Here is a 115,343-nt window from a genome sequence, read left to right on the forward strand (position 1 = left end):
CCCGACCCCGCCGAGCACGCGAAGAACACCAAATGGCTCGACCAAGTGCTCGCCACGGGGCGCGAACAGGCGCGCGGGCTGACCGCCTCCTACCTGCACACCCTCGTCCAGGTCTGCCCCTGGCCCCGCCACGCACCGGCCTACGCACGGATGGTCGAGGCCGAACACGCCCGCCGGCGCCTGCAGACGGCCGCCGAACGCCTCATCCAGAGCGTCGACGACGCCACCCACCCGCACCCAGTCGAGATAGTGCTCGCCGAGGCCGACGCGCTCACCGCGGTCGTGGACGACATCGCGAGCCGGTTCCCGCCGCGCGCCGGAGTGCTGCCCCGCACCGCGGCACCGCCGCCGGCCATCACCACCGACCGCACCGAGGCGGTCGAGGAGGAGCAACTGCTGCTCGCGACCGCCACCGCCCACCCCGCCGACATCGAGTCCGTCCGGTGGCTGCTCCCCGACGACCTCACCCGGCCCCTGCACGCCGGCCTGTGGCAATGCCTGACCGCCCTGGCCCGCCGCCGCGAGCCCGTCGACCCCGTCACCGTCCTATGGGAGGCCCAACAGCGCGGCCTGCTCGACAACGCGAGTGAACCCGGCGAGGTGCTCCGCCTGCTGGCCGAACCGGCCGGTTCCGTGGAGCACTGGGGCGAACGTGCCCTGCAGCGCTCCCTCCTGGCCACCGCCGATCACGCTGGCCGGCGCATCTCGGCGTACGCCGGAGACCCGGCGAACACCCCGTTCCAGCTTGTGGTGGGCGCCCGCCGCTCCCTCGCCGACATCAGCGCCGTTCGCACCCGCTGGCAGCACGCCACCGGAACTGTCCCGCCACCACGGCCGCGCCCGGCACCCGCCACTCGCGCCGGCCCGCCGACCACGACGGCCGCTCACGCCGCCCGCGCCGCGCGAGCAATCCGATAGCACCCCACTCACGCCGGTGGCCGGACCCGAAGGCCCGGCCACCGGCAGAAGAGACGACACCCAACGTGACTACCTCCATCGACGCTCACGTCCGCCTCGACACCCACCCAACCCATCCCAGCGCCGTGACCGCTGTCCTGACCGGCAGCCAGGCCCGCATCGCTCTCATGGCTCTGGAGGCAGCCGACTGGGCCGTCCTCGCCGACAACGTCCTGGTCCTGGCTCGCATCGACCACGAGGAGCCCTACTGGGCTGAGGATGCAGCCAATCAGCTGTCCGCCGGCGGCATCACCGTCGAAATCACCCCTCGACTCCGGGAGGCCATGGACGAGGAATGGACCTGGGCGGACTATCCGATGCCGTGGTGCACCCGCAGCGAGATCCGCGAGGTCTCCAACCAGGCGCAGAAGATCCACGACGACATCCGCTACGGCCATCTCCTCATCCACGCACACGCCCACGACGGCCACACCACCGTCGCGGTCGGCACGTACCTCGGCCGCAACGGCAAGTCCGTCTACCTCCACGGCGAGGACCACCTGCGCCAGGTCGCCGACACCTTCGACTCACCCGCCCAGGCCCTGCTCGCCTTCGAGAAGATCCACGGCACCGACATGCGCCCCGGTCCGGCACCCCTGACCGACGCCGAGCGCGCCGCCGTCGAGGCCCGCGCCACCTTGGACCTCGGCGCAGCGAAACCCGGGCCTCACCGCCCGGAGCCGGAGACCGTCCCCGTCTACCTGGCCGATGCAGGCGACCACGACGCCCTCCTCGACTCCTTCCTCGACCGGCACGGCGAGTTCGAGAAGTGGCGGACCTGGTCCGACGAGACAACCCACGCCATCCACGAGTCGCAAACCCTGCGCATCGAGCGCGTTCACGAGGCCCCGGCCCACGAGACCGCGTGGACCGTGGCTGCCTACGAGACGCCCGTCTCCGACCGCATGTGGGTCCTCACCGCGACCGGCGCCACCCCCGCCCTGGTGATAGCGGAACTTCTGAATCACCTCGCCGACGGCGACGGCTGGGACACGACCACCGGCGTCCCGGTGGACGAGAAGATGGTCACCGCAGCCACCCAGCCGCTCTCCGACGCCGGATGGAAGCACACCGTGGACGGGCGATGGATCCGCTGGACATCCCCCGACGGGAACGTGGGCGTCCAGTTCGACGCCTTCACAGCACAACACCCGAATCAGAACCTGGCCACCTGGACCGTCTGGGCCGGCCCCGGACCGGACCGGCCCACCTGGGCCATCACCGCATCCCCGCTCACCCCGAGTTCACTGCTGGCCGGCCTCGCCGAAACCCTCGCCCACGAGACCGGCACGCACCAGGCACAGCCTGCGGGCCGCGAACACAGGCCCAGCCTCGCTACCAGTCCCCCGGCCACGCCCATGTTTACGGCCGACCCAGCCGTCAGCCGTTCATGCTGATCATTGGCGCACACGAGCGCGGCAACGTAGCGCGGGATCGCCGGTTGGTGAAACCGGCGATCCCGCGCACATTCGTTCGCGGCGCACTCTGCCCCGTTCCATAGACGCCGGGTCTGGGATTCCGCGGCCTCGGTCGTAGCACGCTCAGGCCGCTCTTGATGTCAGTGACACCCTTTAGGATTCGGTCCGAGGGTTGAGCTGTGCTTCCTGAACGCAGCGGCAGGAACTACGGCAGGCTTACAGACACGGACGGGGAGCCGCATGCTGGAAGACCGGTGGACGACGGTCACCGAGTCCGAGTATGAGCACGAGCGCCGTGGTCTTGAGGCGATCCGCCGGCGTCTGCCAGATGAGGAGCCGTGGCGTGCCTGGACGAACTTCATGTTCACCGCGAACAGCGGGCACGTCCGTGAGGTCGATCTTCTGGTGGTAGCGCCGGCCGGGGTCTTCCTGGTCGAGTTGAAGGACTGGCACGGCTCGGTCCACGGCGGCGGCAACGACTGGGTGCAGACCACGCCCAGCGGGACCAGCCGTCGGCACGGCAATCCGCTGCACCTGGCGAACCGGAAGGCCAAGGAGCTGTCGGGCCTGATCAACGGCGTCTCCGGTCGGCCCGCGCACCGAACGAAGATCTGGGTGGGTGAGGCTGTCTGTTTCACGGACGACAAGCTTCAGGTGAACCTTCCGGCTGCCGACATGAACGGCGTGTTCACGGTCAAGCAGCTGGTGGAGATGCTGGCCGTGCCGCCGGGAGACGCCCGCTACCAGATCACAGCCGAGGCATCCCGCTTTGTCGATGCAGCCCTGAAAAAGCTCCGTATCGCGCCGATCCGCCGCCAGCACGAGGTGGGCTCCTACCTCCTGGAGGCGAAGGCGTTCGACTCCGGGCCGTCCTGGGCCGACTATCTGGGACGCCATTCCCAGCTGCACGATCTGGCACGGGTACGGGTCTTCCTCAGTGAACGTGGTGCCTCCGACGACGAGCGGCGCTCGGTGGAGCGTGCCGCCGCCCGCGAGGCATCGGTACTCAGCCGTTTTCGTCATCCCGGTGCGGTACAACTGAAGAATTATCTGCCGTCGGGGCATCCCGCCGGGCCCGCGATCCTCTTCGACTACCACCCGGAGACGCTGCGCCTGGACGATTACCTGGTCCAGCACGGTGAGGGTCTCGACCTGCAGGGGCGCCTCGCGCTGGTGCGGCAGCTTGCCGAGACGGTGCGCTCCGCGCACTCCCGGCGGGTCCACCACCGCACGCTGTCGGCGCACGCGGTGCATGTGATTCCGCGCGACCGCGGTCCACGCGGGCGGGAGCTCGGCGAGGAGCAGCGCTGGCTGCGTCCGTGGACGCAGATCGCGGATTGGCAGATCGCCACTGGGCAAAGCTCCAGCCGCGGCCGGCCGCTGACCCTGGCTCCGACTAACGTGACGGGGTTCCATGTCGCCGAGCAGGCAGATCCCTATCTGGCTCCGGAGCTGAGGATTCCAAAGGCCGATCCAGTACGCCTCGATGTGTACGGGCTCGGCGTGCTCACGTATCTGCTGGTGACCGGGCAAGCGCCTGGCGCGAGCCAGAGCGAGGTCATGGCACGTCTGGAGGCCGGCGAGAGTCTGCGTCCCAGCGCGCTCGTCGACGGTCTCAATCCGGACATCGACGATCTGGTGGAGGCTTCCACCGCGTACGAACCGGGTCGGCGTCTGTCCACGGTCGACGACTTCCTGGAGATGCTTGAGTACGTCGAGCAGGCATTCGTCGAGGAGGTCCCGGGCGGCGGGGATGCGGCTGCAGTCGCGGGCGGGGACGGCGGTTCAGCCGCAGGCGTGGGCGAGGAAAGATCCGAGCCGGAGAAGGACCCGCTGGAGGCCGTGGCCGGGGACGTACTGGCCGGACGCTGGGAGGTCGTGCGCCGCCTCGGTACAGGCTCGACCGCGCGGGCCTTCCTGGTGCGGGATCTGGAGGGCGAGCCTCGGCGCAGCGGCGGCCTGCCGGTGGCAGTGCTGAAGGTCGCGCTGAGCGAGGCCAAGCATGCTGTCCTGGATCGTGAGGCGGAGGTCCTGGGCCGGATCCACAGGGACTCCAGCATCATTTCGCTGTACGAGCCGCAGCCCCTGACATTGGCTGGGCGCCGGGTCCTGGTCCTGGAGTACGTGGGCGACAGCAGGGAGCTGAAGGACCAGGACGGCAGTGCGAGTAAGGGGCCGCGCCGCCGGGAGGACACCGTTGCCCGCCAGCTGCGGGACAACGGCCGCTTGGGCATGGACCAGCTGGAGGCGTACGGGAAGTACCTCTTCGGTGCTGTGGAGCACTTGGAGGCTGAAGGGATCTGGCACCGGGATCTGAAGCCGGACAACATCGCGATCCGGGTCCGCCCCAACGGCACCCGTCAGCTGGTGCTGATCGACTTCTCGCTCGCCGGGTACCCGGCGAAGGAGATCGAGGCGGGCACCGAGGGCTATCTCGACCCGTTCGTGGGCGTCATCACGCGCGGCTCGTACGACGGGCACGCCGAGCGGTATGCGCTGGCCGTGACGCTGCATGAGATGGCGTCGAACGAGCTGCCCCGCTGGGGTGACGGCTCGGTCACGGCCCGGCAGACGGATGCGAAGGAATGGCCGTACCCGCAGCTGGCGGCAGACGCCTTTGAGCCGGCTGTCCGGGACGGCCTGGTGGCGTTCTTCCGTAAGGCGCTGGCCCGAGATGTGAAGGACCGCTTCCCGGATCTCAAGCCGATGGAGCGTGCCTGGCAGCGGATCTTCCTGGACGCACAGCAGACCACGGCGCCGAGCACCGGTCACGGTGAGAAGTCGGGGCGCGGGGCGAAGGGCGGCACCGACGCGGTTGCCGGGTCGGCGGCGCAGCCGCGGATCGGGCGGGAGGACGACGACGTCTCTGCCGAGCAGGTCCGCGACCAGCAGGCCGAGCGCGCCGACCGGAACACGCCGCTGTCGGTGGCGGGTCTGACGGTCGCAGCGCAGTCGCAGCTGTTCGCGATGGGGCTGAACACCGTCGGGGACGTCTTGGAATACTCGGCGAAGAAGTTCCTCACCGCGCCGGGCATGGGCTCGCGCACCCGGGAGGAGATCCAGCGCCGGCAGAAGGAGTGGAACGCACGCCTGGGCAAGGCGGCTCCCGCGCCGCTCAGCGCGGAGGCCCGCAAGGCGGCGGGCCAGGAGCTCTCCGACCTGGAGCGGGCGGTCGCAGAGTCGGTCGCCGCCGACGGGGACGGCGCATCCGACCCGCAGGTGCTGGGTGGCCTGAGCCTGGACGCGCTCGCCGCCCGTCTCGTACCGAAGCCATCCAGCGGTAGTGCCCGCTCCAATGCGAAGGAGCGCGAAGCAATCCGGCTGCTGCTGCGGCTGCCCGATGAGACAGGGACGCTGCCCGGGGGCCTGGCCTGGGTCCGGCAGCGGGACGTCGCCGATGCGGTGGGCCTGACCGCGGGCCGGATCCCGCAGATCGTGAAGAAGGCGCGCGAGCGCTGGTACAAGGACGCGGCCCTGGGGCTGCTCCGTGAGCAGGTGGTGGAGCTTCTGGCTGAGCGCGGCCGGGTGGCCCCGGTGATCGAGCTCGCCGACGCCCTCATCGCCCGGCGCGGCACCCAGCACGTGGAGCGGCGCGACCGGCGTGCACTCGCCCTGTCGCTGCTGCGTGCGGTGGTCGAACGAGAGAGTTACGACAACGAGTCCCCGCCGCTCTTCCGCTACTTCCACGCCCGCATGCCCAAGGGCGCCGATCCGGTACTCGGCCTGCTCGCCCTGGATGTCCGGGAGGACGTGGACGGTCCGGACACCCCGGCACTGCCCGCCCTGCAGGAGTACGCGCTGAACCTGGGCGTACGGGCCGACCGGCTCGCGGCGCTTGAGTCCCTGCCGACGGCGAGCACGGTCCTCACCGAGCTGGACGCGGTGCGACGGCCACCGGGCAGCCTGGGCTGGGACGAGCGGCGCACGGCCGAGATCGCGGTCGCCGCCTCCACCCGGGCCGCGCTCACCCCGCGCCTGGAGATCTACCCGCGCGACCTGGACCTGGTGCGTGCGCTGCGGATCACCCAGGCCGGCGTGGTCGCCGTGCAGCCGGGCGTCGAGGAGGAGCGGCAGCCGGGCCTGACGGTGGACGCGCTGCACAAGCGGGTCGCCACCCGCTTCCCCGACCTGGGCACCGATCCGCTGGCGCCGCGCGAGCTGCCCACGGGCAGCGCCCTGGTCCGCGCCCTGAAGCAGGCCGGCTTCGAGCTGAAACTGGCCACCCGCTACGACAAGGTGCTCCGGCTCATCCCGGATCGCCCCTCCGGGGACGCCACTGCCGGGCTGACCTCAGCGAGTTGGGGCGCCTCGGCGGCTCGCCGCTCCGCCCCCACCCAGTACGACGCGGACGCGGCCGTCGCCGCTGCCGTCAAGGCTGAGCAGCGACTTATGCACTCGGCGCAGCAGGACGGCTTCCGGGTCCTGACCGTGCCCCAGCGGCGTGCCGAGGACGCGGTGCGGCGGCTGGCCGGCGAGCCATACGGGGCTCGGCCGGTCTCGGTGACCGGACTGTTCGCGGCCGAACTGCGCGGCGTGGTCGGCGAGGCTGCCCGTCCGACCTGGGAGACCGTTCTCAAGGCGGACGCCGCCGAGCCGGGTAGTCGGGCTCACCAACAGCTGCGCATACGCACCGACAAGGCGTGGGGGCGGATCGAGCCGCAGCTGCGGGAGCAGCTAGCGGAGGCCGATGGTCCGCTGTTGCTCACCGACACTGCGGTGCTGGCCCGCTACGACGCGCTCGACCTGCTCGGGCGCCTCTCGGAGGAGGCTCGACAGGGCGGCAGCCCGCTGTGGCTGCTCGTCGCCCAGTCCGATCCGGCACGGGCTCCGCGGTTGGCCGGGCAGAGTGTTCCCTACCAGGCAGGGTTCGACGAGTGGATCGTTGTGCCTGACGCCTGGGTCGCCCGCAAACACCTCGCACCGGACGCCTGACCTGTTTCACCCCTTCTCATCTGATCTTCTCCCTCCTCTCCCATTCCCGACTGGAGCCGTTCGTGATCGACCGCCAGAGCCTCCTCGCCGACCTGCAGAAGCAGGTCAAGGCGGCAGAGACCGACCTGGAGCAGCAGGTCAAAGCCGTCCCTGAGGTCGGGACGCGGCTGCGTGGGGAGTATGAGCAGGCCCGGAAGTTGGGCCGTACGGCGGCGACGTGGAACGCCTGGCTCGGCGAGCGGATCACCCAGGTCGCGGTGGCCTGGGTCCTCGGCACGGTCTTCGTGCGGTTCAGCGAGGACAATCGACTGATCGCCGAGCCGTACATCACCTCCCCCGACGTGGCGGGGCGGGAGATCGCCCAAGCGCGGTTCGAGGAATACCTGGAGAAGGACACCGACCCGACGTACCGCGGATGGCTGGAGAGGGCGTTCACCGAGCTGGGCGCCGGACAGGCCGGGCGGCTGCTCTTCGATCGTGATCACAACCCGCTCTACCAGATCCCGCTGTCGCACGACGGCGCCGGCGCGCTGATCGCATTCTGGCGTGAGCAACGCGCCAGTGAGGTCAGCGGGGACGAAGGGGCGGGCGGTCCGGTCCTCGTGCACGACTTCAGTGACCCGCTGAGCGAGGACGGCACCGAGGGCTGGGATACCCGGTTCCTGGGCGACCTGTACCAAGACCTGAGCGAGGCGGCCCGCAAGACGTACGCGCTGCTGCAAACGCCGGAGTTCGTGGAAGAGTTCATCCTCGACCGGACGATGACCCCCGCGGTGCGGGAGTTCGGCTTCGAAGAACTGAAGATGATCGATCCGACATGCGGGTCGGGGCACTTCGTGCTCGGGGCGTTCCGGCGGCTGGTGCGGATGTGGGCTGAGCAGCGGCCCGAGGTTGGCGCTTACGAGCGGGTGCGAGCGGCCCTCAACTCGGTGCACGGGGTGGACCTCAACCCGTTCGCGGTCGCAGTGGCCCGTTTCCGACTGCTGGTCGCGGCGATGGCCGCGAGCGGCATGCGGACTTTCGAGGAGGCACGGCGCTACGAGTGGCCCATCCAGCTCGCGGTCGGCGACTCGCTCATCAAGAACCGGCAGCTGGAGCTGCAGTTGGGGCTCGCTCTTGAAGAGGAGGGCGGCAGCGCAGCCGGTGACCCGCTGGCCGACTTTTCGTACGCTACAGAGGACGTGCACGAGCATCCCGGGATTCTGGAGCAAGGGCGCTACCACGTGGTCGTAGGCAACCCGCCTTACATCACAGTCAAGGACAAGCAGCTCAACCAGCTGTACCGGGAGCTGTACAACGCGTGCGCAGGGACGTACGCACTGTCGGTCCCCTTCGCCCAGCGGTTCTTCGAACTAGCCAAGAAGGGAGGGGCGGACGGGCACGGCTACGGCATGGTCGGCCAGATCACAGCGAACTCCTTCATGAAGCGTGAATTCGGCACCAAGCTCATCGAGGAGTACTTCGCGCACAAGGTCGAGCTGACGGAGGTCATCGACACGTCGGGGGCGGTCATCCCGGGGCATGGGACGCCGACGGTGATTCTCATCGGGCGACCCAGGGAGGGATCAAAGCGACAGGCGACGATCCGAACGGTGCGGAGCGTGCAGGGGGAGCCTACGGCGCCGGAGGAGGGGAAGGAAGCGGAGGGGCTGGTGTGGCGGGCGATCGTTGAGCTGATCGACCGACCGGGGAGCGCGGGACAGTGGGTGTCAGTAGACGACCTGGAGCGGGGTCGCTATTTCGGGAAGCAGCCGTGGATCCTGGCTGATGGCGGACTTGAGATGGTAGAGACGCTAAGTTCCGAATCACGTGCCCAGCTCCGATCAGTTGCGCAGGAAATTGGTGCGGGTGCGGTGACGCGCGAGGACGAAGCGTTCATGGTCGGTGCGGGAGCCTTGCGACGTGCCTGCGTCAAGGATGACGAAGCACGCCAGCTCGTGGACGGCGGCTCCGTCCGCGACTTCACCATCAGCGGGGCGACGACCTCAGCGTGGCCATATGACGAGAAGACTCTCAAGGCGATGGCATCGCCGGAATTGAAGCGCTTCCTGTGGCCGTCCCGCCGCTACCTCATCGACCGCGTCGCCTTTGGTAAATCACAACTGGAACGTGGACTGGCCTGGTTCGAGTACTCCATGTTCTTCAAGAACAGGTACATGCCGAAGTTCACGATCGCTTTCCCGTTCGTTGCTACGCACAACCACTTCGCCCTGAACCGCGGGCGGCGCGTATTCATCCGTACCGCTCCGGTCGTCGTACTCAACAAAGGGGCAAGCGAGGAGGAGCATGTGCGGCTGCTTGGGCTGCTCAATAGCTCCACCGCTGGGTTCTGGCTCAAAATGGTTAGTCACGACAAGGGTAGCCAGGGCGTAAACGAGGGCTACAAGTCACAGGTCTGGGAGCGCTTTTACGAGTTCACCGGCACCAAGCTCCAGGAGTTCCCCCTTCCCACCGATTACCCCACGGCACTCGCCACCGCCCTCGACACCCTCGCCCAACAGCTCTCCGCCGCCACCCCAGCCGCGCTCGCAGCCAAGACAACCCCCACCGCCCCCGCCCTCCGCGAAGCCGAAAGCCGTTACGCCTCCCTCCGCGCCCGCATGATCGCCCTCCAGGAGGAGCTGGACTGGCAGGTCTACTCCCTATACAACCTGCACTCCGAGGACCTGCGTCTCTCCGACCCCGATGAGGTGCCCGAACTTGCCCTCGGCGAGCGGGCCTTCGAGATCGTGCTCGCGCGTCGGGTTAAAGCCGGCGAGGCCAGCGACGAGTGGTTCAATCGGCACGGATCGAAGCAGATCCGGGAGATCCCCGGCCACTGGCCCGCCGACTACCGCGCCCTCGTCCAGAAACGCATCGACGCCATCGAGTCCAACCGAGCCATCGGCATGGTCGAGCGCCCTGAGTACAAGCGGCGCTGGGCCACCGAAAGCTGGGACATCATGCGGCACAAGGCGCTACGCTCCTGGCTGCTCGACCGGATCGAGGACCGCTCGTACTGGTTCGACGGGCAGGGCAACCCGACCGTCATCACCCTTGCCCGGCTCGCCGAAAGCCTCTCCGCCGACGAGGACTTCACCGCCGTGGCGGAGCTGTACGCACCCCGGCAGGACCTCACCAAAACCGTGCGCGAGCTACTCGCCGAGGAACACGTGCCGTTCGTCTCTGCCCTGCGCTACAAGCCCTCCGGGCTGAAGAAGCGAGCGGACTGGGAGCACGTGTGGGAGTTGCAGAGGGAGGAGGACGCCGCACCGGACGAGCCCGCCAAGCGGAAGGTCCGTGAGCGCACCCCGGTGCCGCCGAAGTACGCTTCCGCCGACTTCCTAAAGCCGAGTTACTGGCGGGCACGCGGCAAACTCGATGTGCCCAAGGAGCGATTCGTGTCGTATGGCACGGTCAACGCGCAGTCGCCGGAGCTGTACGGGTGGGCCGGCTGGGATCACCTGGAGCAGGCCCTCGCGCTCGCCTCGTACATCCAACAGGCTGGGCTCAGCGACGACGACCTCGTGCCTTACCTGGCCGGGCTGCTTGAGCTGCAGCCGTGGCTGGAGCAGTGGTATGGCGAATACGACCCGGAGTTCGGGGCGTCGCCGGCTGCCGAGATTCTGGCTTTTAGGCAGCAGAAGCAGGGTGAGCTCGGGCTGACCGACGATGCGCTGCGGGCCTGGCGTCCGTCCGCCGCCCGCCGTGGATCCGGCGCGCCGAAGAAGCGCGCGAGCTCGAAAGCCGCCATCCAGACGTCCATCGCGGACGCCGACACGGACACCGTCACCGTTGCCGTCAGCGGCGCAGAGTCCGCCTGAGCAGGGCGAGGAGCAGACACACCATGGCTTTCATGAACAGGAACAATCCTCGTCCCGAGGACCGGCCGCTGCTTCGGGAGCTGATCGACATCCCGGAGTCGGTGTCCACCTCCGACTTCGTGTTGAAGCTGAACGAAGCGGTCACGCCCGAGGGGGCCGAAGCGGCGCTGAAGGACTACGTCGTCACCGACCGGCTGCTCGGCAACTTCGACGAAGCCCTCGACCTGATCAAGTCCGCGCTGGACAGCCGCTCGTCGAAGGCTGCCTATCTACACGGCTCGTTCGGTTCCGGTAAGTCGCACTTCATGGCGGTGCTCTACGCGCTGCTGTCGCGGAACCAAGCCGCCCGGGCGCGCCGCGACCTCGACCCCGTGCGAGCCCGGCACGCCTGGCTGGATGCGGACGACCGCAAGTTCCTGCTGGTGCCTTACCACATGCTGGGCTCCAAGTCGCTGGAGCAGCGTGTGCTCGGCAAGTACGTCGAGCACGTACGGAAACTCCACCCCGGCTGCCCGCTGCCGCAGGTCTACCGGACCGATGGGCTCTTCGAGGACTTCGCCGAGCAGCGCCGCCGGAACGGCGACGAGCGGGTGATCGAGCAGCTCGCCGATGCCGGCGACGGCCAGGAGGACGAGTGGGGCGACTCCTTCGCCTGGACCACCGAACTGCTGGATCAGGCGGTGAACGCCCCGGAGGAGCACGAGAACACCAAGGACCTCGACCTGGAGAACCCCTCCACGCCGCGGGAACTGCGGGCCCGACTCGTGCAGGACCTCACCCAGACCCTGTTCCCGTCGTTCTCACGTAACGCCTCCGAGGATGCCGACGGGTTCGTCTCGCTGGACAAGGGGCTCGGCATCATCGCCGCGCACGCCAAGTCCCTCGGCTACGACGGGCTCGTCCTCTTCATGGACGAGCTGATCCTGTGGCTGGCCTCCCGCATCCACGACCAGAAGTTCGTCTCCCGCGAAGCCGACAAAATCACGAACTTTGTGGAGGGCGGCGACGAACGGCGCGCCATCCCGGTGGTGTCATTCATCGCCCGCCAGCGCGACCTGCGTGAGCTGGTCGGCGAGGAGATGTCAGGGGCCGCCGAGGCCGCCGTCCAGGACAGTCTGAAGCTCAGCGGCGGGCGCTTCGACAAGATCGTCCTGGAGGACCGCAACCTCCCACAGATCGCGCAGGCCCGCCTGCTCAAGCCCACCAGCCCGGAGGCCGAGGCGAAGGTGGAGGCTGCGTTCGCCGAGGCCAAGAGGCTCGGTCCGGACGTATGGGACACCCTGCTCGGCCACGACAAGTCCACCACCGGCGCGGACGAGGGCGCGTTCAGGCGGACGTACCCGTTCCCGCCGGCGTTCATGGATACCCTGGTACACATCTCCGCGGCCCTGCAGCGCTCCCGCACCGGCCTGAAGCTGATGAGCCAGCTGCTCGTCGATCACCGCGACGACTGGCGGCTTGGGCAGCTTGTGCCGTTGGGCGATCTGTACCCGGCGATCGCGGGCGGCGGCGACAAGGCGTTCAGCGGGGAGACCAGTGTTCATTTCGAGGCCGCCGACAAGCTGTACCGGGACAAGCTGCGACCGTATTTGCTGAAGACCAACCAGGTCACCGAGGACCAGGTCGAGGCGTACCGGCGCCGCCCCGAGACCCTCGACGACCCTCAACTTGCGGCCCGCTGCCGCGACTTCACCGGTGACAGCCGACTGCTGCAGACCCTGTTGCTGTCTGCGCTCGCGCCCAGTGTGCCCGCGCTGGCCGACCTCACTCTGGCGCGGCTGCATGCCCTCAACCACGGCTCCATCACTACTCGCATCGCGGGGACCGAGGTCGGCCGGCTGGAGCAGAAGGCGAAGGAGTGGGCGGCGACCTTCCCCGAGATAAAGGTGACCGGTACCGGGCCGGGTGCGGTGGTGCGCCTGGAGCTCACCGGTGTCGACCTGGACGCCGTCCTCGCCAACGCCCAGGTCCACAACAACCAGAACAACCGGCGTGCCAAGATGCGCGGCCTGCTCAAGGAGGCGCTCGGCGTCAGCGACGGGCCTGGCGGCTTCGACGCGTACGACGTGCTCAACCTGGTGTGGAAGGGCACCGAACGGCAGGTCGAGGTGGTCTTCGGTAACGTCGCCGATGTCGACTCGCTGCCCGAGGCGACCCTGCGGCCCAGCCAGGAGGACGCCTGGCGGCTCATTGTCGACTTCCCCTACGACGAGGGCGAGTTCGGGCCGATGGATGACCTGCAGCGGCTGCGTGCGCTGCGGGAGAAGCCGGGTGGTGACTCGCGCACGCTGGCCTGGCTGCCCACTCACCTGACCGATGCTTCCCGCGGCGACTTCGAGCGCCTCGTCGTCATCGACAAGGCCCTCGCTGACGAGACCCGCTTCGACTCCGACTTCGCGCGCAGCCTCAACGCCGACGACAAAGAGCGCGCCAAGGGCATGCTCCAGTCGCAGCTGCTCATCCTCACCGAGCGCGTTACCCAGGCGCTGCGGCAGGCGTACGGGCTCACGCAGAAGCAGGAAGGGGTCGTCGACCTGAGCTTCGACACCCACCTGGTCGCCCAGCAGGACGTACCCGAGCTGCGGCTTCCGCTCGGGGCAACTCTGGATACCGCCGCCCGTGACCTGGCCGGCAAGCTGCTCGCCCATCAGTACCCCGCCCACCCCGACCTGGACCCGGACGGCACTGGCAGGCCGGTGAAGCCTGCCGAGATCAAGACCGTCTTCGAGTATGTGCGCAAGGCCGCCGAAAACCGTGACGGGCAGACCGAGGTCGACAGCAAGGACCGCAAGACCATGGCGCGGATCGCGGGCGGTCTTGGGCTCGGCGCCATGAGGGAGGCGTACTACCGGCAGTCCACCGCCTGGCCCGACCACTTCAACGACCGAGCCCGCCGGAACAGCACCGCCGAGCCGACCCTGGTCAAGCTCTCCGACTGGACCGACCTTCCCGAGCCGCGCGGATTGCCCGAGCCGCTGCGTCGGCTGCTCGCCGCCGCGTACGCGGAGATGACCGACCGGGTATGGGTGCGCGGCGGCGTCCCCATCGAACCCGCGCCCGCACCGCACGAGCTGAAGCCGGACTACGCCCTGCGCGAGCAGCAACTGCCCACGGAGAGCGACTGGACAGAGGCGCGCAAGCGGTTCGAGACCATGCTCGGCGACCAGGCGCCGCAACTGCGGCGCGGCCGGATCGTCAACCAGTTCGCCGCACAGATCAAGCAGGCCGCCGCCTCACTCGGCCAGGACGCCGGACGGCTCGTCGGGGAGCTGGAGAAGCACCGTGGCTTCCTCCATCTGAACGACGACTCCCCCCGGCTCGTCCTTGCCCGGCGGGCGCAGGAGCTGGTCAAGGAGGTGACGGAAGCGGGCATCGAGGCGAAGACCGTCGTGGACCGGCTCGCCCGTTTCCCTCTCGGCGACTTTTCCGCACACCGGTACGGCATGTCGTTGAAGAGCGCAGGGAAGGTCGCCAGCGCGCTGCAGAACACCAGCTGGGACCAGCTGAGCCTGGCCGACACCCTCGGCGTGGACGGCGCGGCCGTCCTGGAGCGGGTGCGGGATGCCGCCGCTGGCGACCCGGGGAATTACCCCGATCTGCCGGGCGTGCTGCACGCCAGCGGCCGGGAAGTGCTGTCCCTGCTGAGGTCTCGCCAGAGCACGGCCGAGCGCCCCCAGCCGTCGCCCACTCCTCCGCCGAGTTCCGACAGCGTGGACCTGAACGGCGGCTCCGCCCACCCGCAGGTGCTGCCGGAGCCGCCGCAGCAGCCGGGGCCGCGCACACCGTCCCGGTCCGTGGCCCGCTCCGGCGGCGGGCGGACTACCGCCGCCCGGGCCGCCGCCGAACTGCAGGCGGAGATCGCGGCGCTCGCGGCCGAGCACCCGAACGCCACCGTCGAGGTCATCTGGAAGGTCGTCGACTGATGTCCGACACGGTCACCGCAGTCACCGCGACCGCCGGCCCCGCCCGGCTGTCGGCAGGAACCGTCCGTCAGTACCTCGCCGCCCGCAGTCGGCTCGGTGACGGCACGGTCCGCGTACTGCTGCTGCGGGCCGCTCCCGTCTGGGACGGGCCCGCCGTGCAGCGTACGGCGGGCGGGCTGCAGGCACGGGTGGTCGTCGCGCCCTCGGTGCTGGCCGTGCACGAGCAGATCCTGGGCCACCTCGACGCGCCGACTCCTCCCGACCCCAAAGTCCTGGTCGTCCTCACCGACCGCGAGGACACCGACCTCGACCCCGGGCTGCTCGCCCGCGTCTACGGCGGAAGGATCCGGTCCGTCGACAATTGGGAGGTCGTGCAGGAGGCGTTCGACGCGCGCGGCCTCGACGGGCGGCTGCGCAGGGAGACCTGGGCGGCCGAAGCGCTCCTTGACGCGGCGGCCAGCCGCGGTTGGCCCTCCCTCGGTAAAGGACTGCTGTCCCGAGACGAAGCCCTCACCCGACTGGCCCGGCGTCGGCTCCGGCTCGGCCGCCGTGACACGGACGCGCTGGGCGGGCCGGCCGCACACGACGACGGAGACCGCATCGACCCCATCACCCTGTTCCGGTGGACCCACATCCCAGGCGGCCCCAACCTCCTGCGCGACCTGCGCGGACCGGAACGGGCCGGCCTGGCCCGCTTCCTCGCCGAACCCGAACAGGCCGGCTCCACCGGAAAGATCATTACCGCCCTGGTAGACGCCGACCACGGGGCGGACGCAGCCGCCTACGCGGGCGTCTGCGCGGCCCTGTGGGGGCACGCGGAGGCCGACCACGACCTGTACCGGGCGCGCGGGCGCGCCGAGCGATGGCTCGGCGACCAGCCCCCCGCCCAGGGCGACGACCTCGACCGACTCCTTACCTCCTTCGGGCAAAGCGGTGAGGCGTATGTCCGCGGCCTCGTCGACCGGGGCGAACACCGGCTCGCCGACCCGGTCCTGAGCAGGGCCGCACAGCTCGTCACACAGTTCGGGGCGCAGACCGCCGCCGCTGCCAGTCCGCTGCTCGCCGCCGGACTCGATGCCCGCTTCACCGCCGCGGGCCGCGCCCTCTCCGACGGCGGTCCCGAGATGGTCACGGCTGCCATCACCGCGCTGGCCGAACACGCCCTGGCCGTCGACGGCGCCACCCAGGCCCGTATCGAACGGGTACGGATGGCAGCGCGGCTGCGGCGGTGGCTGGCGTCCCAGCCTGAAGTCGACATCGCCTCGGTGGCAGACGGCGCCGACCGCCAGATCCGCGAACTCGGCTGGGTAGACCGAGCCTTGGAACACCTGGACGCGGGCGGCGACGCAGATGACGCACTCGCCAACGCCTACAGCCGGATCGGCGAGCAGGTGCGCAGTAAACGTCGTGAGCTGGACCGCGCGTTCTCCGAGCGGCTCGCGGTGTGGACCGCAGATGGCACCGCCCCCGGCGCCATGCTCACCGTCGAAAGCTTCCTGGACCGGATCGTCGCGCCCGTCGTGGAGTGTCCCGGCCGACGGGTCCTGCTCCTCCTCATCGACGGAATGAGTGCGGCGATCGCAGCCGAACTGGGTGAGGAACTGCACGCACACTGGTCCGAGTTCGACCCGCTGCAGCGCGCGACCGGAGCACCGATGAGGCGTGCCGTGGCCGCTGCGCTGCCCACCCTCACCACCGTTTCCCGCACCTCGCTGTTCGCCGGCACCCTGATGAAGGGCGACCAGAACGACGAGAAGCGGCTCTTCCCCCAGCACCCGTGCTGGAAGGGGGCCCCTGCGGCTGTCTTCCACAAGGACGATCTGCGCAGCCCCGACACCGGCTCGCCCTTCTCCACCGCCCTGACTGAAGCGCTCGCCGACGAGCGCACCCATGTCGCGGTCGTCCTCAACACCGTCGACGACCGGCTCGCCAAGGAGCAGAAGCTCGGCGACGGCGCTTGGGAGATCAAGGAGATCGGCGGCCTGGAACCGCTGCTGCGGGCCGCCCGCGCCAACGACATGACCGTGCTCCTCACCTCCGACCACGGCCATGTGGTCGAGCGACGCGGCAGCAAGATCGACACGGCCGCCGGCGCCATAGGGTCGGCCCGTCACCGCGCCCCCGGCGGACCCGTCGCACCGGCCGAAATCGAGCTGTCCGGACCACGGGTGGTCTGGCCGGAGCCCGGATCGCGGATCGTCGCGCTGCGGGACCACGACGCGCGGTACACCGCGCTCAAGGCGGGCTACCACGGCGGGGCAACCCTCGCCGAGTTCACCATCCCCCTCCTCGCCCTACTGCCGTTCGGCGCGGAGCCACCTACGGGGTGGCGGGAGCTGGGCGACCTTACGCCCGCATGGTGGGAGCAGGACAACGACGCCACCACCGGACTCGAGGCCGAGACGAAGGCCGGAGCCGATGCCATCGCGGCACCCGAGGCCACCGCTGCACGCCCAAGCCGCAAGCAGGCCAAGAAGTCAGCCCCGCCCGTGACAGAGGGCGCTATCAGTCTCTTCGGCGAAGACGAGGTCGCACCCTCCGCACCACAGGAACCTGTCGCCCCTGTAGTGAAGCCTGCGGCCGTACCCGTCTCCGATCAAACAGAGGACCCTGCCACCGCACTGGTGAATCGCCTCATGGCCACCGAGCTGTACCAGGAACAGCTGGCACTGCTCGCCCGTGTGCCACGCGACAAGGCGGTCCTGCCGAAGGCTCTGGCCGCGCTGGTCGAAGCGGGCACCCTGCCCATGACCGCCCTGGCCGAACGCGCCGGCCAGCCCGCCACCCGAGCCCCTGGCCTCGCCGCGACCCTGGCCCAGCTCCTCAACTATGACGGCGCCCAGATCCTGGAAATTCTCCCCGACAACCGCACCCTGCGCCTGCACCGGGGCCAGCTGATCGAGCAGTTCGGACTGTGAACCGGGGGTCTGCGGCCATGCCGGGCGGTGCAGTCGGCCCGCCCGGCCGCTCCGGGCACCGGCGGCGCGGTGCACGCACGGGTGTCCGGCCAGGTGGGCAGCCGGATGGGAGACTATTCGGGTGAACGCGTTTGGATCATCAGCATCCGGGGCTGCCACCCCGGTCAGCGCGGTGCGGCGGCGTGCTGTCGTGGACGCGCTGCGGCGCGGCGCCGTCCCCGAGAGCGGCCTCGACCTGCTCGCCACCGGACTCGACCGCTTCGAGCGGGCCGTCGATGAGGAACTGGACACTGCCGCCGCAGGCGGTTCGGTGTTCAAGGCCGTGCGCGGCGAGTACGGATCCGGCAAGACCTTCTTCACCCGCTGGCTCGGCGAGCGCGCCAAACGGCGCACCTTTGCCGTGGCCGAGGTGCAGGTGTCAGAGACCGAGACCCCGCTGCACAAGCTGGAGACGGTCTACCGGCGACTCACTGAGCGCCTGGCCACCGCCAGCTTCCCGCCCAGCGCCCTGCGGCCGGTCGTAGACGCCTGGTTCTACGCACTCGAGGAGGATGCACTCGCCGACGGCGCGAGCGAGAGCGAGCTGCCACAGGCCGTGGACCGGCTGCTCACTGCCCGCCTGGCCGAGGTGTCCCGACACGCCCCCGCGTTCGCCACCGCCCTGCGCGGATACAAGCAGTCCCTGGATGCCGGCGACGAGGCCACCGCCGCTGCGGTGATGGCCTGGCTCGGCGGCCAGCCGCACGTCGCCGCAGCCGCCCGGCGCAGTGCAGGCGTCCGAGGTGACCTCGACCACTTCGGTGCCTTCGGCTTCCTTCAGGGCCTGCTCACCGTGCTGAGAGACGCCGGGCACGCCGGCCTCGTCCTCGTCCTGGACGAAGTAGAAACCCTGCAACGGGTCCGCTCCGACGCCCGCGACAAAGCACTCAACGCGCTGCGGCAGCTCATCGACGAGGTCCACTCCGGCCGCTTCCCCGGCCTGTATCTCATCATCACTGGCACGCCCGCCTTCTACGATGGGCAACAGGGCGTACAGCGACTCGCACCGCTCGCCCAGCGCCTCGCCACCGACTTCACCACCGACCCCCGCTTCGACAACCCGCGGGCCGTCCAGATCCGGCTGCCCGGATTCACCGAGGCATCACTGACCGGCCTGGGCGCCACCATCCGCGACCTGTATACCGAAGGCTCCCAGTCCCCCGACAGGATCAAGCAGCTTGCCGACGACGCCTACCTCACCGACCTGGCCCGGGCTGTGGGCGGGGCACTGGGCGGGAAGGTCGGAGTCGCACCACGGCTGTATCTGAAGAAGCTGGTTGGCGACGTACTCGACCGGATCGACCAGTTCCCCGACTTCGACCCGCGCAGGCACTACAAGCTGACCGTGGGCAGCAGTGAGCTCACCGCCACCGAACGGAACTTCGCCGCGCCCGCACCGGCCGCCTCGGCTGACGACCTCGACATCGACCTCTGACGCCCCAGTTCCCGAAGTCCCGAACTCTGACGAACAGCCCTGGAGTTGCAGACGTGCAGGAGCAGCCGCGCGGCACTGACCCGCTGGAGCGCCTTGACCCGGTAGTCCTGCACCACATCGTCAACACGCTCGGGTGGCCCGATCTGCGCCCGCTGCAGAAGGCGTCCGTGCACCCGCTGATGAACGGTGAGGACGCGGTCCTGCTCGCGCCGACGGCGGGCGGGAAGACGGAGGCCGCCACCTTCCCCCTGCTGTCCGCCATGCGAGAGCAGCGCTGGACTGGCACCTCCGTCCTCTACCTGGCCCCGCTCAAGGCGCTCCTGAACAACCTGGTGCACCGGGTCGACAGCTACGCCCAGTGGCTGGGGCGCCGAGCCGCCCTCTGGCACGGCGACACCCCCGAGTCCGTACGCCGTCGCATCCGCACCGAATCCCCCGACTTCCTGCTCACCACACCCGAGTCCCTCGAAGCGATGCTCATCAGCGTCAAGACCGACCACGCACACATGCTGGGCCGGGTGCGTGCCGTCGTCGTCGATGAGGTGCACGCCTTCGCCGGAGACGACCGCGGCTGGCACCTGCTCGCCGTACTCGAACGCCTGGAACGGCTCGCCGGCCACCGCATCCAGCGCATCGGCCTGTCCGCCACAGTCGGCAACCCCGACACCCTGCTCACCTGGCTCCAGGGCGCACGCCCCACCGACCGCCCCGGCCGGGTCGTCGCCCCCGGCGTCACTCTGCCCGCCACAACCGGCACCACCGAACTCCCGCGCCCCGCAGGAGAGGTAGAGCTCGACTACGTCGGATCGCTCGCCAACGCCGCCAAGGTGATCTCCGCCCTGCACCGGGGCGAGAAACGGCTCGTCTTCTGCGACTCCCGCAAGCAGGTGGAAGAACTCGGTGCGGCACTGCGCGCCCGCGACGTCACCGTGTTCCTCTCACACGCCTCGCTGTCCACCGACGAACGCGCACGCTCCGAGCAGGCATTCACCGAAGCCCGCGACTGCGTCATCGTCTCCACCTCCACCCTCGAACTCGGCATCGACGTCGGCGACCTCGACCGTGTCATCCAGATCGACTCCCCCGGCACAGTGGCCTCGTTCCTGCAGCGCATCGGCCGCACCGGGCGCCGCGCCGGCACATCCCGCAACTGCCTGTTCCTCGCCACCCGGCCCGACACCCTGCTCCAAGCCGCCGGCCTCCTCACTCTGTGGGCCCGAGGCTGGGTGGAACCCGTCACCCCGCCCCCCTCACCCCGCCATCTCGTCGCCCAGCAACTCCTCGCCATCACCCTGCAGGAACACCGCGTCGGCGACCGGCTGTGGCCCGAGCAGTGGAACGGCCTGGCTCCCTTCGACCAGTCCGCCGCGCCCCTCCTGTCGCACCTGGTCGCCGAAGGCTTCCTCGACAGCGACGGCGGCATGCTGTTCATCGGCTCCGAAGCCGAGAAGCACTTCGGCCGCCGGCACTTCATGGAGCTGACCGCCTCCTTCACCGCACCACCTGAGTTCACGGTGCTCGCTGGACGCACCGAGATCGGCACCACCGACCCCACCGTCCTCACCGAAGAACGACCGGGCCCGCGCCGCCTGCTGCTGGCCGGCCGCAGCTGGCAGGTCACGTTCATCGACTGGGCCCGACGCCGTGCCTTCGTGGAACCCGTCGAGGACGGCGGCATCGCCAAATGGCAGGGCAGCGAAGCCCGCGGGCTGTCCCACATCCTCACCCGCGCCATGCGCGACGTCCTGCTCGGCACGGATCCCGACGTCCGCCTCACCCGCCGCGCCGTTGCGGCCCTTGCTGAACTCCGCATGGACCGCGCACCCCACGAAGTACACCCGGCGGGCACCCTGCTGGTCCGCGACGCCGACGCCACCCGCTGGTGGACCTGGGCCGGATACCGCGCCAACGCCACCCTCACCGCCTCCCTCGGCAACCTCGCCGACCCCGTCCAGCGCCCGACGGACACCCACATCCGGCTCCGCCAGGACCTCACCCCCACCGACTGGAAAGCCGCCCGCGCCGAACTCCCCGACTCCCTCACCCTGCCCACCGTTGACCCGCGGGCGGTCCGCGGCCTCAAGTTCTCGGCGGCCCTCCCGCCCCGCATCGCCACCACCACCCTCGCCGAACGCCTCGCCGACTTCGACGGCGCCCTCACCGCAGCCCGCGAGCCCGTACGGATGGAATGGGGCACCTGAACAACCCGCAAGACAGGCGAATTTTCGGGCGGCTGAGGTTCTTCTTGGCCTGGATGACGCTCGCGCTTGTCTCGATGTCGATGCGGTGGCCGGTGCCGTCTACCCACCTAGGCTTCCACCACGAGGGGCAGGCAGGTCCTGCTCACCAAGATTGAGGTCCGCCTCCAGCAGCCACGCCCCAGTTCCAGTCCTGGTACCAACGCATTTACTCGAGCTCAAGAGATCGCCCATTTGAGATGGAACCACTCAGGTCGCCATGACCGCGTCGAGATACTCTTGCACCGGCTCGAACAGCCCATATGGCACATACTGCGGGATATCACCATGGGCGACCCACGCAAGCTCAGCCAACTCCTCGGCGTCCGCGACATGAGCAGTACCGCCCACCACGTCACAGGCCGTGTACGACATCAACCGACCTGTCTTCGGGTGGACCCGCTCGCCGAGCAGCTTCACGGCGGCCACCTCCACCCCGGTCTCCTCATGGGTCTCTCGTACGGCGGCGTCTTCACGGGTCTCGCCCGGCTCAATTTTTCGCCGGCCGGGAACTGCCACGAGAGCTGTCCCTCGCTGACCCGGCGCCGCACCATTAGCACGCGCCCCCCGCTGACGACGATGGCCGCGGCGATGCCCGGCTGCTCCTCCGCGTTCTGCTGCGTCACGTCTGCTCCTCCCGGACAGCCAGGATGGGTGGGAAGATCGTATCGACGGGGATGAAGCGGGGGACCGAGTTTCTTGGGACCCACATGACGTCGATGTTCTCGACTGCGTCGGTGTTGCTGGCTTCGCCCGCCAGGTATTCGCAGAGGAAGTACTCGCACAGCACGCCGGTCACGGGATGAAGCCGGTTCCCAAGGCGCTGCCGGACCGCACAGTGGACACCTGTTTCGTCAGATCTCCCGCACGGTGGTGGTCTCCGCCTTGGCTCCTGGCTTGATGACACCGGCCGGGAACTGCCAGGTGATCCCGAAAGGCATCACCCGACAGGCCCGGACCGACCACACGAGCAGGCACGACCGAGAAACCGCCAGCGATCACGCCGCCGCGTAGCTCGCCAGGAACAGATCTTGCGCCCGCTCCACATCCCTCGGCGTACGCAACTGCACCTCCAGATCACCCGTCCCGTGGTGACCGATACCGGAGACATCCCGGGTGAATCCCGGGACAAGGTCGACGTCCTTCGGGTCGACCTTCAGGTAGACCAGCAGCTTGCTCCGCTGCGGCGGACAGAGGCAGGCGAAGTTCCGCAGCCGCTGGTACGCCCGGTAGGTCTTGCGCTCGACGCGGTTCACACCGTCCCCGAGCCCGAGCAGCGCCTCATCGACCGCGCTCGCCAGCTCAACCATCGACGCGTCCTGGACGTCGGCTGTCGCCCGGGCAACCGCCCGGCGGCGGGCTCGGCGTGCCACCTGCATGCCGCCGCTCCCGGACGCCACGGTCTCAAGCCCGAGCAGGTCGCTCCCGAAGAGTCGGTAGCGAACCAGGTCGATCGAACGCCGGTGCTCGTGCACGGCATGCACGTCGTAACGCGTGAAGTCGCCGGCGATACATATCAGGCGAGGGCTGCTCCACAAGACCTGGGACGCGGCCCTCATCCCGAGCCGGTCGCGGACCAGGTGCTCGATCTCGGCACGGTGGTCCATTAGCCACGCCAGGTAGAACAGGCCCTGGTTGATGACGCCGGCGTCGATGCCGCGCTTGTACTCGACGATGACTGGCGATCCGTTCTCGTCCAGCCCGAGCGAATCGATCCGGCCCTTGTGGACCGGCACGGTGCCGTACTCGCTCGCCAGGAAACGGACGCCTAGCAGCGTCTCCATGTGCGCCTCGACGAGACCCTGCACATCTGCCTCGACCTCAGCAAGACGCGGCACGACCTCGCTCACGCCGCTTTGCGATGCGTCCGTCCGGAACAACTTCAAGCCGACCACCCCCGTTATCGCATAGGAGATCGACAACGTCGGACGGGCGGAGAATTGTTTCCGCACCCAGCACGAGGCACGTGAAGAACGTGTGCCGGAGGCCCGATCGACTGGTTCAGCGCTCCGAGGCTGACCTCCTGGACATCCGCAACTTCGGTGCGAAGTCCATCGACGAGGTCATGGAAAAGCTCCCCGGGATGGGCCTGGCCCTGAAGGACAGCCCGCCCGGATTCAACCCGCCCGCCGCCGCCTTCGACGCGGACGCGGGCTTCGTGGAGACCGAGCAGTACTGACCGCTGAGCCGCGCCGGTCATAAGACAAAGCGTCCAGGGACAGGAGAACCTCACCGCTGTTTCGACGCCCTCAGGGGACCTCGGGCGGGTCGCGCCAACGTACAGCCAGGTGGACAGCGCCGAGTGCCGCAGGTCGTACGGCTGTTTCGCCGGCAGGGAGCTGGCGAGAAGGAGGCGTTGCCCGAGGCCCGCACCTCGTGCATTCAGATATAGAACTTGAACTGAGGCAGTGGCTCCCGGTCTGCGGGGATCTCCCTCATGATCTCGCCGACCAGCCCGGAGAACTTGATCGTGATCGGCAGGAGTCCGCCCAATGCGGCCGAGTTCCAATTGAGCTTCGTGAGCGCGAGGACTTCCTTCAGCAGAGCATCTCGCGAAGAATCCTGTCCGACATGGTCAGCGACCTGGAGCGGCGCCGGAACGTGCATCCCGTGGAACTCGTTGAGCGCGGATATGTAGCCCGTCGTGTACAGGTAGTCCAAGTCACCGAAAGTGAAACGGGTTCCGCGCAGCGGCGGATACTTCGATGTGGTGATGAGACGTACCCGGCTCTGCACCTCAAGCGCCATCAGGTCATAGCGCCGCACACGGGACTCGATCGCCGCGCGGAAGCCGTCACGTTCGTCCGGCCAGTAGCGCGAGGTCTTGTGGACCACGATGCGAGCCGGGGTCTGCTTCATGGCTGCCTCGTACCGGTCGAGTACCAGGGCCATCAGCTGGTGCGCGCCGTCAGCCGTCAGGTGAGGCGAACGGCTCCCGGTCTTGTTCGGATCCCACTCGAATTCGTGTCCCCGGAGAACCAGTCCTTCTCCTCGCTCGTCAAACGCCTGCACGAGGCTGGTCTGCATCGTCGCATCCGCGCTACCCAGCGGCCGATAGAAGCCGATGCCGACGTAGCAGGTCCCAGGCGTGAGGCCGTACGGACTCCACGGATAGCCTCCCGCCTTGCAGTACATCGCGGTGAAGAAGTTCCAGGCGATGCGGGAGGGCGGTGTCCTGTCGCGCCCGTCGAGCGTGGGCGCTCGGACGATCTGCGTTGGTATGCGGAACTTCATGGCGCTCGCCTTGAGAGCCCGGCGCAGGTCGCGATGGACCGCGCCGGTCTCTTTGCCGGTGTAGTCGGCCGTGCCGCAGCGCGTCACGATCTGGTCGGACAGCGCAATCACGACGTAGTCGGGGACGCTGTCACGCTCTGCCAACTGCCGGAACTTGGCCTCGAACAGGGTCAAGGCAGCGTGGAAGCGGTCCTTCTGCGACTTGATCTCCAGTACCTGCCGCAGTTCGGTCTGCCCCAGTTCTTCATTCCACGCGTCGTCGAACTCCAGCGACGAGAAGAACCCGCGGTCGGGCATCCACCCAGGGAACTCCGGGTTGTTCAGATCCCCGCGTACGCCCTCGGCGCGACTGCTCATCCAGGTACGGGCCGCCTCGACGAGCTCGGCGGTACCGATCAGCCCCACGCGCAGCCGGGTGGGATGGCGGCCCGATGCCGTCCAGGAACGCGGCCCGTAGCGTGCGATGCCGGCCTTGGGGTCAATGTGCAGGCCGTCGTCGGCGAACTGCAGCAGCGGTTCGGGAAAGTAGGTGCTAGCGATGAGCGACGGGGAGCCGGCGGGCGAGATCCTCGGTGGAGCAGGGCGTGCCGTCATCGCAGCGTTTCCTCCGCGTCGTCGTCTCCGTCGGCGGCATCATCGTCCTCGCTCAGACCCTCCGCCTCGGCCCAGGTGAAGAGGTCGTCCACGTAGTCGACATTCTTGAAGGGCATGTCGTGCTCGGGGGGAATGCCCGGCCAGCGCACCTGTCCGCTACTCAGCGATGTCGAGACGATCAAATTCTGCCTGTCCGTGCCGAAGGGGAAGAAAATCCGCGGAGTGCTCCTGCCGAGGAAGTCCCGCCAGAACTGCACTTCGCCCAGGAGGTCGTGGTTGAAGAGGCGGGACTTCTTCCGGGTCACCTGCCGCCCGATGTACTTGGCCTGTATGGACTCGAAGCCGTCGGATGTGACACGCAACTCGGGTCTGACGCTCAGGCACCACTGGTTGTCACCGATGAGGAAGAAGCGCAGCGAAACAGCACGGTGAAGCCAATAGTTGCGAGCCTCCCCGGTCGCTCGCTTCTTGGGCTGCCATACGACGCTCCGGGTCGCCCTGCTGGCATTCAACGGCCGGTACGGCACGGAGCGTTCAACGCCAGCAGCCTCCGGTTCGAAGTAGTAGCGGTGGTGGTCGTGGTCGAGCCGCAGTCCGAGACGTCCGGTGAGTTTGTTCAGCGACCGGTTCAGCAGCGCGACGTACCACCCCAGCCTGTCGGGATCCGTCCACCACTCCTTGGTGGAGAAGCGCTCGGTCTCCGTGCACGCCACCACGTCGACGAACGGGTTGCTGGTGTCCCGCAAGTCCTGGAATGCCCACAACCGCCCCTCACGCAGGATGAACGGCGTCATCGTCCCAGCAGATGCCGCGGCTGGCCGGACCTCGTTCTCCCGGCCGACAGCGCAAGGAGCTCCGTAGATGTAGCGCGGCATCTGCGTAACCGGCAGCACGTTGCTGTACACGGTGTCGTTGACCATCGGGGGCAGCTCCGTCGGCACGTTGGAACGCCCGCCGAGCCTGCGCTCGATCCGCTGTTCGTGAGTCTCCTTCATGGCGTGCAGACGCTCCACCGTGTACTTCGCCAGCGCACCTTCGGAGTCGATCAGCTGGTGATGCTGATTGCACAGCAAGATCAGGTTCTCGTACCGATTGCGCTCCTCCGGCGTCAACGGTGAATCGCCCCGCGGACCGTTCGGGCTCTCCGCCACGATGTGGGCCATCTCGCCAAGCACCACAACGGGGTCTTCCGGCGTCCCCTGAGCCGTCAGCAGTAAGCCGCATCCGGGAAAGGCGCAGATATTGCCGGAACGCTGGGTCAACTTGCGTTGCTGCGCGACAGGTACGGCCACAACACCTCCTCCAGGTAACCCACATGCTACGGACGACCTCTGACAAAGGCCCTCCCTCGCCACAGGAGTGCGAACCATCGGGGCTCCGCTGCGTCGCAGCACCCGCTGGTGGGTCGTCACCGCGTCGGCCCAGCCTCTGATCTGCTGACCACTGGTTGTGCTGTCTTCGCTCAGTTCCTCGACCTGCTCGGCGAAAGCTACCGGGCGGGGCGTGTACGGAACTTTGTGTAAGTCCTCGGCTTTCACTTGGTGTTGAGCCGGTTCTCGAAGAAGAGTGAGAACTGGTTCAGTGCCTTTTTCCAGTGTGGCGCGACGTGGTTGACGTCGCGCGCCCTGGGGGTGATCTGCTCGCGGACGGCGAGGTAGAGCACCTTCAACGCGGCCTGCTCCGAGGGGAAGTGTCCGCGGTTGCGGGTGGCTTTCCGCAGCCGTGCGTTGATCGACTCGATCAGGTTCGTCGAGTAGACGACCTTCCTTATCTCCGGCGGGAAGGCGAGGTAGGGGGTGAATTCGCTCCACGCGGCCTGCCAGGTCCGCACGATCGCGGGATACCGCTGGCCCAGCTCGCCTGCGGCGAAGTCGGCGAGGGCCTGCTCGGCGGCCTGCTCGGTCGGGGCTGTGTAGATGGCCTTCAACTCCGTGACCAGCTTTGCGTGGTGCCGTTTGGAGGCGAACCTCAGCGAGGCACGGATCAAGTGGATCACGCATGTCTGAACGGTGGCTTTGGGCCAGGTCGCGGTGACCGCGTCGGGCAGGCCCTTCAGCCCGTCGCAGGCGACGATGCACACGTCTTCGACTCCGCGGTTGCGGAGCTCGGACAGCACGGTCATCCAGGTTGTGGCGCCTTCGCCCTCGTCGCCGGCCCACAGGCCGAGCACGTCCTTGCAGCCGTCCATGTCCACCCCGACGGCGATGTAGACGGGCCGGGAGGCCACTGACCCGGAGCGGATCTTCACCCACAGCGCGTCGATGTAGATGATCGGCCAGACCGCGTCCAGCGGTCTGTTCTGCCATGCGTCGAGCTCGTCGGTGACGGCGTCGGTGACCTTGCTGATCAGGTCCGGTGAGACCTCGACGCCGTACATGTTGGCCAGGTGCGAGCGGATGTCGCGCACCGACATGCCGCGTGCGTACAGCGACAGGACCTGCTCGTTGAAGCCTGCAAGCCGCCTGGCGTGCTTGGGCACCAGCTGCGGTTCGAAGGACCCGTCACGGTCCCTCGGAACCGCCAGCGTGACCGCCCCGGCATCGGTCAGCACCGTCTTCAGCGATGTGCCGTTGCGGCTGTTGCCCGAGCCGCGGCCCACGGGATCGTGCTTTTCGTATCCCAGGTGGTCGGTCATCTCCACGTCCAGGGCCCGCTCCAGCACGGCTCGGGTCACCTCCGTCAGCAGCCCGCCTTCACCCAGCAGGGCAGCACCCGAGGCGTCGGCACGGTCCATCAGCCGCTCGACGACCTCATCCACGAGCTTGTCCTCGACCGGTTCGACGGCCGGGATCTCGTTGTCGTTCATGTCCGTCCGTCCCGGCTGGTCAAAGGCCCAGGTCAGAGCCCCGACCAGCCTGTCACATCACGGACTTACACGATCTTTCAGACACGCTCACCGGGCGCGCCGGGTGGTGATGAGCTGACCGTTGTGGAGGCGGTGGTTGAGGTCGAGGCCGCTGTCGAGCATCGCGAGGACATCGAGGTGGCGGTCGGCGGGCACAGTCGCCACCCGGCGACGGTCGCGGCCGACGCGGATGGTCGGGTGGCGCTCGCTAGGCCGTGCGACGCTGACCGGGCCGTCGGGTGTCCCTGCTGCCAGCCGAGTTAGCGGGATGGTGGCGGCGCGGTTGTCGAGGAGCTGGTTGATCGGGTCGGAGGGGGTTCGGACGTAATCGAGGAGGTCCTGGACCTCGTAGTCGTTCGCCTCGTACTGCCGTGTCCAGCCGTCGATGTGGTGCTGGGCGGTCCACTGCCGCAGGCCGGCCGACCGGTGCCCCAGGCGGGCGGCGTCGCGGCCGAGGAGGTGGGCGATGCGTCGGGAGGTGATGCCGGAGGTGAGCAGGGTCAGGGCCTGCTCGGTGTCGACGCCGTGGCGGATGTGCCAGGCGGTGTGCGTGTTGAGCCTGGGTGTGCCGGGAGAGAGCACGGGGCTGGTGTTGACCAGGTTGATGAGGGCGCCGACGGTCCAGCTCAGGGAGTGCCCGAAGGCGGTGCTGATGTTGCGTACCGCCTGTTCGAGCGCCCACCCGGCAGCGACGCCGGGCTGCCAGGAACGGGCGAGGTCGGGGATCGTGGTGCCGGAGATCCACTCGCGGAGCGCGGGGGCGATCGGGACGTTCATCTGTGTGCCCCGTGTCTCCTTGTCCTTGAAGCTCCAGGTCTTGGTGACCTCCGGGACGTGGGCGAGTAGACGGTCGAAGACCTGGTGCTCGGTGAGGAAGTCGAGGGTGCGTTGCAGCGACCATTCCTCCGGTTCGGCGAGCCGGTCGCCTCCGATGGCGTCGTCCACCGTGTGCCGGTCGAGCAGCACGGCCAACTGGTTCGCGAGCCAGTCGAGATAGCGGGCCGACCCCAGGCTGGTGCCGGTGGCGGCCCACCGGCTGGCCTGGGCCGGGTCGGTGGTCTCGAACACGGTGGCAACCTTGTCCGCGAGGGTGAGCCACCGGCTGGTTTGCCGCCCGTTGCCTCTCTGGGACAGGGCGAACAGTGCGTCCAGGGCGTCGATGGGATTGCCCTGCGGCGTCGGTGAGGAAGCGTGGAGCTGCAGGACGAGCCAGACGAACGAGGCGAAGTCTGCGGCGATACCATCCGCCAGCGCGAAGACTCCGTCAGCGTCCTGTCGCAGGGTGTCCTCGGCGTCAGCGAGTGCGGTCAGGGCCTCGTCGGTCAGCAGTGCGGAAACGACGCGCAACTGCTCCGGGTCGGGGTTGAGGGAGTCGAACTCGTCGGGGCGGGGCGGGTAGGGGCGGGTCAGGAAGATCCACCCCTCGCTCTCCCGACCGGCCCGCCCGGCGCGGCCGATGGCGTTGAGGAGCTCGGCGGGGGACAGGGTGCGCTGGCCGTCGTAGGTGAGCGGGTCGCCGTCGACCTTGTGGTGGATGATGACGGTGCGCACGGGCAGGTTGACGCCGTCGGTGAGGGTGCTGGTGCTGGCGATCGCTAGGAGCTCGTTGCGACGCAGCGCGCCCTCGACGGCGTGCAGGACATCCTCGGGTAGGGCGCCGTGGTGGTAGGCGACGCCGTGCCGGGTGCAGCGCACTAGCGGGTGTTCCGTGCCGAGCGTGTCGGCGAGGTAGTCGGTCAGAGCCTCGGCTTCGGGCCGCTCGGGCAGGCACTCGGCGATGGCGAGTGCCGCGTCACGGGCTGCCCGCCGGGTGCCGACGACCATCAGCACGCTGCCGACCGCAGTGAGTTCCGCGGCGCCAGCGGCGAAGACTTGGTAGTCGGCGATCCCGCCTGGCAGACGGGTCCGCGCGTTCCACCGGCCTGCGGAGCCGGCGAAGCGCCGCGTGCCCACCTCTCCGGTAGTCAGTCGGGCGATGGCGGACGAGGCGGTCGGCCGGACATCGAGGAGGGTCTCGACGGGCACGGTGGCGAGCACCGGCGAGGCATGCTTTGCCGTCGGTCGCCGCTCCGTCAACTCGGCCTGCTCCGCCATGAGGTTCGGATACATGAGCCCGTGCATCCGGCGCGGGCCCCGCCAGGTGTCCGTGAAGTAGACCTCCCGTTCGGGGCGCTCCGGGTCGAGCCACGAGGCGATGTCGCCCTTATTGCCGACCGCCGCGGACAGCAGCACGAGTCGGATGTCCCTGCGAGCCTGCAGCAGCGTGAGCAGGCTCTCCAGCACGAAGCCGCGCCGCCCCTGGCCCAGGTGGTGGGCCTCGTCGACGACGACCAGCCCGACCTCCGCCAGTGCTTCGCCGGGGTGGTTGCGGATCATGTGCATGAGCCGCTCCGGGGTGACGATCTCCACGTCCCCGCCGTCCGGCTGGGCCGAGGAGGTCCAGGTGCCCAGCGGAAAATCCGGTTGCTCTGCAGCCAGGCGCCGCCCGAGCACCCGCAGCCGGCCCCGCAGTGTCCCGCGCATCTCCCGCCCCAGGCTGCGCATCGGCGACACGTACACCACGCGCCCGGGGCGCTGCGCCAGGTGCGAGCAGATCACCAGCTGCGCCATCAGCGTCTTGCCCGCGCTGGTCGGTACACTGATCAGGCTTCGAGACGTCGCCGGGTCGAGCGGATTGCCGCGCTTGAGCATCAGGAGCTGGCGCTGCGGCGGCCAGAGCGTCATCACTGGCGGCTCCGACAGTGCGAAGCTCCGCGACACTGCCCGGGGAGTGCCCGGGGGGAGCAGTTGGTACAGGCTGCTGGCCGCCATCTCCCCGCTCAGCTGGTACAGATGCGCGGCAACCCACCGCGCGAGCCGGTCGCCCCGGCCGGCCGCCTGCGTCATCACGTCCCGCAGCAGCCGCTGCGCCGCCAACAGATCCCGTTCCTCGCCCACTGCCAGGAACTGGTACAGGTGGAAGACGGCCTCCACAACGGCCTCTGCGGGCCCGTACATGGTCCCCGCCAGGGACTCGCGGCGCATCATTGCCCTCACCCCACGCAGCTGCCGCCTCCACGCACGCAGCGCCCGGCCCAGCTCCGGGCGGTCGAAGCCGAGAAAGATGACGCCGGCCTCTACTGCCAGGGTGCCGATGTGCCCGCGCAGTTCACCGGTGATGTCAACGAGAGCGTGGACCTGCCGGTAGACGGCGGTGGCGTTCGGGTCCTGCTCGCTGCGCCGGTATCCGGCTTGGGCGGCGAAGGCGATCTGGAGCCGCTCAGCCTCTGGTCTGCGTTCGTCGCCCAGGGCGAGGTCCATCAGGTGCGCGCTTGTGGCGAAGGCTCGCCGCACCTGCACCGCGTCGTAGCCAGGAGTCTCCGGGGCGAGCGCCGCGAGCCCGTGCAGGTACCACGCCGTGGCGAGGGTCTCGTCCTCGATCTCCCGCTCACCGCGGAAGGCCGCGACCTCTAGCTCGGTCATCGCCGCCAGCAGGTCCCGTGCGCTGGGCAGCACCCCGCCTGCCCGGTGCTCGCCGAGCGCGGACGCGAGTACCTCCAGGTCTAGAGTGCGCTCCACACGTACCTCCTCACGTCCTTCGCGAAGTCTTCAAGATCCTCGATCGCCACCACTACGCCCTGCAGCGCGCCCGGGTGGGTGTGGGTGGTGAAGTGCTGGTGCGAGCGCTCGAAGGCCGTGTCCGGGATGTATTCGGCGTCGAGAGCGATGCTGACCCCGCCGTTCCCCGACGCCTTCGCGTCCACCCATTGCCGAGCTATTGAGGCAACGAACTCCCGGGTGTCGGGGGCCAGCTCCCGGCCTCCCCACGAGATCTGGCCCAGGTACCGCGCCCCCCAAGTGTTCAACTGCTGCCATGCCTTGCGGATCGTGTCGCTCGGCTTCGTCTTTTCCGCGGTGAATTTCTTCATCTCCCACAACCGGAAGACGAACCCCAGCTCGCTGCCGGGCACTCGGTGGATCACCAGCCCGTCCGGCCCGCTGTCCGTCACCGTCGATGAGGGCGGGTCCAGGATCTCCACGCTGCGCCCCGGCTCGGGGGGAAGGTCGCGGGTGGAGAGATACCAAAGCCACTCGCCTACGTAGCCGGTAATGCCGGTGGTGTCGTTGGCCTCGAATACCGGGCCGGCGTAGAGCAGGACGTGGGCGCGATCGGGGCCGGTCAGCGGGGTGCCGGCCAGGGCGCTGTCGCGCCAGAGCCGGTATGCGAGGTCGTCCAGGTCGGTGCGGGCCCGCATGATCTCGTCGGCGATGATCCAGGCTGCCGCATCAAGGTCCTCGGGCTCCGGCCCGATGGTTACCACCAAGTCCCACGGGCACACCTGTCCGATGCCGCGGCTCTCCCGCTGAGTGAAGTCCACAAGGCGGCCTCCGGCGGCCCGGGCGCGCTCCATGGCCTGCAGTGCGGGTATCGACACCCGTCCCCACCCCCGCTCCTGACTCGGTGCCGAGCCCCGCGGCAACACGGATCACCCTACCCAGCAAAATCTGGTCTGTGAGGGCGGATACTGCGTGAGCGTGGCCGCGGGCCTGCTGCGGGCGCGGCCGTGCGAGTGCCGGACTCGCGTGGCCGCGGCCCTGGGCGCGGCGGCCACCGACCGTATGGCACAGCGACTGAACGGTCATGATCAGCGATGGCTACCCACCGTCACCACCGAATACGGCCAGACCTACATTTCGAACAGTTGCAGCTGCCCTTCAGTGTCGACGTCGAGTGCCTCCAACTCCAAGTTCGGCACAGGCTGTTCCACCGGCGATGCGTCCTGCGCGTCATCCAAATCGTCTGAAGCGCCGGATTGGACCGCGGCCCCTGTGTCTCCCGTTTCCGCCTCGTCGTCCTTCGGTGTCGGCAGTACGTACTCCTGTGCCAGGCCGGCCAGGTGAAGTGGCAGGGGCAGGGCAAGGGCCTGATCGTAGTCCGGGGGCTGGCGCAGAATATGGGTGAGAAGCGCGAGGGACCTCGGGTCGTCGCCGTCGTCCCGATGGCAACCGACGACGGCGATCTCCAGCAGCCCCGGCATCCAGGCCGCCTGGCCGGTGTCGATGGTGGGTTCACCCTTGCGCTTGCCCTGAGCGATCGGCCGGGGCGAGAGCTTGTCGGCGGTCACCGCCGCGTGCTTGAACTGCACGGGCTTGGCCGTCGTGCTGAAGAACACGCGGGCGTCTTCAGCGGCATCCTCTGGCACCCACAAGCCCTGCTGGATGCCGTTCGCCTTGCCCTCCGGGGCTCTCCCCCACCACTGCGGAGTTTCGTTCCGGGCGCCTGCGCGGACCCGGACCATCCGCAGGTCGGGGTCGAGGCGACGAGCGGGAGCGAGGCCGTCCTGCAGGCGATCCCGTTCGATCCGGCCGTCCTGGAGCCAGGTCCAGTGCGAGCGGGCGTTGTGGGCCTCGGCGAACAGGACGGTTGGTGCGGTGCGTAGGGAGGCACGCAGACCCTGAAGCCACTCGGCGGCCTCACGGCGCTGCCGTTCGCGTTCTTGGTAGCGGTTCGGGCGCTCGGTCCCACTTTCCGTCTGCACCTCCGAGGTGTCGGCCTCGTCGTCCTGTGAGCCGCGCTGGCTGGGCAGAACGGGCTTGACCTCAGCTTTTGTGGTCAGCCTCAGCAGGAGTTCGGGGTAGGGGACCCAGGCGCCTGCGCCGGAGCGTGCCTCGGGGTCCCAGCCTTCGACACGGGCCGCGTCGGTGCCGGCCGGATCGGGGGTGATCATGACGCCGACCGGGAGGTACGCGGCCCAGCGATTCCGGGTCGTACGGTTCTTACGGACCATCCACAGTGCGGCATGCCGCAGTCCGTCAGGCAGTCCGTCGTCCTCGGCGAGCCGGGGAAGGGTGCGCGCGCCGAGCTGCCGCAGGCCGTCGTTCCAGGCACTTAGCGTGCGGTGCCGCAGGCTGGACGCTGTTTCCGCGCCCTTGCCGTTCTCGTCGCCTGCTTCGGGCACTGTGGTGAACTGTGTGACGAAGCCTGCCTTGGCACAGCCGAGTCGCATGGCGAACTTCGGGTCGTGCAGTCTGCTTGGATATGACGCGGCGCGGCCGATCTCTACTAGGGCGAGGGCCGGCGCGTCGGTGGTGCGTTCCGCGGCCAGCCACTGTGCGGCGCTGTCGCGGCGGGCCACTGTCGCGGCGGTCACCTGGAAGTCCTTGATATGGGTGCCGGTGGGCAGGTCGAGCGGGGCAAGGAGGCTGTCGGCGGTACGGTCACTGAGCGCGACGAGCGGGCGCATGCAGCGGACCCGCACGGTCAGCTCCGGAGCGGACCACTCGTGCACGACCGGTGCGCCGGCCGTGGCGTCGTCGTACTGCTGTGCGGTGAAGGACCCGCCGTCGCCCTTGAGGCCCAGAAGCTCGCCGAGGGAGGCCAAAGCGGCGTCGCGCAGCCGCGGCGACTGCCACAGCAGCCGTGCCTCAAGCACGGGAGCGCCGCCCTGGCGCGCTACGCCGTCGAGAGCGTCCAGCGCGTAGGCCGTCGCCAGCCGGCGCTGAGCGCACCGTTCCGCTTCGACCGTCTCCTTGTCGCCCTTGGGGATGTTCGCGGGCGTGCCCCGATCGATCAGCGAGAGGTCCGGGGCGCGGCGCAGTTCGGACGTGCGGGCGCCTTCCGCCCAGGCTGTGAGCTGTGAGAGCTGGTGTGCCATGAAGCCGGGGCCTACGTCGTGCCGACCCATAGCGGTGCGGTACAGAATGCCGGCTCGGGCATCGTCGCGCAGCCAGGACGCGGGGTCGGTCAGGATCGCGTCGGCGTCCGGGAAGGGCTCGCCCAGGGGCAGTCCGGCGAGCATCGCTGCGGGGCCGCCCGCGCGCCACCGGTCGGCGAAGTCGCCCTTCTCGCCCAGCTCCTTGTCCCAGTAGCGCTCCAGAGCGGCGACGGCGAACCGCTCGCTGCGGGGCGTGCCCGGCAGGAACGGCCTGCGCGGACGCAGCAGGACGGTGGTGCTCGCACCCCACGGGAGGCGCAACCGACCCGTCTTGGCGTTGGTACGAGTGGCCCAGCGACGAACCGACCAGCGGAGGTTGAAGCGCGGCAGCGGGTCGAACGGCACGGTCTGGAGCGTGATCGACAGCGTCACCGACCACCAGGAGTCCTGCTTCTCGTCCGGCCCGGGGAACCGGATCGGTTCGGAGACGAGTTGGGCACCCTGGTCACGTGGTCCACGTGGCATGGCCCGGAAGATGAGCTGCCCACCGTCGTACGGGTACGGGCCTAGCGCGAGGATCCGCCGGGCCAGCCAGTCGGGGCTGAGGCTGTACTGGTGCGGTGACGGACGTGCGGTGCCGCCATCGGTCGGGACGTCACGCGGCAGGAGTTCATGGTGGACGGTCTCCCAGCGCGGCGGATGGGCGACCAGTTCTGCGATGGTCTCCTTCAGCAGGCCGCGGTACTCGGGCTCGGGCCGCAAGTCACGCAGCCAGTGCTTGAGCACGGTGTCCAGGACAGGGCCGGGGAGCGGGTCGGGGAGGTCGGCGGGCGCACACAGCCAGTGGGCTGGCGCGCCCGGGTCACGGTCGTAGAAGGGGCGTGGCAGCGCGAGGACGTCGGGTGCGAAAGCCTGCAGGACCTGTTCCATGCGCCAGGTCGGTGCTGTCTTCCACGGCTCCTTGCCCGCTGCCACCCGGGGCGCGTTGCACAGAGTCAGGACGGCGTCCCGCCACTGCTCGGGGAAGGGCAGGACGCGGTAGGGCACGGTGTGAGAGGCCAAGGCGTCGGCCGGCCGCCAGGCCGTGGTGCGGGCGGAGCGATAGACGGGTGGCATGGGACGGCTCCTCGCGAGCAGAGTCGGGAAGTCAGCGATGGGTCATTGTGCGGAGGGCGTTGTAGAACGGCTGGTACAGGAGACGGACCAGAGAGCGAGCTGCCGGATCGGGGTGGGGCGGGGCGATGTCGGGCCGGTCCGTCAGGTAGGGGTCGAGGATGCCGGCGAGGGCGTGGAGCAGGCCGTCGGTGCTGGGCACATCAGTCCCGGAGGACGGTTGGCCAGTGCTGCCGGGTGCGAGCTGTCTCGCCAGGCGAGGCGAGAAGGCGGCATCGACGAACACCACCCGGGCGGGCACTCCGCCGCGCACCAGACGGCCGATGACCTGCCAGAGCGTGACGAGTTGGTCCCAGGCGAAGGCGCGCTTCTCCCAGGCGGGCAGTGAACTGTAGGCGTACCTGCGGTTGAGCAGCCGACGCCATTCGCGGCGGCCCTGTTGGCGCAGGGCTCCGGCCGCTTCGTCCAGCGATCCCGCTTTCTCCATGAGTTCGGTGAGCGTGTGCGGGCCGTCGAGGGTGTCGCGGCGCGGTTGGTCGCGGAGCATGCCGCTCAGCCAGTCGTTGACCGCGAAGACAGACAGGTCGAGGTCGTCGGGGCGGGGGTGCGGGCGGACCAGAAACAGGGCCGTGCCGAAGGCCGCTTTGCCTTCCTCGTTGAGGATGTTGTGGCCACGCTCGACGGCCAGCAGCGGAGCGACCAGGACTTCTGCGGTGTCATCGTCGGCGAAGCGGGCGACGTCGCCACGCCGTAGTGTCGTCGGAGTCTCGTCCTGCTGCCCGGGGGCGGTGCCGGCTGGTACGCCGCTGCCGCGGGCCTCGTCGTCCGGGATCAGCGCGCTCACCTTGCCGCGCCAGGCGTCGAACCGGTGCAGTGCCTCGGCCACCGCAGCGGCTTCCCGGTAACTGCCCACGAGGATCAGCGCTCTCCGCCGCGTCGTCTCAGGGATACGGCTGATCTCCTGACCCAGCACCGAAGAGCCGCCCGGGCCCGGTTCGCCGAGCCGCCGGGCCATCGCGACCGCCTGGGCGAGCCGGTCGCGCGGCGGTGTGCCGGAGAGGCTCATCGGGCGCTCGTCCCGGTCGTAGAGGAAACGGGTGGCGAACGAGGTTCGGGCCACGGCAGCCAGGGACACGTCGGTGGGCTTGAGGACGAGGCTCACCGGGACGCGGACGTGGGCGCGGCTGGACTCGCCGGCCCAGCTGGTACCGGACATCAACACGACGTGCGGGCCGCCACGACCGGTGGCCGGGTTGGCGCCGAGGCTGTTCAGGTTCAGCAGCAGCTCGCGCCCGACTCCGGCACACCGGAAGAAGCGCAGGGTGCCGCCGCGGCGGCCGGCGTCATCGCGTTCCTCGCCGTCCGGGAGGTACTGGTAGCCGAGGATGTTGCCCATGGGCGCCTCGGGAACCAGCGGGGCGTAGTCCAGCGGGACGCGCCGGGCCAACTCCCTGCCCTGGGAGTCCAGTCGCAGGGCGGCCTCCACGTGCGGCCATAGGAAGGTGAGTCGCTCCAGCCTGTGGTGGAGGGTGCTGAGCAGCAGGAGGAAGGAGAGCCGCAGGCATAGGACGTCCCACCAGTCCTTCGTCGGCTCGGGCGGGGGCGTGGTGAATGCAGGCTGTTCGGCTCGTACTTCCTCCGTCACCCGGTCGACGAGCTGACCGGCCAGCTCACGCACCCGATCCCTCGTACGGCCTGCTGCCATGTGGTGCAGGAGGGCGTCGGCCGCGTCGGTGAAGACGCCGGTGAGCGGGTCGGCGGCGTCGCCTTCTCCGAACGGATCGTCGCGGAAGGCATCCCAGGCTTCCTCGAGCAGGCGGCGGGCCGGGGAGAGCGCGAGGTGCGGGGAGGGGCCCGGCTCGTGCGCCACGTCGTCATAGCCCTCGTAGAGGTCAGCGCTGTCCTCAGCCATGTCGGCCGCGGCGGACGCCTCCCGTTCCACCTGGTACTGCTCGCCTTCGCGGTGGCGCCGGGTCACATCGCGGAACAGGTCGTCGAGCAGACTCTGCTGGAGGGTCCACGGGCTGAAGTAGGCGGGATCAGCCCACTCCCGGAGGTTCTCGTCCTTGATCAGCAGAGCGCAGAGCGGATCGACGGCAAGGGTGACGGTTCCCAGTGCCCGGTTCCACTGGGCGACCTGGCCGTCGGTCAGCGGCAGGCGGGCGCGCCTGCTCAGCTCCTCGATCTTGTAACGGTTCAGCTGGTCGAGCCAGGAGTCGGTGTCGGGGCGAACCAGCGTGCCGGAGGGGGTGAAGAGGCGGTCCAGTGCCATCTGGACGCTGTCTGCCTCGTCCACGAAAATCAGGTCGCTGCGCAGACAGGCCAGTTCCAGCTGGCGCAGCCGCTCGTCGTTGAGTTGCGCGGGCACCTGGCTCTGTACCAGGCTGGCCGGGTTGGCCACCCAGATCAGAGCGTCGACCTGCGCGCGGGCAGCCGCGTGGCGCGGGCATTCGGCCCACAGAGGGCAACCGTGCGGGCGACCGGGCAGGCGGTCAGGGGCGTGGGCCTGGCGGGGTGCGGTGTTCCTCCGGTCGGGAGTCCAATGCTCCAGGACGACCGATTCCGGTTCCGCTGGGCCGCGCTGTGGCTCGGGATGCAGCCGGGTGCATGGTGCGTCGCGGTATTGCAGCGGATCGCCGTCGACGCCGCGCAGACCGCTCACTGCGCAGGCGGTGCTCAGCAGGTCGAAGCCGGGGTCGTCGTGGTCGAGGAGGTTATCGAATCCTCGGGCGGAGAGCCGCCGGTGCAGCCGCTGGACGTGTTGCTCGCGTGTCGTGGTGCCGAGCACCGGCGCGACGGCGATGTCGAGTGCCTCGAAGAGACTGCATAGCCGTAGCTGTTCGGCGACGTCTCCGACGACGAGCGTGGTGCGCAGCGGGATCTCGCGCCGGGCGGCCCACACGGCCACCAGAATCATGAACGTGCTCTTGCCGGCACCGACCATGCCGGCTAGGTGCACCATGCCAGCCAGTTCGACCTCGTCGGCCTCGGTGTAGTCCGTTCCCGCGGCATTCCGGGGCGCGAACCTGACCCCCTCCAGCCGCTGTTCCCAGTGACCGGGATGCGGGACCTCCGCCTCGCGCTCGGCCTCGTCCATCCACCGAGCCGTTGCGCGCAGTTCGGCACGGCACACGCTGAGGGGCTCGCCGCCCCCGGGCCGTCCTGCGGCAAGGTCGTGGCCGGGTGGGTTGGCGCGGACGAGTTCCTCGGGAATGGTAACCGAGGCGTTGCGGCGGCGTTCCTGGAAGGAACTCGTCCCTGCCGGGGCCGGTTTGAGGGCACGGGTGACCAGGTCCGGCAGCCGGCTGAGGGCCCGGTCGTAGATGTCCATCCGTCGCCCGGCCACCATCGGCACCACGGGTCGGGGACCGCCGATGGTTCCGACTGGCGGCAGCTCGTAAGCCCGCAGCCTGTTGGCGACCGACCGGTAGGCGTCCAGCGCCTGCCGCCAGGCGCGCCGCCGCAGCGGCCACAGGAGGTGCCGGGCGGCGGCGAGGGCCGTGCGCTGCCACGGATGTTGCGCCAGCCCGGCGTGTTGCGCGAACGGGTAACCGCCGAACAGCGCATAGGCATCCACGGCATCTGCCGTAGGGGCAAGCCGTTCGAGCAGCCGCAGCCCCAGCTCGACGCGGCACAACTCGACAGGGCCAAACCCGTCCGGGGCTCCAGCCTCGGGCCATTCGTCCCGCAACTCCCCCGCTACAGCCTCGCACCAGGCTTTCTCATCACGCATCTGTGCCCTCCTGGCTCTCGGCGCGGGTGCCACGGCGCGACTCGGCCAGCCGCTGCCGGGCAGCCCGGATCAATTCGTCGTCGGTGAGCAGGCGTACGGCAGCAGCCGCTGCGGGCCGAGCTCGCTGAAACGCCTGCTGATAGCCGGGGCGCTCGCGTACCCGGTAGACAGGCACCACCCAGAACGCCTCGTCGTACGGAGGCTCGGGCCGCACGGGGCGGGCGGCTCGGCCGAGGAAGGCCGGGTGCGCCCAGTCTTTGACGTCGACGGCCCAGCGGTGGCCGTCGGGGAAGACCACCAGCAGGTCGTAGGAGTCGAAACCCGGCCACATGGTGACGTCGAGGCCCAGACCGGTGAGCCGGTCCTCCAATTCCACCTCAGCCAGTCCCGGCCCGGTGACGTGTCGGCGCAGCGGGCGCTCCAGCTGGTACAAAGTGCCGGCGTGAGCCGCCTCGATCAGACGGCCGACCGGCGGGTCTCCCTGCCGTCGGCAGCGATCCCGCTCACACCACCACTCTCCGCCCGCAAGCGGCGTCAGCAATGTTCCGCAGCGACCGCACACCGCGTAACAACCGTCCCGGCTCCAGGAAAGAGGGACCTCCGGGTAGATCAGGTCGATGAGCTCCCAGACCGGCTCCAGCGTGAAGTCGCCGTGCAAGGCGAAGAGTTCCTGGGCGGTAAGCACCGGCCGCCGCACCAAAAGGCTACGGAACTCGGTGTATGTGTCCTCCTCTCCGTGGCTACGGCAGCGGTCCAAAGCGGTCCGCATCACCTGCTGATCGCGATGCCGCACAGCCGGGTCGGACGCCGAACGTTCCCATTCGCTCCACTCATGGCACAACTGAGTGGGGCGATGCGAGTACGGGTCGAGCAGAACGTCGTCCGGGCCGACAGCGTCCGACGGCAGCGACAGCGGCCAGTCCTCCAACGGGATGTCGGCACATCGCTGGACGAGTTCGGCAAGTGAGGCGGGTGGCCGGAGTCCGCCGCGCAGCCAGGCGACAACCGCCCGGTCCAGGGCGAGTTGGACGACGGGAGGGTACGGAAGACAGAAGGCATCCAACCCAGTGGTGTGATCCAGGACACACAGGGCCCGGGCCACCGTAGCCAGCAGCGGCACACCGTCATGGGCAGCCCAGGCATCGAGCGTTTCGGCGGACGAATCGAAGGTGGCAAGGGGACTCGCAGGCATGGCTTCCACTCCAGGTGGTGCGACGAGCAACATGACGGAGACAACGGGAACTTCCCTCAACCTGCGGCAGCCACGCGCTCTTTACCAGTGGCACACCAGGACAGTGCCTCGCAGCCCGCGCAGTCGTAACCGGGCCGGGGCACCGCGTCGTAGCGGGTCTCGGCGGACCAAGGCACGGTGTACGAGGCAAGGACGGTACGGGCGTGCTCGACCGTGGCCTCATCGCCCGGATCGAACTCCTCAAGGGACACCCCGTCCGGGCGCAGGATCTCCAGTTCCACGCGGGACCGTCGCGAATCGCCGCCGAGCACGCCGGCCGCCAGAAGCAGTACCGAGAGGGCGAGCTGCGGATACTTCTCCAGCAGGACGGACCGACCGCCCGGTGGAAGGCACCGCGGGCGAGCCGTATCGCGCTCGTCCGGTACAGGCTCTGCTCCAAGAGGTCGCGGAGCCACCACGTTCCGTCGGCGTCACGGAAGATGACGGCTGCGGGCCGGTGATGTGCTCGTGGTCGGCGACCTTGGGCTGCAGGACGTTGGCGGGCGCAGCAGTATGCAACACTCCTCCAGCATCACCGCGGCACGCCAGAACGCGTCAGGGCGGTGCTGGTCGCTAGCTGGATATGGCAGGCAACGATGCACCCGAGGCATGGCGCAGCCGGCGATCGAAGCCTACGCGTTGACTCTGTCAATGTACTCAGGCTTAGGGTGCACGAGAGCCGTGCCCAGCAGCGAGCCGCACGCACCGCTGTCATTCCCGACGCCATGCCCGCTCCGAAGCATCTGCCACAGCGGAACAGCAGATGTCTGGATTCGGTGGACTTTCCGCCTGGACAGCTCGGAGCAGGCGCTGCTCTCCACTGAATTCGCATGCTTGCACCCCCATCGGCCCCAAGGGACCAGAAGGTCTTTCCCGAGGTGACCGACACGACGGTGGAGGAGTGGCGGCCGGCCCATGCCGACCTGACGTGGGCGAGCGTGACCGGCCCGGCGTTCTACAGGATCGACTGGGAGGACCGGGGCATAGTGCCACGAGGGCTGGACGCGGCAACGCTACGGGGCCATTCCCTCGCCGTCCCGGCCATTGTGGAACGTGCGTGGAGCGAGCGACGGCCGGACTTGGAGAGCCGGCCCGGACGGCTGATGGCGCTGTTCTTGTTCGCGAAGGTCACCGGGCCACACGCGCGCCCCAAGGATCCGCGGCTCGAGCCGGCCAGGAAGGAAGGCCCTGCACTACGAGGTGTTCGAGGAACTCGGCGGCAAAGTAGACCGAAGGCGGGAACGCCTGGATGGAGCGGGCCACCACCGTCGTCCCACGGCCAGCCGGGCGCGCACTTGTTGATTCAGCCGAGGTTGAATCGGAGCCTCAGCTGGGTGCTGACCAGTTCGTAGCCAGCGAGGTCGGGGGCGCCGAATGGGTTGGGCAGAACGGTGATGTTGCGGCGGTCGCGGTCGAGGACGTGAGAGACGTACACGATGAAGTACGTCTCGTCCGGCTTCAGGCGAGAAGCGCGTCGAACCTCGGATTCGCCGAGGATGATCTCGCCGCTGTCGCCGGTGGATGCCTTGACCTCGTAGAGATAGGTCGCGTCGCCGTCGTGGATGAGGAAGTCGTAGCCGAGCCGGTCGTCCCCCGGCTGCGCGCCGGCGAGCCCGTGGACTCGCAGGCCGGACTTCCAAGAGTCCTGTGGTTCGACCCCGAACTGCTCTTGCAGCCACGCGGCCACCGCCACCTCCCCCGCAAGGCCCACGGCCAATGTCCGGTCCTGGTCGCTCGCGGGGACCTGGTACGAACCGCTGTACGACCTTGCACCGGACGACGAGAAGGTGCGTGGCTGCGGAATGCGGGGCGCGAGCGCCGTGGCGGACGTAGCCGAGGTGGACCGCTGCTCAGGCGTGAGGTCTGCGGCCACCTCGCGGGCGAGCGCCGCCAGGTCGTCGGGCAGGGCCGACACTGGCCTGCCGTTCAGCATTACATGGGGGCCGGGTGCGGACCCACCGGGTCCGCACCCGCCCGTGGCTCCGCCGGTGCTCCCCGCGGGCTCCAGGGGACGTGTCGCGGCCAGTCCGAGGTCCGCGCGCCGGTCCGACAGAGGCATATCTTGGGGCCAGTGGCCGCGGGCCCTAAGCCAGGCGATCAACGCCTTCACAGACAGGACTTCGAAGTCCAGCAGGCCGTCGCCGTCCAGTTCCCGCAGGACGTCCTGAGCGGGGGGCAGCACCGTGGGGCGACTTGCGGGATGGAGGCGCTCCCATTCCTCGATTAGTTGCCGCAGCCGTGGTACCTGCTTGTGCACCGCTGTGCTGGATGCCTCGCGTACCTCGGCCAGCGGCCTCAGCGGGCGTGACGTCGACGAGGGTGCTGGAAGCTGCTTCATCAGCCAGGCGTCCGCGTGGGCTTGGAGGAGTTCGTCGGAGAGATGCCACAGCGTCGTGTGCCAGGCCGGGTCCGGCGTCAGTAGGGAGAGGTCGCGCAGCTTCACGTACCCGGCCAGGGACCGTCCGGACCGGTGGACGTCCCTATAGGCGTCCCTGATCCGCTCGGCGAACGCGGGACGGTTCCGCTGAAGCCATGCCGCGAAATGCCGTTCATGCCGGTCCCTGTTGTCGATCTCCGGGAGGCCCATAGCGCGCCATGCGCGGTTGGCGTCGGCAAGAGGCACGGATATGGCGCTCAGTTGCCGTTCCCGGTCGTCGTCCTCCAGCAACCGCATGAGCTGCTCCGCGTTCGGTGCGCCGATCCGGTCGGTGAGCCAGGTGAGGAGGGCGGCGCGGTCGGAGAAGTCGTCGGCATGTTGCCGCAGTTGCTCCGCGAGGTCGAGATCGAGGCAGGCGAGCAGGGGGACAAGCCGCGCGCTGCCGGAACGCTGTGACACCCGCTCGGCGAGGACGGCGTGCAGTTGGTGCGGCCGCAGGTCCAGGACGTCCGTGAGATCCTCCTCCGGGACGTGGTCGGTCTTCAGGCCGCGTTCCTCCAGTTTGGTCAGCGCCTTCCACAGCGGGTCTGCGACGTAAGGTGCGCCGATGAGGGCAGCCACGGCGGGGGCAGCGGTGCGGAGCACTCGCCAGCCGGTACGCGGCTCGCTGTGCACGACGACCACACGGGGCCGGTCTGGGTGCGGGTGCAGCAGGGCTCGGTCCGCTCCGTGCTCGGTGAGGCGGTGGCCAGCGATCCAGAGGACGGCCTCGCCGGCCACGGTCACGTCGCAGCGATGCAGTAGGCCGGCCACGTCGGCCGCGGCCACGGGCTCCGGACGGGACGCTCGTTCCTCGTCGAACTCCACCAGGGCCGCGACCAGGGTGAGCAGCCAGGATCCCGCGTACTCCGTCAACGGCACGTGCGGTGCGTCACGGACGGGCAATCCGTCGGCCTGAATGTCGTGCGCGGCCTCGCCGCACCGCTGGACGTCGAACGTAGTCCTCCGTTGGAGGAAGGCGTGGACCCGGCCGCCCAGTGCCCTGTCCCGTACCGGGATCACGGGCACGGGGACCCGGTCCAGAAGGGCTCGGTTCTGGATCCCGTCAGGATCCGGGACGAAGACCGTCTCGTCCGTCTCCGCCGGGTCCAGCGAGGCGAGGGCACCAGCGCGGGTCACCAGCAGCCGGCGCGGCGCCGCGGGCTGCCCGCCGTCAGCGGTGCGCGTCCCGCCCTCCGCCGGCAGCAGCTGCGCCCACGCCTTCTCGTACTCCCGTCCGATCTCGTGCGCGAGTCTTCCTTCCCTGAGGTGGGCATTGGCCTGCACCAGGTCCGGCAGGTGGCGGAGCCGGTCGAGCGCGGTGCCGGGATCGTCCCAGGAGCGGATGCCGAGCAGGCCGAGCCGTGCCACGAGCTTGGCGGACCGCCTGCTGCGCAAGGAAGCCGGCACCACGCCGAGGAACTGGGGCGGGGACTGCGTGCCGTGCCACCACCAGGCCGTGCCGGCGGTGGCGAACACGGTCCCCTCCGAGGTGGCGCTCGGGGCGGCCGTCTGCGGGATCCACGGTGCGTGGGTGAGGAAGGCAGACAGCGGAGTGGGCCAGGGCGTCCCGGCGGGATCGCTGTGGCGTACGAACTGCATCTCCAGTGCGGAGTCGGCCCAGGCGAAGGCAAGGCCGTGCACGATGAGCTCCGCGTAGAGTCTGCGGTCCTCTTCGCAGAAGGCGGCGTAGTCGTCCTGACCGGGCAGCATGGCCGCTGCACGGGAGCGTGAGTGGTACTCCACGCTGATGTAGCCGACTCTACGCCGGTTCCGCCAGCGCTCGGCGCTCGTCCGCCACTTCGACAGCAGATCCGGCCGGTCCGGGGCCCAGAAACGGGAGGGCCGGTTGAGGGCGTCTCCCCTGACACTGGTGCGGAAGGTCTCGTACCGGGGAAGGAGGCCGTGAGCGACGTGGTGCCGTTCAAGGAAGCGCTGCATGGCCTCCACGGGGATCGCGTCACCGCACAGCTCGTCGGGGCGGACGAGGAGCCGTCCTTCCGTCTGGGTGAGCACGGGAGACAGTTCCCGGGCGCGCTCCAGGAATCGGGTCAGGGTGTCGTCGACGGAGGAGTGCTCTGCTGGCCAGCCCGGCCCGAACATGGCGCGGCTCGCGTCGATCCAGCCAGCCCGGGTCAGTACCTGAAGATTTCCCAGGACGGGACCCCTGCGGCCCTCCGTCTCCAGAGCGTGGGAGACCGCGCAGGCGTAGCGCAGGCAGGCCAGGCGTACGCCGTTGTCCTCGCTGTCCGCGCTCAGTGCGGCTGCGACGACCGCGAGCACCCGGTCGGCGCCGTAATCGTGGACGAGGTTCGCGGTCCTGAGCCACTTGCGGCCCTGGGCTCTGCGCTTGCGGCCCTTGCCGGACCAGGCGATGCCCTCGTGCACGAAGTGCAGGCGGTCGGACAGGCCGTCGGGCAGGGTCGGCAGGGAGCCGCCCTGCGGGGTGTCGCGGTCGAAGAAGACGCCGTCCGCGCCGGCCGGTGCCGTCGTCGACCTGGAAGTAATGACGATCCGCTTGCCGGTCAGGGCCGAGCCGTCGGGGAACGCCTGGGAAAGGTCGTAGTAGAAGTCCGCCCACCATCCGGGATCAAAGGTGTCACGTACGGCGACCCCGGCGAGCCCTTCCGCCCACGACGCGAGGCGCTCTGTGGAGGGTTCGAGGCGCGTGCTCGTGCTCCTGGCCAGGGACGCCAGCCGCCGCAACCGAAGGGGGTGCAGATGCGGATCGAGGAGATCCGTGATCCCCGTGGCTGCGACGGCGTGCGGGGTGAAGATCGTGGAGCCGTCCTTCCCTTCCCACAGAAGGGCACGGTGCAGGGAGGTGCGAGCCCCGGGTGTCGTTCCGATCACCGGGATGAACGGCACGTGAGCGATGCCATTGTCTAGCCGTTGGAAGGCAGACGTCAGGCGTGCCAGTGCCTTGGGCTGCCAGCACATCAGGTCGACGAGCGCGCCGGGCGGAATCGGTGCCCGCCTGTCCGCCGCTGCGAGCACCGCGCGGCCGCACACCTCAGCCACTGTGTCGAGCAGCAGGCCGTTCCACGGCACCGCCTCGTTGAACGAACGACGGTTCATCTCCGCGAAGAACGGTGCGTGGACATAGCCACGGACGGGTGACGGGATCTGCTCGCCCATCGGTAGGAAGGCGTAGAGCCTCCCGTCCCGTAGGGGATCTGCGACCGGTACGGCGACCCGTACCTCGGCCTTCTTCTCCCAGGCCATCCAGTCGCGTCGCATCCCGCTCTTCTCGATCGACGCGGCGAGCGCCTCCCGGGCGCGGTCCGGGTCGGCCTTCCCACAGACGACGATCAGACGCATCCGCCGACGCAAGGTGATCTGCTGCACCTTCAGGCCACGGGCGTGGTGCAGCACCTCCACCTGACGGTCATACGTCCTGCGCCGGGTCTCCCCCGCGGCCCGCCACTCCAACCGGACACGTTCCAGCCGGTCGAGGAACAGCTCGAACGGGGCGTTGTCGTCCATGAATTCCCGCACCTGCGCCCTTGCGGCCGAGCGCGCGTCGGCCGACTTCAGCGGCAGACGGATGACGGTGACAAAGCCCCGGCGCGCGAAGCCTTGGACGGTTTTCGGCGGCTCCTCCAGGAAGACTGGCACCTTCAGCGTGAGCAGGTTCTCCTTCAAGTAGTCGGCGAAACCATCGCGTTCGGGCGCCACCTCCCGGGCGAGCGCGTCGTAGTCATCGACCCGGGCGAACCGGAAGGTGAACCCGTCGAGGAGCCGGGACCCCTCCCTGGCCACGCTGTAGACCTCGGGCGCGTCGCACAGGTGCAGCACGCTCTTGAAACCGACGCCCTTGTGGCCGATCCCGGCGTCGGCACGCTTGCTGGAAAGGGCGATGCTGCACAGGTCCTTAAAGTTCTTGCCGCCGAACGGCTTGCCGCGATTGGCCACATAAAGGGTGCCGTGCTCACCCTCGTCCTCGTCCAACCGGATCTCGATGCGTCCGTCGGTGGCTCTGGCCGGGTGCGCGTCGTGCGCGTTCTGCAACAACTCGATGAGCACCCGGCCCTCGTACTCGGGCGCGATGATCGTTTCGGCCACGGCCTTGGCCTCGCGGGCCGCATCACGGCCGTCGTCCCAGTCCCGCAGACAGCCGCGCACCTCGACCAACGCCTTCTCGTGCACACGCCTGCGCACAGCGGCCGACCGGCGCTGCCGCGCACGCTCCGCCGACGGTCGCCAGCCCCCCGCTGCCATACCGCTGCTCCCCACCCCGTGCGCCTGCCGCCCCACTCTGCCGGTGATCCTACTGAGCGCGGAGGAACCCTGAAGGGCGTTTGACACCGGCGGCCTGTGGCTCCGTAGCATGCCCGTTTGATCAAAGCGCTCGTACGCTGCAAGCCGGGTAGCGGGCAAGCGGATCCCGACGCGGGCCCATTGGGTAGGGCCTTCCGGACTGATCCCGAGAAGCAGGCCCGAACACCGCTCCTACCTGCCTGATCCTAGGCTTCTGCAACACCCTTTAGTCGGGCTCTGAGATGGATGAGCGGACTCGATCGCGGGCAACTGGTCGAGCAGTGGATGGCCGTAGCGCCTGGTCGTTGGACTACCAGACGTCGTGTGGCTCTCCCTCAGCGGTGAGACCGTACATCTTCAACTGCTCGGCCTTGTTCGGCTGGTCCGGGAACAGGTGCTCACCGAGTTCGCCGTGCGTGACGATGGTGTAGTCGCCGCTGTCGACAGCGGCGAACAGGGCCTCGCGGGCTTCGTACTCCCTCCCCATGCGACTCAGGAGCTGTCCCCACAAGCGGCGTGCGTCTTGGTGATGAGCCGCTGCAGCTTCCATGAGCGCGAACACCTCGTCGGGAATGCTCTTTAGCGGGGGCAGTCCCTCCTCAGTTGTTTCGAGTCGCTCGTACATCCACAAGGCCAGTTCGTACTGTGCCCAGGGTTGCCGGTCTCTCATGGCCAGAATGTGGGCGATGTCTTCAGCGGTGTGGCGTGCACTGGGGATCTTGTGTAGATGCCGGACGACGGTCCGCACGGCCCCGTGCCGGCACTGACGGCGTGCTCTGCTGAGCAGTGCGAGTGCCTCGCGTCGGCGCTCGGGCCACAATTCCATGAACAGCTGGAACAAGAAGTGTGAATCGGTTTCTGCTGCCGAACGTTTGAGGGCCGCTGCCTCCTGCTGATCCTCCGGGCGGTCCAGGAAGTCGAGCAACATGCCCAGAGCGGCAGCGAACTTCACGGCGACGCCGGCATCCAGAAGTTGCCGGGCCAGGTCCCGCTCCCCTTGCTTGCTCAGCTTGGAAGGCCACGCGCACAGACGTGAGGGCACGTCGAAGGCCCTGGCCACGAGGGCATGCCAGCGGGGTCCGCCGGTGTGCGCGAGCCTCTTCAGTTCGTGCAGCGCGTCCGCGTCGCCCTCCGCCGCCTGATGCAAGAGTGCCGCTGGATGCTCCTGCTGGGCTTCTGAAGCATCCGCTACCCGCGCCACCGCGGCCGCCTCATCCAGCTGGCCGAGATCCTCGTACATCATGACGAGGGCGGTCCTAGCAAGCGCGTGGCCTGCCTCAGCAGCGCGCTCGAGCAGCGCCGTCGCGAGTTCGACACTCCTCTCTCGGTACTCGGCGTCCACCTGCCCCGTCGCGACATAACTGATGTCGGTGCCCAGATGAAAGGCGCTTTCGCCGCCGTCCTCAATCGGTTCGCACAGCGCAAGGAGCTCGTCGATTCCGCGCCGTGTGTGGATCATTCCCGTCTCGCTATAGAGGACGCAGAGGTCACCGAACGCCGGTGTGTGGTGACGCTCGAGTGCCTTGATGTAAAGATCACGAGCGATCTTGAACCGGGCGCTGGAGAAGGCTGCGGTGCCCAACTTCGCATAGGAGAGACCGCCGAGATCTGCCGTCAGCGCGGCCTGCCAGAAGGGGGAAGGAGGGGCGGTGAAGGCACGCTCCTCGGCAATGTGCTGCTCCAGATAGTCATTGAGGTCGCATCGATCCGGGTCCGGTCCGATGCCGTCGGGGTGCAGGACGGGCGGCAGCGCAGGGCACACGCCATGGCAGGGTTCTCGTGCCCAGGCGAGTGCGGTTGCTGCCCAGTCGCCGACGAGTTTCATGCGTGCGTGCGAGGTCAGGTAGCCGGGTGCTGCTGCGGTGAGGGTGCGCACTGGAATGGGTTCGCGCACTCCGAGTCGGCGGAGGTCAGCTGCTGCGGTCACCAGGGCTTTGCCGGGGTGGTCGCTGCGGCGGTAGCGGTGCATGAGTTCTACGGCGGCGGCCAGCGTCTGGGTCAACTCCTGGGTACCGCGGGCGCTGTCTACCGCCTGCACCCACTGCGGGTCGGTGACCCGGCGTTGGAAGTCATCGAGCTCGCGGTCGGTGAAGGTGTCGGGGACGGTGACGCGGTGGCTGGCTTGAAGAAGCGTCCGGCGCCGAGCAAGGCGGTCCTGCCCCTGGGAGGCAGGGGCAGCGCCGGTGAGCATTTCGTAGTGGCCGGGCCAGATGGTGACCACGATCGCCAGGTGGCTCACGGCATCTTTGAGCGTCAGGAGCAGAGCGGCGGCCTCCTCGCCGTCCCGATCGGCAAGGACAGTGCTGTGGGCGTCGTCGAGCCAAATGATGGTTCGTGGTCTGACCAGCCCCTTTGCTGCCGCCTGCCTGAGGCCGTCAGCTGAGTGAGGATAGAGCAGCGCCCAGTCGTGCAGCTCTGTACCGGCGCCTTCGTAGGCTGCGCGTGTTTTCCCGGCACAGGAGTTTCCCTCGATCACAACGACTGAGGAGGAGCCGTTCCTGATCTTTCTCAGGCACTGACGCAACTCGAGGTCGTGGGCCCGCTCGACGTACGGGGGTAGCCCCTCCCCGACGGATGGTTTGACACTGAGTTCACCCACTTCCCAGGACGCGAAGGACTTGCTGACAGCTGGCAGCGGGGGCGCCGACGTGTGGGAGGGAGGGAAGTTGTAGATGACGACCTTCTCGGCCGCCATAGAACGATCCTGCGCAAAGATCAAACGCGCATCAGAGGGGAGCTGAGCCAGGTCCGGAAATACTGGCGCCTGGCTGGAGGTGGCCGTGGCTTCGTTCAGCTCTGTGCCGAAGTCGGCTAGGAAGGGGAGCCGATGCTTGCTCCGCCGTTGATGATGGCTGCAGCGATGGAACCGCCTTCGGCCTTGATACTCATGTTTCCGGCCACTGAGACTCCACCGTCGCCCGACTGCGCGCCAACGGCCCGTGCGTGCTCCTCAAGGAGAGACCTCAACTCCTCGAGAGCAACTGCTTGTTGGTCGCCGTCCCAGTCACTGTAGGCATCCTCGAACCGGCCGACCCAACGCTCATGCTGACTATTGAGTACGCCCTCGCCTTCCGGACCTTCGGGAGCAGCGCCAAGCACGTCAGCCGTGCGGTCCAGGCGGCTGAGGACGGTTTGCTCGGCATCATCGTCCCCCCGGGAGAACCACCGCGCTACAGCAGCCTTGATGCCCTCGCCCGTGCCGGCCTTGAGGGCCTGGAGGAGCCAGGTGACCGAGTCGTCGAAGAGCTGTGACGGGTCAAGATTCACGTGAGTTCCCCTGCTTCTATGGTGATGTCGGCACATTAGCGCCTGAACTCAGGTGTTGGTCAAAGATTCATCGGAATCACGTGGTCACCAGGCGCTACCAGCGTCAGCAGCGAGCACGACGGGGCAGGAGATCCGCTGCAAGGCGGCGTGCTGCATCGTCCGCCGGTGAGCGCCGCCCTGCTCCTGGTTGCCGCTCCTGCTTCCGCCGCCGTGGCGTCCGAACGTTTCCGCTGCGACTCATTGACCGCCGAAGGCCGAAAGGCGACCGACTTCCTCAACGGCCGACCCGGCGCCGCCGCCGGGACATCTGAACCCGCCGACCCGTACTCGGCAAACGGGGGAGGTCCCCGGCGGAATCCAGCTCGTCGCACTGCCGATCACAGCGCCGGTCCGAGGAGGCCCCGCCCAGCAGCAACACCTTGCGCAAGCCGAGACGGACCAAGATCCGGACCATTTCCGGACCGGACCCCTCCAGCGAGCCGCACCAACTGCTGTTTCCCCTGGTCAGCTTGGGTGCAACTGCTGTACCACCAGCAGACGAAGAACCTGCTGGTGAGCTACTCACCGAAGAAGCTGGGCTTCTTCTAGACCGGGCTCCGTCGGCCACGAGGTTCTGACCGGTCAGCCACGCGGCATCCGGGCTGAGCAGCAGCGCGACAACGGCGGCGGTGTCGGCGGGAGTGCCCACCCGGCCCAGAGCCGTCATCTGCGCCACCCCGGCCATCGCTTCCGGCGGGGTGGCGGCGCGCAGCATGTCGGTGTCGGTGAGGCCCCTGGTCGACGGTGTGCGCCGCGTCATCGTCCTGATGGAACACACCGCGAAGGACGGTTCCCCAAGATCCTCGGCGAGTGCGCCCTCCTCCTCACCGGCGAGCGGCGTGTCGACCGGCTCGTCACCGACCTCGGCGTCCTCGGCGTCACCGCGGACGGTCTCGTCCTCGTCGAGACGGCGCCTGGCGTCACCGTCGAGGACATCACCGCCCGGACCGACGCCGCCGTGCGGGTGGACAGCGTCGTCGCCGCGGACCAGGGGCACGGAGGAAACACCCTCGCGGCAAGGAGGACCGCAGACGTACCCTGGGCGGCATGATCACCCAGCGGACCGGCGAGTCATCCGTCCGAATCGGCGCTCTCGTTCCACTGACCCGGCCCGGCTGGGTCGAGGCGGGTCAACACCTGCTCGCCGGACTCGAGTTGGGGGTTCGCGAGGTCAATGACGCCGGCGGGATCGGCGGAAGACCACTCGAGCTGGTGGTCCGGGACACCGCGGCCGATCCGCAGCGGGCCACGGCCGCCGTCGACGAACTGGCCGGCCTGGGCGTGGCCGCCCTGGCCGGGGAGTACCACAGCGTGGTCGCGCGTGCCGCCGCCACCCGGGCCGACGCCCTGGGCCTGCCGTACCTCTGCTCGTCAGCGGTTCTCGACGCGCTCACCGAGCAGCCGACGCCATGGGTCGCGCGCCTGGCCCCGCCGCAGTCCCACGGCTGGCGGATCTACGCGGACTTCCTCCTCGGCGCGGGGCACAGACGCATCGCCGTCGCGGCCCAGCCGAGTGTCTACTGGGCATCCGGGGCCCGTATTCTGCGGGACCGCCTCGCTCCGCGCGGCGGCACCGTCGTCGAACTCGACGTGAGCGCGCTCACCCCGGCGGCCGTGTGCGACGAACTCGTCGGGCTCCGGGCGACAGCCCTGCTGCTTCTGGTCGGTCACCCGGAGCCGGCCGTGCCGGTCGTCAAGGCCGTCCGCCGGGACCGGCGCCTCGCCGAGGTCATGATCGGCGCTCCCGCCGGGCAACCGGAGTTCGCCGCATGGGCCACGGCGCTGGGCGAGGACGGCGCCGCGATCCCGTTCCTGCGCTATCTGCCCGAGCGTCTCGGCCCCCTCGGCGCACGCGTCGGGACGGCCCTGCGCGAGCGCCTGGCCGAAGCGCCCTCCTTCGTCGCCTTCGAGGGCCACGACACGGTCACCGTCCTCGCCGAGGTGCTGCGTTCCCACGGAGGGGACCGGGCACGGACGGCCGGGTCCTGGCCGCAAGTCGCGGTCGAGGGCACCCGCGGGCAGATCACTTTCTCCCGCGCGCCGGGCATCAGCGTCTGGCAAGCGGCTCGGCCGCCGGTCCAGGTCGTCGACCGGGACCCGGCGGAACCCGGTCGCTTCCGGATCCTCCACACCGGCTGAGCGAGCACCAAGGTCCGGACCACTTCGACTCTGCGGGCATCGTCGCAGGTCACAGCGGGTCGCAGCAGGTCATAGATGACATCGATGGATGTCATCTATGACGAGTCTTGGACACTATAGAAACAGGTCCCGCATGGTGGGTGCCATCGGTCGATGGCTCGACATCCACCCACGGGAGTGACCATGCGACCGGGCCACCGGCCGCCGCTGCTCCATTCCGACAGATTCGAGATGTTGCCGTGCCCGAACCATCGCACCGGAGCCGGTCGTTGGTCCTCGCCGTGTGCTGTTCGAGCTTGTTCCTCGTCAGCCTCGACCACACCGCCCTCAACGTCGCGCTGCCCGACATCCAACGCGACCTCGACACCTCCGTCGCCGGGCTGCAGTGGACGATCGACGCCTACCTGATCGTCCTCGCCTCGTCGCTGCTCCTGGCGGGAGCCCTGGGCGACCGGGTCGGACGGCGCCGCGTCTTCCGCTGCGGCCTCGTCCTGTTCACCGCCGCCTCACTGGGCTGCTCCCTCGCCCCGAGCCTGGGCTGGCTCATCGGCTTCCGGGCGGCGCAGGCCGTCGGGGGGTCCATGCTGACACCGGTCGCCCTGGCGATCATCACCCAGGTCTTCACCGAGCGCCGGGCCCGGGCCCGCGCAATCGGACTGTGGAGCGCGGTCCAGGGGGTCACCCTGGCGGTCGGTCCCCTCGTCGGCGGTCTCGCCGTCGACGCCGCCGGATGGCGCTGGATCTTCCTGCTCAACCTGCCCGTCGGCGCCCTGGCCCTGGCCCTGGCCCCGCGGGTGCCCGAATCCCGCTCCCCGCACCCCCGCCGCACCGACGCGGCCGGGCAGACCCTGATGGCCGTGACGCTCGCCGCCGTGACCTTCGGTGTGATCGAAGGCCCGGTCGGCGGATGGACGTCCCCGGCCGTCCTGGCCGCCCTCGGCCTGTCCGTGCTCGCGCTGCCCACGTTCGTGGTGACCGAACTCCGGCTGGACGAACCGCTGATCGACCCGCGGTTCTTCCGCCGGCCCGCCTTCACCGCCGCCGCGCTCAGCGCGGCGTTCGCCTTCGCGGCCCTGAGCGGCTTCCTCTTCCTCGCCACGCTCCAACTGCAGGTCGTACGCGGCCTCAGCGCCTGGCAGGCCGGCCTCTGGCTGCTGCCCATGGCGATCATGACGTGCGTGCTCCCGCCGCTGTCCGGCCGACTGACCGCCCTTCGCGGCGCACACGTCCCGCTCGCCCTGTCCGGCGTGGGCATGGCGCTCGGCGGGCTCCTGCCCGCGCTGGCCGGAACCGGTCGGCCGACTGTGCTGATCTGCAGTTTCGTGCTGTTCGGGGCGGGCTTCGGACTGCTCAACGCTCCCGTCAACCAGACCGCCGTCGAGAGCATGCCCAAGGCCCAGGCGGGCGTCGCCTCCGCCATCACCACGACCACCCGGCAGATCGGCAGCGCGCTCGGTGTCGCGGTGATCGGCGCCTCCCTCGCCGGGCCCGCCCACACCGCGGCCGCCTTCGGCCGGGCCGACCAAGCCGGTTGGTGGGTGATCGCCGGTTGCGGCGTGGCGGTCCTCGCCCTGTCCCCGCTCGCCCGGACGGCCCGCCGGGGCACGACGTCCAACTTTGGGATACCGATATCAGACTCCCAGACAGCCACTCACCTGTGAAAGTTATGCGGAGAACCAGCACCACCGAGGAGTAACCCGTCGACCAGAGAAGCTGACCCTTGTGGCCTCCCGCCATTTTGGTATACAAAATCGAAAACCAAGTGCCTTGCCCCTCCCTCCCCCCGTACAGCGGAGTGTTGTCATGTGTGTTGAGCCCGCCCCTCCACCCCCGAGCCGGTTGACGCGACGCGGTGTGCTCGCCGGTGCCGCGGCGCTCGCGGGAACCGCCGCAGCCCTCTCGGCGGCGGGCCCCGCCGCCGCACGCCCGACCCGCCCGGCGCACGAAGGGGCCCGGTACGGCGATCTGGTGATCGAGGGCGGCACGCTGCTCGACCCGGCCACGGGCGAGGTGACCGAGGACGCCGTCGTGTTGATCCGCGCCGGCACGGTGGACCACGCTGGCCCGCGTCGCAAGGGCGCCGTACCCGGGGGCGTTCCCCGTCTGGACGCCCGGGGTCAGTGGGTGCTGCCCGGGCTGGTCGACGCCCACATCCACCTCAGCACCGTCGCCGAGGCACGTGAGGCGGTGACCAAGGGGGCCACCAGCGCACGGAGCGGCTCCACCACCTTCTACCAGGACATCGCCGTCCGGGAACTCGCCCGTCGGCTGCCCGACCAGGCGCCCCGTCTGAGCGCCGCCGGGGTGTTCGTCACGCCCGACATGGGCGACTCGGTGCTCGCCGACCCGGATCTGGCACCTCTCGCCGCTCTGCAGGGCGGGGTGCGCTCGGCCGAGGCCCTGCGGCGCGTGGTCGACGTGAACCTCGCCCGAGGCGCCGACGTGATCAAGACGCGGGTCAACGAGCGTGCGGGGCTGCCCGATCAGGACCCGCTGACCCAGGTGTACTCCTACGAGCAGCTGGCCCACATCGTGGCGGCGGCCCGTCGCGGCGGCAAGGGCGTGCTCTGCCACTCCTACAGCGAACAGGGCTGCCACGACGCGGTCCGGGCGGGGATCCGGTCGCTCGAGCACGGCGTCTTCGTCGCCGAGCGCACCCTGCACGAGATGCGGGGCCGAGGGACGTACTTCACGCCCACCCTCGCCGCCATCGCGGGCCTGGCGGAGTCGTCCGACCCGGTGCTGGCCGAGCGGGGCCGCGCCTATCTGCCGGTCCTGAGGGAAGCCGTCCGGGCCGCCCACGAGATGGGGGTTCCGCTGGTCGCCGGCACGGATTCGTCCGGCGGAGAGGTGACACCCATCGGACACGAGATCGAACTCATGCATGCCGCCGGGCTGTCACCGCTGGACGCGATCCGCACGGCCACCACCAACGCGGCGCGGCTGCTCGGGCTCTCCCGCGGCGTCGGCCGTCTGGCACCCGGCTACGCGGGCGACGTCCTCGTCGTCGGCTCCGATCCGCTGAGCGACGTCTCGGTGTTGTCCCGGCCCGCGCGGGTCGTACGGGCCGGCCGGATCTGCTGAACCCGCAGATCACCCGGCACCCAACCCCCTGCCTGTCTCCCTCTCCCCCCTCCGCTTCCCTCTTTCGCCGAAGGAGTGCCCCATGACGCCTGCCCCCTCCTCTCCCTCACGGCGCACCGTGCTCGCCACCGCTGCCACCGCGGCAGCCGCCGGCACACTGCTGTCCGCGAGCACGTCGCAGGCCGCGGCCGACGCCCACAAGCGCCCCCGGAAGGCGGTCGTCTTCCGGAACGTGCGGCCCTTCGGGGCCCGTAGGCCCGTGGACCTCACGGTCGTCGACGGCCGGATCAGCGACCGACCCGCGCCCGGGGACGCCGAGGTGATCGACGGCGGCGGCCGTATCGCCCTGCCGTCGCTGGTCGACGCGCACATTCACCCGGACAAGACGTCATGGGGCGCCTCCTGGGTGTCCCGCAGGCCCGCGGAGTCCATCGCGGACTACGTGGCCCAGGATGTCGAGCTGTTCAACAGCCAGAGCCGGAGCATCGCGGAGCGGGCGTACGGACTCATGGCCCACACCGTGACGCGGGGCACCCGCGCGATGCGGGCCCATGCCGACATCGCTCCGGCCTACGGAATGGCCGGCGTGGAAGGCGTCGCCGACGCGCGCGAGCGGCTGAAGCACGCCCTGGACGTGCAGATCGTCGCCTTCCCGCAGCACGGTGTCGTCCGTACGCCGGGAACGGCCGCCCTGCTCGAAGAGGCCGCCCGCAGCGGCGCCGTGGACCACATCGGCGGCATCGACCCGATCAGCTTCGACCAGGCGCCGGAGGAACAGCTCGACCTGGTCTTCGGGTTGGCGGACCGTTACGGCGTCGGCGTGGACATCCATCTCCACGACACCGACGACAAGGGCGTGACCGTGCTGCGCGGCATCATCGACCGTACGCGGGCACTGTCCCTCCAGGGCCGGGTCACCGTCAGCCACGTCTTCTGCCTGCCCGGCCTGTCCGACGCCGAACTCGCCTCCATGGCCGAGGAGCTGGGGGAACTCGACATCTCCCTGACCACCGTGGCACCCAGCCGCGACCTCGTGCTGCCCATCGCCCGGTTGCGCGAGCACGGCGTCAAGGTGGGACTCGGTTCGGACGGAGTGCGCGACGCCTGGAGTCCCTTCGGCAACGCGGACATGATGCACCGCGCGCACATCCTCGGCTGGGTGACGGACGTACGTCTCGACGAGGAGTTGTCCGCCTGCTACGAGGCCGCCACCCACGGGGGCTCCGACGTCATGGGCCTGCCCCGGGCCGGCCTCACCCCCGGCAGCCCGGCCGACTTCGTCCTCGTACAGGGCGAGTGCGTGCCGCAGATCGTGGTCGACATGCCGCAGCGGGACATGGTGGTGCACGGCGGGACCGTCGTGGCCCGGGGCGGACGGCTCGTCTGAGACGAGGCCCGTTTTCCGTATTCACCTCGTGGGAGGGGTCCGTTTCGGGCCGTGCGAGAAGTGCCGTCCGACCGTGCCCGACCGGGCCGGGCGGCGCTTCCGCATGCCCCGCAACAGACCCCTCCCGACCTGGCGAAATGCCTGGTGAACGGCCTGCCAGAACCCTTGACTCCGCCGATCGGCGAAACCTACGTTCTGCGCACCGGAAATTCATTTCCGTTCTGTGGAACGTCCTGTTTCCCCTCCCCCGATCCCAGGAGCCCCCATGACTGCCCTGGACGACCAGTCGCCCGTGGAGACCCGCGCCGCCGTCAGCCCCGGCCTCTACACGTACGACCTCGCCCCGACGAAGCGGGAAGGGCGCCGCTGGGGCGCCTACAACGTCTTCACCCTCTGGGCCAACGACGTGCACAGCCTCGGCAACTACGCCTTCGCCATCGGTCTCTTCGCGCTCGGACTGAGCGTTTGGGGCATCCTCGCGGCCTTCGCCGTCGCCTCCGTCCTGCTCTTCCTCCTGCTGACCCTGTCCGGGTTCATGGGACACAAGACCGGCGTCCCCTTCCCAGTGATGAGCCGCATCGCGTTCGGCATCAACGGGGCCAGGATCCCGGCCGGCGTGCGAGGCGCCGTCGCCATCGCCTGGTTCGGCATCCAGACCTACCTGGCCGCCGTGGTCCTGAGCACCCTTCTGGTCGCGCTCTTCCCCGGGTTGAGCACCCTGGACACCAACTCCGTGCTCGGCCAGTCGACGCTCGGCTGGATCACCTTCCTCACGCTGTGGGCCCTTCAGGTGCTCATCGTGAGTTTCGGCATGCAGATGATCCGCCGTTACATGGCGTTCGCCGCGCCCACCACGCTGATCACCATGTGCGCCCTCGCGGTGTGGATGTTCGTCCGTGCCGACGGCTCGATCTCGCTGTCGATCGACTCACCGCTGACCGGCGGCGCGATGTGGCTGCAGATCCTCCAGGCCGCCGCCCTGTGGGTGGTGATCTACGGAACGTTCGTGCTGAACTTCTGCGACTTCACCCGGTCCGCCAGGAGCCGCACCTCCATCGTCCGCGGAAACGTGATCGGCATCCCGGTGAACATGCTCTTCTTCGCCGTCATCGTGGCCGTCCTCAGCGGCGCCCAGTTCGAGCTCGACGGGCGCGTCATCACCAGCCCCACCGACATCGTCCGGACCATCCCGAACATGTTCCTGCTGGTGACGGCATCGCTGGCGCTGATCGCCCTCACGGTGGCGGTGAATCTCCTGGCCAACTTCGTCGCGCCCATCTACGCGCTGGTCAACCTGTTCCCGCGCCGGCTCAACTTCCGGCGGGCCGCCCTCGTGAGCGCCGTCCTGGGCCTGGTGATCACGCCCTGGAACCTCTACAACAACCCGGTCGTGGTCAACTACTTCCTCGGCGGGCTCGGTGCCCTGCTCGGCCCGTTGTTCGGCGTGATCATGGCGGACTACTGGCTGCTGCGCAAGGCCCGGGTGAACGTGCCCGACCTGTACACCGAGGACGAGCAGGGCGAGTACCACTACCGTCGCGGCTACAACCCGCGCGCCGTCGCCGCCTTCGCGCCCAGCGCCGCGATCGCCGTGGTCATCGCCCTCGTTCCGGCGTTCCAGGACGTCGCGGGATTCTCCTGGTTCGTCGGTGCCGTCCTCGGCGCCGGGCTCTACACGGTGATCGCCGACCGTGCCACCCCGATCCGCGACGTCGACGGCGAAGTCATCGCCGTCGAAGCCGAATAGGCCGCACCGGACACCCCCTCGACCAAACCCTCATCGGACCGAAGGCCCACCCATGCGCATCCTCGTCGTCAACGTCAACACCACCCGGTCCATCACCGACTCCATCGGCGCACAGGCGGCCCGCGCGGCCTCCCCGGGCACCGAGATCGTCCCGCTGACCCCCTCGTTCGGTGCGGAGTCCGTGGAGGGCAACTACGAGAGCTACCTCGCCGCGGTCGCCGTGATGGAAGCCGTCCGCGCCCACCCCGAGCCCTTCGACGCGGTGATCCAGGCCGGATACGGCGAACACGGCCGCGAAGGCCTCCAGGAACTGCTCGACGTCCCCGTCGTCGACATCACCGAGGCCGCCGCGAGCACAGCGCAGTTCCTCGGCCGCAGCTACTCCGTCGTCACGACCCTCGACCGCACGGTCCCCCTGATCGAGGAACGCCTGCACATCGCCGGGCTCAGCGCCCGCTGCGCCTCCGTGCGCGCGAGCGGGATGGCCGTGCTCGACCTGGAACGCGACGAGAAGGCCGCCGTCGACGCCATCGCGGAGGAGGCTGGCCGTGCCGTTCGCGAGGACCGGGCCGAGGTGATCTGCCTGGGCTGCGGAGGCATGGCCGGCCTCGCGGAGGCCGTCGTCCGGCGCACCGGCGTGCCCGTCATCGACGGGGTGACCGCCGCCGTGACGATCGCCGAGTCACTGGTCCGGCTCGGCCTGTCCACGTCCAAGGTGCGCACCTACGCACCGCCGCGGCCCAAGCGGATCGTCAACTGGCCGCCGAAGGCGGGCTGAGCCGACCCTCACCGCCGCACCCCCTCGCTGCGTGGGCCGCCTCAGGCACCATTCGCTAAGGTCACACTGCCGCGGACACCGCGGCTCACGGTGCACCGTGGGGCAGGACTCACGGTGCACCGCGGGGAGTCGAGAAGCGAAGAAGGACGGGGATGACGACGTCAGGGGACTTCGCACCCGAGTCGGAGCGGGTGACGCGGCAGTTGCGTGACGAGATCCTCGACGGAGTGCGGCCGCCGGGCAGCCGGCTGGTCGAACGGGACCTGGCCGAGGCGCTGGGCGTGAGCCGTCTTCCCGTACGGGAGGCCCTGAAGGCGCTCGTGGCCGAGGGGCTGGTGACGCCGCGGCCCCGGACCTGGGCGGTAGTACGGGAGTTCACCCCCAGCGACGTCGCCGACCTCGACGAGGTCCGGTCGGCGCTCGAGGCCCTGGCGTTCCGGCTGGCCGCCCAGCGGCACACGCGCGCGGGGCTGGAGAGGCTGCGGGCCGATGTGGACGCCGAACTCGAAGCCGCTCGTGCCGGTGACGCGGTGCGCGCGCGGCGCGCGGCGGCCGACTTCCACCAGACGGTCACCTCGCTGGCCGCCAACGAACTGCTGACGGAACTCGACGGCGTCCTGCGCAGCAGGTTGCGCTGGCTCCTCGGGCAGCACGACGACCTGCTGGCCGTGGCACGCGAGCACGAGGCGCTCTACGACGCCATCGCCGAGCGGGACGTACCGAGGGTCGAGGCCCTGGTGGTGGAGCACCTGGCCAGCAGCCGCAAGGCGGCCATGGGCCACCGGAAACAGAACCGGGCCTGACCGGACCCCGCCTCGGGTGTCGTCCGCAGGCGGGTCTTCGAGTGTGGGACTTCGGGCGCCAAATGGGATACCGTCTTCGCATGGTTGTTACGACGGTGCCGAACGTGCGCCCGGCGCCGTGAGCGCCGCCGACCGCGGCCCGCGCGCCGCCCCGGCCTCACTGCGGGGCAACCGGCGAGGCCGACGCGGCGATCCTCGTCGCGAAGGCCGGCGGCCGCGCGCGCTCATCGGACCCCTGGACCGGCTCGACGCCCTCCTGGCCCGCAAGGTCGGCACCGAGATCCGCGGTGACGTCGCCGCCGGCATCGTCTACGCGTGCCCCGGGGCGACGGGGGCTACCGCGGCGGTGGCGCCCCCGCCGCGGTGCACGTCGTGCAGGTACCGCCCGGTCTCCAGGTGACGCAGGACCAGTTCCTCGACCCCTGCGACGTCGCGCTGCGCGATCGCGTCGTACAGGCGCTGGTGCTCCTCGGCGACCCGCAGCAGGTCGTCGTGCCGGCCGAGCCGCCGGCGCATGGGGCTGCGCAGGGTCAGCTGCGACTCGTCGAGCAGGTGATTGCCCGCCAACTCGATGACGCACTCGTGGAAGTCCGCCGCGGCCCGACGTGCGGCCACGGCGTCGCCGGAACGGGCCGCGGCGAACTCGACGTTCAGTGTGGCGCGCAGCCGTGCCGGTCCCTCACGGGTGTGCCGCTGCGCCGCCGGCCTGAACGTGAGGGCCTCCAGAGCCGATCGCACCTCGTCGAGATCGGCGATGTCGCTCGGCGCGAACTCCCGCACGACGACCCAGGTGCGGGGGCGAGGAGTGACCCACCCTTCGGCGACGAGCGTCTTCAAGGCGTCCCGCACCGGCACCCTGCTGACCCCGAGCTAGCTCGCAACGTCCCGCTCGACGAGCTTGCTCCCGGGAGGGCGGACACCGTCGAGGATGTCGTCCCGGATCAGCCGTGCGACCCGCACCGACTCGGGCTCGGCACCCTCTGCCCCTGCCATCCGGAGTTGCTCCCCTCACGACCACGGAAACGCATTTGGTATACCGTAGCCCCCCAGGGCGCTACGGAGAACGGAGACGCGCCCCATGACAGCTCGCGACACACGGCGCAGGACCGCACCGACCCGGTGGAAAGGGGTGCTGTGGGCGGTCACGGCTGCGGCAGCAGCGGCAGCGCCGGCCGCATGCGGGACGTCGACATCGGACCCCGCCCCGGATGCGCCACGGTCCTCCGGGGCGAGCGCCGCGGCGACCGACCGACTCACCGAGGCGGTCGCCGACGGCGACCCGGCCGCTGCCACCGACGCCATCGCAGCGGGCGCGGACCTCGAAGCACGCGACGACGGCGGCCGCACCCCCCTGGTCGTGGCCACGAGGGCCAACCAGGTGGAGATGGCACGCCTGCTCCTGGAGGCCGGTGCCGACCCGGACGCCAAGGACGACATCGAGGACTCCGCCTTCCTCTACGCCGGAGCGGAAGGACTCAACGAGATCCTCGAGCTCACCCTCGACCACGGGGCCGACGTGAAGAGCACCAACCGCTACGGCGGAACGGCGCTGATCCCCGCCAGTGAACACGGGCACGTCGAAACCGTCCGGATCCTGCTGGCGGCCGGTGTCCCCGTCGACCACGTGAACGACCTCTCGTGGACGGCCCTGCACGAAGCGATCGTGCTGGGCAACGGGTCCGAGAACCACGTCGAGGTGGTCGAGCTGCTCCTGGAAGCGGGAGCCGACCCGTCGATCCGTGACGGGCAGGGCGTGCTGCCGCGCGACCTGGCCGCCGAGCACGGTCACCGGGAGATCGTGGCCGCGATCGACCGGGCCTCCTGAGCCCACCGCCTCCTGACCGCACCACCTCCCGACCGCACCGGCCCGGCGGCCGCCTCCCGGACGTCACCGAGGGGTGGACGCCTCGGCCGCCGCCGAGCCGGCCGATCGGGCACGGACCCGGGCGCGGAGTGCGCCCGGGGCCAGGCCGAGCCGGGTCTCGGCGGTCTCGACGGCCACGTCACTGATGTCCAGGCCGCCCTCCGGCTGCGCGTCGTCGTTGGCGTACGCCCCCAGGCCGTCGACGGCGATGAGGATGTGCAGCGCCGCCCTGAGCGCGTCGCCGGTCGTGAACTCCCCCGCCCGGACGCCGCTGTCGATGAGGTCCACGAGGGCCGTGCGCGTCGCCGATTCCTGGGCGCGCACCGCGCTGCGCAGCGGGTCCTTGAATCTGCTGAGGTGCCGCGCGTTGAGCCACAGGCGGCTGAGGTCCAGGTAGTCGCCGTCCGCGAGGCCCACCAGGAAGCGCGCGAGCCGGTCGACGGGTGGGAGGTCCTGCTCGTGCGGCGGCAGGAGCGACTCGCGCTCCTTGGTCGTGGCGTGGGTGAACGCCTCGCTCACGAGGTGGTCCGCGACCGGGAAGTAGTGGCTGATGAGGCCGGGGCGGACGCTCAGCTCCTCGGCGACGCGCCGCAGGGTGATCAGCTCCAGCCCCTCTTCCAGCGCGATGCGCGCCGCGGTCTCGACGATCTCCGCGCGGCGCTGCTCGGGCGACTTCCGGGTGCGTTTCGGCTGAGCTCTTGACGTCATGGAACAAAGGCTATTGGATCGGTGACCAATACACGGTTGGCCGCTTGACCAATAACGGCACCGCCGCCGGAGCATCCGAGAGGCCTCGATGACGACACACCCCACCACCACCTCCGCAGGACCTCTCGACGGACAGGGGCCCGCGCGGGCGGGGCATCCGGAAACCCGGGGAATCGACCTGGTTCCCGTCGACGAACGCGCGGGTCGGCCGCGCCGACTGTTCGCGGTGTGGGCGGCGCCGAACGTCAGCTACCTGAGCCTGGCCGTCGGCGGCACGCTGATCCTCATGGGGCTGACGCTCCCGCAGGCGATCGGGGTGATCCTCGCCGGAAACCTGCTGTGGATCTTCACGGGGATCATCGCGGCGAGCGGTCCGGTCGCCGGCACGAGCGGCTCGGTCATCTCCCGCGCGTTCTACGGCGTCATCGGCAACAAGATCGTGCTCGTGCTGACCGGCTGGCTCATCGCCGCGGCCTATCTCGCCCTGAACTGGTCGGCCGCCTCGGTCGCGGGCATCGGCCTGGCGCAGCGCACGGGGCTGCCGGACCACCCGGCCGTGAACGCGGCCGTCATCTGCCTGATCGCCGGGGCGACCCTGCTGATCGCGATCTACGGATACGCGACGATCGTCCGTCTGTACTCCACGCTCAGCATCCTGCTGACCCTCGTGTTCATCGTCGTCACGGGGTACGTCCTCGCCGAGACCGACTGGTCCTACGCACCGGCGGAGCCGCTGAAGGGCGCCGCGCTCGCCGCCACGCTCGGCATCGCCTTCACCATCGTCGCCTCCACTCCGCTGTCCTACAGCAACAGCCCGGACCTGGCCCGGTACCTGCCCCGCGACAGCAGCCCCGTCGCCGTCGCCGGATGGACGGCCCTGGGCGCGTACCTGCCGAGCGTCGTCTTCACCACCGTCGGCGCGCTCGCGGCCACCAGCCTCGACATGGCCGACCCGCAGGCCGCGCTGGAGAGCATCCTGCCGGGGTGGTTCATCCCCGTCTTCGTCATCGCGGTCGTCGTCAACACCATGACGAACAACGGCATGACGGCCTACAGCGCCAGCCTGTCGATCCAGTCGGTCGGCGTCCGCCTCGCCCGCATCCCCGCGGTCCTGATCATCGGCGTCCTCGGCACGGCCATGACGCTGTACGCGATCCTCGTCTGGGACTTCCTGACGAGCGTCAACACCATGCTGCAGCTCGTGGTCGTCGTGACCGGCCCGGCCATGGCGGTCGCCGTGACCGACCTCGTCGTGCGGCGCAACCGCTACCAGGGCACGGAGCTGCTCGGTCAGGAACACGGCGGTCCCTTCTGGTACCACCGCGGTGTCCACTGGTGCGGCGTCCTCGCGCTCGTCGCGGGCGGACTCACCTCCCTGATGTGGGTGACCACCAGCTTCTGGACCGGCCCGATCGCCACGGCCATGGGCGATTTCGATCTCGCGATCCCCTCCGGCATGGCCGTCGCCGCCGCCGTCTACTGGGCGTCCACACGCGTCCTCGGGACCGTTCCGCGCTCCTGACCTCCGGGCACGAGCCAACCCCCCACACAGCACCACCAGAAGGGAAACCCCTGTGCACGCCGACGCCATCGTGCTGGCCGGTCACGTAGAGACTCTCGCCGGGACCACAGCCGGTCCGTCCGCGAACGCCGTCGCGATCGCCGACGGCCGCATCGTCGCCGTCGGCGACATCACGGCCCTCGACGCCGTGCGCGGCCCCGGTACGGTCGTCCACGCGTTCCCGGGCGCCACGATCCTGCCCGGCCTCACCGACGTCCACGCCCACCCCGTATGGGGGGCGATCGAGATCGGCAGCGGCGTGGACCTCGGCGGCGCGGCCACGCTCGACCAGGTGTGCACGCGCCTGGCCGAGGCCGCGCACGGGCGGCCGGCCGACGCGTGGATCACCGGCTTCGACCTCGACGTCAACGTCTTCGACGGCGACCCGGCCGGCACCGTGTTCGGGCAGCGGTTCCCCGGACGGCCGATCTCGCTGATGACACGGGACGCGCACGCCCTCGTCGTGAGCCCCCGCGTCGTGGAACTCGCCGGGCTGACCGGCCGCGAGGAGTTCACCGACGCCTCGTCGGTCGAGGTCGGCCCCGACGGCCGCCCGACCGGGTTCGTGGTCGAGCTCCAGGCGATGGACCTGGTCTTCGCCCACTATCCGGACGTACCGGTGGACACCGCCGCGGGGTACGTCCGCCACCAGCTCGACCTCCTTGCGCGCAGCGGCCTGACCGGTCTGCACGCGCTGGACTTCACCGACCCGTCCGAAGCCGTGTACCGGCACATCGAGGACCACGGGGAGCTGCCCCTGCGCATCCGGTGCTCACCCCTGGTGCCGGCCGACTCCGCCCCCAAGGTGTGGCAGGACATCGCCGACCTCCAGGGCCGCCGTGGGCGCCGCTGGCACGTCGAGGGCGCGAAGTTCATGCTCGACGGCACGGCCGACAACGGCACGGCGTGGTTCGACCGGCCGGACATCCACGGCGAGAACCGCGAGCCGCTGTGGCGCGACACCGAGGCGTACCGCGCCGCCATGCGGTTCTTCACCGAACGCGGCGTCCCGACCGCCACCCACGCCATCGGCGACCAGGCCGTCCGCTTCGCGCTGGACGTCATCGAGGAGGTCGGCCCGGTCGCCCGCGCCCCGCACCGTATCGAGCACCTCGAGTCCATCCCCGACGACCTCCTGGACCGGTTCGCCGCACTCGACGTCGTGGCAAGCCTTCAGCCCGTGCACGGAACCCGGCACACCCACGCCGACGCGACGGACAACTGGTCGCGGCGCATCGGCCCCGACCGCGTCGCCCGCGGCTGGCGCACCCGCGACCTGCTCGACCACGGCGCCGTCGTGGCCCTGGGCTCCGACTGGCCCATCGGCCCCGGCGACCCGCGCATCGGCCTCGCCGACTGCCAGCTGCGCCGCCCGGTCGAGGAGCCGGACACGGCACCCGTGCAGCCCGAGCAGGCGATCTCCGCGCGCGAGGCCTACACCGGCATGACGGCAGCGGCCGCCTACGCCGCGGGCGCCTCGGACGACCTGGGCAGGATCGCGCGGGGTCACCTCGCCGACCTCACGGTGTTCGCGACGAACCCACTCGACCTGGCCCCCGACGCACAGCCCGGCAACGCCGTCCTCGCGACGGTCGTCGGCGGCACGGTGCAGCTCCACACGAACAGCGCAGAAGGAAACTCGTGACTCCGACCATCCCCCGCCCCACCCACCGCACCCACGTCAAGGCCGCCGCCACCGACCCGTACGACCGCGGCGTCGTCCGCGGCGAGCAGCTCCGTGACGGCATCCCCGCCGCGCTGGAGGTGTACGACCGGCTCTTCGCGCTCGGCGGCATCACCCCTGCCCAGGTGGGCGAGGACGCCGAGCGTGCCCTCGACGCGATCGGGCGGTTCCGCCCCGCGGTCCGTGCCGAGATCGAAGGCATCGCCCACGGAGCCGGTATCGGGGAACGGCACGTCGCCGCCCTCAACGCCCGCACGGAGATCCTGGCCCGCGGCTCCGCCGTGCCCCCCGGGGAGTGCACCACGATCGTGCGCCGCGTCGACGGCGGCGGCGACCACGGCGACGGTTCGCCGCGCACGATGGGTGTGCAGACGTGGGACTGGCACGTCGAACTGGGCTCCATGTGGCACACGCTGGAGTCCCGCGGCGGCCGGCACGACGTCGTCGGCCTCACCGAGAACGGCATCCTCGGCAAGATGGGCGTCAACAGCGCGGGTCTGGCCCTGCACTTCAACATCCTCGGTCACGTCCGCGACGGCATCGGCGGCATCCCCGTGCACGTGCTCGCGGCCGTCGTCCTCGAGGAAGCGGGGAGTGTCGCCGAGGCGGTCGAGATCGTCCGCGGTGCGCCGCTCGCCTCGTCGGGGTCGTTCGCGCTGTTCGACGAGACCGACGCCGTCCTGCTCGACATGAGCCCCGTCGGGGTCTTCGACGTTCCCCCGGCGCACGGCACCCTCGTACGCACCAACCACTTCCTCACACCGGTCCCGGCCGCCGGGGAGAAGTCCTGGCTCTACCAGCCGGACTCGGGCGAACGCCACGACTTCGTCCGCGCCCGCCTGGCCCGCCGGCAGCCGCCGACGACGGTCGACGAACTCGCGGGCCTCCTCGTGACCGGCGAAGGCGAGCCGCCGGTGACCTGTCTGCCCGACCCGGGCAAGCCGCTCGGCCAGCGCTGGGCGAGCCTCGCCACCCTCACCCTCGAACCCGCCACCCGCACGGCCCGCATCCTCGACGGCACGCCCGCGGACATCGGTTCACGCGACTGGCGCGTCCTCACCGCCGGCTGAGGTGTCCGCCCACTCGGTGGCCAGGTGGGTGAAGGCGCGGGCGGCGGCGCTCCGGTAGCTGCTCTCGCGGCGGAGCAGGGTGACGGTGCGGGAGGGGAGCGCCGGGGCGAGGGGGATGGGGAACAGATGAGGATGGTCGCGGGTGATGGCGTCGGGCAGGACGGTGGCGAACTGCGTGCGCCGGACGATTTCGGTGAGGGCGTTGATGGAGTTGGCCTCCACCGCGATGCGCGGGCGGACCTCGTGTTCGGCGAAGTGTTCGTCGATGTGCCGCCGGGTGGCGAAGTCCTCGCTGAGCAACGCGAGCTGACGTTCGTGCAGTTCGGCGACCGGCAGTGAGCCGGAGCGCCGCGCGTCGGGGTGGCGGGGGCCGACCACGAGGCTGAGGGTCTCGGTGAACAGCGTGGTGGGGTCGATGCCCGGCAGGTGGGTGGTGAAGGCGATGCCCAGGTCGAGGCGGTCACTCAGGAGTTCGGCTTCCATGCGGTCCTGGGTCATCTCCCGCACCTCCAGGGTGATGCCGGGATGGCGGGCACTGAAGTCGGCGACGAGGGGGCCGGTGAGGTACGCGGTGAAGGTGGGGGTCACCGCGAGCCTGAGGTGACCCCGGGAGAGGTCCTGCACGTCCAGCACCGCCCGCTCCCCCGCCGCCAGGTCCCGCAGGGCGCGCCGGGCGTAGCGGACGTACGTCTCCCCGGCGTCGGTCAGGCGCATGGTGCGGCCCGTGCGGTCCAGCAGCTGGACCCCGAGGGCCTTCTCCAGCTGCTTGATCTGCTGGGAGAGCGTGGGCTGGGATATGTGCAGCTCTTCGGCCGCGCGGGTGAAGCTGGCGTGCTCCGCGACGGCGAGCAGGTAACGCAGGTGACGCAGTTCCGGCCTCATGAGCACGACTATAGGCCACATCGATAGCTGTCATGGTTATTGCGTCTTGGACGCTATAGAGCCTGGTCGTGCACGGTGGATGACGTCGGCCCCCGCCGGCACCCCGATCGAAGGGAGTACAGGCCATGCGTCATCTCGCCGAGGGCGTCGACCGCTTTCAACGGGAGGTCTTCCCCGCCAAGGCCGGGCTCTTCGCCCACCTGTCCACCACTCATCAACCGCACACACTGTTCATCGGCTGCTCCGACGCCCGCGTCGTGCCGGAGCTGATCACCCAGACCGACCCCGGCGAGCTGTTCGTCATCCGCACCGCCGGCAACCTCGTCCCCGCCTACACCCCCGGTGGCGACGGCATCGCGGCGAGCATCGAGTACGCGGTGACGGTCCTGGGCGTCGCGGACATCGTCGTCTGCGGGCACTCGGCCTGCGGCGCCATGACCGCGCTCGCCGAAGGTCACGACCTGACCGGCGCGCCGGCCGTCGCCGGCTGGCTCCGGAACGCCGACGCGTCCCGGGCCCGTACGACGGCCGCCGCGGGCGAGGACAGGGTCTCCGCCCTGGTCCGCGAGAACGTCGCCGCGCAGTTGGTGAACCTGGCCACCCACCCCTCGGTGGCCCGGGCACTCGCCGAGGGCAGCGTGCGGCTGCACGGCTGGCGGTTCGACATCGCCGACGGCACGGTCGAGCGACTCGACGCCGCCGCCCACCCTGCCCTGGCCGCCTGACCCACCCTCCTGGCACGGCCCCTCATGCCCCCCCCTCAAGACCTGCCGTCCCCCCTCCCCTCCGACAGCGGACGGCACCCACCCGAAAGGAACCACTGCACATGCACGCCCAGTTCGACCCCACCGCCCGTCGGCAGCTCGCGATCACCGCGGTCGAGGCCAAGATCCGCAAGGACCTCGCCTGGCAGCAGATCGCCGACGCGTCCGGCCTGTCCGTCGCCTTCACCACCGCCGCCGTCCTCGGCCAGCACGCCCTGCCGGAGAAGTCCGCCCAGGCCGTCGCCCAGCTGCTGGACCTGGACGAGGACGCGGCGACGCTCCTGCAGACCATCCCCACCCGCGGCTCCATCGACGGCGGCATCCCCACCGACCCGACCATTTACCGCTTCTACGAGATGCTCCAGGTCTACGGCACCACCCTCAAGGCCCTGGTCCACGAGCAGTTCGGCGACGGCATCATCTCCGCGATCAACTTCAAGCTGGACGTGAAGAAGGTCGCCGACCCCGAGGGCGGCGAGCGCGCCGTCATCACCCTCGACGGCAAGTACCTGCCCACCAAGCCCTTCTGAGACCGAGGGCGATCCCTTCCGCCGGGGCGGGCTGGCGGCATTCCCCGGCCGCCCCGGCCCGCCCCGGCGCCCTCTTCCCCTGCACCCCCACCGGAGGACCCCATGGACTTCGTACAGCGCACGATCGACCTCGCCCGGCAGAACGTCACCGAGGGCGGCCGGCCGTTCGCGACCGTCGTCGTCAAGGACGGCGAGATCCTCGCCGAGAGCCCGAACAAGGTCGCCCAGACGAACGACCCCACCGCCCACGCCGAGATCCTCGCCATCCGCGAGGCGTGCACGAAACTGGGCACCGAGCACCTGACCGGCACCACCGTCTACGTGCTCGCGCACCCCTGCCCGATGTGCCTGGGCGCGCTGTACTACTGCTCGCCGGACGAGGTCGTCTTCCTCACCACCCGCGACGCCTACGAGCCGCACTACGTGGACGACCGCAAGTACTTCGAGCTCGCCACCTTCTACGACGAGTTCGCCAAGAACTGGGACGAGCGCCGCCTTCCCATGCGCCACGAGCCCCGTGACACCGCGACCGAGGTGTACCGGCTCTGGCAGGAGCGCAACGGCGGGCAGCGCCGGGTCAGCGGAGCGCCCACCGCGGCGTGACCTCAGCCGGCCCGGACCTCGGTGTTCTGGCAGGCGTGCAGGAGCCAGGCCCCGTCGTCCTGCCGCGTCATGACGTAGAGCGGGGCGCCCTGCGTGTCGCCCTCGGCCGAGTGGTAGGTCTGCCGCACCTTGACGGCCGCGACGTCGGGCCGCAGGAACTGCGTGTGGACGACCTCGTACGTGACGTCGCCGTCCCAGTCGGACCGGGGCAGCACGGCGCGGGTGAACTCGGCGATCGCGTCGAGGCCGAGGAGAACCTTGCCGTGGGCGGTCGTCCAGAGCGCGTCGGGGTGGAAGAGGGCGAGGAATCCGTCGGCGTCCTTGGCACGCTGGGTGCGCTCGACGGTGGCCACCACCTGCTCGATGGCCTTGAGATCTGCTGTGGTCTCGTGATTCATGCGGTTCACTGTGGTACCTCGAGCCCGCTTGAGGTCAAGGGCCGGCCGGCACCGGGCGGACGGGCGCGGCGGGGCGGCCGAGACGGACCGGGACGCCCGGTGAGTAGAGGACGCTGACGGGGGCCTCGGTGGGAGCGGGGACGCCCGCGCCCACCACCAGGTCCTCGTCACAGGTCAGGAGTTCGGCGCGGTGCAGGGGCCAGCGGGCGTGGTGGTTGGGCAGGTACGCGGCCCCGCCGAAGAACATGTTGTGCATGCCCCAGCGCGCGGTGAGGAAGTGCTCCAGCTCGGTGGGCTCCTGGATGCGTTCTCCGGCCCGTACGGTGATGCGGCTGTACGCGCCGCGCGGGCCGGGCCAGCGGCGGGAGCTGGTGTAGGTCACGGTGTCGCCGACGGTGCGGACGGCCATGCGGGACCACAGGTAGGGCAGCCGGAAGCCGACGCGGCCCATGACCACCGGCACGAGCCGCGAGGCGTCCATCGACCGGAAGACCACTCCGCGTCGCCCGTGCGCGTCCACCGAGTACAGGCGCACGTTGGTCTCCGGGAACGAGCCGAGATACGGCACACCGGGCAGCCGGAACCATCCGACCCGGTGCATCCGGAAGGCCACGAGCCCGACGTACGTGAGCCCGTCGTGCGTGTCGGGGACGGTGCCGCGCGGCATGAGCCCCGCCACGGCTGCCGGCTCGACGGCCCAGTGGATGAAGGCGAGGTCGAGCCACTCCTGCGTGAGGAGCGGCGTCCGTATCGCCACGGGGGCGTCGGGGGTGACGGCGGTGGGCTGTTGCACGACGCCAGAATGGCAGAGGCCAGGGGTTTTCGGTACGAGCGGCGGCGGGGCTCCGGCCGATGCCGGGGTTGACCCTCGACCTGGTCGAGGGCTCAGGGTTCCGGACGTGGAGAGCGAGATGCGCAGCATTGGCGAGATGGCCCGCGACAGCGGACTGGGCGTGAGTGCCCTGCGGTTCTACGACCGTGCCGGTGTGCTGGTCCCCGCCCGGGTGGACCCGGTGAGTGGCTACCGCTGGTACGCCCCCGGGCAGCTGGACGAGGCGCGGTTGCTGGCCCGGCTGCGGCGGGCCGGCATGCCGTTGGCCGACGTCCGGCTGGTGCTGGCCGGCTGGTCCGGTGCGGACTCGGACCTGGTGCGCGGGCTGCTCCAGGCGCACCTGCGCCGTCTCGAGCAGGGGCTGGCCGATGCCCGCAGCGAGTTCTCCGCGCTCCGAGCCCTACTCGACCACAGGGAGAACCCCATGACCACGTCGTCCGTCACCGGCACCGGCCCCGTCCGGCTGTCCGTCCCCGCGCCCGAGCTGGCCGCCGCGTTGGACGCGGTCCGTTTCGCGGCAGGTACCGATCCTGAGCTGCCGGTGCTCGGCGGAGTCCTGTTCGACGTGGAGGACGACGTGCTGCACGTCGTGGCCACCGACCGGTACCGGATGGCCGTCGCGCGCACAGGTACCACCGGACACGGCGGGCCGCGCGCGCAGGTCGTCGTGCCCGCCCCGCTCGCGGACGCGATGCGGGCGCTGCTCAGCGGTGACGGTGACGGTGCCGAGCCCGTCCGCCTCGCCGTGGACGGTGACCGCGTGACGCTGGAGACCGGGGACCGTCAGGCTGCCGGGCAGCGCCTCGCGTACGACTTCCCCGACTACCGCCGGCTCGTCCGTCTGCCGTCCGGGCGGCGTGCCCTCGTCGAGGTGCCGGCTTTCCGGAAGGCGCTGGAGACGGGCCCGGTCCGCGCGGGCGAGGTGCGCGAGCAGGGCGGCGCGGGGCAGGTCCTCAGTGTGCTCAGGGTGGCGGACGACGGCACGGTGATCGTCTGCGCGGACGGGGACGACGACCCGGGCAACGTCGCCGTCGACCGCGGGTTCCTGCTGGACGCGCTCGCCGCCGGAGCCCGGGACCGGCTGGTCCTGGAGTTCGGCGCCCCCACGGCGCCGCTCGCGGTCCGCCGGACGGACGACGAGGACGCCTTCTCGCTGCTGATGCCGGTCCGCCTGGAGGCGTGACGGGCGGCCCGTACCGGCCGCGGAGCTCGCGGCAGCCCATGGCACTCACGGCGTTGTCGGTGGGCTGTCCTAGAGTTCCCCGCAGTTGATCACTGCGGTGCGGGGAGGCACGGATGGGGTGGGTGACGGCCGGGGACTACGAGGTCGCCCTGGACGACGGGAAGGTGGTCTGCCGCAACGCGTCCGGCCGACGACTGAAGTCGGTGCCGGCCAAACTCGCGGACGATCCCGCCGTGGTGAGCCTGCGACAGCTCGTCGAGTGGCTGGAGCGGCACGACCGCCAGTGCCTGACCGATGTGGAGCGGTGGATGGTGCGGTCGCTGCCCGTGCCCATCGCCGTTCTCGCGCGGGTGTGGCCCGACCCGGCCTGGCAGTCGGCCCTGCGCGACCTCGTGGTCACCGGCGCGGACGGCGAGATCGCGGGCTTCCTGCGGGACGCCGACCCCGAGCGCGGGCTCGGTCTCGTCGACCTCGACGGGGACACCGTGCGCATCGCCCCCGACCTCGTCCGCCTGCCGCATCCCGTGCTCCTGGAAGACCTGGAGGAGCTACGGGAGTTCGCCGTCGAACTCGGCGTCGAGCAACGCGCCCAGCAGCTCTTCCGCGAGGTGTGGCACCGCCCCGCCGCGCTCGACACCGAGGGCACCTCGGTCGAGGAGTACGCGGGCGGTGTCTTCAAGGAGCTGCGTTTCCTGCACGGCCGGGCCACCCAGCTCGGCTACCGCGTGCGCGGGGGATACGCCGTCTGCTCCGTGTGGGAGGACGGCCGGGGCGTCGAGGCCCGCGTCTGGGTCGGCGACTACGACGGCTACGACGAGACGGAGACCGGTCCCCTGATGTGGACCGACGCCGCGGGGCAGGTGCTGAAGCTCGGCCGGATCGGGCCGGTGGCCTGGTCGGAGGGCATGCGCATGGCGGCCGCGCTGTACGCCGGGCGCGACATCGAGGACGAGGAGCGGGCGGCGTGAACACCATGAACGGCACCACCACGACCGGCGGGAGCGCCGCGCCGGGCGGGGCGACCGCCCGGGACGACGCCGGCGCCGCCGCCCTGCTCGAGGCCGGGGCCGTCCTGCCGCCGGGCAGCACCGCCCGCGAGGACGCCGACACCCTCACCGTCCGTACGTACACCCATGCCGCACTGGGTGCCCGCAGCGTCGTCCGGCTCGTGCCGGGCACCCTCGGCGAGGCCGAGGACCTCGCCCTGGACTTCCTCGGACTGGTGCGGGACGCCGAGGCGCCCGAGGTCGGACAGGTCCGGCGGGAGGCCCTCGGTTTCCCCGCCTGGGCGCTGGTCAACGACCCGGCCAACGGCCATCACGCGCTGGCCCTGGTCAAGGACGTCGAGCGGCTCGCCCGGCAGGCCAAGTCCCGGCCGGGCACCGCGAAGGAGGGTTTCGAGGAGCTCGGCGAACGGCTCGGCCGGGCGGTGCCGCACTTCCTGCCCACCTTCTACGAGCAGGCCGCACGCGCCTTCCTCCAGTACGACAACACCACCTATGCCGCCGCCTTCTTCGGCAAGGCGCGTGACGCCGAGCGGGTGCACGCGCTCACCGTCGACGAGGAGCGGCAGCGTGCCGTCTTCCTGGAGTTCGCCTTCGCCGGTGCGCTGACGGTCAAGGCGCTCAAGCAGCATGTGAAGGATCTCGCCGGCCGGCTCGACGCCACCGAGGCGTGGGACCAGTTCCGGCAGCTGGCGGTGGAGCGCTGCGCGGCCGGGATGCCGCCGTACGCGTCGCTGCCGCAGGACGCGCGCGTGCTGATCAAGGCGGCCGGGCTGCCCCGCCTCCAGGCGGAGTGCGACCTCGTCGCCGATCTGGTCGCCTCGCCCGCCGCCGTGCGGGCGCCCGCCTCCTTCTGGACCGCCTACCGGGCCACCCTGCCCGTCCTCGCCGAACAGCGGCCGACCGTACGGGCCCGGCTGCTGGAGATCATGCCGGCCGGGCTGGGCCGCGACAGCGAGAGCGACGAGTTCTGGCTGGCGCTGCTGACCGAGTGCGGCGCCGACCGGCTGCTGACCGGCGAGCACAGCGAGACCGAAGGGGCCGATGGGGTCGACGGGGTCGACGAGGCAGACGACCCCGGCGGTGCGGCGGACGGTGTCGACGCAGCGGGCTGGCTCAGCCGCTGGGCCGCCCACCGCAAGCACGGCGCCACGGTGTGCGACGCCTCCCCGGCCACCCTCGACCTCGTCGCCCGGATGGCGCCCCGGCTGCGCGCCGACGGACGGGCCGTCGACCTGTTCGCGGGCCGCCGGTACGCGGGCGCGGACATCAGCCTGCTGGACCTCTGCGCGGCGCAGGACATCCCCCTCGCCCTGCCCGACGCGGACACCGACGTCCACCTCGGGCTGGACCGCTGGGCGCGTGACACCCGGCCCGAACGCCGTGATCTGGCCGCCGTCGCGGCGGATCCGCGGCTGCGCCCGCTGCTGCTGCGGGCCGTCGGCGCCGTGGGCCACGACCAGCGGGCGGCGAAGGTACTGGAGCACCTCGCCGGCCATCACGTGCTGAGCGACGTGCTGCGGGAGTGGCTGGACGGCGCGGTCGGCGAGCTCCTCGGCGCGGTGGGCCTGCCCGGGGCCCGCGAGGCGCTGCACCGGCTGGGCCCCTTCCGGTCGGTGGCTCCCCGGGTCAGCCCCGAGGCCGTGGCCCGTGCCGCCGCGTACGAGACGGCTCCGCTGCTCGGGCGCACCCTGCGGGCCGGCGTCCTCGACGAGTTGGGCTGGCCGGCACTGGACGAGGCAGTGCGGCTGCTCGACGCCCAGACGCGCAAGGACCGCGACAACACACTGATCGTCAACGAGGCCTGGCCCTGCCTGATCCTGAGCCGGGGGGACAAGGCGGTCGTCGTCGGCCCGGACGAGGTGCTGCTCGAACACGACCTGCGGCTGCCGACCGATCTGGACCGCTGGCAGCGCCCGCAGTTCCGCTACACCGACGGGGAACTGCTGGTGGTGTGGTGGCAGGACGGCAAGCAGCACGGCTACTGGTCCCACCGTCCGTCCGAGGTGGTCACGCTCACCGGTGAGCAGATCGCCCACCGGTGGCGCACCGGCCACGCGGGCACCCCGTCGATCCCGCTGCCCGGCGGCGGCCGGGCCACCGGCGGCAGCGCCCTGCACGCCGGCGACACCGTCCTGCCCGCGAGCCGCCCCGTCATCGGGGACGGCACCCTGCACTGGCGGCAGGGCCGGCACGGACGGCAGCACGTGTGGCTGGAGTACGACCCTGCGACCGGCACCCACGGACGCGCGTCCCTGCCCGCATTCCTGCGCTCCGGCATCCGCGACGACGCGACGCTGCTGCAGGAGTGGTGCGAGGTGCTGCCGGTGCAGCCCGGGCTGGAGCAGAGCCCGTTCGGCACCGACGGCACGGTGCTCGGCCGCTGGGTGCGCGCCGAGGACGAGGCAGGTGAGCTCCGCACGACCGCCGGGACGCCCGACGGCCGCACCGTCACGCTCTGGTCCGCCCGGCGAGGGGTGCGCGCCCTCCCGCTCGGTGCGCTGCGGCTGCCCGGGGGCGCGGAACCGGTCGTGGCCCAGGCGCACCGCCGGGTCGCCCTTTTCGCCGGGGGCGACGGCAGCGACGCGGGCGTGCTCGGGCGGGTGACACCGAACGAGCGGGGCGGGGAGTTCGCCGCGGGCACCGGGCTCGTACCGCCGCTCGCCTTCTGGCACGCCCTGCGTCCCCGTGACGAGCGCGCATCGGCCGTGCTGCGCGCCCTCACCGACGAGCGGGCGGCCGAGGTGCTGCGCGCGGCGGCTCAGGCGCTGGCCGAGCGTCGGGCACAGCTGGCCGCCGCCGGTGGCGCGGACGGGTCCGCCAGTGGTCCCGGTGGGGTGGCCGGCGACGGCACGCCCGCCGTGCCGAGTGCGGAGGACGTCGTACGGCAGGCCGTGTCCCGGTCGCTTCCCGGTCTCACCGACGAGCGGCTCCTGACCGGCGTGGCGGCACTGGCCCGCACGACCCTCCAGGTCGCCGACACGGTCACCAGGTTCGTGACGCCGCCCGTCGAGCAGCCGAAGCCCGACCGGAAGCGGACCGAGGGCATGTTCGCCGACTACCGTCCCGAGCACGGCGACGACCACACGTTGCGCGCGGCCGCCGACGGTCTGGCCCGCATGTGGGGGTCGTGGGGCGGCAACAGCCAGTGGACCGCGCTGCGGCAGATCCGGGCCGTGAACCACGTGCTGTCCGGAAAGCCCGCCGACGGCAAGCAGCTGCCCGACAGCGCCGGCCCGGCCGCCCACGGCGACGGGTGGCACAGCGACGAGTACACGATCCCCGGCATCGGCATGGTGTGGCCGTCCCTCCTGACCGTGCTGCGGCCGCTGGTCTACCGGGCCACCGCCCCGACCACGGCGCAGGGTGAACGCGAGGCGCTGGTCCTCCTGTTCGAGTCACTTGCCGAAGGGCCGCTCTCCGCTCCCGGGAGCACCCTGCGGGAGATCGTGCTGAGCGAGCCGCGCGACAAACAACAGCGCGCGGGTCAGGTGCTCCGGCGCGACGGCCGCACCGTGGTCGTCCTCGGCTGCCAGAACATCGACTACGGCCACAACCGGGTCAACTGGCTCGCCCTCGACCACGATCCGTCGGGCACGTTCGGGGCCGTCGCCCATTTCGTCCTGGAGAAGGAGACCCGGCACACCTCGGCGTTCCCGGCGGACGGACTCGCCGCCGTCGCACGGCTGATACGGGACAAGGGGGCCGCGCCCTGGCAGCCCGAGGCACCCGCCGCGCTCGCCGCGGCCACGCACGGCGGCCTGGGCCCGCTCCAGGCCACGGTGCTCCTCACCGGGCAGCCGCGGCAGCTCGACGCCGACGCGCTCGCCTCGATCGGCCTGAAGCCACGTCAGCTGGCGGCCGGCAACGGCGGGCTGAACTCGCTCCGCGCCTCGGATCGGGAGTCGCTCATCGGTGCCCTGCTGCCGGACGACCCCGCCGAGTTGTGGACGGCGGGGCCCGACACGGACGCCGCGGCACGGTTGTGGGCCGAACGCCTCGGTTCCCTGCTCCGGGTTCCCGAGGAGCTGGCCCCCGCCCTCGACGGCCTGCCGATCGGCTCCGCCGAGAACGTCCTCAACCCGTCCCGCACGGCCTGGCTCGGCCGCACCACGGTCCAACGGCTCGACGAGGACGGCCGGCTGGTCGCGGAGGACCCCGCCGCGGTGCCCGGGCGATACGCGCTGACCAGTGCCGTGGCGGCCCTGACCGCACTCGCCTACGCCCTGCCCTACGGCCATCCCCTGCGCGCGGCCCTGCCGGAGGGTCTGGCCGCGCTGCGCCGGCGCATCACCGACCCGGGGCTGCTGCTCCAGTTGGACGTCGAGTACACGGAGAAGGGCGACACCACGGCGACCGAGCTGCGCAAGGCCTACGGCCTGCCCGCCGCCGGGGGCGCCGGCGCGGACGGCATGGTCCGGGTCGGTGAGGCCCTGGTACTGCACCCCTGGTACGGCGACAGGGAGACCGTCCTGGTCCGCCCGGCCGGCCTCACCGGTCCGGACGATGCCGTGTTCGGATTGCTCGAAGGGCTGGTGGGCGCCGCGAGGGGTGCCGGTCTGCGCGCGGTGCGGGCGGTCCTCGGCGACGAGCTGTCCCGGGCCCTCGCCGCCGGCCACGGTCCCGAGGGCCCCGCCGGATACACGCAGCACCCCGCGGTGAGCGTGCCGGCACTCGTCACCGAGGTCGCCGAGACCCACGGCCTGGGCGAGGACGCGGCGGTGCTCTATCTGCAACTGCTCGCCCTGCCCGACCCGACGGACCGCAACTGCGCCCGCTGGACCGGTTGGAAGCCCGCCCGGCTGAAGAAGGCCCGGGCCGAACTCGCCGCGACGGACCTGGTCGTCGAGGCCAAACGGTCCCGGGCCGGCCGCTCCCTCTTCCTGCCCTGCGGCTGGCGCGACCTCAAGACGCCCGCGCTCCCGGTGGAGACGTGGAAGGAGGGCCTCTATCCCGTCCCGGAAGGGGTCCGCGCCGTTCCGCTGCTCCCGGTGCCCGACCTGTTCGCCCGGGCGTGGGACCGGGTGCGCGCGGGTGACGCGCCCGCCTACGAGGAGCTCACCACCCGGGCCACGCGACGGGGCCGCCGCCGATGAGCGCCGACGAAGCCGCCGCCGGGCCCGGAGGGAAGTGCGCCGACGGGCCCGGCCGGTGGTGGCCCGCACGGCGGTCGAGCAGCCGTGCGCCGGTCATGTCCGCCGCCAACCGCGCAGCAACGGGCCGCACCATGACCCCCGCCCTCGCGAACCACCCCTGACCACTGCCCCGTGCGCCGCGCCGCCCCCCTGCCCGCGCACCCGGCGCAAGCCGACCATGCCCCTGCCCGAGCCCACCGGAAGACCGCCGATGACCACGACCGTGTCCCCCGACGCCACCCGCCAGATCGTGCCGCCCGAGGAGCGGTACGCCACCGAACTGGCCTTCCTCGCCGCCTACGACGACGGACCGCGCCCGCCCGCCTGGCGGCTCACGCCCCGCGCCGTCGTCACCTTCGTCATGGGCAGCGACGACCGGGCCCTGCGGCTGCCCGAGGACGCCGAGGTACCCGAGGGCGTGCCGCGCCGGCTGGTGGTGACGGGCAAGTTCGTCGGCGACCGCGCGCTGGTGGAGCGGTGCGTCGTCACGCTCGCCGGCGAGCGCGGTCTACTGCTCGTCGGCGAGCCCGGCACCGCCAAGTCCATGCTGTCCGAGCTGCTGGCGGCGGCCGTGTGCGGCACCAGTGGCCTGGTCGTCCAGGGCACGGCCGGCACGACGGAGGACCAGCTCAAGTACGGCTGGAACTACGCCCTGCTGCTGGCCCAGGGCCCCAGCCGGAAGGCGCTCGTGCCCTCCCCGGTCCTGACCGCGATGACCCGGGGCGGCGTCGCCCGGGTCGAGGAGGTGACCCGCTGTCTGCCGGAGGTGCAGGACGCCCTGGTCTCCCTGCTCTCCGAGCGCCGTATAGCCGTCCCCGAGCTGTCCGGGACCGAGGACGCCCTGGCACACGCCGCGCCCGGCTTCACCCTGATCGCCACCGCCAACCTGCGCGACAAGGGCGTCTCCGAGATGTCCGCCGCGCTCAAGCGCCGCTTCAACTTCGAGACGGTCGGCCCCATCCCGGACCTCGAGGCCGAGACGGCGCTGGTCCGCAGCCAGGCACGTGCCTCCGTCGAGCGGGCCGGGGCGCCGTTCCGGGTCGACGAGGCCGTGCTGGAGGCCCTTGTCACCGCCTTCCGCGACCTGCGCGAGGGCCGGTCGGCGGAGGGCTGGGAGGTCGAGCGGCCGTCCACCGTGATGAGCACCGCCGAGGCGGTGTCCGTCGCGGGTGCGCTCGGGTTGGCCGCGGCCTACTTCCCGGGCGACCGCGACGTGCTGGGGCTGCTCCCGGGGCACCTCCTCGGTGTGGTCCGCAAGGACGACCCCGCCGACGCGGCGCGGCTGCGCGGTTACTGGGACGGCCCGGTCCGGCGCCGCGCGGAGCAGGGTTCGGCCACCTGGCGCACCCTGTGGGACCTGCGCACGGTCCTGGAGGGCTGACGCCCGTGTCCCTCTCCCCCGCCGCTTCGTCGCCCTCGTTCCGGTCGCCCGAGGATGCGGTCGCCGCGCTCGCGGACCCTTCGGCGCCGTATCTGATCGGCGTACGGCATCACGCGCCGTCCCTGGCCGCGGCCGTGCCCGCGCTGCTGGACGCGGCCGCTCCGGACGTCCTGCTGGTGGAGCTGCCCGCCGAGATGCAGGAGTGGCTGCCCTGGCTGGGCCACGAGGAGACCAGGGCGCCGGTCGCCCTGGCCGCCGCGTCCGACGAGGCGGGCGGGGGGCCGGCCTTCTACCCGTTCGCCGACTTCTCCCCCGAGCTCGCCGCCGTGCGCTGGGCCGCCCGGCACGGCGTGCCGGTCGTCGCCTGCGACCTGCCGCTGGCCGACCGGGCCCGGCGCGCCGGGGAGCACGTCGACACGTCCACCACCTCCACTCCACGTACCACCCCGGCACCCGATGCCGGCCGTTCCGGCATCACCGCCGCCCTCCGGTCCCGGCTCACCGGTCGCCCGGGCGAGGATCTGTGGGACCGTCTCGTCGAGGCCACCGCTCCGGGGTCCGGGCCCGAGGCGCTGCGTCGTGCCGCTCTCCTCACCGGGTGGGCACTGCGCGAGGAGACCGTCGCCTCGGGAGGCGTCCCCGAGCTGGATCTGCGCCGTGAGCGGTGGATGCGCTCCCGCCTGGCCGCCGCGACGGCGGACGGTGCGCGGGCCGCCGTGGTCGTCGGCGCGTTCCACGCCCCGGCACTGGTGGACCCGGCGGGGGCGACCGCGGACGACCAGGACCACCCCGACCCCCCTGCGCCCCGTGGCGGCCCGACCGAGCGGCCGGGTTGGACCACCTCCCTCATCCCGTACACGTACGCCCTCCTCGACGAGCGGTCCGGTTATCCGGCGGGGATCCGGGATCCCGAGTGGCAGCACCTGGTGCTGCGGGCGGCCGGTGACCCGGCCGCGTTGGAAGAGGCGCTGACGGGCGTGGCCGTACGGGTGTGTGCGCGACTGCGCGAGCTCGGGCATCCGTCCGGGCCACCCGACGCGCGGGAGATCGCACGGTTCGCCGCGGACCTGGCACGGCTGCGGGGGCTGCCCGCAGCGGGCCGGGGAGAGCTGGTCGAAGCGGTGCAGACGGTGCTCGCGCAGGGCGAGCCGTACGGCAGGGGACGGGCCGTCGCCCGGGCGATGGAACAGGTGCTCGTCGGGACCCGGAGCGGCCGTCCCGCCCCGGGGGCGCCGCGCAGCGGCCTCGCTCCCGCGGTCGAGGCCGAGCTGGCGGCGCTCGGGCTGCCGGGCCCGGGGGCCAACGGGCGGGGTGCGGCCGCCCGGGACCTGCGTCTGGACCCTCTGCGGTCCGACCTCGACCGCGAACGCGACCTGCTGCTGCGCCGGCTGACGGTGTGCGGTGTGCCGTACGCGGAGCCGAAGGAGGTCGTCGGCGCGGGTGGCACCCAGGCGCTGACGACACGGTGGGAGGTCCGCTGGACACCGGCGACGGAGGCCATGCTGTCCGCGGCCGGCGTACGCGGTGTCACCCCGTCCCAGGCCGCCGAGGGTGTCCTGCGCGAGCGGTGGCGCGCGGAGCGGGACGAGGGCGGGCCCACGGCCGCGCAGACGGTGGAAGGACTCCGGCAGGCGGCGGAGTGCGGCCTTCCGGAACTGACCGACGCACGGCTCGCGGAGGCCGCCGAGCTGCTGCCGGGCGCCGCCGCGCTGTCCGAACTCCTCACCGGTCTGGGCCTGCTGGACCGGTTGCGGGCGGGGCACGTCCCGGGCCTCGGCGCCGACGAGGACCGTGCGGTCCGGGCCGCCGCGGTGGCCGAACTGCTCACCTCCGCGGCGGTACGCCAGGTGGACGGTCTCACCGGCGCCGAGGACCCGGCGGACGCGCACGCCCTGCTGGAGCTCGCCCACCGGGCGGACGCACTCGGCGGCGTCCGCCTGACCGACGCCCTGGCCCGCCTCGCGCACGACGGCTCCCCGCTGATGCGCGGCGCCGCCGGAGCCGTCCGTGTGCTCCTCGGACACGAGGAGCCGCAGATCCTCGGCGGCCGTGTCGCCTCCTGGGTCGACACGGCGAGCGACCGCGCGTCCCGCGCCGCGCTCACCGCCCGGCTGACCGGGCTGCTGACGGCCGCCGGCCCGCTGCTGGAGTCGGCGGCCCCGGCGCTGGAGCCGCTGCTCGACCGCGTGTCCGAGCTGTCGGACCGGGACTTCCTCGACCGGCTGCCCGCGCTGCGCGGTGGCTTCGACACGCTGAGCCCGGCCGCCCGCGACCGTCTCCTCTCCACCGTCGAGGAACGCCTGGCCGCCGGCCGGCTCGCCGACACGCACGGAACGGACCCCGCCGCCCTCGCCCTGTGGACCCGCGCCGACCTCACGGCCCGCACCACTCTCGACGGGCTCGGCCTGCTCCCCCCGCCCCCGGCCGACGAGGACGGCGCACCCGCGCCCACCACCATGGCCGCAGACGCAGACACGGACGCAGACACAGAGACGGAGCCGGAGGCGGACGCACCGACCGTCGTCACCCCCGCCTCCGCCGGGGAACACCGCCTGGCCCCCGCCGACCGCTGGCGGCTCGTCCTCGGCCGTCGCAGCGACCGACTGCCCCCGTCGGCGGCCGCGTTGGCCACCGCGCTCGACGAGCTGTACGGCAGCGGGCGGGGCGAGGGCAGCCGGGGCGACCTGACCGGACCCGGTGGCGGCGGGGGCGGGGGCGGCCGGGAGGCCCCCTACCCGGGCGTGCGGGAGTGGTCCGAGGAGTTGGCGGCGCTGTTCGGGCCGGGCATCCGCGAGGAGGTCCTGGCGGCAGCGGCGGCGTCGGGCCGGCCGGACGTCCTGGCCGAGCTCGACCCGGACAGCGTGCGCCCCTCCGTCGACCTGTTGCGCACCGTGCTCCGGCACGCGGGCGGTCTGCCCGAGGCACGACTGGCCGCGCTCCGCCCGCTCGTGCGGCGCCTGGTCGAGGCGCTGACCCGGGAGCTGGCCACGCGGCTGCGCCCCGCGCTGCACGGGACGGTCCTGCCACGCCCCAGTCGCCGCCCCGGCGGGGGCCTGGACCTGCCGCGCACCCTGCGGGCGAACATGGCCTCCGCGCACCGCGGACCGGACGGCACGGTCCAGGTCGTCCCGGAGCGTCCCGTCTTCCGCACCCGGGCCACAAGAGCCGCCGACTGGCGGCTGATCCTGGTGACCGACGTGTCGGGGTCCATGGAGGCGTCCACGGTCTGGGCGGCCCTCACCGCCTCGGTGCTGGCCGGAGTGCCCACCCTGTCCACGCACTTCCTGGCCTTCTCCACGGAGGTCATCGACCTCACCGACCACGTCCGCGACCCGCTGTCCCTGCTCCTCGAGGTCAGCGTGGGCGGCGGCACCCACATCGCCGCGGGGCTGCGGCACGCCCGCGAGCTCGTCACCGTGCCGTCCCGCACCCTCGTGGTGGTCGTCAGCGACTTCGAGGAGGGTTACCCGCTGGGCGGACTGCTCGCCGAGGTCCGCGCCCTGGTGGGGTCCGGCTGCCACGTCCTGGGCTGCGCGAGCCTCGACGACACGGGCCGCCCCCGGTACTCCACCGGGACGGCGGGGCAACTCGTCGCGGCGGGCATGCCGGTCGGCGCGCTCAGTCCGCTCGAACTCGCCCGCTGGGTAGGAGAGAAGATCGCATGAACCCGCAGCTTCCGCCGGTCGCCCCGGCGGTGACGGCCGAACTCGTCGCGGCGCTGCCGCCCCGCCTCCGCAAGCGGCTGGACGCGGGCGTCACCAAGCTGGCGGGACGGCCGACGGTCCGGGAGGGCGACGTGGTCCGGATCGCCGTCGACGACGACACCGCCCTCGAACTGCACGCTCCCGGCGGAGTGGTGACCGGCACCGGGGCGATCCGCTGCGGGTGCCTGCTCGCCCCCGACTGCCTGCACCGCGCCGCGGCGGCATCGGCCGCACCTGTCGCCGACCCCACGGAGCCAGCGGCCACGGAACCGCCGGCCACCGAGCCGCCACCCACCGAAGCACCGGCCGCGGGACCCACGCAGCCGCCACCCCCCGGACCGCCCTCGACGCCGGCCCGCACCCCCGCCCCAACCACCCCGAAACCGATCACCCCCACCACAGTCACCTCCGACTCAGCCACCCCCGACCAGCGCACCGCCGCGGCCGCCCTGCGGGAAGCCGCGGCCGCCGTGCTGGAGGCCGGCACCGACGGCTCCGGTGCCGTGCTGCAGGCGGAGCTGTTGCGCGCCGCGCACAGCGCGCGACTCGCGGGCCTGCCCCGGGCGGCGAGCCGCGCGGTCGCCGTGGTCACGGCGTTGCGCGCGGCCCGCGGCGCCGACCCCGCCCACCGCCTTGCCGACCTGGTGGCCGCCCTCCGCGACGTCCTGCTCCTCGCCCACCGCCTGCCCGCCGCCACCGGCCCGGAACTCGCCGAGCTGCGCGGCACCGTACGGCAGCCGTACACGCCGGACGGCTCCCTGCGCCTGTACGGCCTCTTCGCCGAGCCCGTCCTCACGGCGACCGGATACGCGGGGGCCGTCACCTGGACCGCCGACGGAGCGGGCCGGCTCTACACGGTGTCGGACGTCGCCCCGGGCGGCACCGCCCGGGCCACGGGCGCGGCCGACCGCGCCGTGCGCATCGGCGACACGTCCCTGACGCACCGTGAACTCTCCCGCGCGGGACTCGCCGTGTCCGGTGCGACCGTCTCGCCGACGGGCCGCCTGGGTGCGGGCGCGGGCGTACGGGCGGTGCGCGCGTCCGGCGCCGCGTGGCACGCCGAGCCGCTCGACCGTCTGTGGGCGGTGCCGGTGGCCGAGCAGGTCTCCCGGGCGCTGACGAGCGAGCGGGACCTGCTCTTCCTCGACGTCACGCTCACCGGCACGGCCCGCGAGGCGGCGGGCGAGTGCCTGGTCGCCGACTGCGACGGCCTGACCCTCCGGCTGGCCGCCGCCCACGACGATCCCGCACTGCCCCATCGCGAGAACCTCCGCCTCCTCGCCTCCGCCCGGGGCACCCGGCTGCGCGTAGTCGCCCGGCTCACGCCGGCCCCGTTCCCCCGGGCGCAGCTCCTGGCCATCGGCCACCCCACCGACCCCGACGCCCGTGTCGATCTCGGACTCGACCGGCTGCGCCGCGCGGATCTGCCCGTCACGCCGGTGCCGCGGGCCACCCCGGACGCGCCCGCCGTCGACGAGGCCCCGGTGCATCTGCTGCGCCGCCGGGTCCACCAGGCCGCCGCCGGTGGCCGCCGGGTGCTCGCCTTCCCCGGAAGCCGGGACGCCGCGGGCACGCGGTTGCGCCGGCACGGTCTCGGCACCGCCGGCGAGCTGCTCGCCGCGCTCCACGCCGCCGCCGCGGACCGGACGCGCGACCCCTTCGGGCGACTGCTCCCGGCCGACACGGGCCGCTTCGCCCGCGCCTGGCTCGGCGCCGCCGTCTACACGGAGGAACTCGACCGCGCCCTGTGCGCCGCCGCGTGGGGCGCGGACCCCGACGGCCTCCCGGATCGCACGATTCCGGCGGACGTCACGCCGTAGTACTCACCTGGGACTTCGCGACACCCTCGCCCATTCCGGTGCGCACAGTCTTGTCAGGAACATGATCACCTCCTACAGTCCCCAGCACACCGGAAAGTGGGAGCGCTCCCACCCGTGGCGAACGCTCCCCCCGAGACTCCCCGTCCCCCACACCCTTCCGGAGAGGCTCCCCATGCGACCGAAACGACCCCGCCTCCGTACCCGTACCCGCACCCCGCGAGGGCTCCTGGGCGCCCTGATCGCGATCCTCGCCGTCCTCGGGTCGGCCCTGACCGCGGTGGCGCCCGCCCAGGCGGACACCACGATCTGCGAACCGTTCGGGACGACCACGATCCAGGGACGCTACGTCGTCCAGAACAACCGCTGGGGCACCAGCGCCACCCAGTGCGTCACCGCCACCGACGCCGGCTTCCGGGTCGGCCGGGCCGACGGCTCGGCGCCGACCAACGGTGCGCCGAAGTCCTATCCGTCGGTCTTCAACGGCTGCCACTACACGACCTGTTCGCCGGGCACGAACCTCCCCGCACGGCTCAGCACCATCGCGGAGGCGCCCTCCAGCATCTCCTACGGCTACGTCGGCGACGCCGTCTACAACGCCTCGTACGACATCTGGCTGGACCCGACCCCCCGGACCGACGGGGTGAACCGGACCGAGATCATGATCTGGTTCAACCGCGTGGGCCCGATCCAGCCCATCGGCTCGCCGGTCGGCACGGCCACCGTGGGCGGGCGCACCTGGGAGGTGTGGACGGGCAGCAACGGCGCCAACGACGTGCTGTCGTTCGTCGCCCCGTCGGCGATCACCGGCTGGAACTTCGACGTCATGGACTTCGTCCGGACGACCGTCGCGCGCGGTCTCGCCGAGGACGACTGGTACCTGACGAGCGTCCAGGCCGGTTTCGAGCCGTGGCAGAACGGCACCGGGCTGGCCGTGAACTCCTTCTCCTCCGCCGTCGAGACGGCTTAGGCCCGAACGCCACCACCTGCACCACCGCGTAGCCCCACCCCCCTCACCCTCACCCCCAACTGGAGACCCCCATGGCTCTACGCAACAGATCCCTCACCCTTGCGGCGGTACTGGCCACCCTGCTCGCCGCGCTCGGCGTGACCTTCCTGCTCGGGCAGGGCAAGGCCGAGGCCCACGGTGTGGCGATGATGCCCGGCTCGCGCACCTACCTCTGCAAGCTGGACGCCACCACGGGCACCGGCGCCCTGGACCCGACCAACCCGGCGTGTCGCAGCGCCCTCGACCAGAGCGGCGCGACCGCGCTGTACAACTGGTTCGCCGTGCTCGACTCCAACGCCGGTGGCCGCGGCGCCGGTTACGTACCGGACGGCACGCTGTGCAGCGCGGGCGACCGGTCCCCGTACGACTTCTCCGGCTACAACGCGGCCCGAGCGGACTGGCCCCGCACGCATCTGACGTCCGGCGCCACGATTCAGGTGCAGTACAGCAACTGGGCTGCCCACCCGGGTGACTTCCGGGTCTATCTGACCAAGCCGGGCTGGTCGCCCACGTCCGAGCTGGGCTGGGACGACCTGGAACTGATCCAGACGGTGACCGACCCGCCCCAGCAGGGCTCGCCCGGCACCGACGGGGGCCACTACTCCTGGGACCTGGCGCTGCCCTCGGGCCGCTCGGGTGACGCGCTGATCTTCATGCAGTGGGTGCGTTCGGACAGTCAGGAGAACTTCTTCTCCTGCTCCGACATCGTCTTCGACGGCGGCAACGGCGAGGTGACCGGCATCCGCGGCTCGGGCAGCACCCCGACCCCGACGCCGACGCCCACCCCGACGACACCGCCCACCCACTCCGGTGACTGCATGGCCGTCTACTCCGTGGAGAACTCCTGGAGCGGCGGCTTCCAGGGCTCCGTCGAGGTGATGAACCACGGGACGGAGCCGCTGAACGGCTGGGCCGTACAGTGGCAGCCGGGCGCGGGGACCACGCTCGGCGGCGTGTGGAACGGCTCGCTGTCGAGCAATGCCGACGGCACGGTGAAGGTCGGGAACGTGGACCACAACCGCGTGATCCCACCGGACGGCAGCGTGACGTTCGGCTTCACCGCCACGTCGACGGGCAACGACTTCCCGGCCGGGACGATCGGCTGCGTGACGCCGTAGGACGACGGGCAGGGCCACGCGCCGTGCGGCGCGCGGCCCTGCCCGGAGCCCGCCGGACCCGGCCGGCGTCCTCCGGCGACCTCACGGGCCGGTTACGAATCGCTCAACCTCTGGTTACGGGGCGGCGATCGGGCGACGATGGGACCATGACTCTGGCCCAGCGCGCCCTTGACCGGCTGCAGGCCTGGCCCGACCTCACCCCGGGTCCGGCCAGTTGCGGAACCGGACGGGCGCTGCGCTCCGTGCGCGACGAGATCGTCCACTTCCACACCGGCCGGGACGTGGACCTCCACCTCACCCAACGGGCCATACAACGCTTCCAGTACGACCTCAGCGGCTCCAGCGCCATACGCCTGGTCCCGGGCTCCCGCTGGGTGACCGTGCACCTGGACTGCGACGCGGACGTCCACCTCCTGCTGAGCCTGGTGAGCATCGCGCTGAAGGCCCAGCAGACCCGGCCCGTCGCGGACCGGGCCTCGGCTTGCAACTTCCACCGGGTCACCGTGCTGCCGCGCACAGGAACCGGGGAGCTCTGAGACACGCCGGCGGCGGTGCCCCTTCCCTCGTGCCCGTCGCGCCGGAGGGGGCACCGCCGTGACGGGTGTCAGTGGTCCGCCGGCTGCTCCGCGGTGCGCCGGATGCCGACGGCGGCGAGGGCCGCGCCGAGCACACAGAGGATGCCGGTGACGACGGCGGCGGAGTGGACGCCGTTCATGAACGCCTGCCCGCTGCCCTCGACCACGGCGGCCCGCAGGCCGGCCGGCATGTCGCCGGAGACGGGCGCCACGCCCATCGCCACGGCGTCCTTGGCCTCCTGCACACCGTGGGCCACGGCCGAGGGAACGCCCGCGCCGGTCAGCTCCCCGATGAGCGTGGAGCCGACCTTGGCGCTGATCAGGGAGACCAGCACGGACGTACCGAGCGCGCCGCCGATCTGCAGGGTCGTGGCCTGCAGACCGCCGGCCACACCGCCGTCGCGGACGGGGGCGTTGCCGACGATGGCGTCGGAGGAGGCGGACATCACCATGCCGACGCCGAGGCCGAGCGCGAAGAACGGCGGCCACATCGTGGCGTAGGAGGAGTCGGTCTGCCAGGTGAGCATGCCGAAGCAGGAGGCCGCCTGGAGCAGCATGCCCAGCGGCATGGTCAGCCGCGGTCCGAAGCGCTGGGTCAGGGCCGCGCCCAGCGGCGAGGCGACCAGCGACGCGAGGCTGAGCGGGAGGGTCCGCACGCCCGCCTCGACCGGCGTGAAGCCGCGCACGTTCTGCAGGTAGAGCATGACGAAGAAGATCACGCCGAGCATCACGAAGAAGTTCAGCGCGGTGATGATCGCGCCGATCGTCAGCGCACGGCTGCGGAACAGGCGCATCGGCAGCAGCGGGTGCTCGACGCGGGTCTCGTACCAGCCGAAGACGAGCAGCAGGACGAGACCGGCGGCGACGGCGCCCAGGGTTCCCGCGGAGGTCCAGCCCCAGGTCTCGCCCTTGACCACGCCGAAGACCACGGCCAGCAGTCCGAGGGCGAGCAGGACGAGGCCGGGGATGTCGAACCGCTCGCGTCCGGCGGCGTTGCGGCTCTGCGGGAGCACCAGGAGGCCGAAGAGGATGGCGACGATGCCGATGGGGGCGTTGATGTAGAAGACGGACTCCCAGTTGACGTGCTCCACGAGGAGACCGCCGACGATCGGTCCGAGGGCCGTCGCGACGGCGGAGACCATGGCCCAGATGCCCACGGCCATGCCGAACTTCTTCGGCGGGAACGCGGCCCGCAGCAGTCCGAGGGTGTTGGGCATCAGCAGACCGCCGAAGACGCCCTGGAGGGCGCGGAAGGCGACCACGCCCTCGATCGACCCGGACAGGCCGATGGCGACCGAGGCGAGGGTGAAGCCGGCGACGCCCACGAGGTAGTAGGTGCGCCGGCCGAAGCGGTCGCCGAGCTTGCCGCCCAGGATGAGGGTGGCGGCGAGCGCGAGGAGGTAGGAGTTGGTCACCCACTGGAGCTCGGCGGTGGACGCGTGCAGGTCGCTGCCGATCTCGGGGTTGGCGATGGCGACGACGGAGCCGTCGAGCTGGACCATGAACAGTCCGAACGCGACGGCCAGGAGGGTCAGCCAGGGGTTGGACCGCAGGCGGCCGGCCGCCGGTGGGGCGGTCGGGTTCGCGGACGTGGTGGGGCGATCCACGGACGTGGACGACATGGGTGAGCCTTCGCTTCCAGGTTCGGGGTGGTGCGTGCGGGGACGGGGCGGTCCCCGGAGGAACGGGCAGGCCGGCCGAGGGCACGACGGTGTGCCCGCGACCGGCGGGAATGCCTCGGATCCGCCCGGTCAGCGGGCGGTGGGGTGGAGGTGCCGCGCCAGCGCGTCGAGGGCGTCCAGGGCGGAGCCCAGCGCGCCCTGCTGGCCCTCGGTGAGGGAGGTCAGGGCGTGGCGGAGGAACGCGGTCTCCAGTTCCCGCACCTCGGCCACGCGCTCACGGGCCGTGGCCGTCAGGTGGAGGTGGGCGACCCGCTTGTCGGCGCTGTCCTGCCTGCGCTCCAGGTCCCCCTGCTCGGTGAGCTGGGAGACCAGGGCGCTGACGTTGTTCGGCTTCATCAGCAGGGCCTCGGCGGCCTCGCGCACCGTGGCACCCTCGCGCTGCGCGACGAACCGCAGCAGCGCGAGCTGCCCCTCCGGGGGCTTGGGGTGCGGGTACTCCGCGGTGACCTGCCGGTCCAGCGCCCGGTGCAGCGCGGGAAGGCACGCCGCGAGCCCGGAGGCCACACGGTCGATGTCCCCGCGGGGGGTGCTGGAGTCGGTCACCAGAAGATATTAGGTATAGGAAGATAGGTATGTCAAAGGAGGTACTACGGCCTGTGCAACCCCCTCGCAACCTTCCCCGTGCTGGCATGCACGGCATGCACGACACACACGAGGAGACCCCCCGCGTCGAGCTCACCCCCGACGCGGCCGTACTGCTGCGGCGGCTCCGCGAGGAGCACGGCCCGCTGATGTTCCACCAGTCCGGCGGTTGCTGCGACGGCAGCGCCCCCATGTGCTACCCGGCCGGCGAGTTCCGCACCGGCGCCGCGGACGTCCTGCTCGCGGAGCTGTCGGTCGAGGGCACCGAGGAGCCGGTGGAGTTCTGGATGTCACGCAGCCAGTACGAGGTGTGGAGTCACACCCGGCTGATCGTGGACGTCGTCCCGGGCCGGGGCAGCGGCTTCTCGCTGGAGGCGCCCGAGGGGGTGCGCTTCCTCATCCGCTCCCGCGTCGTCGACGCCTAGGGCAGGTCCGGGACTCACGGTCTGAGGCTGCCGACGATGTCCGCCGTGGCGGTCAGGCCGCTGTGGATGGTCGGGGCGATGCTCGTGCCCGCCAGGTAGAAGCCGAGCAGCAGGCACACCAGCGCGTGCGAGATCTTCAGCCCGCCGTTGCGCAGGAAGAGCACCGCCAGGAGCAACAGCAACAGCACCACAGAGATGGAAACGGCCATCGTCAACCTCCTCCGCCACGTCCACTTCGCGGCGTTCGGCCGTAAGTGTGGCGTAGCGGAGGGTTCGTCCGGGCGGCTGACCTGTCCTCCGAACGTGTGGTGTTCCGGCGGCGTCCTACGCGGCCCGGCGGGCGTCGAGGAACGCTTCGAGCCCCGCGAGGTCGTCGGTGTTGAGGTGGTCGACACCGGCGTCGAGCAGTTCGGCCCACACCGCGTCCCGGGCGGGGCCCGCCACGTCGGGGGTGGCCCAGAAGCGCACCCGCTGCCCGCGGGCGTGCGCGGTGCCGACGATGTCCCGCAGCCTGCGCCGCTCGGCCGCCGGGAAGGCGCCCACGCCCTGCCAGGTGAAGTTGAGCGACCAGTTGTCGCTGATCAGCGGGACGAAGGAGGCCGGGGCGGTGGTGCCGAGGTCGGCGAGGCGGCCGTCGTAGAAGGCCCGGCGCGTGGTCTGGGCCTCCATGGGCGCGCGGGCGGCCCGGTCGCCGGAGACCACCGCGGTGACCGCGCCGGGGAACACCCGTCCGTGGGAGTAGGTCGTGAACAGGTGCTGGTAGCGGCGCAGACGACGGTCGAGTTCGAGGTAGGCCGACGCGCCCTCGGTCTTGATGTCGACGAGGAGTTGCAGGGGGCGGCGGTCCCGCAGGTAGACCCTGCCGTGGTGGGCGCGGACCCGGGCGGCGAGGGGGTCGAGGTAGAGGGACTCCAGGGTGCGGGCGGGGTCGAGGTCCTCGGGGTCGTGGGCGACGAGGAGTTGGCCGTCGACGAGGTAGATGTCGGCCTCGACGCTGCCGAAGCGGTGGTCGAGGGCGTCGAGGAGGGGGCGGGGGTGCTCGTAGTCGTTGTGGGCGTGCGCGCGCCACAACGGGCGCGGGCCGTGCCTGCCTTCGCTCGCCAGCGCGGTGCCGGCGGGCAGGGCGACCGCGCCCGCGAGGGCGGCGCCGAGGGTGGTGAGGGCTCTGCGTCGGGTGGTGCCGGCCATGCTCTGCCTCCCTGGAAGTGCCGTACGGGACGCCTGTGAGTATGGGGTCACGAGGGCTTCGAGGAGCAGAGCCGTGCGGTGAGTTGGCCGGACCGACGTCGGTCGTTCACTGCGCCTTCGCCGGAGCGGGCGCGCGGAAAGTGCCCGCCCCCGAGGGTACGGGCACTTCACGGACGGCCGGCGGTGAACCGACGTCAGGGTGCGCGCAGGTCGACCAGTTCGGCCAGCGCCTGTCGGTGGGTGCCCGCCGAGCCGTAGGCGATCGAGTCGGCCTTGGCCCGCTTGAGGTACAGGTGGACCGGATGCTCCCACGTCATGCCGAGGCCGCCGTGCAGTTGCAGCGCCTCCTCGGCGGCGTGGACGGCCACCCGGGCCGCGTACGCCTGGGCCACGGCGACGGCCACGTCGGTGTCGGCGCCGGTCGCCAGCGCGTCGGCCGCGTTGCGGGCGGCGGCGCGCAGGCCCGCGACCTGGAGCCACAGGTGGGCGAGCCGGTGCTTGAGCGCCTGGAACCCGCCGACCTGCCGGTTGAACTGCTTGCGTTCCTTGAGGTAGGTGACCGTGTCGGTCAACAGCCGGTCGGCGAGGCCCAGCTGCTCGGAGGCGAGCAGTCCGGCACCGGCCCGCAGGGCGCGTCGTACGGCGGGTTCCGCGTCCCCCAGCCGGCGCCCGGACACACCGTGGAGGGTCACGCGTGCCACCGGCCGGGTGAGGTCCAGGGACACCTGCGGGGTGACGGTCACGTCGGCGGTGCCGACGGCGTACAGTCCCCCGTCGTCCGCGGGCACGAGCAGCACGTCGGCGACGGCCGCGTCGGCGACACCGGTCAACTCCCCGTGCAGCGCGCCGTTCTCGAGGCGGGCCCGCGGGACGTCGCCGCCCGGTCCGACGTGCAGTCCGACGGCCAGGACGGCGACGGACGTGGCGGACGCCAGCTCGGTGAGCAGGTCGTCGGCCCCGCAGGCCAGCAGCGCCTCGGTGGCGACCACGGCACTCGTCAGATACGGCACCGGTGCGACCGCGCGGCCCAACTCCTCCAGGACCACGGCGGTTTCCCGGTGGGTGGCGCCCTGACCGCCCAGTTCCTCGGGGATCAGCAGGCCCGCGAGGCCCATGGAGTCGGAGAGCGCCTTCCACAGGGACACGTCGTGCGCGGTGGCCGATTCGGTGCGGGTGATCACGGCCGCCGGGTCGCAGTGGTCGGTGAGCAGGTCCCGGACGGCGGCGCGCAGCGCCTCTTCCTCCTCCGAGTAGAGCAGAGCGGGTTCCGGCTGTGCGCTCATCGGGCGAGGTCCTTCCAGGCGACGTCCTTGTCGGTGCGCGGCTCGGCGGGCAGGCCCAGGACGCGCTCGGCGACGATGTTCAGCAGGACCTCGCTGGTCCCGCCCTCGATGCTGTTGCCCTTGGAGCGCAGGTAGCGGTACCCGGCCTCGCGGCCGGTGAAGTCGACCTGCTCGGGTCGGCGCATGGTCCAGTCGTCGTACAGCAGGCCTTCCTCACCCAGGAGTTCGACCTCCAGGCCGCTGATCTCCTGGTTGAGGCGGGCGAAGTTCAGCTTCATCCCGGCGCCCTCGGGACCGGGCTGGCCGGCCACCAGCTGCTGGCGCAGGCGTACGCCGGTGAGGCGGGCGACCTCGGCCTCGACCCACAGGCCCAGCAGTCGCTGGTGCAGGTCGTGGGTGCGCAGGTCGGGGCGTTCCCGCCAGGTCGCGGCGGCCTTGCCGATCATGCCGCCCTCGCGGGGGATCGGGGTGCCGCCGATGGCGACGCGCTCGTTGTTCAGCGTGGTCTGCGCGACCCGCCAGCCGTCACCGATCTCGCCGAGGCGCCGGGAGTCGGGGATGCGGACGTCGGTGAGGAAGACCTCGTTGAACTCGGCCTCACCGGTGATCTGGCGCAGCGGCCGGACCTCGACGCCGGGGTCGGTCATGTCGCAGAGGAAGTACGTGATGCCCCGGTGCTTGGGCACGTCCGGGTCGGTGCGGGCGATGAGGATGGCCCAGCGGGCGAGGTGCGCGCTGGAGGTCCACACCTTCTGTCCGTTGACGATCCAGTCGTCGCCGGAGCGCACCGCCCGGGTACCGAGCGCGGCGAGGTCGGACCCGGCGCCCGGCTCGCTGAACAGCTGGCACCAGACCTCCTCGCCCGTCCACAGCGGGCGCAGCAGCCGGCGCTTCTGCTCCTCGGTGCCGTAGTGCAGGATCGTCGGCGCGGCCATTCCGAGGCCGATGCCGATGCGGCGGGGGTCGTTGTCGGGGGCGCCCGCCGCCTCCAGCTCTGCGTCCACGACGGCCTGGAGGGAGCGGGGGGCGGCGAGTCCGCCGAGGCCCTCCGGATAGTGCACCCAGGCGAGTCCGGCGTCGAAGCGGGCCCTCAGGAAGTCGAGGCGGTCGGTGGTCGCCGGTGGATGGGCCGCCAGCAACTCCTTGGTACGGGTCCGCAGTTCCGCTGCGTCGGTCATGCGGCGGCTCCTTTCTCCAGGTTCTCCGGGACGACGGCCACCCGGCCGGTCGTCCTGCCGTCGGCCACCCGCTGCACGGCGTCCGCGGCCCCGCCGAGCGGTACCCGTTCGCTCACCAGCGGCTTGATCGCGCCCCGCGCGGCCAGCTCGGTGAGCTGCTCGTGGCAGTGCTGGACGAGCCCCGGGTTCTTGGTGTTGTACAGGCCCCAGTGCAGGCCGAGGATCGCGTAGTTCTTCACCAGGGCGTGGTTGAGCGCCGGGCTGGGGATGGTGCCGCTCGCGAAGCCGACGACGACGATCCGGCCCTCGAAGGCGACGACCTTGGCGGACTGGGCGTAGGCCTGGCCGCCCACCGGGTCGTAGATCACGTCGACGCCCCGGCCGCCGGTGGCCTCCTTGACGGCCGCGACGACGTCCTCGGCGCGCCGGTCGACGACCAGGTCGCAGCCCAGCTCGCGGGCGACGGCCGCCTTCTCGGGGCCGCCGACGACACCGATGACGGTGGCGCCGGCGGCCTTGCCGAGCTGCACGGCCGCGCTGCCGACCCCTCCGGCGGCGGCGTGGACGAGCAGCGTCTCCCCCGCCTCCAGCCGGGCCCGGCGGTGCAGGCCGAACCAGCCGGTCTGGTAGCCGATGTGCAGGGCGGCGGCCTCGGCGTCGTCCAGGGCGTCCGGCGCGGGCAGCAGGGCGCGGGCGTCCGCGACGGCGTACTCGGCGAAGCCGCCGTGCGGCAGCACGGGGTTGGCGATGACGCGGCGCCCGTCCTCGGTCTCGCCGCAGATCTCCACACCCGGCGTGAACGGCAGCGGCGGCCTGACCTGGTACTGCCCCCGGCACAGCAGGGCGTCCGGGAAGTTGATGTTCGCGGCGCGGACCCTCAGCAGGACCTGGCCGTCGCCGGGTGTGGGCGGCGCCACGTCCGCGAGGCGCATCACCTCGCCCGGCTCGCCGTTCTCGTGCACCTGCCATGCCTGCATGCGGGGCCTCCACCGACTTCGTCCGACCGGGTCTCCCGCATACTAAGCGGTCGCTTGCCGATCAGGGAACAGCTTCCACGCGGTCGTCCGTCACGACCGGGCGGTGGGCCGCGCCCGTACGTGCATCCGCTCGCCCTGGGGCCCGAACAGGCTGAGGAACTCCACCGGACCCTCCCCCGTCGACCCGAACCAGTGCGGCACCCGCGTGTCGAACTCGGCGGCCTCCCCGGCCGACAGCACGACGTCGTGGTCGCCGAGCACGAGGCGCAGCCGGCCGGACAGGACGTAGAGCCACTCGTACCCCTCGTGGGTGCGCGGGTCCGGCTCCTCCTTCCGCCGGGGCTCCAGCACCTTGAAGGCCTGGAGTCCGCCCGGCTGGCGGGTCAGGGGCCAGTGGGTGCGGCCGTGGCGCACGATCGGCTCGGACCGCACCCGGGGGTCGCCGACCGGCGGGGCGCCGACCAGCTCGTCCAGCGGCACCTGGTGGGCCTGGGCGATCGGCAGCAGCAGTTCGAGGCTCGGTTTGCGCAGCCCCGACTCCAGCCGCGAGAGGGTGCTCACCGAGATGCCGGTCGTCTCGGACAGGGCCGCCAGGGTCACCTCCCGCTCCTTGCGGACCTGGCGGAGCCTCGGCCCGACACCGGCGAGAACGTCGTCTGCAGTCATGCGGATATTGCAGAACCGGCAAACACATTTGTCAATCCCGTGGATCCCGGGCGACCTTTGCCGTGGAGGTGGTCACCATGACCCAGAGCACGATGACCCAGAGCACGATGACCCAGAGCACGATGACCCAGAGCACGATGCCCCAGAGCACGATGACCCAGAGCACCATGCCCCGGAGCGAGGACCCGGCCCTGACCGGGACGTACGACGTGATCGTGGTCGGTGGCGGCGCGGCCGGGCTGTCCGCCGCACTCGTCCTGGGCCGCTCACGGCGGCGCACCCTGGTCGTCGACGCCGGTGAGCCGCGCAACGCGCCCTCGGACCACATGCAGGGGTACCTGACCCGGGACGGCATGCCGCCGGCCGAGTTCCTGGCGCTGGGCCGGGAGGAGATCGCGCGGTACGGCGTGGAGCTCGTCCGCGACCGGGTGGTGGACGTGTCCCGGGGCGAGGACTTCGCCGTGGAGCTGGCCGGCGGACGGATCGCGCACGCCCGCCGGCTGATCGTCACCACCGGGCTCGAGGACGAGCTGCCGACGGTGCCCGGCGTGGCCGAACGGTTCGGCCGGGACGTGCTGCACTGCCCGTTCTGCCACGGCTGGGAGGTGCGGGACGAGCGCTTCGGCGTACTCGCCACCAGCCCGATGAGCGTGCACCAGGCGCTGATGGTGTCCGGCTGGTCGGACGACGTGACCCTCTTCCTGCACACGGTCGCCGAGCCGGAGCTGTCCGACGACGACCTGCGCCGGCTCGCCGCGGCCCGGGTCAAGGTGGTGCCGGGCGAGGTCGCCGGGCTGCGGGTCGAGGACGACCGGCTCACCGGGGTGCGACTGGCCGACGGCTCGACGCACGACCGCTCGGTGCTCTTCGTCGCCCCGCGCGCCGTACCGCAGACCGGCCTGATGGAGCGGCTGGGTGCCGAACTGCAGGAGACCCCGTTCGGCGCCTACCCCGTGGTCGACCCGACGGGCCGGACCACCGTGCCCGGGGTGTGGACCGCCGGCAACGCGATGGGCTTCGCCGAGCAGGTCGTCCACGCGGCGAGCGGCGGCTACCGCGCGGCGGCGGCGATCGTCGGCGACCTGATCATGTCGGACCTGGACGCGACCGTCACCGGCTGAACGAACGCGCCGCACGCCGCACGCCGCCCGCCACCGGGAGAGGACGGGACGGTCGTCCGAGGGTGTACACCCGCCCTCCCCGGTGCACCCTGACTGCATGCTGCTTGCCCGGTTGGCCCAGGTGTCCCGGGAGGTCGCCGCCACCTCGGCGCGGTCCCGGAAGACCGCCCTGCTCGCGGAGTTGTTCCGGGAGGCGGAGGCGGAGGACGTGCCGGTCGTCATCCCGTACCTGGCGGGGCGGCTCCCCCAGGGCCGGATCGGCGTCGGCTGGAAGGTGCTGGGCCGGCGGGTCGAACCGGCCGCCGCACCGACCCTGACCGTGCGCGAGGTGGACGCCCTGATCACGCGGCTCGGCGCGGTCTCCGGCGCCGGTGCGCAGGCCGAGCGCACCCGCCTGGTCGGCGAGCTGATGGGCGCGGCCACCGAGGACGAGCAGCGCTTCCTGGTCGGGCTGCTCACCGGCGAGGTCCGGCAGGGCGCCCTGGACGCGGTCGCCGTCGAGGGCCTGGCCGCGGCGACCGGGGCGCCGTCGGCGGACGTACGGCGCGCGGTGATGCTCGCGGGCTCCCTGCAGACGGTGGCCGAGGCCCTGCTCGCCGAAGGGCCCGGCGCCCTGGACCGCTTCCGGCTCACCGTCGGCCGCCCCGTCCTGCCGATGCTGGCGCACAGCGCCTCCTCGGTCTCCGAGGCGGTCGGCAAGCTGGGCGCCTCGGCCGTGGAGGAGAAGCTGGACGGCATCCGCGTCCAGGTGCACCGGGTGGCGGACACCGTGCGCGTCTACACCCGCACCCTGGACGACATCACCGACCGGCTCCCCGAGGTGACCGCGACAGCCCTCGCACTGCCGGGCGAGCGGTTCATCCTGGACGGCGAGGCGATCTCCCTCGACGGGAGTGGACGCCCCCGTTCGTTCCAGGAGACCGCCGGGCGGGTCGGTTCCCGCACGGACGTGGCCACGGCCGCGCGGGCGGTGCCCGTCTCCGTGGTGTTCTTCGACGCGCTGTCCGTCAACGGCCGCGACCTGCTCGACCTGCCGCTGACCGAGCGGCACGCGGAGCTGGCCCGTCTGGTCCCGGAGCCGACGCGGGTGCGGCGCACGCTGGTACGGGGGCCCGAGGAGATCCCGGCCGCGGAGGAGTTCCTCGCCGCGACCCTCGCACGCGGCCACGAGGGCGTCGTCGTCAAGGCGGTCGACGCCGCCTACAGCGCGGGCCGGCGCGGCGCGTCCTGGCTGAAGGTCAAGCCCGTGCACACCCTCGACCTGGTCGTCCTGGCCGCCGAGTGGGGCCACGGCCGCCGCACCGGCAAGCTCTCCAACCTCCACCTGGGCGCCCGCACCGCCGACGGCTCCTTCGCCATGCTCGGCAAGACCTTCAAGGGCATGACCGACGCGCTGCTGACCTGGCAGACCGAGCGCCTCCGACAGCTGGCCGTCGAGGAACACGCCTGGGGCGTGACCGTACGCCCCGAACTCGTCGTCGAGATCGCCTACGACGGCCTCCAGCGCTCCACCCGCTACCCGGCCGGCGTCACCCTCCGCTTCGCCCGTGTGATCCGCTACCGCGACGACAAGCGCCCCGAGGAGGCGGACACGGTGGAGACGCTGCTCGCCGCGCACCCCGGAGTGGCCCCGTGAGACGCAGCGCGGGCCTGCTCCTGCACCGCCCCACCGCCCACGGCCGGCAGGTGCTGCTCGGCCACATGGGCGGCCCCTTCCACGCCCGCCGCGACGCCGGGTCGTGGACGATCCCGAAAGGCGAGTACGACCCCGCCGAACCGGCCTGGGACGCGGCCCGGCGGGAGTTCGAGGAGGAGCTGGGGCTGCCGCCGCCCGACGGCGAGGCCGTCCCGCTCGGCGAGGTCCGCCAGTCCGGCGGCAAGGTCGTCACGGCCTGGGCGATCGAGGCCGACCTCGATCCGGCGACGGTCGTCCCCGGCACGTTCCGCATGGAGTGGCCGCCGCGGTCGGGCCGGATCGAGGAGTTCCCGGAGCTGGACCGGGTGGCGTGGTTCACGGTGGACCGGGCGCGCGCGGTGATCGTGAAGGCCCAGGCGACGTTTCTCGACCGACTGGCTGAGCACCCGCACGGCGAGAACTGACGAGAACCGACCGGACGAGTCCGCGTTACCGACCAGACGAGTCCGCGTTGCGGCACCCCCTGCCGCGCGCCAAGGTCGAAACACGAGTCTGCACCCAGGGAGGTCGGCCATGCCCATCGCGACGGTGAACCCGGCGAACGGCGAGACGCTCAGGACGTACGAGGCCATGGGCGAGGAGGAGATCGAGCGCCGGCTCCAGCTCGCCGAGGCCACCTTCCGCACGTACCGGACGACGGCCTTCGACGAGCGGGCCGGGCTCATGCACCGTGCCGCCGACCTGCTGGAGGCGGACCAGGAGGAGATCGGCAAGGTCATCACCACCGAGATGGGCAAGCCGGTCAAGCAGGCCCGCGCCGAGGCCGCCAAGTGCGCCAGGGCGATGCGCTGGTACGCCGACCACGCGGCCGCCCTGCTCGCCGACGAGGAGCCCGCCGACTCCGACGTGAAGGACTCCGGCGCCTCCCGCGCGCTGGTCCGCTACCGGCCGCTCGGTCCCGTACTCGCGGTGATGCCCTGGAACTTCCCGCTCTGGCAGGTGATCCGCTTCGCGGCGCCCGCGCTGATGGCAGGCAACGTCGGGCTGCTCAAGCACGCCTCGAACGTGCCGCAGACCGCCCTGTACCTGGAGGACCTGTTCCACCGGGCGGGCTTCCCCGAGGGCTGCTTCCAGACCCTGCTCATCGGCTCGGCCGCCGTCGACGACATCCTGCGCGACGAGCGCGTGCGGGCCGCCACCCTCACCGGCAGCGAGCCGGCCGGCCGCGCGGTCGCCTCCACCGCCGGCGAGATGGTCAAGAAGACGGTGCTGGAGCTGGGCGGCAGCGACCCGTTCGTCGTCATGCCGTCCGCCGACATCGACCGGGCCGCCCGGGTCGCGGTGAACGCGCGCACGCAGAACGCCGGTCAGTCGTGCATCGCCGCCAAGCGGTTCATCGTGCACACGGACGTGTACGACGCCTTCGTCGAGCGCTTCACCGAGGGCATGAAGGCACTGCGGGTCGGCGACCCGATGGACGAGGAGACGGAGGTCGGCCCGCTCTCCAGCGAGCAGGGGGTGGACGACCTCGTCTCCTTGGTCGACGACGCGGTGCGCGGCGGAGCGACGGTGCTGTGCGGCGGCGAACGCCCCGAGGGACCCGGCTGGTACTACCCGCCGACCGTGCTGGCCGACGTCACCCGCCGGATGCGCATCCACCGTGAGGAGGCCTTCGGCCCGGTCGCCACGCTGTACCGTGCGGCCGACCTGGACGAGGCGGTGCTGATCGCCAACGACACGGACTTCGGCCTCAGTTCGAACGTCTGGACGCGTGACGACGCCGATGTGGACCGTTTCGTACGGGATCTGGAGGCGGGCGGTGTGTACGTCAACGGCATGACGGCGTCGCATCCGGCGTTCCCGTTCGGCGGCGTCAAGCGGTCGGGCTACGGGCGTGAGCTGTCCGGGCACGGAATCCGCGAGTTCTGCAACATCACCACCGTGTGGCACGGGGCGTGAGCCTTCCGCGACTACGATCGCCCCTGTGAACCGCGAAGTGACCCTGCCTCTGATCGTCGACGACCGCGGCACCCTCCAGGTCGCCGCGTCCGACGTGAGCAAGCTGCTGCGCACGGTGGGCGGGCGATGGCTGCGGCTGGTCGAGGCCGGCGAGGAGAGCCTGGACGAGGACACCGTCGCGGCCCTGACCATCGAGCTCGCCAAGCTGGCCGACCGGATCGACGTGGCCTGCATCGCCCACAGCAGCGACCGGTCCACCTGACGCGACCTACACCTGCCGTCGGGGACTTTCACTGAGATGGAGTACCCCCGCGAGAGATCGCGGGCCCGGTGAGTGACCGTGGAGGAGCACCCCCAATGGGTGCACCACTTTCCGACCGGGTGGCGCAAGCCTTCCCGCGAGGCGAAAGCAGGTACGGTTCATGGCGACATTGTGCAGACCCTCGGTGTCCGTGCCCGAGCACGTGATCACGATGGAGCAGACGCTGGAGCTGGCTCGCGAGCGTCACAACGACCATCCCCAACTGGCGCTGGCCCTCCGGCTGATAGAGAACACCGGAGTGCGCACGAGGCACATCGTGCAGCCCATCGAGGAGACTCTGAAGCACCCCGGGTTCGAGGACCGCAACAGGCTGTACGAGCGCGAGGCGAAGGCCCGCGTCCCGGCCGTGGTCCAACGGGCGCTCGACGACGCGGAACTGCTCGCCACCGACATCGACGTCATCATCTACGTCTCGTGCACGGGCTTCATGATGCCCTCGCTCACGGCGTGGCTGATCAACGAGATGGGCTTCGACAGCACCACGCGGCAGATTCCCATCGCCCAGCTGGGCTGCGCGGCCGGCGGTGCGGGGATCAACCGGGCGCACGACTTCTGCAGCGCCTACCCCGAGGCCAACGCGCTGATAGTGGCCTGCGAGTTCTGCTCGCTGTGCTACCAGCCCACCGACGTCGGCATCGGCACCCTGCTCTCCAACGGCCTCTTCGGCGACGGCGTCGCCGCCGCGGTGGTCCGCGGACGGGGCGGCACCGGTGTCCGACTGGAGCGCAACGGCTCGTACCTGATCCCCAAGACCGAAGAGTGGATCATGTACGACGTGAAGGCGACCGGCTTCCACTTCCTGCTGGACAAGCGGGTGCCGGCCACCATGGAACCGCTCGCGCCGGCGCTGCAGGAGCTGGCGCGGACCCACGGCTGGGACGCCTCCGACCTGGACTTCTACATCGTCCACGCGGGCGGCCCCAGGATCCTGGACGACCTCAGCACGTTCCTGCAGGTCGACCCGCACGCGTTCCGGTTCAGCCGGGCCACCCTCACCGAGTACGGCAACATCGCCAGCGCCGTCGTCCTGGACGCACTGCGCAGGCTCTTCGACGAGGGCGGCGTCGAAGACCGGGCGCGCGGGCTGCTGGCCGGTTTCGGCCCCGGCATCACCGCGGAGATGTCCCTGGGCCGCTGGCAGACGGCGGACGACCTGCAGGGCGTGAGGCAGGCGTGAGTGCCGAAGCGACGTCCCGGACCGCACCGCCGGTCCGGGACCGGCCCGCCCTCGCCCTGCCCGCCCTGCCCGGCACGGGGTGAGCGGGCCATGACGGAGACGGAGGGGCTGCTGGTGCCGCCGGGTCACGGGCGGGTCGTCCAGGCGCCCGCCCAGCACGTGACCTTCAAGGTGACCGGTTCGCACTCGCGCATGGCCTCCACCTTCGAGGTGATCGTGCCGCCGGGCTTCGACGTCGGCGCCCATGTGCACACCCGCAGCGAGGAGCTGTTCTACGTGCTCGAAGGCGAGCTGGACGTGCTCGCCTTCGAGCCGAGGGTCCGCACCCCCGACAACTGGCAGAAGTGGGAGTCGACTTCGGGCAACCAGGTGGTCCGCGCCACGCCGGGCACGGTCATCGTCGTACCCCCCGGCTGCCCCCACGCGTTCGCGAACCCGACGGGCGAACCCGCCAAGATGTTCTTCCAGGCGAGCCCGCCCCCGGACCACGAGCGCTACTTCGAGGAACTCCTCGAGATCCTCGCCGACGGTGGCCCTCCGGACCACGAGGCGATCGAGGCACTGAGGGCCAAGTACGACATCGAGCAGCTGACGCCGCTCAGGCATCGCTAACGGATCGGCATCCCCGCCAGGGTCCGGGCGATCACCAGGCGCTGGATCTCGCTCGTCCCCTCGAAGATCGTGTAGATCGCGGAGTCCCGGTGCATCCGCTCCACCGGGTACTCCCGCGTGTACCCGTTGCCGCCCAGGATCTGGACCGCCTGGGCGGTCACCTTCTTCGCCGTCTCACTCGCGAACAGCTTGGACATCGACCCCTCGGCGGCGGTGAACGGCTTGCCGTTGATCGCCATCCAGGAGGCCCGCCACACCAGCAGCCGCGCCGCGTCGATGGACGTGCGCATGTCCGCGAGCTGGAAGGCGACGCCCTGGTTGTCGATGATCGGGCGGCCGAACTGCTCACGCGTCTGGGCGTACTCCAGCGCCACCTCGTACGCGGCACGGGCGGTGCCCACCGCCATGGCGCCGACCGCCGGGCGCGAGGCCTCGAAGGTGGCCATCGCCGCGTTCTTCACGCTCCCCCACTCTCGGCTTCGCTCGAGCGGGGGGACCCCCATGCCGCCCTTCTTCGCCTTCTCCCGGGCGCGGGCCAGGCGCGCGTCCAGCTTCTCCTTGCCGCCGAGCAGGCAGGAGCCGGGGACGCGCACGTTGTCGAGGATCACCTCGGCGGTGTGCGAGGCGCGGATGCCGTGCTTCTTGAACTTCTGGCCCTGGGACAGTCCGGCGGTGCCCGGCGGGACGATGAACGACGCGTGGCCCTTGGAGCCCAGCTCCGGGTCGACGACCGCGACGACGACGTGGACATTGGCGATGCCGCCGTTGGTGGCCCAGGTCTTGGTGCCGTTGAGCACCCACTCGTCCTTGGCCTCGTCGTACACGGCACGGGTGCGCATGGAAGCCACGTCGGAGCCGGCGTCCGGCTCGGAGGAGCAGAAGGCGGCGACCTTGACATCGTTGGCGTCGCCGTACATCTGGGGGATCCAGGTGCCGATCTGCTCCTCGGTGCCGTTGGCGAGGACGCCGACGGCGGCGAGGCCGGTGCCCACGATGGACAGGGCGATGCCGGCGTCGCCCCAGAACAGCTCCTCCATCGCCATGGGGATGCCGAGGCCGGTGGGGTCGAAGTACTGCTGGGCGTAGAAGTCGAGGGAGTAGATGCCGACCTTGGCGGCCTCCTGGATGACCGGCCAGGGAGTCTCCTCACGCTCGTCCCATTCGGCGGCCGCGGGACGGATGACGTCGGCCGCGAAGCCGTGCAGCCAGTCCCGGACCTCCTTCTGTTCGTCGTTGAGCTCCATGGTGAACTCGGCCATGTCCCCTCCAGTGACGCACCTGCGTGTTACTTGCGGTAACCGCAGTCTGTTACCGGTGGGTAGGAAAAGTCAACTCCCGAGGACGCGTCGCCCTCCCGTTCGATGTCCGGCGCCCGACGGGTGTTAGTTTGCGCAGGCGTCACCGAACCAGCACGGGTGGGGAGAGCTCATGGACACCACGCAGCGGACCGATCAGCAGCGGTCCGCCGACCGCAGACGGCGCGAGCTGCTGGAGGCCGCCGACCGGGTGGTGCTGCGCGACGGCCCACAGGCCTCGATGAACGCCATCGCCGCCGAGGCCGGCATCACCAAACCGATCCTCTACCGTCACTTCGGCGACAAGGGCGGACTGTACGCCGCCCTCGCCCAGCGGCACACGGACGCCCTCCTCGCCTCGCTGCGGGCCGCCCTCGACGCTCCGGCGGACCGCCGTGAGCGCGTCGAGTCCACCCTGGACACCTATCTGGCGGCCATCGAGGCACGCCCGCAGGTGTACCGCTTCCTGATGCACCCGGCGGAGGGCACCACCACGCCGGGCGACCAGGCCGAGCAGGGCTTCGACGTCGGCAAGCACTCGGCGCCGCTGCTGCGCCGGATGGGCGAGGAACTGGGCACGGTCATCGAGGAGCGCCTCGACATGGGACCGGGCAGCCGGCAGCTGGCCCGGGTCTGGGGGCACGGCATCGTCGGCATGATGCACGCCGCCGGGGACTGGTGGCTCGGCGAACGCCCGTGCTCCCGGGCGGAGTTGGTCCGCAGCCTGGCCGACCTGCTGTGGGGACGGCTGGCCGAGGCCGGGGACAAGGTCGGCGGGCCCGGCTTCTGACGGCCAGGACGTACTCAGCGCGTACTAACGGCTCCAGGCCGCCCTGCCGGCCTGGCGGAGCACCCTCCGCCTGCGCCACCCCGTGAGGCGATCGACGTAGATCCCACCCTCGAGATGATCGCACTCGTGCTGAAGGCACCGGGCGAAGAACCCCGATCCCCGCACGGTGACCGGCTCCCCGGTCACCGTGAAGCCGGTGACGACCGCCTCGTCGTGGCGCTCGGTCCCGGCCTCCAGCCCCGGCAGCGACAGACAGCCCTCCGGCCCGCGCACCACCACCCCGCCGGTCTCGACCAGCCGCGGGTTCACCACATGGCCGAGGTGGCGCTCGTCCTCGTCGTCCGGGCAGTCGTACACGAAGACGCGCAGCGCCTCGCCGACCTGGTTCGCGGCCAGGCCGACGCCGCGGGCGGCGTACATCGTCGCGAACAAGTCCTCGACGAGGGCGGCGAGTTCCGGACCGAAGTCGGTCACCTCCGCGCAGGGGGTGTGCAGGACGGGGTCACCGAGGAGGGTGAGGGGACGGACGCGCCCGTGGGCGCCCGGGATGGAGCCGTGTCGCATGGCGGCAAGAGTAAGGTCCGTGTGTCTCCCGGCGGTCCGCGCCCATCGCCGGGGCCGCGTGGCCGGTGCCGCGATTCGGGAGTGCGAATGGATCTCGATAGGCTGAGGTCCACACCACGTGGCCGTCAGGCTTCACAGGCTTCAGGCGCGGCGCGTACGGCAAGGAGGATCGAGAACTGATGGCAGGCAACTCGGACCCGCTCACGCCGCGGGCCAAGATCGCCGTGACCGCGGGCAAGGCGGTCGCGGCGGCATCGCGCGCCGCGGGGCGCGGCAGCGGTTCGGTGATCGGCGGCCGGGTCGCGTTGAAGCTCGACCCCGACCTCCTCGGCCGGCTCGCCCAGCACCTGGATGTGACGCTGGTCTCGGCGACCAACGGCAAGACCACCACCACCCGGCTCATCGCCGAGGCGCTCAAGGCGGCCGGCCCGGTCGTCTCCAACGCGCTCGGCGCCAACATGCCGGCCGGCATCACCTCGGCCCTCGCCGGCGGTTCGGACGCCCGGTACGGGGTCATCGAAGTCGACGAGAAGTACCTCGTCGGCGTCGCCCAGGCCACCGAGCCGAAGTGCATCGCCCTGCTCAACCTCTCCCGCGACCAGCTCGACCGCGCCGCCGAGACCCGGATGCTCGCCGAGAACTGGCGCGAGGGCCTGGCCGGCTCCAAGGCCGTGGTCGTCGCCAACGCCGACGACCCGCTCGTGGTGTGGGCCGCGTCCTCCTCCCCCAACGTGATCTGGGTCGCCGCCGGGCAGATGTGGAAGGACGACGCCTGGTCCTGCCCGTCCTGCGGCGGCGTCATGCAGCGCCCGGGCGACGACTGGTTCTGCGGCGAGTGCGGCTTCCGCCGCCCGACGCCGAGCTGGGCCCTGTCCGGCGACCACGTCCTCGACCCGCACGGCTCGGCCTGGCCGATCCACCTCCAGCTGCCGGGCCGCGCCAACAAGGCCAACGCCGCCTCCTCGGCCGCCGTCGCCGCCGTCTTCGGGGTGCCGCCGCAGGTCGCCCTGGAGCGCATGTACCAGGTGCAGGCGGTCGCCGGGCGCTACGACGTCGTCCAGTTCCAGGGCCGCGACCTGCGCCTGCTGCTCGCCAAGAACCCGGCGGGCTGGCTGGAGACCTTCTCCCTGATCGACCCGCCGCCGGCCCCGGTGATCCTCTCGGTGAACGCGCGCGGCGCCGACGGCACCGACACCTCCTGGCTGTGGGACGTGGACTACACCCGGCTGACCGGCCACCCGATCTGCGTGATCGGCGACCGCAAGCTGGACCTCGCGGTGCGCCTGGAGGTCGCGAACCAGCAGTTCCAGGTGTGCGAGGACCTCGACCAGGCGGTGCAGCTGTGCCCGCCGGGACGCATCGAGGTCATCGCGAACTACACCGCCTTCCAGGACCTGCGCCGCCGCGTCGGCAACTGACCGCGAGATTTCAGGGGACTTTCGTGAGCGACAACCAACTGCGGATCGTCTGGATCTACCCGGACCTGCTCAGCACCTACGGCGACCAGGGCAACGCCCTGGTCGTGGAGCGCCGGGCGCGGCAGCGGGGCCTCGACGTGGCCCGGCTCGACGTGCGCAGCGACCAGCCGATCCCGACCTCGGGCGACATCTACCTGATCGGCGGCGGCGAGGACCGCCCGCAGCGGCTCGCGGCCGAGCGGCTGCGCCGCGACGGCGGTCTGCACCGGGCGGTGGAGAACGGCGCGATCGTCTTCTCCGTCTGCGCCGGCTACCAGATCCTGGGCCACGAGTTCATCAACGACCTGGGTCAGCGCGAGCCGGGCCTCGGCCTGCTCGACGTGGTCTCGACCCGTGGAGAGGGCGCCCGGTGCGTCGGCGACGTCCTCGGCGACATCGACCCGCGCCTGGGCCTGCCGCCACTGACCGGCTTCGAGAACCACCAGGGCGTCACCCACCTCGGCCCCACCGCCCGCCCGCTGGCCCAGGTCCGCTTCGGCAACGGAAACGGCACCGGGGACGGCACGGAGGGCGCGTACAACGACACGGTCTTCGGCACGTACATGCACGGCCCGGTGCTGGCGCGCAACCCGCAGATCGCGGACCTGCTGCTGAAGCTGGCCCTCGACGTGAACGCGCTGCCGCCGACCGACGACCGGTGGTACGAGGCGCTCCGCAACGAGCGCATCGCGGCCGCGCAGCAGCCTGCCTGACCTTCGTGGGGCGGGCCCGTCTGATGCGTCATCCGCACAGGTGAGCGGGCACGTCCAGTAGGCGGACGCACGGTTCGGTCCCGCCCCCCGATGCCGCTAGGGTGGCGGAGATCGAGCCGGACAGCGCGGTCCGGACCCGTGCCACGTTGAGAAGGTTTTTCGGGCTATGCGCATTGGTGTCCTCACGTCCGGCGGCGACTGCCCCGGCCTGAACGCCGTCATCCGGTCCGTCGTACACCGCGCCGTCGTCGACCACGGCGACGAGGTCATCGGCTTCCGGGACGGCTGGAAGGGCCTCCTGGAGTGCGACTACCTCAAGCTCGACCTCGACGCGGTGGGCGGCATACTCGCCCGCGGCGGCACCATCCTCGGCTCCTCCCGGGTCCGTCCCGAGCATCTGCGGGACGGCGTGGAGCGCGCCCGCGGCCACGTCGCGGAACTCGGCCTGGACGCGATCATCCCGATCGGCGGCGAGGGCACGCTCAAGGCGGCCCGGCTGCTGTCCGACAACGGCCTGCCGATCGTGGGCGTACCGAAGACCATCGACAACGACATAGCGGTCACCGACGTCACCTTCGGCTTCGACACCGCCGTGACCGTCGCCACGGAGGCGCTGGACCGGCTGAAGACCACCGCGGAGTCCCACCAGCGGGTGCTCATCGTCGAGGTCATGGGCCGTCACACCGGCTGGATCGCGCTGCACTCGGGCATGGCGGCCGGCGCCCACGCCGTCGTCGTCCCGGAGCGGCCCTTCGACATCGACGAGCTGACCGCCAAGGTCGGCGAGCGGTTCTCGGCGGGCAAGCGGTTCGCCATCGTGGTGGCCGCGGAGGGTGCCAAGCCGAAGCCCGGCACCATGGACTTCGACGAGGGCGGCAAGGACGTCTACGGCCACGAGCGCTTCGCCGGGATCGCCCGCCAGCTCTCGATCGAGCTGGAGGAGCGGCTCGGCAAGGAGGCCCGGCCGGTGATCCTCGGGCACGTGCAGCGGGGCGGGACGCCGACGGCGTACGACCGGGTGCTGGCGACGCGGTTCGGGTGGCACGCGGTGGAGGCGGTGCACCGGGGTGAGTTCGGGATGATGACGGCCCTGCGCGGGACGGACATCCGGATGGTGCCGCTCGCGGAGGCGGTGGAGTCGTTGAAGACGGTGCCGAGTGCGCGGTACGCGGAGGCGGAGTGCGTGCTCTGAATGTTCAGGGCCGCTGAGAGCTCGGGTCCACTGGTGCGTCGCGGGCTGCGGGTTGTTTGTGGTTGATCGCGCAGTTCCCCGCGCCCCTTTGGGGCGCTTCACCCGCCCCCGGTCGCAAGTGTGGCCGGGGGCGGTTCTAGGCTTGCTTCGGACAAGCGGCGTTCAACCGCGCTCAACCCCCACGAAACAGGAGCCGGCGGATGGATCACAGCGGGCACGGCATGACGATGGATCTGCCGCCGTTCACGCTGGGGCGAGGTCTCGCGTGGTCGGCGGACCCCTTCTTTCTGATCGCCTGCCTCCTGGGACTGGCGCTGTACGGCTGGGGCGTCGTCCGGCTCACCCGGCGTGGTGACAAGTGGCCGGTGGGCCGGACCGTGTCGTTCGTCGCCGGTGTGCTGAGCGTCGGGCTGATGATGTGCACCAAGCTCAACGACTACGGCATGGTCATGTTCAGCGTGCACATGGTGCAGCACATGATCATCAGCATGGTGTCGCCGATCCTGCTGCTGCTCGGCGCGCCGATCACCCTGACCCTGCGCGCGCTGCCCACGGCGGGCCGTGGCCGCAAGGGCCCCCGCGAGCTGCTGCTGATGCTGCTGCACAGCCGGTACATGCGGATCATCACGCACCCCGCGTTCACCATCCCGCTGTTCATCGCGAGCCTGTACGCGCTGTACTTCACGCCCCTCTTCGACTTCCTGATGGGCTCCAAGGTCGGGCACATCGGGATGATGGTGCACTTCCTCGCCGTCGGACTGGTGTTCTTCTGGCCGATCATGGGCGTGGACCCGGGCCCGCACCGGCCGGGCTACGTGATGCGGATGCTGGAGCTGTTCGCGGGCATGCCGTTCCACGCGTTCTTCGGCATCGCACTGATGATGGCCTCCTCGCCGATGGTCGAGACGTTCCAGAACCCGTCCGCCTCGCTCGGCATCGACGCGCTCTCCGACCAGAACGCGGCCGGCGGCATCGCCTGGGCCTTCAGCGAGGTCCCGTCCGTGCTCGTCCTGCTCGCGCTGCTGTTCCAGTGGTACGCCTCCGAAGAGCGGCAGGCGCGGCGCTCCGACCGGGCCGCCGACCGCAACGGCGACAAGGAACTTGAGGCATACAACGCCTATCTGGCCTCACTGAACACACGCGGCGGCTGAACGGCGGCACCGTTCAGTAGCATGTGGCGCGTTGGGGGAACCGCCCGGGGGGAGCGGTATGGCGCATCACGCGTTTTCAGTGGGCCGGGTCATCGCCGGCCGCTACCTGCTGCTGCGGCCGCTCGGCCACGGCGGGGCGGGCCGGGTGTGGCTCGCCCACGATCAGGGGCTGGGGCGTGAGGTCTCGCTGAAGACCGTCCGCACCGGCACCCGGAACCTGCCGCGGCCGGGCGTCCGTCCGCACCGGGTGACCGTGTACGACGTGGTGCGGCACGAGGGCGCGCCGTGGATCGTCATGGAGTACGTGGCGGGCGCCGTGGACCTGCGGGAGCTGGTGGCCCGGCACGGCCCGGCGGCCCCTGCCGACTGCGCCCGGATCGGGCTCGCCGTGCTCGACGCGTGGACCTCCGGGCCGGAGCGGGGCGTGGAGCCGGCCGACATCCTGCTGGCGCCGGACCGCGCGGGCGCGCCGTACGGCCGGATCCTGCTCACGGGCGACGGCACCGCCGGTCCGGCGGACGACGACGGGCTGTACGCGCTGGGCCGCACGCTCCACTACGCCGTCGAGGGCCGCGTTCCCCTCGACCGGGGGTCGGCCACGGCGGGGACGAAGACGCCGCGCCCGCCCGTGCGGGCCGGTGCGCTGGGGCCCCTGCTGGACAGGCTCCTCGCCGCGGACCCCGCACTGCGGGGCACGGTGGCGGAGGCCGAGGCGGAACTGGCGTGGATCGTCACGCCGCAGAGCGAGACGTACGTCCGGCCGCGGACCGACCCCGGTTCGCAGCCGCCGTGGGCCGCGGGGGCCGGGCCGGTGGCCCGCCCGGTCGTCCCCGCCGGCCGACGGGCCGCCGCCCGGGTCACCCCCGCCTCCGCCAGCTCCTCCGCCCCTGCCGCCTCCGTCCCGGCCGGGCACCGGAGGGCGCGCCCGCGGGCCCTGCGGGCCGCCTTCGCCGGCGGGCTCGGTCTGATCCTCGCCCTCGGCGGCGTCTGGTACGCCGTGGGCGACCGGGCCGCCGACGCGACCGGGGCGCCGTACGGCGCCGCCGTGGGGCTCGCGGCGCCGCTGGAGGACGGGGACTGCGTGCGCGCCCACTGGCCCGGTGGCGCCCGGTTCACGGGGACACCGCGCCTGACCGTGGCGCCGGCCTGTCGGGGCGGGGCGTCCGACGGGCAGGTGATGGCGTTCGTGCCCGCCACCTCCGCCGAGGAGGCGCGCGCGCTGGGGCCCGGTCGGTGCGAGGCGCGGACGCAGGAGGTCCGGGACCGGCTGGCCGGCGTGCGCAGCCTGGCCGTCGTGCCCGCCGCCGGTGGATTCGACACCGCCGGGCGGCGCACGGCCTGCCTGGTGCTGGGCGCGCACGGGCCGCTGCACGGACCGCTCGGCCGGCATCGCGAGCCCGGGTCGGTGTTCGCCGACACCGCGACCATGCAGCGCCGGGACTGTCTCGACGTGCGCTCCGCACGGGAGGTCCGGCTCGTGTCCTGCGCCGGTCGACACGACGAACAGGTGCTCGGTTTCGCCCGGCTGGCGCCCGACGTCACGCTCGCCGAGGCACCGGCCGCGGCGGACGCCGCGTGCGCGCGGGAGCTCCCGCCGCGCGACTACGGGTTCGATCCCTCCCTGTACGAGTCCGGGTCCCGGACCGCCGCGGGGGCCTGGAAATCCGGCTCACATCTGGTCGTCTGCACCGTACGGAGGCAGAACGGGGGCACCATGGAGGGGAACGGACCATGAGGAGGGTGTTGCGATGCCCGGTTCCACGGACAGTTCCACGAAGACGATGGGGGCGCTCACCATCGGCGGCCTGGTCGCGGTGACGGCCTACACGGTGGCGCTCGGAAGCAACGGCTGGCTGTGGTTCGGCTGGGTCGTGCTGGGCCTGATCACCCTGGGACTGGTGACCACGCGCAGGGCCTGAGCCCGGGGCGGGGCACCCGACGACTCACTCGCGGCCGAGCCGGCCCGCCGAGTGCACGCCCGGCTGGTACTTCGGCAGCCGGACCGTGATTTTCATGCCCGCGCCGACGGCCGTCTCGATGACGAGGCCGTGGTCGTCTCCGTAGACCTGGCGGAGCCGGTCGTCGACGTTGGACAGCCCGATGCCGCCCGACGGGCTGACCTCGCGCGCCAGGATGCGGCGGAGCAGGCCGGGGTCCATACCGGCGCCGTCGTCCTCGATGACGACCAGGGCCTCGGCCCCCGCGTCCTGCGCGGTGATCTGGATGCGGCAGCGGTCGGCCTTGCCCTCCAGGCCGTGCTTGACCGCGTTCTCGACCAGCGGCTGGAGGCAGAGGAAGGGCAGGGCGACCGGCAGCACCTCGGGGGCGACCTGGAGGGTGACGGCGAGGCGGTCGCCGAAGCGGGCCCGCACCAGGGCCAGGTAGTGGTCGATGGCGTGGAGCTCGTCGGCGAGGGTGGTGAAGTCGCCGTGCCGGCGGAACGAGTAGCGGGTGAAGTCGGCGAACTCCAGCAGCAGCTCGCGGGCGCGCTCGGGGTCGGTGCGCACGAAGGACGCGATGACCGCGAGCGAGTTGAAGATGAAGTGGGGGGAGATCTGGGCGCGCAGGGCCTTGATCTCGGCCTCGATGAGCCGGGTGCGGGACTGGTCGAGGTCGGCCAGCTCCAGCTGGACGGAGACCCAGCGGGCGACCTCGCCGGCCGCCCGGACCAGGACGGCGGACTCGCGGGGCGCGCAGGCGACGAGGGCACCGTGGACCCGGTCGTCGACGGTGAGCGGGGCGACGACCGCCCAGCGCACCGCGCAGTCGGGGGTGTCGCAGGTGAGCGGGAAGGCCTCGCCGCGGCCGGTCTCCAGGGGGCCGGCGAGGCGTTCCATGATCTCGGTGCGGTGATGGGCGCCGACGCCGTCCCAGACCAGGACTTCCTTGAGGTCGGTCAGGCACAGCGCGTCCGTGCCGAGCAGGGAGCGCAGCTTGCGGGCGGACTTGCCGGCCGTCTCCTCGGTCAGGCCGGCCCGCAGCGGGGGTGTGGCGAGGGAGGCGGTGTGCAGGGTCTGGAAGGTGGCGTGCTCGACCGGGGTGCCGAGCCCGCCCAGGTTCTGCGGGCGGGCCGTGCGGCGCCCCAGCCAGAAGCCCGCGGCCAGCAGGGGCAGCACGGCGACGGCCAGACCGGCCAGGAAACCGCTCACGGAGCCGCTCACGGGGTCACCTCCTTGCGCAGTTCGTCCCCGCGCAGTTCGTCCGCGTGCAGCTCCTCCGGCAGGTGGAAGCGGGCGAGGATCGCCGCCGTCCCGGCCGGCACCCGCGCCGGCGTGGCCAGCGAGACCAGCACCATGGTGAGGAAGCCCAGCGGCACCGACCACAGCGCGGGCCAGGCCAGCAGCGCGTGCAGCGCACCGCCGCCGCCCGGGAAGCCGCCCATGGTGGCGGCGACGGCGAGCAGCGCTGAGCCGCCGCCCACCAGCATCCCGGCCGCCGCGCCGGGCGGGGTCAGCCGCCGCCACCAGATGCCGAGGACCAGCAGCGGGCAGAAGGAGGAGGCGGACACGGCGAAGGCGAGGCCGACCGCGTCGGCGACCGGCAGCCCGCCGACCAGCGCGCTCGCCGCCAGCGGCACCGCCATCGCGAGGACCGTGCCGAGCCGGAAGTGCGGCACGCCGCGGGACGGCAGGACGTCCTGGGTGAGGACGCCCGCGATCGCCATGGTCAGCCCCGACGCGGTGGACAGGAACGCGGCGAAGGCACCGCCCGCGACCAGCGCGCCGAGCAGGTCGCCGCCCACTCCCCCGATGACACGGTCGGGCAGCAGCAGGACGGCGGCGTCCGCGTCGCCGGTGAGGGTGAGCTCGGGGGCGTAGAGGCGGCCGAGGGCGCCGTAGACGGGCGGCAGCAGGTAGAAGGCGCCGATCAGGCCGAGGACGGCGACGGTGGTGCGGCGGGCGGCGACGCCGTGCGGGCTGGTGTAGAAGCGGACGACGACGTGCGGCAGGCCCATGGTGCCGAGGAAGGTGGCGAGGATCAGGCCGTACGTGGCGTACAGCGGGCGTTCGGTGCGGCTCTCGGCCCGCGACGGCGACAGGGCGTCGTCGGCGCCGTGGCCGGCGGCCGGGACGGCGGTGCCCTCGGCGAAGGTGAGGCGGGTGCCGGCCTCGATGCGATGGGTACCGGTGGGCAGGGCCATGCGGGTGCCGTCGTGGGCGCGACCGTCCACGGTGCCGTCGACGGTCACGGTGAGCGGCGTCTCGAGCTTGAGGGTGAGGGTGTCGTCGATCCGGACGGAGCGCTGCTCGCGGAAGGTGGCGGGTTCCTCGAAGGGGCGGCCGGGGGCGCCGTCGCCCTGCCAGGCCAGCACCAGGAAGAGGGCGGGGACGAGCAGGGCGGTGAGCTTCAGCCAGTACTGGAAGGCCTGGACGAAGGTGATGCTGCGCATGCCGCCGGCGGCCACGATCGCGGTCACGACGACGGCGACGATCACCCCGCCGAGCCAGTCGGGAGCGCCGCTCAGCACGGTCAGGGTCAGTCCGGCGCCCTGGAGCTGGGGCAGCAGGTACAGCCAGCCGACGCCCACGACGAAGGCGCCCGCCAGCCGCCGTACCCCCTGGGAGGCGAGCCGCGCCTCGGCGA

General features: G+C 71.2%; 77 protein-coding genes and 6 pseudogenes (2 of these 83 cut by a window edge). 49 read left to right on the plus strand and 34 right to left on the minus strand.

What is annotated here, in order from left to right; translation table 11 throughout:
* From ACIGO6_RS27800 to ACIGO6_RS27835, 8 genes are all read left to right on the plus strand, one after another.
* Positions 1-918, plus strand: partial view of a DnaB-like helicase N-terminal domain-containing protein gene (locus ACIGO6_RS27800; RefSeq protein WP_399880977.1) — the 3' portion only. It extends 201 nt beyond the left edge of the window; only the last 918 of its 1,119 coding nucleotides appear in the window; its start codon lies beyond the left edge, outside the window; it ends in the stop codon at positions 916-918.
* Between the two features lie 65 nt (positions 919-983).
* On the plus strand, positions 984-2,354 hold the full coding sequence (locus tag ACIGO6_RS27805) for a DUF317 domain-containing protein (RefSeq protein WP_399880979.1): 1,371 nt from the start codon (positions 984-986) through the stop codon (positions 2,352-2,354).
* 261 nt (positions 2,355-2,615) lie between these two features.
* Positions 2,616-7,307, plus strand: a complete 4,692-nt coding sequence (gene pglW / locus ACIGO6_RS27810) for a BREX system serine/threonine kinase PglW (RefSeq protein WP_399880981.1) — start codon at positions 2,616-2,618, stop codon at positions 7,305-7,307.
* 62 nt (positions 7,308-7,369) lie between these two features.
* Positions 7,370-11,110 carry a BREX-2 system adenine-specific DNA-methyltransferase PglX gene (gene pglX / locus ACIGO6_RS27815; RefSeq protein ID WP_399880983.1) on the plus strand — a complete coding sequence of 1,247 codons (3,741 nt, stop codon included), beginning with the start codon at positions 7,370-7,372 and terminating at the stop codon, positions 11,108-11,110.
* 23 nt (positions 11,111-11,133) lie between these two features.
* Positions 11,134-15,033 carry a phage resistance protein gene (locus ACIGO6_RS27820; protein WP_399880985.1) on the plus strand — a complete coding sequence of 1,300 codons (3,900 nt, stop codon included), beginning with the start codon at positions 11,134-11,136 and terminating at the stop codon, positions 15,031-15,033.
* On the plus strand, positions 15,033-17,951 hold the full coding sequence (pglZ, locus tag ACIGO6_RS27825) for a BREX-2 system phosphatase PglZ (RefSeq protein WP_399880987.1): 2,919 nt from the start codon (positions 15,033-15,035) through the stop codon (positions 17,949-17,951). The genes ACIGO6_RS27820 and pglZ overlap by 1 nt, the downstream gene beginning before the upstream one ends.
* 121 nt (positions 17,952-18,072) lie before the next feature.
* Complete coding sequence (gene brxD, locus ACIGO6_RS27830) at positions 18,073-19,425, plus strand: BREX system ATP-binding protein BrxD (protein ID WP_058082603.1); 1,353 nt, start codon at positions 18,073-18,075, stop codon at positions 19,423-19,425.
* Positions 19,426-19,478: 53 nt separating this feature from the next.
* A complete protein-coding gene (locus ACIGO6_RS27835; protein ID WP_399880990.1) occupies positions 19,479-21,626 on the plus strand; it encodes a DEAD/DEAH box helicase in 2,148 nt (715 codons plus the stop codon).
* A gap of 246 nt (positions 21,627-21,872) precedes the next feature.
* Here the strand turns inward: ACIGO6_RS27835 and ACIGO6_RS27840 are convergent.
* The 3 genes and pseudogenes from ACIGO6_RS27840 to ACIGO6_RS27850 all read right to left on the minus strand — a co-directional run bounded on the left by ACIGO6_RS27840 (position 21,873) and on the right by ACIGO6_RS27850 (position 23,557).
* A pseudogene (locus ACIGO6_RS27840) lies at positions 21,873-22,288 on the minus strand (NUDIX hydrolase).
* Positions 22,285-22,594 (minus strand): annotated as a pseudogene (locus tag ACIGO6_RS27845) (NUDIX hydrolase); the annotation flags it as partial. The pseudogenes ACIGO6_RS27845 and ACIGO6_RS27840, both read right to left, overlap by 4 nt.
* Positions 22,595-22,660: 66 nt before the next feature.
* On the minus strand, positions 22,661-23,557 hold the full coding sequence (locus tag ACIGO6_RS27850) for a DUF5655 domain-containing protein (protein WP_399881364.1): 897 nt from the start codon (positions 23,555-23,557) through the stop codon (positions 22,661-22,663).
* 101 nt (positions 23,558-23,658) lie between these two features.
* Between ACIGO6_RS27850 and ACIGO6_RS27855 the strand changes: the two are divergent.
* A pseudogene (locus ACIGO6_RS27855) lies at positions 23,659-23,841 on the plus strand (DNA-directed RNA polymerase subunit alpha C-terminal domain-containing protein); the annotation flags it as partial.
* A gap of 203 nt (positions 23,842-24,044) precedes the next feature.
* On the opposite strand, the gene ACIGO6_RS27860 reads toward ACIGO6_RS27855, so the two are convergent.
* From ACIGO6_RS27860 to ACIGO6_RS27900, 9 genes are all read right to left on the minus strand, one after another.
* Entirely contained in the window at positions 24,045-25,490 is a 1,446-nt protein-coding gene (locus ACIGO6_RS27860; RefSeq protein ID WP_392366071.1) for a hypothetical protein, read from the minus strand.
* Positions 25,487-26,782: an HNH endonuclease gene (locus ACIGO6_RS27865; protein ID WP_399880992.1), complete on the minus strand. Its 1,296-nt coding sequence runs from the start codon at positions 26,780-26,782 to the stop codon at positions 25,487-25,489. Before ACIGO6_RS27865 ends, ACIGO6_RS27860 begins: the two co-directional genes overlap by 4 nt.
* A gap of 242 nt (positions 26,783-27,024) precedes the next feature.
* Positions 27,025-28,296 (minus strand): IS256 family transposase, encoded by a 1,272-nt coding sequence (locus ACIGO6_RS27870; protein WP_399880994.1) that lies wholly within the window; start codon positions 28,294-28,296, stop codon positions 27,025-27,027.
* An 87-nt stretch (positions 28,297-28,383) separates the two neighbouring features.
* Entirely contained in the window at positions 28,384-31,893 is a 3,510-nt protein-coding gene (locus tag ACIGO6_RS27875; RefSeq protein WP_399880996.1) for a DEAD/DEAH box helicase, read from the minus strand.
* The gene (locus tag ACIGO6_RS27880) at positions 31,878-32,750 is read right to left on the minus strand and encodes a hypothetical protein (protein ID WP_222995814.1); all 873 of its coding nucleotides are present in this window, start codon (positions 32,748-32,750) and stop codon (positions 31,878-31,880) included. Before ACIGO6_RS27880 ends, ACIGO6_RS27875 begins: the two co-directional genes overlap by 16 nt.
* Before the next feature lie 252 nt (positions 32,751-33,002).
* Complete coding sequence (locus ACIGO6_RS27885; protein WP_399880999.1) at positions 33,003-36,086, minus strand: pPIWI_RE module domain-containing protein; 3,084 nt, start codon at positions 36,084-36,086, stop codon at positions 33,003-33,005.
* 31 nt (positions 36,087-36,117) lie between these two features.
* Positions 36,118-39,816, minus strand: a complete 3,699-nt coding sequence (locus tag ACIGO6_RS27890) for a hypothetical protein (protein WP_399881001.1) — start codon at positions 39,814-39,816, stop codon at positions 36,118-36,120.
* The gene (locus ACIGO6_RS27895; protein WP_385077268.1) at positions 39,809-41,041 is read right to left on the minus strand and encodes a hypothetical protein; all 1,233 of its coding nucleotides are present in this window, start codon (positions 41,039-41,041) and stop codon (positions 39,809-39,811) included. Before ACIGO6_RS27895 ends, ACIGO6_RS27890 begins: the two co-directional genes overlap by 8 nt.
* Before the next feature lie 23 nt (positions 41,042-41,064).
* Positions 41,065-41,289, minus strand: coding sequence for a hypothetical protein (locus tag ACIGO6_RS27900; protein ID WP_399881004.1), 225 nt, complete (start codon positions 41,287-41,289; stop codon positions 41,065-41,067).
* A gap of 624 nt (positions 41,290-41,913) precedes the next feature.
* Here ACIGO6_RS27900 and ACIGO6_RS27905 point away from each other — a divergent pair.
* Positions 41,914-42,228: pseudogene (locus ACIGO6_RS27905) on the plus strand (hypothetical protein); the annotation flags it as partial.
* Between the two features lie 122 nt (positions 42,229-42,350).
* Here the strand turns inward: ACIGO6_RS27905 and ACIGO6_RS27910 are convergent.
* The 4 genes from ACIGO6_RS27910 to ACIGO6_RS27925 all read right to left on the minus strand — a co-directional run bounded on the left by ACIGO6_RS27910 (position 42,351) and on the right by ACIGO6_RS27925 (position 51,789).
* Positions 42,351-47,684: a sacsin N-terminal ATP-binding-like domain-containing protein gene (locus ACIGO6_RS27910; protein ID WP_399881006.1), complete on the minus strand. Its 5,334-nt coding sequence runs from the start codon at positions 47,682-47,684 to the stop codon at positions 42,351-42,353.
* Between the two features lie 349 nt (positions 47,685-48,033).
* Positions 48,034-50,418: a hypothetical protein gene (locus ACIGO6_RS27915; RefSeq protein ID WP_399881008.1), complete on the minus strand. Its 2,385-nt coding sequence runs from the start codon at positions 50,416-50,418 to the stop codon at positions 48,034-48,036.
* 116 nt (positions 50,419-50,534) lie between these two features.
* Complete coding sequence (locus ACIGO6_RS27920; protein ID WP_251098568.1) at positions 50,535-50,990, minus strand: hypothetical protein; 456 nt, start codon at positions 50,988-50,990, stop codon at positions 50,535-50,537.
* A gap of 274 nt (positions 50,991-51,264) precedes the next feature.
* The gene (locus ACIGO6_RS27925; RefSeq protein WP_399881010.1) at positions 51,265-51,789 is read right to left on the minus strand and encodes an SDR family oxidoreductase; all 525 of its coding nucleotides are present in this window, start codon (positions 51,787-51,789) and stop codon (positions 51,265-51,267) included.
* Between ACIGO6_RS27925 and ACIGO6_RS27930 the strand changes: the two are divergent.
* From ACIGO6_RS27930 to ACIGO6_RS27965, 8 genes and pseudogenes are all read left to right on the plus strand, one after another.
* Positions 51,764-52,080: pseudogene (locus ACIGO6_RS27930) on the plus strand (CoA-transferase); the annotation flags it as partial. The gene ACIGO6_RS27925 and the pseudogene ACIGO6_RS27930 sit on opposite strands and share 26 nt — an antisense overlap.
* Positions 52,077-53,168: an ABC transporter substrate-binding protein gene (locus ACIGO6_RS27935; RefSeq protein ID WP_399881012.1), complete on the plus strand. Its 1,092-nt coding sequence runs from the start codon at positions 52,077-52,079 to the stop codon at positions 53,166-53,168. The pseudogene ACIGO6_RS27930 and the gene ACIGO6_RS27935, both read left to right, overlap by 4 nt.
* Before the next feature lie 281 nt (positions 53,169-53,449).
* On the plus strand, positions 53,450-54,829 hold the full coding sequence (locus ACIGO6_RS27940; RefSeq protein WP_399881366.1) for an MFS transporter: 1,380 nt from the start codon (positions 53,450-53,452) through the stop codon (positions 54,827-54,829).
* A gap of 142 nt (positions 54,830-54,971) precedes the next feature.
* Positions 54,972-56,252, plus strand: a complete 1,281-nt coding sequence (locus ACIGO6_RS27945; RefSeq protein ID WP_399881014.1) for an amidohydrolase family protein — start codon at positions 54,972-54,974, stop codon at positions 56,250-56,252.
* Positions 56,253-56,334: 82 nt separating this feature from the next.
* On the plus strand, positions 56,335-57,639 hold the full coding sequence (locus ACIGO6_RS27950) for an amidohydrolase family protein (RefSeq protein WP_399881016.1): 1,305 nt from the start codon (positions 56,335-56,337) through the stop codon (positions 57,637-57,639).
* 265 nt (positions 57,640-57,904) lie between these two features.
* Positions 57,905-59,386, plus strand: a complete 1,482-nt coding sequence (locus ACIGO6_RS27955) for an NCS1 family nucleobase:cation symporter-1 (RefSeq protein WP_399881018.1) — start codon at positions 57,905-57,907, stop codon at positions 59,384-59,386.
* 52 nt (positions 59,387-59,438) lie between these two features.
* Positions 59,439-60,164 carry an aspartate/glutamate racemase family protein gene (locus ACIGO6_RS27960; RefSeq protein ID WP_399881020.1) on the plus strand — a complete coding sequence of 242 codons (726 nt, stop codon included), beginning with the start codon at positions 59,439-59,441 and terminating at the stop codon, positions 60,162-60,164.
* Between the two features lie 152 nt (positions 60,165-60,316).
* A complete protein-coding gene (locus ACIGO6_RS27965) occupies positions 60,317-60,967 on the plus strand; it encodes a GntR family transcriptional regulator (RefSeq protein WP_399881022.1) in 651 nt (216 codons plus the stop codon).
* Positions 60,968-61,276: 309 nt separating this feature from the next.
* Here ACIGO6_RS27965 and ACIGO6_RS27970 read toward each other — a convergent pair whose 3' ends face one another.
* Both ACIGO6_RS27970 and ACIGO6_RS27975 read right to left on the minus strand, forming a co-directional pair.
* A complete protein-coding gene (locus tag ACIGO6_RS27970; protein WP_399881024.1) occupies positions 61,277-61,816 on the minus strand; it encodes a GntR family transcriptional regulator in 540 nt (179 codons plus the stop codon).
* A 21-nt stretch (positions 61,817-61,837) separates the two neighbouring features.
* Complete coding sequence (locus ACIGO6_RS27975) at positions 61,838-61,960, minus strand: hypothetical protein (RefSeq protein ID WP_399881026.1); 123 nt, start codon at positions 61,958-61,960, stop codon at positions 61,838-61,840.
* Between the two features lie 85 nt (positions 61,961-62,045).
* Here ACIGO6_RS27975 and ACIGO6_RS27980 point away from each other — a divergent pair, with 85 nt between their 5' ends.
* On the plus strand, positions 62,046-62,792 hold the full coding sequence (locus ACIGO6_RS27980) for an ankyrin repeat domain-containing protein (RefSeq protein WP_399881028.1): 747 nt from the start codon (positions 62,046-62,048) through the stop codon (positions 62,790-62,792).
* 63 nt (positions 62,793-62,855) lie between these two features.
* Here the strand turns inward: ACIGO6_RS27980 and ACIGO6_RS27985 are convergent, their stop codons facing one another.
* Positions 62,856-63,539 carry a TetR/AcrR family transcriptional regulator gene (locus ACIGO6_RS27985; protein ID WP_399881030.1) on the minus strand — a complete coding sequence of 228 codons (684 nt, stop codon included), beginning with the start codon at positions 63,537-63,539 and terminating at the stop codon, positions 62,856-62,858.
* 88 nt (positions 63,540-63,627) lie between these two features.
* Here ACIGO6_RS27985 and ACIGO6_RS27990 point away from each other — a divergent pair, with 88 nt between their 5' ends.
* From ACIGO6_RS27990 to ACIGO6_RS28000, 3 genes are read left to right on the plus strand one after another with little or no spacing between them, the layout of a single operon-like run.
* Complete coding sequence (locus tag ACIGO6_RS27990; protein ID WP_399881032.1) at positions 63,628-65,061, plus strand: purine-cytosine permease family protein; 1,434 nt, start codon at positions 63,628-63,630, stop codon at positions 65,059-65,061.
* Between the two features lie 52 nt (positions 65,062-65,113).
* On the plus strand, positions 65,114-66,745 hold the full coding sequence (locus ACIGO6_RS27995; RefSeq protein ID WP_399881034.1) for an amidohydrolase: 1,632 nt from the start codon (positions 65,114-65,116) through the stop codon (positions 66,743-66,745).
* A complete protein-coding gene (locus tag ACIGO6_RS28000; protein WP_399881036.1) occupies positions 66,742-67,854 on the plus strand; it encodes a C45 family autoproteolytic acyltransferase/hydolase in 1,113 nt (370 codons plus the stop codon). The genes ACIGO6_RS27995 and ACIGO6_RS28000 overlap by 4 nt, the downstream gene beginning before the upstream one ends.
* Here ACIGO6_RS28000 and cynR read toward each other — a convergent pair.
* A complete protein-coding gene (cynR, locus tag ACIGO6_RS28005) occupies positions 67,822-68,736 on the minus strand; it encodes a transcriptional regulator CynR (protein ID WP_399881038.1) in 915 nt (304 codons plus the stop codon). The two genes, ACIGO6_RS28000 and cynR, sit on opposite strands and share 33 nt — an antisense overlap.
* A 125-nt stretch (positions 68,737-68,861) precedes the next feature.
* Here cynR and ACIGO6_RS28010 point away from each other — a divergent pair, with 125 nt between their 5' ends.
* From ACIGO6_RS28010 to ACIGO6_RS28020, 3 genes are all read left to right on the plus strand, one after another.
* Positions 68,862-69,461, plus strand: a complete 600-nt coding sequence (locus ACIGO6_RS28010) for a carbonic anhydrase (protein ID WP_399881040.1) — start codon at positions 68,862-68,864, stop codon at positions 69,459-69,461.
* A 101-nt stretch (positions 69,462-69,562) separates the two neighbouring features.
* Positions 69,563-70,030, plus strand: coding sequence for a cyanase (gene cynS / locus ACIGO6_RS28015; protein ID WP_399881042.1), 468 nt, complete (start codon positions 69,563-69,565; stop codon positions 70,028-70,030).
* Between the two features lie 102 nt (positions 70,031-70,132).
* Positions 70,133-70,633 (plus strand): nucleoside deaminase, encoded by a 501-nt coding sequence (locus tag ACIGO6_RS28020; RefSeq protein WP_399881044.1) that lies wholly within the window; start codon positions 70,133-70,135, stop codon positions 70,631-70,633.
* Positions 70,634-70,635: 2 nt separating this feature from the next.
* On the opposite strand, the gene ACIGO6_RS28025 is transcribed toward ACIGO6_RS28020, so the two are convergent.
* The gene (locus ACIGO6_RS28025; RefSeq protein WP_399881046.1) at positions 70,636-71,031 is read right to left on the minus strand and encodes an SgcJ/EcaC family oxidoreductase; all 396 of its coding nucleotides are present in this window, start codon (positions 71,029-71,031) and stop codon (positions 70,636-70,638) included.
* Positions 71,032-71,065: 34 nt separating this feature from the next.
* A complete protein-coding gene (locus ACIGO6_RS28030) occupies positions 71,066-71,824 on the minus strand; it encodes a YqjF family protein (protein ID WP_399881048.1) in 759 nt (252 codons plus the stop codon).
* A gap of 118 nt (positions 71,825-71,942) precedes the next feature.
* On the opposite strand from ACIGO6_RS28030, the gene ACIGO6_RS28035 reads away from it, so the two are divergent.
* The 9 genes and pseudogenes from ACIGO6_RS28035 to ACIGO6_RS28075 all read left to right on the plus strand — a co-directional run bounded on the left by ACIGO6_RS28035 (position 71,943) and on the right by ACIGO6_RS28075 (position 88,750).
* Entirely contained in the window at positions 71,943-73,046 is a 1,104-nt protein-coding gene (locus ACIGO6_RS28035) for a MerR family transcriptional regulator (protein WP_399881050.1), read from the plus strand.
* 113 nt (positions 73,047-73,159) lie between these two features.
* Positions 73,160-74,014, plus strand: a complete 855-nt coding sequence (locus ACIGO6_RS28040) for a DUF4132 domain-containing protein (protein ID WP_399881052.1) — start codon at positions 73,160-73,162, stop codon at positions 74,012-74,014.
* Between the two features lie 5 nt (positions 74,015-74,019).
* Positions 74,020-79,146 carry a hypothetical protein gene (locus ACIGO6_RS28045; RefSeq protein WP_399881368.1) on the plus strand — a complete coding sequence of 1,709 codons (5,127 nt, stop codon included), beginning with the start codon at positions 74,020-74,022 and terminating at the stop codon, positions 79,144-79,146.
* Positions 79,147-79,396: 250 nt separating this feature from the next.
* Entirely contained in the window at positions 79,397-80,566 is a 1,170-nt protein-coding gene (locus tag ACIGO6_RS28050; RefSeq protein WP_399881054.1) for an AAA family ATPase, read from the plus strand.
* A 5-nt stretch (positions 80,567-80,571) separates the two neighbouring features.
* Positions 80,572-84,231: a DUF5682 family protein gene (locus tag ACIGO6_RS28055; RefSeq protein ID WP_399881056.1), complete on the plus strand. Its 3,660-nt coding sequence runs from the start codon at positions 80,572-80,574 to the stop codon at positions 84,229-84,231.
* Positions 84,228-86,090, plus strand: coding sequence for a hypothetical protein (locus ACIGO6_RS28060; protein WP_399881058.1), 1,863 nt, complete (start codon positions 84,228-84,230; stop codon positions 86,088-86,090). The genes ACIGO6_RS28055 and ACIGO6_RS28060 overlap by 4 nt, the downstream gene beginning before the upstream one ends.
* Before the next feature lie 172 nt (positions 86,091-86,262).
* Positions 86,263-87,051 (plus strand): annotated as a pseudogene (locus ACIGO6_RS28065) (glycosyl hydrolase family 5); the annotation flags it as partial.
* A 77-nt stretch (positions 87,052-87,128) separates the two neighbouring features.
* Positions 87,129-88,214 (plus strand): lytic polysaccharide monooxygenase, encoded by a 1,086-nt coding sequence (locus ACIGO6_RS28070; protein ID WP_399881060.1) that lies wholly within the window; start codon positions 87,129-87,131, stop codon positions 88,212-88,214.
* A 146-nt stretch (positions 88,215-88,360) separates the two neighbouring features.
* Entirely contained in the window at positions 88,361-88,750 is a 390-nt protein-coding gene (locus tag ACIGO6_RS28075) for a luciferase family protein (RefSeq protein WP_399881062.1), read from the plus strand.
* A 68-nt stretch (positions 88,751-88,818) separates the two neighbouring features.
* Here ACIGO6_RS28075 and ACIGO6_RS28080 read toward each other — a convergent pair whose 3' ends face one another.
* On the minus strand, positions 88,819-90,411 hold the full coding sequence (locus tag ACIGO6_RS28080) for an MFS transporter (RefSeq protein ID WP_399881064.1): 1,593 nt from the start codon (positions 90,409-90,411) through the stop codon (positions 88,819-88,821).
* Between the two features lie 129 nt (positions 90,412-90,540).
* Positions 90,541-91,014, minus strand: a complete 474-nt coding sequence (locus ACIGO6_RS28085) for a MarR family winged helix-turn-helix transcriptional regulator (protein WP_399881066.1) — start codon at positions 91,012-91,014, stop codon at positions 90,541-90,543.
* Positions 91,015-91,109: 95 nt separating this feature from the next.
* On the opposite strand from ACIGO6_RS28085, the gene ACIGO6_RS28090 reads away from it, so the two are divergent.
* Positions 91,110-91,478 carry a DUF779 domain-containing protein gene (locus ACIGO6_RS28090; protein ID WP_399881068.1) on the plus strand — a complete coding sequence of 123 codons (369 nt, stop codon included), beginning with the start codon at positions 91,110-91,112 and terminating at the stop codon, positions 91,476-91,478.
* Positions 91,479-91,492: 14 nt separating this feature from the next.
* On the opposite strand, the gene ACIGO6_RS28095 is transcribed toward ACIGO6_RS28090, so the two are convergent.
* From ACIGO6_RS28095 to ACIGO6_RS28120, 6 genes are all read right to left on the minus strand, one after another.
* Positions 91,493-91,687: a hypothetical protein gene (locus ACIGO6_RS28095; RefSeq protein WP_399881070.1), complete on the minus strand. Its 195-nt coding sequence runs from the start codon at positions 91,685-91,687 to the stop codon at positions 91,493-91,495.
* Positions 91,688-91,802: 115 nt separating this feature from the next.
* Positions 91,803-92,666 carry a phosphatidylinositol-specific phospholipase C/glycerophosphodiester phosphodiesterase family protein gene (locus tag ACIGO6_RS28100; RefSeq protein WP_399881072.1) on the minus strand — a complete coding sequence of 288 codons (864 nt, stop codon included), beginning with the start codon at positions 92,664-92,666 and terminating at the stop codon, positions 91,803-91,805.
* Between the two features lie 194 nt (positions 92,667-92,860).
* The gene (locus ACIGO6_RS28105) at positions 92,861-93,949 is read right to left on the minus strand and encodes an acyl-CoA dehydrogenase family protein (RefSeq protein WP_399881074.1); all 1,089 of its coding nucleotides are present in this window, start codon (positions 93,947-93,949) and stop codon (positions 92,861-92,863) included.
* The gene (locus tag ACIGO6_RS28110; RefSeq protein ID WP_399881076.1) at positions 93,946-95,127 is read right to left on the minus strand and encodes an acyl-CoA dehydrogenase; all 1,182 of its coding nucleotides are present in this window, start codon (positions 95,125-95,127) and stop codon (positions 93,946-93,948) included. Before ACIGO6_RS28110 ends, ACIGO6_RS28105 begins: the two co-directional genes overlap by 4 nt.
* Entirely contained in the window at positions 95,124-96,104 is a 981-nt protein-coding gene (locus tag ACIGO6_RS28115) for an NADPH:quinone oxidoreductase family protein (protein WP_399881078.1), read from the minus strand. Before ACIGO6_RS28115 ends, ACIGO6_RS28110 begins: the two co-directional genes overlap by 4 nt.
* Before the next feature lie 90 nt (positions 96,105-96,194).
* Positions 96,195-96,770: a helix-turn-helix domain-containing protein gene (locus ACIGO6_RS28120; RefSeq protein WP_399881080.1), complete on the minus strand. Its 576-nt coding sequence runs from the start codon at positions 96,768-96,770 to the stop codon at positions 96,195-96,197.
* A gap of 152 nt (positions 96,771-96,922) precedes the next feature.
* Between ACIGO6_RS28120 and ACIGO6_RS28125 the strand changes: the two genes are divergently transcribed.
* The 7 genes from ACIGO6_RS28125 to ACIGO6_RS28155 all read left to right on the plus strand — a co-directional run bounded on the left by ACIGO6_RS28125 (position 96,923) and on the right by ACIGO6_RS28155 (position 103,597).
* Positions 96,923-97,891, plus strand: a complete 969-nt coding sequence (locus tag ACIGO6_RS28125; RefSeq protein ID WP_399881370.1) for an NAD(P)/FAD-dependent oxidoreductase — start codon at positions 96,923-96,925, stop codon at positions 97,889-97,891.
* A 97-nt stretch (positions 97,892-97,988) separates the two neighbouring features.
* A complete protein-coding gene (locus ACIGO6_RS28130; protein WP_399881082.1) occupies positions 97,989-99,527 on the plus strand; it encodes an ATP-dependent DNA ligase in 1,539 nt (512 codons plus the stop codon).
* The gene (locus ACIGO6_RS28135; protein WP_399881084.1) at positions 99,524-99,991 is read left to right on the plus strand and encodes an NUDIX domain-containing protein; all 468 of its coding nucleotides are present in this window, start codon (positions 99,524-99,526) and stop codon (positions 99,989-99,991) included. The genes ACIGO6_RS28130 and ACIGO6_RS28135 overlap by 4 nt, the downstream gene beginning before the upstream one ends.
* Positions 99,992-100,100: 109 nt before the next feature.
* Positions 100,101-101,486 carry an NADP-dependent succinic semialdehyde dehydrogenase gene (locus ACIGO6_RS28140; protein ID WP_399881086.1) on the plus strand — a complete coding sequence of 462 codons (1,386 nt, stop codon included), beginning with the start codon at positions 100,101-100,103 and terminating at the stop codon, positions 101,484-101,486.
* A gap of 25 nt (positions 101,487-101,511) precedes the next feature.
* Positions 101,512-101,748: a DUF6213 family protein gene (locus tag ACIGO6_RS28145; protein ID WP_399881088.1), complete on the plus strand. Its 237-nt coding sequence runs from the start codon at positions 101,512-101,514 to the stop codon at positions 101,746-101,748.
* 160 nt (positions 101,749-101,908) lie between these two features.
* Positions 101,909-102,985 carry a type III polyketide synthase gene (locus tag ACIGO6_RS28150; RefSeq protein ID WP_399881090.1) on the plus strand — a complete coding sequence of 359 codons (1,077 nt, stop codon included), beginning with the start codon at positions 101,909-101,911 and terminating at the stop codon, positions 102,983-102,985.
* Between the two features lie 90 nt (positions 102,986-103,075).
* Complete coding sequence (locus ACIGO6_RS28155; RefSeq protein WP_399881092.1) at positions 103,076-103,597, plus strand: cupin domain-containing protein; 522 nt, start codon at positions 103,076-103,078, stop codon at positions 103,595-103,597.
* Here the strand turns inward: ACIGO6_RS28155 and ACIGO6_RS28160 are convergent.
* On the minus strand, positions 103,594-104,856 hold the full coding sequence (locus tag ACIGO6_RS28160) for an acyl-CoA dehydrogenase family protein (RefSeq protein ID WP_399881094.1): 1,263 nt from the start codon (positions 104,854-104,856) through the stop codon (positions 103,594-103,596). The two genes, ACIGO6_RS28155 and ACIGO6_RS28160, sit on opposite strands and share 4 nt — an antisense overlap.
* Before the next feature lie 169 nt (positions 104,857-105,025).
* Here ACIGO6_RS28160 and ACIGO6_RS28165 point away from each other — a divergent pair, with 169 nt between their 5' ends.
* The gene (locus ACIGO6_RS28165; protein ID WP_399881096.1) at positions 105,026-105,682 is read left to right on the plus strand and encodes a TetR family transcriptional regulator; all 657 of its coding nucleotides are present in this window, start codon (positions 105,026-105,028) and stop codon (positions 105,680-105,682) included.
* 24 nt (positions 105,683-105,706) lie between these two features.
* On the opposite strand, the gene def is transcribed toward ACIGO6_RS28165, so the two are convergent.
* On the minus strand, positions 105,707-106,246 hold the full coding sequence (gene def, locus ACIGO6_RS28170; RefSeq protein WP_399881098.1) for a peptide deformylase: 540 nt from the start codon (positions 106,244-106,246) through the stop codon (positions 105,707-105,709).
* A 179-nt stretch (positions 106,247-106,425) separates the two neighbouring features.
* On the opposite strand from def, the gene ACIGO6_RS28175 reads away from it, so the two are divergent.
* The 6 genes from ACIGO6_RS28175 to ACIGO6_RS28200 all read left to right on the plus strand — a co-directional run bounded on the left by ACIGO6_RS28175 (position 106,426) and on the right by ACIGO6_RS28200 (position 112,678).
* Positions 106,426-107,664, plus strand: a complete 1,239-nt coding sequence (locus tag ACIGO6_RS28175; RefSeq protein WP_399881100.1) for a MurT ligase domain-containing protein — start codon at positions 106,426-106,428, stop codon at positions 107,662-107,664.
* A gap of 23 nt (positions 107,665-107,687) precedes the next feature.
* Complete coding sequence (locus ACIGO6_RS28180; protein ID WP_019327484.1) at positions 107,688-108,416, plus strand: type 1 glutamine amidotransferase; 729 nt, start codon at positions 107,688-107,690, stop codon at positions 108,414-108,416.
* A gap of 166 nt (positions 108,417-108,582) precedes the next feature.
* Positions 108,583-109,608, plus strand: coding sequence for a 6-phosphofructokinase (locus ACIGO6_RS28185; protein ID WP_399881102.1), 1,026 nt, complete (start codon positions 108,583-108,585; stop codon positions 109,606-109,608).
* A 200-nt stretch (positions 109,609-109,808) separates the two neighbouring features.
* A complete protein-coding gene (locus tag ACIGO6_RS28190) occupies positions 109,809-110,759 on the plus strand; it encodes a cytochrome c oxidase assembly protein (RefSeq protein ID WP_399881104.1) in 951 nt (316 codons plus the stop codon).
* A 58-nt stretch (positions 110,760-110,817) separates the two neighbouring features.
* Complete coding sequence (locus ACIGO6_RS28195) at positions 110,818-112,494, plus strand: septum formation family protein (protein ID WP_399881106.1); 1,677 nt, start codon at positions 110,818-110,820, stop codon at positions 112,492-112,494.
* Positions 112,495-112,507: 13 nt separating this feature from the next.
* The gene (locus ACIGO6_RS28200; RefSeq protein ID WP_399881108.1) at positions 112,508-112,678 is read left to right on the plus strand and encodes a hypothetical protein; all 171 of its coding nucleotides are present in this window, start codon (positions 112,508-112,510) and stop codon (positions 112,676-112,678) included.
* A gap of 24 nt (positions 112,679-112,702) precedes the next feature.
* Here ACIGO6_RS28200 and ACIGO6_RS28205 read toward each other — a convergent pair whose 3' ends face one another.
* Positions 112,703-113,908: a sensor histidine kinase gene (locus ACIGO6_RS28205; RefSeq protein ID WP_399881372.1), complete on the minus strand. Its 1,206-nt coding sequence runs from the start codon at positions 113,906-113,908 to the stop codon at positions 112,703-112,705.
* Positions 113,909-113,916: 8 nt separating this feature from the next.
* Positions 113,917-115,343: the 3' portion of a cation acetate symporter gene (locus ACIGO6_RS28210; protein ID WP_399881110.1), read on the minus strand. 319 nt of this gene lie beyond the right edge of the window; only the last 1,427 of its 1,746 coding nucleotides appear in the window; its start codon lies off the right edge, out of view — the gene reads right to left on this strand; the stop codon is at positions 113,917-113,919.

The sequence above is a fragment of the Streptomyces sp. NPDC053750 genome (assembly GCF_044544295.1).
Classification (GTDB): domain Bacteria; phylum Actinomycetota; class Actinomycetes; order Streptomycetales; family Streptomycetaceae; genus Streptomyces.

What these genes read in the sequence shown, in the direction of transcription:
- pglW (WP_399880981.1), top strand. Translation starts at nt 2,616, where the DNA reads ATGCTGGAAGACCGGTGGACGACGGTCACCGAGTCCGAGTATGAGCAC.
- ACIGO6_RS27820 (WP_399880985.1), top strand. Translation starts at nt 11,134, where the DNA reads ATGGCTTTCATGAACAGGAACAATCCTCGTCCCGAGGACCGGCCGCTG.
- pglZ (WP_399880987.1), top strand. Translation starts at nt 15,033, where the DNA reads ATGTCCGACACGGTCACCGCAGTCACCGCGACCGCCGGCCCCGCCCGG.
- ACIGO6_RS27860 (WP_392366071.1), bottom strand. Translation starts at nt 25,490, where the DNA reads ATGACGGCACGCCCTGCTCCACCGAGGATCTCGCCCGCCGGCTCCCCG.
- ACIGO6_RS27870 (WP_399880994.1), bottom strand. Translation starts at nt 28,296, where the DNA reads ATGAACGACAACGAGATCCCGGCCGTCGAACCGGTCGAGGACAAGCTC.
- ACIGO6_RS27885 (WP_399880999.1), bottom strand. Translation starts at nt 36,086, where the DNA reads ATGCCACCCGTCTATCGCTCCGCCCGCACCACGGCCTGGCGGCCGGCC.
- ACIGO6_RS27890 (WP_399881001.1), bottom strand. Translation starts at nt 39,816, where the DNA reads ATGCGTGATGAGAAAGCCTGGTGCGAGGCTGTAGCGGGGGAGTTGCGG.
- ACIGO6_RS27895 (WP_385077268.1), bottom strand. Translation starts at nt 41,041, where the DNA reads ATGTTGCTCGTCGCACCACCTGGAGTGGAAGCCATGCCTGCGAGTCCC.
- ACIGO6_RS27910 (WP_399881006.1), bottom strand. Translation starts at nt 47,684, where the DNA reads ATGGCAGCGGGGGGCTGGCGACCGTCGGCGGAGCGTGCGCGGCAGCGC.
- ACIGO6_RS27915 (WP_399881008.1), bottom strand. Translation starts at nt 50,418, where the DNA reads ATGGCGGCCGAGAAGGTCGTCATCTACAACTTCCCTCCCTCCCACACG.
- ACIGO6_RS27925 (WP_399881010.1), bottom strand. Translation starts at nt 51,789, where the DNA reads ATGACGCGGCGCACACCGTCGACCAGGGGCCTCACCGACACCGACATG.
- ACIGO6_RS27935 (WP_399881012.1), top strand. Translation starts at nt 52,077, where the DNA reads ATGATCACCCAGCGGACCGGCGAGTCATCCGTCCGAATCGGCGCTCTC.
- ACIGO6_RS27945 (WP_399881014.1), top strand. Translation starts at nt 54,972, where the DNA reads ATGTGTGTTGAGCCCGCCCCTCCACCCCCGAGCCGGTTGACGCGACGC.
- ACIGO6_RS27950 (WP_399881016.1), top strand. Translation starts at nt 56,335, where the DNA reads ATGACGCCTGCCCCCTCCTCTCCCTCACGGCGCACCGTGCTCGCCACC.
- ACIGO6_RS27955 (WP_399881018.1), top strand. Translation starts at nt 57,905, where the DNA reads ATGACTGCCCTGGACGACCAGTCGCCCGTGGAGACCCGCGCCGCCGTC.
- ACIGO6_RS27960 (WP_399881020.1), top strand. Translation starts at nt 59,439, where the DNA reads ATGCGCATCCTCGTCGTCAACGTCAACACCACCCGGTCCATCACCGAC.
- ACIGO6_RS27965 (WP_399881022.1), top strand. Translation starts at nt 60,317, where the DNA reads ATGACGACGTCAGGGGACTTCGCACCCGAGTCGGAGCGGGTGACGCGG.
- ACIGO6_RS27975 (WP_399881026.1), bottom strand. Translation starts at nt 61,960, where the DNA reads ATGGCAGGGGCAGAGGGTGCCGAGCCCGAGTCGGTGCGGGTCGCACGG.
- ACIGO6_RS27980 (WP_399881028.1), top strand. Translation starts at nt 62,046, where the DNA reads ATGACAGCTCGCGACACACGGCGCAGGACCGCACCGACCCGGTGGAAA.
- ACIGO6_RS27985 (WP_399881030.1), bottom strand. Translation starts at nt 63,539, where the DNA reads ATGACGTCAAGAGCTCAGCCGAAACGCACCCGGAAGTCGCCCGAGCAG.
- ACIGO6_RS27990 (WP_399881032.1), top strand. Translation starts at nt 63,628, where the DNA reads ATGACGACACACCCCACCACCACCTCCGCAGGACCTCTCGACGGACAG.
- cynR (WP_399881038.1), bottom strand. Translation starts at nt 68,736, where the DNA reads ATGAGGCCGGAACTGCGTCACCTGCGTTACCTGCTCGCCGTCGCGGAG.
- ACIGO6_RS28010 (WP_399881040.1), top strand. Translation starts at nt 68,862, where the DNA reads ATGCGTCATCTCGCCGAGGGCGTCGACCGCTTTCAACGGGAGGTCTTC.
- cynS (WP_399881042.1), top strand. Translation starts at nt 69,563, where the DNA reads ATGCACGCCCAGTTCGACCCCACCGCCCGTCGGCAGCTCGCGATCACC.
- ACIGO6_RS28020 (WP_399881044.1), top strand. Translation starts at nt 70,133, where the DNA reads ATGGACTTCGTACAGCGCACGATCGACCTCGCCCGGCAGAACGTCACC.
- ACIGO6_RS28025 (WP_399881046.1), bottom strand. Translation starts at nt 71,031, where the DNA reads ATGAATCACGAGACCACAGCAGATCTCAAGGCCATCGAGCAGGTGGTG.
- ACIGO6_RS28035 (WP_399881050.1), top strand. Translation starts at nt 71,943, where the DNA reads ATGCGCAGCATTGGCGAGATGGCCCGCGACAGCGGACTGGGCGTGAGT.
- ACIGO6_RS28040 (WP_399881052.1), top strand. Translation starts at nt 73,160, where the DNA reads ATGGGGTGGGTGACGGCCGGGGACTACGAGGTCGCCCTGGACGACGGG.
- ACIGO6_RS28045 (WP_399881368.1), top strand. Translation starts at nt 74,020, where the DNA reads ATGAACGGCACCACCACGACCGGCGGGAGCGCCGCGCCGGGCGGGGCG.
- ACIGO6_RS28050 (WP_399881054.1), top strand. Translation starts at nt 79,397, where the DNA reads ATGACCACGACCGTGTCCCCCGACGCCACCCGCCAGATCGTGCCGCCC.
- ACIGO6_RS28060 (WP_399881058.1), top strand. Translation starts at nt 84,228, where the DNA reads ATGAACCCGCAGCTTCCGCCGGTCGCCCCGGCGGTGACGGCCGAACTC.
- ACIGO6_RS28070 (WP_399881060.1), top strand. Translation starts at nt 87,129, where the DNA reads ATGGCTCTACGCAACAGATCCCTCACCCTTGCGGCGGTACTGGCCACC.
- ACIGO6_RS28075 (WP_399881062.1), top strand. Translation starts at nt 88,361, where the DNA reads ATGACTCTGGCCCAGCGCGCCCTTGACCGGCTGCAGGCCTGGCCCGAC.
- ACIGO6_RS28080 (WP_399881064.1), bottom strand. Translation starts at nt 90,411, where the DNA reads ATGTCGTCCACGTCCGTGGATCGCCCCACCACGTCCGCGAACCCGACC.
- ACIGO6_RS28090 (WP_399881068.1), top strand. Translation starts at nt 91,110, where the DNA reads ATGCACGACACACACGAGGAGACCCCCCGCGTCGAGCTCACCCCCGAC.
- ACIGO6_RS28095 (WP_399881070.1), bottom strand. Translation starts at nt 91,687, where the DNA reads ATGGCCGTTTCCATCTCTGTGGTGCTGTTGCTGTTGCTCCTGGCGGTG.
- ACIGO6_RS28100 (WP_399881072.1), bottom strand. Translation starts at nt 92,666, where the DNA reads ATGGCCGGCACCACCCGACGCAGAGCCCTCACCACCCTCGGCGCCGCC.
- ACIGO6_RS28105 (WP_399881074.1), bottom strand. Translation starts at nt 93,949, where the DNA reads ATGAGCGCACAGCCGGAACCCGCTCTGCTCTACTCGGAGGAGGAAGAG.
- ACIGO6_RS28110 (WP_399881076.1), bottom strand. Translation starts at nt 95,127, where the DNA reads ATGACCGACGCAGCGGAACTGCGGACCCGTACCAAGGAGTTGCTGGCG.
- ACIGO6_RS28115 (WP_399881078.1), bottom strand. Translation starts at nt 96,104, where the DNA reads ATGCAGGCATGGCAGGTGCACGAGAACGGCGAGCCGGGCGAGGTGATG.
- ACIGO6_RS28120 (WP_399881080.1), bottom strand. Translation starts at nt 96,770, where the DNA reads ATGACTGCAGACGACGTTCTCGCCGGTGTCGGGCCGAGGCTCCGCCAG.
- ACIGO6_RS28125 (WP_399881370.1), top strand. Translation starts at nt 96,923, where the DNA reads ATGACCCAGAGCACCATGCCCCGGAGCGAGGACCCGGCCCTGACCGGG.
- ACIGO6_RS28130 (WP_399881082.1), top strand. Translation starts at nt 97,989, where the DNA reads ATGCTGCTTGCCCGGTTGGCCCAGGTGTCCCGGGAGGTCGCCGCCACC.
- ACIGO6_RS28140 (WP_399881086.1), top strand. Translation starts at nt 100,101, where the DNA reads ATGCCCATCGCGACGGTGAACCCGGCGAACGGCGAGACGCTCAGGACG.
- ACIGO6_RS28150 (WP_399881090.1), top strand. Translation starts at nt 101,909, where the DNA reads ATGGCGACATTGTGCAGACCCTCGGTGTCCGTGCCCGAGCACGTGATC.
- ACIGO6_RS28155 (WP_399881092.1), top strand. Translation starts at nt 103,076, where the DNA reads ATGACGGAGACGGAGGGGCTGCTGGTGCCGCCGGGTCACGGGCGGGTC.
- ACIGO6_RS28160 (WP_399881094.1), bottom strand. Translation starts at nt 104,856, where the DNA reads ATGGCCGAGTTCACCATGGAGCTCAACGACGAACAGAAGGAGGTCCGG.
- ACIGO6_RS28165 (WP_399881096.1), top strand. Translation starts at nt 105,026, where the DNA reads ATGGACACCACGCAGCGGACCGATCAGCAGCGGTCCGCCGACCGCAGA.
- def (WP_399881098.1), bottom strand. Translation starts at nt 106,246, where the DNA reads ATGCGACACGGCTCCATCCCGGGCGCCCACGGGCGCGTCCGTCCCCTC.
- ACIGO6_RS28175 (WP_399881100.1), top strand. Translation starts at nt 106,426, where the DNA reads ATGGCAGGCAACTCGGACCCGCTCACGCCGCGGGCCAAGATCGCCGTG.
- ACIGO6_RS28185 (WP_399881102.1), top strand. Translation starts at nt 108,583, where the DNA reads ATGCGCATTGGTGTCCTCACGTCCGGCGGCGACTGCCCCGGCCTGAAC.
- ACIGO6_RS28190 (WP_399881104.1), top strand. Translation starts at nt 109,809, where the DNA reads ATGGATCACAGCGGGCACGGCATGACGATGGATCTGCCGCCGTTCACG.
- ACIGO6_RS28195 (WP_399881106.1), top strand. Translation starts at nt 110,818, where the DNA reads ATGGCGCATCACGCGTTTTCAGTGGGCCGGGTCATCGCCGGCCGCTAC.
- ACIGO6_RS28200 (WP_399881108.1), top strand. Translation starts at nt 112,508, where the DNA reads ATGCCCGGTTCCACGGACAGTTCCACGAAGACGATGGGGGCGCTCACC.